The organism is Saccharopolyspora cebuensis (assembly GCF_039542665.1).
Lineage (GTDB): Bacteria > Actinomycetota > Actinomycetes > Mycobacteriales > Pseudonocardiaceae > Saccharopolyspora > Saccharopolyspora cebuensis.
On record NZ_BAABII010000016.1, the window covers coordinates 432,029 to 545,837 of the forward strand.

Here is a 113,809-nt window from a genome sequence, read left to right on the forward strand (position 1 = left end):
GTGTCGATGCGCTGCTGGGCGTCGCGGTGCGCGGCGGCGATGGCGACGTCGGCTTCGTTGCGGGCGGCGTGGACGTCTTCGGTGGCCTGCTGCTGGGCGTGGTCGGCGCGGGTGAGCGCTTCGTCGCGCTGGGTGCGGGCCTGGTCGGCGTCGCGGGTGGCGTCCTCGGCGGCCGCGGCGGCGTCGTCGGCGGCGGCGACCGCGTCGGCGGCGGCGGCGACCGCGTCGGCGGCGGCCTGCTCGGCGCGGCGGCGGTGCTGCTGGGCGGTGGCCAGGGCTTGTTCGGCTTGGGCGACGCGGTGGGCGGCTTCGGCGTGGGCGGCCTGCACCTGGGCTTCGGCGGCGCTGGGGTCGGCGATGGCGCCGAGTTCGTCGATGGCGGCGCGCAGGGTGCGGGCGAGCTGGTCGCTCAGCGACCGGTACTGGCGCAGCAGGTCGTCGGCGCGGACGCGGGCGCCGTCGAGGTCGGTGGCGGGCAGGACGGGGTCGGGCTGCTGGTCCTGTTCGGCGTGCAGCCGCTGGCGTTCCTTCCAGGCCCGCCACCGGGTGTGCTCGGGCAGGTCGCAGTACTCCGGGGGCCGCCCGGGGCCGCTGTGGCGCGGTACCGGCCGGGTGCATCCGGGGAACTTGCAGGTCGTGCCCGTCGGTTCCCCGGCTGGTTCGGTCATGGCGGGGACCGTACCAAGTGGACCGGGCCCGGCCCGGCAGGTGATCGTCCTGGGTGGCCGGTGGCGGGTTGTCGCCAGGGGGTCGGTCCGCGGGGGCGCGGCGGGCAGGCTCGGGGCCCCTTCCCCACCCCGACATCCCGGAGGAGTCGTCATGGTCCTCGGTCCGAGGATGGCCCGCCGCACGCTGCTGGCCGCGGGTCTGGCCGTCACCGCCGTCGGCGCGGCCGCAGCGCCCGCCGCCGCGTCCGTCCCGCGTCGCCTCGCCGCCCCCGACATCGCCGGCACCGGTGACTGGGAGGCGCGGGATCCCCGCGGCAGCATCGACGTGCGCGGCACCGCACCCGACAAGATCATCGTGCACCACACGGCCACGGAGAACGCGCGGGACACCTCGCGGGCCCACGCGTTCGCCCTGTCCCGGAGCATCCAGGACTACCACATGGACGGCAACGGGTGGATCGACACCGGCCAGAACTTCACCAACAGCCGCGGCGGGCACCTCACCGAGGGCAGGCACCAGAGCCTGGCGGCGCTGCGCTCGGGTTCCGAGCACGTCGTCGGGGCGCACGCGGGGGCGCAGAACGCGGTGTCGATGGGCATCGAGAACGAGGGCACCTACACCGGCGCCGAGGTGCCTGCCGCGCTGTGGGAGTCGCTGGTGGCGCTGTGCGCCTACGCGGTGGCGCAGTACGGCATCGCGGCCGGGGCGATCTACGGGCATCGCGACTACATGGCCACCGAGTGCCCCGGGGAGGTGCTCTACGGGCGGTTGGGCGAGTTGCGGGAGGCCGTCGGTGCGGCCACCGGGGCCGCGGTGGTGCACCCGGTGACGTGGCCGCTGCTGCGGCCGGGTGCTTCGGGGCCGGTGGTGGTGGCGTTGCAGCGCCTGTTGCGGGCGCGGGGGCACGAGGTGGCCGTCGACGGCGTGTTCGGCGGTGCGACGCGGCGCACCGCCGCGGGTCTGGCGGTGCCCGCCGAGGCCTGCTACGCCGCGCCGGTGGCCGAGGCGGGTCTGTTCGGCGGGACGGCGTGGGCGCGGCTGGTTCCGGAGCTGGCCGCCGGGGACGGTGGTGAGGCGGTGCGGGCCGCGCAGGTGCTGCTGACCGCGCGGGGGGCCGCGGTGGCGGCTGACGGCCGGTTCGGTTCCCGGACGGTGGCGGCGGTCCGGGATTTCCGGGCGGCGCGGGGGCTGGCGGTGCGCGGCGCGGTGGACGGGGTGACGTGGCGGCACCTGCTGGGGGTCAGCGGCGCACCCGCACGGTGAGGATCTGGAACGGCCGCAGGTCCAGGTCGAGGGTGCCCGGGCAGTGCCGCGGCGGGTCCAGGGGGCGTTCCAGCAGGTCGGTGGTGGTGACGGTGGCGGGCCCGTCGAAGGTGAGGGTGGTGCGGGCGCGGGTGCCGCGGGATTCGTAGAGGCGCAGCACGAGGTCACCGCTGCGGTCGTCGGCGAGTTTCAGGGCTTCGACGACGACGGCGTCGTTGTCGACGGCGACCAGCGGGGTGACGTCGTGCCCACCGGTGCGGCGGCGCGGCGGCAGGTTGATCCGGTAGCCCTCCCGCACCGCCGCGGCGATGCCGGCGCCGACCACGAGCCGGTAGCGCAGGTGGTGGGGGCCGTGGTCGGTGTCGGGGTCGGGGAAGCGGGGGGCGCGCAGCAGCGACAGCCGCACGGTGGTGGTGGTGCCCCCGCCGGGGCAGGTGTCGCGGGTGACGTCGTGGCCGTAGGTGGAGTCGTTGACCAGGGCGTGGCCGTAGCCGGGTTCGCCGACGTGCAGCCAGCGGTGCGCGCAGATCTCGAACTTCGCCGCTTCCCACGAGGTGTTGGTGTGGGTGGGGCGGAAGACGTGGCCGAACTGGGTTTCGGCGGCGCTGCGGTCGGCGTGCACGTCCAGCGGGAACGCGGCTTTGAGCAGCGCTTCGGTTTCGTGCCAGTCGACGTCGGTGTCGATGTCGAGGTGGCGGGCGCCGGGCGGCAGGCTGAGGCGCTGGCGGATGCGGGAGCGGCCGGTGGCGCGGTGCACGTGGACGTCGGTGCCGTCGACGAACAGCGCGTCGAGGTCGGTGAGGTCGCGGACCTGGTGGCGGTAGAACCCGTCGATGTCCCAGGCGTCCCAGGCGTTGGGGTGGTCGGGGTGCAGTTGCAGCAGGTTGGCGGGGCCGGCGAGGGCTTCGCGGTCGGCGGTGAGGTCGTGCACCGAGGTGAGCAGTCCGCGGTGGTCGACGGTGACCCGCAGCAGCCCGTTGTCCAGGACGATGGCGCCGTCGCGGCGTTCGGCGGTGGTCTGCGGGCGGGGTTCGGTGGCGGTGGCCGCGCCGAGGGCGGGGACGCCGTCGTGGGCGTGCGGGGTGGCGTTGAACGTCACGGTGCGGTCCCCGTCGCCGCACAGCCGCTGCTGCGCCCGGTCGATCAGCGCGGTGAGCGCGGTGGTGGTGCGGGCGTAGGCGGCTTCGGCGTCGCGGTGCACCCAGGCGATGGAGGAGCCGGGCAGGATGTCGTGGAACTGGTGCAGCAGCACGGTGCGCCACGCCTGCTCCAGTTCGTCGTGGGGGTAGTCGGCGCCGGTGCGCAGCGTGGCGGTGGCCGACCACAGCTCGGCTTCGCGCAGCAGGTGTTCGCAGCGCCGGTTGCCCTGCTTGGTGCGGGCCTGGGAGGTGTAGGTGCCGCGGTGCAGTTCCAGGTAGAGCTCCCCGGACCACACCGCGGGGCCGCGGTGGTCGGCTTCGGCGGCGGTGAAGAACGCCGCGGGGCTTTCCAGCCGCACCCGCGGTGCGCCTTCGAGGTCGGCGGTGCGGTGGGCGCGGGCCAGCATTTCGCGGGTGGGGCCGCCGCCGCCGTCGCCGTGGCCGAACGGGATCAGCGAGCGGGTGGCGTAGCCGTGTTCGGCGAAGTTGCGCTGGGCGTGGGCGAGTTCGGCGCCGGTGAGTTCGGCGTTGTAGGTGTCGGCGGGCGGGAAGTGGGTGAACACGCGGGTGCCGTCGATGCCTTCCCACCAGAAGGTGTGGTGCGGGAACCGGTTGGTCTGGTTCCAGGAGATCTTCTGGGTGAGGAACCAGCGGGATCCGGACAGCGCGACCAGTTGCGGTAGCGCGGCGCTGTAGCCGAAGGAGTCCGGGAGCCACACCTCCTGGGTGTCGAGGCCGAACTCCTCCAGGTAGAAGCGCTTGCCGAAGGTGAACTGGCGGGCCATGGCCTCCCCGCCGGGCATGTTGGTGTCGGCTTCGACCCACATGCCGCCGACGGGCACGAACCGGCCTTCGGCGACGCGGGCGCGGACCCGCTCGAACAGCGCGGGGTGCTGGTCGCGCAGCCACGCGAGCTGCTGGGCCTGGCTCATGGCGAACACGAAGTCGGGGTCGGTGTCCATCAGGGCGCACACGTTGGCGGTGGTGCGGGCGACCTTGCGGACGGTTTCGCGCAGCGGCCACAGCCACGCCGAGTCGATGTGGGCGTGGCCGACGGCGGAGAGCACGTGGGCGCTGGGGTGGGCGGGGCGGGCCAGGGCGTCGGCGAGCGCGGCGCGGGCGTGGGCGGCGGTGCCGGCGATGTCGTGCAGGTCGAGCCGGTCGAGCATCCGTTCCAGGGCGCGCAGGATCTCGTGGCGGCGCGGGTCGGTGCCGGGCAGTTCCCGCATGAGCTGGTCGAGGACTTCGGCGTCGTGCAGCAGGTCGCGGACCGTGGTGTCGACGACGGCGAGGTCGGCGCGGTGCAGCCGGTACAGCGGCCGGTCCCCGGCGGTGGCGGGGTCGCCCAGCGGGGTGGGCTGGAAGCCGCGGGGGCCGAGGATGAGGGGGTTGGCGGCGGCTTCGACGTACCAGGTGCGGGTCCGGGCGCCGTCCTCGGTGGACACCGGCAGGTGGGTGTTGCGGGGGTGCAGTCCTTTGACGGGGCGGCCGTCGGGGGTGTGGGCGAGCCCTTCGCACTGGAAGCCGGGGCGGTCCTGGTCGAAGCCGAGGTCGACGATGGCTTCGACGGTGCGCCCGGCCCAGGAGGCGGGCAGTTCGGCGTGGATGCGGAACCAGCTGGTGCCCCACGGCGGGCCCCACGGTTCGCCGACCGCGGTGGGCCGGTAGTCGGCGCGCAGCGCCTCGGCGGCGGGGACGGGTTCGCCGGGGGCGTGCCACACGGCCACGTCGCACGGCGCGGTGTGGGGGTGCACGGCCGGGAGGAGCCGTTCGGCGAGCACGCGGTCGAGGCGGTCTTCGACGATGCGGCGGTCGTCGTGCATGTGCTCCCCCGGGTTCGGCGGCGTCGCGTCGCGATCATGCTGGCACAGCGGGGGTGGGTGGCGCGCCGCCGAACCGGGTGGTGGTGCCCGGTTGCCGGTCACCGGCGGTGGCCGCATCCTGTCGTGGTCAACGACCGGATCGGGGAGGCGGTGGGGCCCGTGGGCACCTGCGACGTGTGCGGCAACGACTACTGGATGACCTTCGAGGTGCGCACCACCGGCGGTGGGGTGCACACGTTCGATTCGATGGAGTGCGCGGCGCAGCGGTTGGCGCCGGTGTGCGAGCACTGCCAGTGCCGGGTGCTGGGGCACGGGGTGGAGGCGTCGGGGCGGTTCTTCTGCTGCGCGCACTGCGCCCGGATGGTCGGTGCGGTCACCGGCGACGAGCTGCGCGACGCGGTGGGTTCGCACCCGGGCTGACCCCGCGCGACCCACCCGCGACGAGGAGTTATCGATTCGTGATCAAACGCTTGAAACATCGTCCCCACCTGCGACGACATGGCGGGTGAGACATCCCCTTGTCGCCCAGGCGGGGCGTTGTCGGGGCAAGAGCTCTTGACAACGCACAAGGTCGTGTCGACCACATCCCTTGAGCTGTAGTGGAGGACCCGCGATGGCAGGTCTGGTTCGTTGGCTGGGCAGCTTGGCGCGCGAGATGCAGCGGGCCCGCACGGTGATGCGGCACCCGCAGTCGAGCACCCTGACCTGGCACTGAGACTGAGCGGCGCCCGCACCGCGGGCACCGGCGACACACCGGTCCCGGCCCCTGCCGGCCCGGGACCCCGATGACCACCGGCGCGGTGGCCACCCGTCGAACGGGCGGCCACCGCGCCGTTCTCGTGCTCAGCCCGCCAGCGCCGCCCGGTGCTTGGCGGCGTTGGCCACGTACTTCTCGGCGGCCACCGCCAGTTCGGCGCGCTCCGGGTCGCGCAGCTCCCGCCGCACCTTCGCCGGGGTGCCCGCCACCAGCGACCCCGGCGGGATCTCGGTGCCCTCCAGCACCACCGCTCCCGCCGCGACCAGCGACCCGGCCCCGACGCGGCAGCCGTTGAGCAGCACCGCGCCCATCCCGATCAGCGCCCCGTCCTCCACGGTGCAGCCGTGCAGCACCGCCCGGTGCCCCACCGTGACCCCCTCGCCCACCGCGCACGGGAATCCGGGGTCGGCGTGCACCACGCACCCGTCCTGCACGTTGCTGCCCGCCCCGACGCTGATGTGCTCGGTGTCGCCGCGCAGCACCGCCCCGTACCAGACGCTGGCCCCCGCCCCCAGCCGGACGCGGCCGATCAGGGCGGCCCCCGGCGCCACGAACGCCTCCGGGTCCACCTGCGGGCTGAACCCGTCGATGGTCACGATCGGTCCTGCGCTCACCGCTGCTCCTCTCGCTGCCGGCGCAACCACTCCAGCGCCTCCTCGGTATGTCCGTCCACTTTGGTCTCGATGCCGTCCAGGAACGTCCGGTCGCCGTGGCGGGCCAGCTCCGCCAGCACCCGCGCCGGCTCCCCCTCCTCCACCAGCGCCAGCAGCCGCTCGTGGCGGGCGACGTCCTCGGTCAGCGTCTCGTCCTCCCGGGCCCGCCGGTTGAGCGCCATGCTCAGCATCAGCTGCAACTGCAACGACCGGTAGGCCTCCTCCAGCCGCTGGTGCCCGGACAGCCCCACCACCGACACGTGGAACTCGAACGAGCACTCCAGGTACGCCGACTGGTCCGCCGCCCCCGCGGCCTCGGCCATCCGGTGCAGCGCCGTGCGGCAGCGGCGCAACCGCTCCGGATCCCGCACCGGCACGCCCAACCGCACCGCCAGGCCCTCGAACTCCGCGCGCAACGTGCAGATCTCGTAGATGTCGTGCAGCGTCAACGGCGTCACGATCACGCCCTTGCGCGGCACCTGCCGCACCAGGCCCTCCCGCTCCAGCACCCGCAGCGCTTCCCGCAGCGGCGGCCTGCTGATGCCCAGCTCGTGGGTCAGCCGGTTCTCCACCACCCGCTGCCCGCACAGCAGATCCCCGCCCACGATCATCCGCCGCAACGCGTCGGCGGCCAACTGCACCAGCGACGGCGGCCCCACGATGCTCGGGGCCCGCGCCACCGGCGCGCTCAGTTCGTCCTCTCCGGTCACGGAAAGCAGTGTCCTTCCACAGCGGGCCGCACGAAGCGCCCGGGGGCACCGGCAACCGGGCGGCTGCTCCGCCCGGGGCAACCTTGGCACACCACCTTGCCACCGCGGAACTGCCTGCTGTAGACAAAAGTCCGGTGATGCCGATCACGGCGCACGGTACGCGACGACCGCTCTGGAGCCGCGCATGACCACCACCCCGCCCCCCGCCGCGCTGCACGGCGTGCGCGTGCTGGAGATCGGCGCCTTCATGGCCGCCCCCTTCGCCACCATGCAGCTCGCCGACCTCGGCGCCGACGTCATCAAGATCGAGAACCCGCACGGCGGCGACCCGGTCCGCCAGACCGGCCCGTTCCTCGACGAGCACAGCTCCCCGTTCATCCGGCTCAACCGCAACAAGCGGTCGGTGGCCCTGGACCTCAAGACCGAACGGGGCACCGCGCTGCTGCGCACCCTGCTGGACAGCGCCGACGTCCTGGTGGAGAACCTGCGGCCCGGCGCGCTGGCCGCCCTGGGCTTCGGCTACGACGCCGTGCGCACCACCCACCCCCGCCTCATCTACGTCTCCGCCTCCGGCTGGGGCCAGGACGGGCCGCTGGCCGCCCAACCCGGCCTGGACATCATGGCCCAGGCCCGCTCCGGGCTGATGAGCGTCACCGGCGCCCCCGACGGCGACCCCACCAAGATCGGCGTGCCCGTCTGCGACCTCGTGTGCGGCCTCTACGCCGCCACCGCCACCCTCGCCGCGCTGCGCGCCCGCGACACCACCGGCCACGGCCAGCACATCGACGTGTCCCTCCTCGAAGCCGGGGTATCCCTGACCGTGTGGGAAGCCGGGACCTACCACGCCACCGGCGAAGCCGGCCGCAAGCACGGCTCGGCGCACCAGAACAGCGCCCCCTACCAAGCGCTGCGCTGCCGCGACGGGTGGGTCACCGCCGGGGCCACCACCACCAAGACCTGGCCCGCGTTCTGCCACGCCCTCGGCCTCACCGCCCTGCTCGACGACCCCCGCTACACCCACTCCTACGACCGCTACCAGCACCGCGACGACCTCATCCCGGCCATCGAAGCCGCCACCACCACCCGCACCACCGGCGAGGTCGTCGACCTGCTCGTGGCCGCCGGCGTGCCCTGCGCACCCATCGCCACCACCGACCAGGTCTACACCGACGACCACCTCACCGGCCGCGGCTACTTCTGGGACGCCCCGCACCCCGACCTGGGCACCGTGCGGCAACTGGGCTCCCCGATGCGGCTGTCGCACACCCCCGCCCGCCGCGGCACCGCCGGCCCCGGCCTCGGCGCCCACACCCGCGACGTCCTCACCGAAGCCGGCCTCGGCACCACCGAACTCGACGAGCTCCACGAAGCGGGCATCATCCGCTGACCCCACCGCGACGCCAGCTCGAGGAGGAGCGATGCGCGCGCACCGCACCGCACTGGCCGCGCTGACCACCGCGCTGGTGGCCACCGGCTGCGCCCCGGTCACCGCCGACGACGTCCAAGGCGGGCCGCGCCCGGTTGGCGAAGTGACGATGGTCGTGCCCTTCGGCGCCGGCGGCGGCAGCGACATCGCCGGGCGCGCCATGGCCGCCGGGCTCACCGCCGCCGACCCGACGCTGTCCATCACCGTCGACAACCGCGAAGGCGGCCAAGGCGCCGTCGGCTACTCCTACTTCCTCGGCAAACGCGGCTCCACCCACCACCTGCTGGCCACCGAGACGTCCCTGCTGTCGCTGCCCGCGGGCATCGACGTCGCCTTCTCCCACCGCGACTTCACCCCCATCGCCAAAGTCGGCGAGGACTACACGCTGCTGGTCGCCCGACCCGGCTCGCCGATCACCAGCTGCGCCGACGCCGTCGAGCAGAGCAAGCAGCGCCGCGTCCTGGCCGGGATCTCCGGTGCCCTCGGCCCCGACGCCGTCGTGTTCACCCTGATGCAGCGCCGCGCCGGCGCCGACTTCGACCGCGTGCCCTACCAGTCCGGCAGCGAAACGATGGCCGCCGTCCTCGGCGGCCACGTCGAACTCGCCTCCCTCAACCCCAGCGAAGTCATCGGGCAACTGCGCTCCGGGCGGCTCACCGCGCTGTGCGCGTTCGCCCCGCAGCGCTACCACTACCCCGAACTCGCCCACATCCCCACCGCCGCCGAACAAGGAGTGCCGGTGTCCTTCGCCCAGTTCCGCGGCGTCATCGCCCCCGGCGGCCTCGATCCCCGCGCCCGCCAGTACTGGATCGACCTGGCCCGCCGCTACGCCGCCTCCCCCGCCTACACCGACTACGTCGAATCCGAATACCTGCAACCCGTCACCGCCTTCGGCGACGAGTTCACCGCCTACCTGCGCGACAACCAGCGCCTGCTCGCCGACGTGGTGGGCCGGTGAGCACCCGCCGCCGCAGCACCGGCCCCCTCGTCCTGTTCAGCGGACTCGCCCTGCTCGGCGGCGCGTTCGCCACCACCGCCGTGCCCTACGGGGTGCTGGTCGACGACAACCGCATCGGCCCCGGCTTCCTGCCGCTGGTCGCCGGAACCCTGCTGGCGGTGTTCTCCCTGCTGCTGCTCGCCCGCGAACTCCGCACCCCCACCGCACCCGAACCCGCCACGTCCGGCGAGGACCGCGACGACGCCGGGCGCAGCGCCACCGAACGCCGCCGCATCCTGCGCCGCGTGTTCGGGCTGCTGCTGCTCACCCTGCTGGCCGTGCCCCACCTGGGCATGGTGCTGTCCTTCGGGCTGCTGGTGCTGGTCATCTCCACCTGGCTGGAACGCCGGCGGCTGCCGCAGGCCCTGCTGATGAGCGCCGCCACCGCCACCGCCATGCACCTGCTGTTCGCCGTCCTGCTCGACATCCCGCTGCCCACCGGCGTGCTCGGATTCTGAGGAGGAGGCCCGCGTGATCGACAACCTGCTGCTCGGCGCCGCCACCGCCCTCACCCCCACCAACCTGCTGTGGTGCCTGCTCGGCGTCGTGCTGGGCACCGTCATCGGCCTGCTGCCCGGCCTCGGGTCCAGCACCGGCGTGGCCATCCTCATCCCGCTGACCCTCACCGTCGAACCCGTCACCGCGCTGATCATGCTCGCCGGCATCTACTACGGCTCCCAGTACGGCGGCACCATCACCTCCGTGCTGCTGTCCACCCCCGGTGAAGCCGCCAGCGTCGTCACCACCCTCGACGGCTACCAGATGGCCCGCCAAGGCCGGGCCGGCGCCGCCCTGGCCATCGCCGCCATCGGCTCCTTCGCCGCCGCACTGCTGTCCCTGCTGCTGCTGGCCGCCCTCGCCCCGCCCTTCGCCGCATTCGCGCTGCGCTTCGGACCCCCCGAGAACCTCGCCGTGATGGTGCTGGCCCTGGTCACCATGGTCATCCTCAGCACCGGGTCGAAACTGCGCGCCGCCGCCATGGCGTGCGTCGGGATCCTGCTGGCCTGCGTCGGCATCGACGCCGGAACCGGCGAAGCCCGCTACACCTTCGGCAGCATCAACCTGCTCTCCGGCCTGCCCTACATCGAAATCGTCATCGGCCTGTTCGCCGTCGGCGAGGTCCTGCACCAGATCCGCATCGGCGCCGCCCGCCCCATCCGCGCCCGCTTCCGCGACCTCGTCCTGCGCCGCCGGGACCTGCGCGACTCCACCGGCGCCATCGCCCGCGGCAGCACCATCGGGTTCCTGCTCGGCACCCTGCCCGGCGCCGGCTCCACCCTCGCCTCGTTCCTCGCCTACGGCCTCGAAAAACGGCTGTCCCGCAACGCCGACCAGTTCGGCCACGGCGCCATCCAAGGCGTCGCCGCCCCCGAGAGCGCCAACAACGCCGCCGCCAACGCCAACTTCATCCCCACCCTCACCCTCGGCATCCCCGGCGGCGCCACCACCGCCGTCCTGCTCGGTGCCATCACCGTCTACGGCCTGCAACCCGGACCGCTGCTGTTCACCGAACAACCCGCCCTGGTGTGGGGCCTGCTGGTGTCGTTCTTCATCGGCAACGTCATCCTGCTGGTGCTCAACCTGCCGCTGGCGCCGCTGTTCGCCCAGCTGCTGCGCATCCCCTACGGCTACCTCTACCCGATCATCCTGGTCACCAGCTTCACCGGCGCCTACGCCATCGACAACAACACCTTCAGCGTCTGGCTGGTGTTCGTCTTCGGCCTCATCGGCTACGGCATGAAGCGCTTCGCGCTGCCGATGGCGCCGCTGGTCGTCGGCGTCGTCATCGGCGGGCTGTTCGAAAAGGCCCTCGTGCAATCCTCCGCGCTGCTCGACGGCAACCTGTGGCTGCTGCTCACCCAACCCATCGCCGTCACCCTCCTCGCCCTGGCCGCCCTGCTGCTGGCCGGACCGCCCCTGCTCACCCGACTCCGCACCCGCCGCCACGAGGAGGACAACCATGTCTGACGACCTGCTGGTCACCCGCCACGGCCCCGCCCTGCACGTCACCTTCAACCGCCCCGCCCAGCGCAACGCCATGACCTGGGCCATGTACGACGGGCTGCTCGCCGCCTGCGACACCGCCGAATCCGACCCCGACCTGCGCGTGGTCGTGCTGCGCGGCGCCGGGGACGACGCCTTCGTCGCCGGCACCGACATCGCCCAGTTCACCGACTTCACCGACGGCGACGACGGCGTCGCCTACGAACGCAAGATGGCCGCCATCCTCGACCGCCTCGAATCGGTCACCGTCCCCACCATCGCCGCCATCAACGGCTACTGCGTCGGCGCCGGCATCGCCCTGGCCGCCGTCTGCGACCTGCGCGTGGCCACCACCACCGCCCGCTTCGGCGTCCCCGTCGCCCGCACCCTCGGCAACTGCCTGTCCATGAACACCTACTCGCTGCTGGTGCACCACCTCGGCCCCGGCCGCGCCCTCGACATGCTGCTGCGCGCCCGGCTGCTGGGCGCCGACGAAGCCCACAGCGCCGGATTCGCCACCGAACTCTGCGACCCCGCCGAGCTCACCGGCACCGTCGACGACCTCGTCACCCGCCTCGCCGGGCACGCCCCGCTGACCATGTGGGCCGCCAAACAAGCCGTCCGCCGCCTGCGCCTGGCCACCCTGCCCGACGGCGACGACCTCGTCCGCACCGTCTTCGACAGCCACGACTTCCACCACGGCGTCCGCAGCTTCCTCGACAAAACCCCACCCCGGTGGACCGGCCGCTGACCGCCGCCACCACCGTCCACGACGCGTTCAACCACCGGGGCCAGCAGGGCGCGCTGTGCTGACGGACGGCGGGAGCGGAAGGACGTTCGACTAGTTCAGACCGCCGTGGCACGTGGTGAACGTGCTCGGGACGGAAGCGATCGGCGACCTGCTGGCCCCACTCCATCCCGGAAAGACCGCAACCGGTTATCGCCTCACCGGCCCCGGCTGCCGGTCGGCCTGGTTGATCATGGCGGCGAACGGAATCGCGGGATACCAGCCGCCGTGGCGGTGTCCGTGGCTCGCCGGCGGCCTGAACCTGGAGCACGCGGGCGTAGGCTCTCACGGATGCGGATCGGCGAGCTGTCCAAGCGCACGGGCGTGAGTCCGCGCTCACTGCGGTACTACGAAGAGCAGGGCCTGCTGACCAGCTCACGCTCCGACGCCGGGCAGCGTCACTATTCCGATGCCCAGGTCCAGCGCGTGTCGCTCATCCGACAGCTGTTCGACGCGGGTATGTCCAGCCGGGTGATCGCGACTGTGCTGCCGTGTGTGGACATCCCCGGTGACCTAGGCGTCGCCGAGGAGACGTTCACGGTGATGACGCGTGAGCGCGACCGGATCGACGCCGACATCGCGCACCTGATCGAGACCCGGGATGCACTCGACGTGCTGATCAAGGCCAACCGGCGGCACCGGGCGGAGCTGTCCACGGCCCCGGAACCGGTGACACGGTCGACCTGATGCTGTGACCTGCACCTCAGCCGCTTGCCCCTTACATCGATGTCAGCGGTGAGGATGGCGACCGCACCCGGAACCACCGGGTCGGTCATCCGGGAGGCGGCAGAAAATGGGACGAGCGTGGGGTTTCGGCAGGTATGGCGGGCCCGAGGGGCAGGAGTTCTTCGATCGTCCCGATCCCGTCCCCGGTCGCGGCGAGGTGCTGATCCGGGTCGAGGTCGCCGGTGTGAACCCCCTCGACCACCTCCTGCGCTCGGGTCTGGTCCCCGGCCTCGACGGCGGGCGTCCGTTTCCCCGCGTGCTGGGCATGGAGGCAGCGGGAACCGTTCTCGCCCTGGGCGAGGACGTCGACGGGCTCGAGGTGGGCGACGCGGTCTTCGGCTTCGCACTCACCGGCGGCGGCACCTACGCCGAGACGACGGTGCTGTCCGCGCCGAACACCGCGCGCATCCCGACGGGCCTGTCCGCGACCGTCGCGGCAACGCTGCCGGTGGCCGGGTCGACCGCGGTGGACGCGCTCGACCAACTCGGCCTCCCAGCCGGCGCCACGGTCCTGATCAACGGGGTCGGCGGCGGGGTCGGACTCGCCGTCGCCCGGCTGGCCATCGAGCGCGAGCTGCGGGTGATCGGCACCGGGAGTACCGCCAAGCGCGAGCACGCCGAAGCCATCGGGGTGCGGTTCATCGACTACGCCGCCGAGGACGTCGTCGCCGCGGCACGCGAGCTGGTTGCGGACGGCTTCGACGGGATCGTCGATCTGGTCGGAGGCACTTCGCTGCGGACGGTCGCCCCACTGGCCCGGGATCCCCGCAACGTCATCGCCGTGGGTGATAAGTCCGTGCCCGATCTCGGTGGGCGTTTCGTCGAGCGTCGCCTCGACCGCGAGAACCTGGAGCGGTCCGCCCGGCTAGCCCTCGACGGAGTCCTCGCACCCATGATCACCGCGGTCCACCCGCTCTCCGACGCCCCGGCCGCCCTCGCCACCGTCGAGAACGGTCACACCTCGGGCAAGGTTGTCATCAAGGTGGCATGAGAAGTGCCCGGCCGACCGACGCCAGGAGCGGGCCGCACCCAGGACCTCGGATCGGGTAACAGCCACGCCGCCCGGTTGGCTCTCGGAGCCTCGCCGAGCCGCTGAAGAGGGCTGGCGCAGCCACACGGGGAGCCCACGTTCATGGCAGGTCGCGCGCAGTGAAGATCATCCATCCCAGGAGATCGACGGCCCCCCGGTCGAGACCGCCCGCTCGTCGGCGCGGCTCCGAGGCCACGCTCCGTTATCTGCGGCAAGGGAGAACGCGGGTGTCCACAGTTGTCGCGCTGCCGACCGGCACCTCGGCGCTGACCGTCGGTCGGGCGGCCGAGCTGTTCCTCGACTCGTTGGCGAACCCGAACACGATCCGCGGCTACGCCACGGCGGTGGGCAAGACTGCCGAGAAGCTCGGCGAGCGCCGGCCGCTGTCCTCGGTGGCCGACGACGAGGTCGGCGAGGCCCTGGAGTCGTTGTGGGGCACCGCGCCGCCGTGGGTTCGTGGCTGTCGTGGTGCCGGGACAACCGCGACCGCGCCGCCCCGGCCGTGCCGGGCTGGACCAAGCACCTCGGCGAGGCGGGGGCGAGCCTGGTGCTGCTGATGGCCAAGTCCCGCCACAAGAAGCCGGAGAACCTCCGCCGCTACTTCAAGCCCTCAGGCCAAGCCCTTGCCGAGATCACCAGCCTGCTGGCACCCGGCGACAGCCGACGCTGAAGTTCGGTGTTTGAGGTACGTGTCGGCGAGATGGCGCCTGGTCTCGCCCAACCGAGCCGGTACCACTCGGGACGCCATCCGCCCGGACCGGATGTGACCTCAGGGCGGGCCTCGGCTATCGCTCCGGGAGTGATGGAGCCGGGTCGGGGTGGGGCGCGTCAGTCCGCTGTGGGCTGGGTGCGGCGGGTGTAGGCGCGGGCGGCTCGTGCGCGGTCGCCGCAGCGGGTCGAACACCAGTGGCGGCGGCCGTGGCGCAACAAGAAGCGGTTGCAGGGGGTGGAGTCGCAGGCGGTGAGCCGTTCCGCGTCGGGGCCGGTGAGCAGGTCGGCGGCGTTGGCAGCGAGGGTCGCCAGAGCATGATCGACGATCTCGGTGGTGGGATGGGGTGCCGCGCGGTAGGGGCCGTTCTTGTCGTCCCACTGCAGCAGTGGGGCCGTGGGGACGCGGGTCAGTGCGTCATTGACGGCGGTCAGGGCGGCGGGAAGGGCGGGCAGCCCGGCGGTGCGGGAGGCGAACAGGGCCCTGATCTGTTCGCGCAGCGAGCGCAGCTGCGTGGCGCACATCTCCTGCATGCCGATGTCGACCGGGGCGAGGCCGTGGTCGGTCAGCCAGTGGTTCGTCTGCGCAGGAGTCCCGAGCAGGTCTGCCGTGTGCCCGCCCGGCAGTGCGATGGCGCTGTTGGCCAGCGCGAGGCAGGGGTACTGCTCCTCGCCCGGTGCCGGCGGCAGGGCGGCGTCTGTGGTCACGGTCTCCTCCATGGGTCTCATGGTACGGGTTGCCTCAATCCGTGAGAACGGCTAGCGTGACTTCACGGATAAACCAACCAGAAAACGTGAGGTACTTCTTCCGTGTCTTCTGTCCCCAGGTCCACCGATCAGTTCCCCGTGCGCGCCTTCGGGGGCCCGACCGCCCTGTTCGAGTACGGCGGCCTGCGGTTCGTGACCGACCCGACCTTCGACGCGCCCGGCGACTACGCCGCACCCGCGGCGGTGCTGACCAAGACCAGCTCCGCGACGGGGAGCCCTGCTGACCTCGGTCGCGTCGACGTGGTGCTGCTCTCCCACGACGAGCACCCCGACAACCTCGACCACTCCGGCCGAGCCCTGCTCGCCGACGTTCCCCTCACCCTCACCACCCCCGGCGGCGGCGAGCGCCTGGCGGAGCACTCGGGGAACAAGGCCCGGGGCCTGGCCGACTGGGAATCCGTCGAGCTGGACCTACCCGACGGGGGCACGATCACGGTCACCGGTGTGCCCGCCATCCACGGCCCCGGCCACCGCGAGGACATCGAGCCGATTTGCGGCGAGGTCGTTGGTTTCGTCCTGACCGGGGACGGCCTGCCCACGGTCTACGTCAGCGGCGACAACGCCTCGCTCGACGCCGTCGAGTCGATCGCCGAGCGGTTCGGCCCGATCGACACCGCCATCCTGTTCGCAGGCGCTCCCCGCTTCTCCGCCCTCTTCGATGGCAAACCGATCGTCCTGGACAGCGCCCAGACCGCCGAGGCCGCCACGATCCTCCGTGCGCGCCGGGTGGTTCCGGTCCACTTCGAGGGCTGGGCCCACTTCACCGAGGGCCGCGACCACCTGGTGGCCGCCTTCGCCGCTGCGGGACTGTCCGACCGTCTGCAGTGGGCCTGAGCGGGCCCCTGCCCTCCCGCCACGGGTGCCCGGCGGCGACCCCCGCCGGGCACCCCGCATGGCACGCCCGCTGACGGGTCCGTGCTCAGGCCCATCCACATCGGCGCCGCCCACGTCACGTACACGGAAGCGCAGACGCATGGGGCGGCCCTGCTACCCGCTCCCCCCGCATGCCTGACCCCCGGAGAAGCAATGCCTCGCTACCCGAGCGCCCCTGCCGCCGTCTCCGCCCACCAGGGCACCGCACCGGAGGCCGGCCCCCCGGTAGAACGGACGCGACGGCGCATCCTGATGGTCCTGCTGTTCTCCCAGGTCTTCAGCGGTGTGGGACTCGCCGCCGGCGTCACCGTCGCCTCCCTGCTCCTGCAGGACATGCTCGAGACCACCGCGCTGGCCGGTCTGGGCATTGCCCTGCTCACCGCGGGGTCCGCCTTCGCCGCCGTGGCCGTGGGTCGCGTCTCCCACGTCCGCGGTCGGCGCCCGGGGCTGGCTGGTGGCTACCTCGTCGGTGCCCTCGGTGGTGCCGGAGTCATCGCCGCGGCCACCCTCGGCAGCCCCGCCCTGCTGTTCGTCTCCCTGTTCCTCTACGGCGCCGGCACCGCCGTGAACCTCCAGGCCCGCTACGCCGGAACCGACCTCGCCGCCCCGGCTCACCGCGCCCGCGCGATCTCCACCGTCCTGGTCGCCACCACCGTCGGCGCAGTCCTCGGCCCCAACCTCGCCGCCCCCACCGGCGATCTCGCCGTCGCCCTCGGCCTGCCCCGCCTGACCGGCCTCTTTCTTCTCTCCAGCGCGGCGTTCGCCCTCGCAGCCCTCGTCCTGATCCTCTGGTTGCGACCTGACCCGCTGTTGCTCGCCCGCTCCCTGCCCGCCGAACAGCACCCGACAGACGACTCCAGTGCGTCACCGACGTCCCCGCACTCCGGGCGCCGCGCATCGCGTCTGGGCCTGGGTGTGCTGGTCCTGGTCCTCAGTCAGCTCGTCATGGTCGCCGTCATGACGATGACCCCGGTCCACATGCACGCGCACAGTCTCGGCACCGCGGCCTCCGGCCTCGTCATCGCTTTCCACGTCGGGGCCATGTTCCTGCCCTCGCCCCTGACCGGACTGCTCGTCGACCGCTACGGGCCCCTCGCCATCGTCACGGCCGCCGCGGCCACCCTCGTGGCCGCCGGCGTCCTCGCCGCCACCGCACCCGGCGACTCCGTCACCCTGCTGACGCTCGCACTCATCCTGCTCGGGCTGGGCTGGAACTTCGGCCTGGTCAGCGGTACCGCGCTCGTCACCGACGCCATCCCGCTGGACACCCGAGCCAAGACCCAGGGGCTCATCGACGTCGCCTTCGCCATCGCGGGCGCCACCGGCGCACTGGCCTCAGGCATGGTCGTCGCCGCAGCCAGCTACCCCATCCTCGCCCTCACCGGAGCAGCCTTCGCCATCGGGCTCCTGCCCGCCATCATCGCCACCGCCTACAAGCGTTGACCGCAGCCGCAGCCGGCACCTGCCGTCGCCGACGTCCCCTGCCGGTCACCGCTCTGCGACCAGCCCGGTCTGCTGCGGTCACGTTGTTCCTCAAGCCCCGGTCAGGGCTGCGGTGTGCACCACCGCCCCACAGCGGGCCACCGGGTCCTTCCCGTTGGCCCGCACACACGTGCACCCGGTCGGTCCTCGGGAGCTCTGCACTCCCGAGGACCGACCGTCAGTTGCTCAGTCGTTCTCGTCTTCGTCCGGGGTCGCCGGGTCACGCAATGGGCGCAGGCCGCCGGCCAGCTCCGGGGTCAGGAACGAGTAGCGACCGAGCATGTTGATGTGGTGGCGCACGAACGGTGAGAGCCGGGCGGCGTCTTCGTCGCGCACCTCGTAGCCGTCGGCACGCAGTTCGGCGATCGCGGAACCGACCGCACCGGACCCGGGCGCACCGCGGCGCGGGTTACTCCTTCGGGGGGATGTTGGCCGGTGGCAGGTCCGGGCCGATGGGCGAGTACTTCTCCCGGGCCACGATCCGCGGCGGCGGCCAGGTGATGCCCCGCGGCGGCCAGGACTGCTGAGTGCGCTCCAGGAACCAGTCCGGCGGACGGTGCACCGGCGGCTGGTAGTCATCGGGCAGCATGCTGCGCCACCGCGTCCTCCTGGTGCGGGCGGCGTGCTCCTCCTTCAACCCCCGCAGCAGCTCCGGTTGGGTCAGCAGATCCACGCTGACCGCGGCGAGGTAGCGGGCCGCCGCCACCATCGCCACGTGCCCGGCGTGCGACCCGGTCGCCCCCGTGCGCAGCCACGAGTGGTTCTTCGTGCCGGTGGGGATCCCGGCGGTACCCATCCGGATCGTCGGCACGTTCCAGCTGATGTCGGCCACGTCGGTGGACCCACCACCGGTGTACACCGACTCCGGCGGCTTCAGCTCGCCGATCGTGCCGTCGAATCCGGTCGGCTCCACCCCCACGCTCTCCTGCAGCCCCCGGCCGTAGCGCTGATCGGCTTCGGAGAACACCGGCGGCCCCACCTGCCGCATGTTGTCGTGCATCAACTCCGCACCCAGCTGCAACGGCACCATGTTCCACGCCGCCGCGGTGGTGCGGTGGCTCATCCGCGTCTGGGTGGCGATCGCCGCGCCCCGAGCGCAATCGACGATCTTCTCCGACAGGATCCGCACCCGCTCCGGACTGCCCTCCCGCACGAAGAACCAGATCCCCACCAGGGAAGGGTTCACGTTCGGCACCGCCCCACCATCGGGGATGGTGAAGTGCAGCCGCGCGGTGCCGTCCACGTGCTGCTCCCGGATCATGTCGCTGAGCAGCGCGGTGGCCCGGGCGGCGTTGAGCGCGCTCTTGTTGCCGATCGGACTACCGCCGTGCCCGTTGGTGCCGGTGAAGTTGAACGCGATCGAGCGCAGCGCGTTCGACGAACTCCACGACGCGCTGTTGCCGCTGGCCGGATGCCAGTCGACGAACGCGTCCAGACCCGCGTACACCCCCCGCTTCACCGCGTAGGCCTTGCCCACCAGCTGCTCCTCGGCGGTGGAGCCGAAGAACTTCAGCGTGCCGTCCAGCCGGTGCCGCTTCATCGCGTGCGCCACCGCCACCGCGGCCCCCGCCGCCGCCGCGCCCAACGCCGAGTGGCCGCAGCCGTGCCCGTAGCCGTAATTGGGGGCGTACGGGTCGTCGTCGTACACCAGCGGATCGTGCTGGGTGGAGTTCGGCTTCTGCGACAGCTGGGGCAGCGCGTCGTACTCACCGCTGAACCCGATCACCGGCTTGCCGGATCCGTTGCTGAAGGTCGCCACGAACGTGCTGGGCAGCCCACCCGCACCCCACTCGATGGTGAACCCGTGCTTGCGCAGGAACTCCGCCTCGGCCAGCGCGGAATTCCACTCCGCCAGCGACGGCTCGGCGTACTCCCAGATCCGGTCGTTGAGACCGACGATGTCCTGGTCGCCCCGGTCGATCCACCCCAACGCGGTCGCCTTGGCCGGACTGTCCTTGGCCAACCCGGACGGCGCTTCGTAATCCACCGCGTCCGGGTCCTTGCTGGCCCCGGCCACACCCGTGGTGGCCGCCAACGCCGGATCCGCCATCCCCGCGCCCACGCCCAGACCGGCGGTGACCGCACCCGCCGTGCCTGCACCGGCCATCCCCAGGAAGCCGCGTCGGCTCATCCCGTCGTTGGGTTCGAGGTGATCGGTGTCGCACACAGCATTTCCTCCTGCCCTCGCCCGAAGGCGAATCAGTGCCGAGAAGGTGTGGACGGGTGCGCACCCATTCCCTGAAAATCCCTTTCCATACTGGCGTTCTGACGCTATATAACGACTCGATCAGCCGTCAATCGACTCCCATTAGGACAATCGAGTGGCGCCCAAGCCCGAACCAGCGCCCGCTCGGGCGCCCGTCGTCCAACCTCGACCGCGCAACACCCCCAGCACGGGCACCGCGCTACACCGCGCTCGCGGCGCGCACCGACGCCCCGCACGCCACCACCCGGCTGCTGGGCCCCGCCCGCACCCGCGAAGGAGCCACCGATCGGACTGCCCGAACACGCCGCGTTCGCCGAACGGAAGTGGTTCCAGAGCATCCTGGCAGGGACTACCGGACTCCGAATGCGACGGTGCCGTGGTGGGCGAAGCCAGTTTCACGGTCAGCGACGACGAAACGGTGACCGACGTGATCGCCGAATTCCAACGCGCCGGCCACCGCGCACGAACGATCGCCGCGGACATCGACCTCGACGCCACCCGGCGGGCGTGAGCCGGCCAGCGGGCATCGCCGGACCCACCGAACGCACCACCGACGAGCCGCGCGGCACGCGGGAGCCGCACCCCGCGCCGCCCCGCCGAGCGGATCACGCCGCCACCAACACCGCGCTAAGCTCGACCACCCGCCCACCGACCCCGAGGACCGCGTTGCTCACCGTGCCGCAGGCGCTCACCGACTCCCACCGCACCGGCCTCGGCGACACCCGCTGGCTCGCCGAACTCCCCACCCTCGCCGCCACCATGCTCCACCGCTGGGACCTGCGCCCCGACGGACCCGCCCGGCACGGCATGATCGCCCTCGCCCTGCCCGTCACCGGCCCCCGAGGCCCCGCCGTCCTCAAACTCCAACCCATCACCGACGACACCACCGCCGAACCCCTCGGCCTGCACCTGTGGAACGGCGACGGCACCGTCCGCCTCCTCGACCACGACCCCGGCACCGGCAGCATGCTCCTCGAACGCCTCCACCCCCGGTCCCTGGCCGACCTCGACGACGACACCCACGCCCTGCACCTGCTCGGCGCGCTCCTCGCCCGCCTCACCCGCACCCCCGCCCCACCCGGCCTGCGCCACCTCGCCGACATCGGCGCCGCCATGCTCACCCGCACGCCCCACGCCACCGGCCACCTCACCCACCCCGACGAACGCGCCCTCCTGCACCGCTGCGCCGCCGCCCTCACCGACGTCCTCCCCGAACCCGGCGACCGGCTGCTGCACTGGGACCTGCACTACGACAACGTCCTCGCCGCCGACCGCGAACCCTGGCTGGCCATCGACCCCCAACCCCTCGCCGGGCACCCCGCCTTCGAACTGCTGCCCGCCCTCGACAACAGGTGGGACGACATCACCAGCACCGGCGACATCCCCCGCGCCGTCCGCCGCCGCTTCCACGCCCTCACCGAACACCTCGACCTCGAACGCGACCGCGCCACCGCCTGGACCCTCGCCCGCGTCCTGCAGAACTGCCTCTGGGACATCGACGACGGCGCCACCGCACTCGCCCCCACCCAACGCGCCATCGCCGAAGCCCTGATCAGCGGGCGCTGACCTCCTCCACCCCCGGGCCCGGCCGACCCCCCATCGCCGCACCCACCGCGGCGCTCACCCCCGGCAACCCCGTCAACCGCACCCCGGCCCGCCGCACCCCCGCACCCCACCGCGAACCCGGCACGAACCACGACGCGCCCCGGCGACCACCCCGCTGCCGCCGCACCACCTCCGGACGCCACCGCCGCTCGTACGCCGCCAACGCCTCCGCCACCGACCCCGACCGCTCCCAGCACCGCCCCAGCACGTACGCCCCGGCCACCGCCAACGACGCACCCTGCCCCGCCAACGGCGACACCGCCCCGCACGCGTCCCCGACCAGCACCACCCGGCCCCGCGACCACCGCGGCAACTCCACCTGCGCCATCACGTCGTAGAACAGATCAGCCTCCGCCGCCGCAGCCACCGCGCGCGGCACCACTCACCCCAACGACCCGTACACCGCACCCACCACCGACCGCGGCTGCTCCGGACGGCGCGGCACCGCACTCCGATGCGCCCCGAACGCCGTCACCCACCCCGCATCCGCCGCCGAGAACGCCACCTGCGCCCCCCACGAATCCGTCAAGCACCACCGATCGCCCAACCACCCGTGCAGATCCGGGTCCTCGAACGACCACACCGCCATGTGCAACCCCAGGTAGCGCAACGCCCCCGACCCGAACAACGCCTCCCGCACCGACGACCGGATCCCATCCGCCCCCACCAGCAGATCCGCCGCCACCCGCGTCCCATCGCCCAACGACACCAGCACCCCGGACCCGTCATCGTCGAACCCCACCACCGGGCAGCCGTACCGCACCTCCACCCCACCGCCCAGCGACCCGCGCAACACCCGCTCGACATCCGGCCGCGCCACCGTCAGCAACGCACCCCGCTGCGCCCGGCTGAACCCCGCCACGTCCAACTCCGCACGCGACCGACCGCGCTCATCCACGAACGCCCACCGCGACACCCGGCGGCTCCGCTCCCGCAACCCCGGCAGCACCCCCATCCGGCGCGCCGCGTCCACGCCCAACCCCCAGAAATCGAGCACGAACCCCTGCTCCCGAGGACCCGCCGCCCGCTCCGCGACCAGCACCTCGCAACCCGCCGCCGCCAACCGGTGCGCCACCGCCAACCCCGCGATACCAGCACCGCACACCACCACGCGCCCGGGCGCACCCTCACCCACGAGCCCGCGCCAACGCCTCCACCGCGCTGTCCGGGCACACGAACCGCTCCGCCACCCCCGACAACTCCAGCACCCGCCGCACCGGACCGTCCCCGGTCACCACCATCAGCTCGATACCCCGCATCTCCGACCGCCGCTGGGCGTGCAGCAACAACTCCACCCCCGCCGAGGAGCAGAACGCCACCCCCGACAGATCCACCACCACCACCCGCAACGACGCCGCCGTCAACCGCTGCCGCATCAGCTCCGTCACCACCGGCACCGCCGCCAGGTCCACATCACCCGCCAAGCGCACCAGCACCACACCCGGCTCCGGCCACTCCACCGCCATCCGCAGCCCGCCCTGCCGAGACCGCCCGGGCAACGCATCCGCCGGCGAACGCGGCGCCACGATCGCCGGAGTGCCCGTAGTCCACCCGGGCCTCGTCGATCCGGATCTGAAGCCGATCACGCTTCCCCCCTCGAACGCCACCACCGACACCGCCCGCACCAGCCGTCACCAGGCCAGACGGCCCACCTCGCCCACCGTAGGAGCAGCACCACCGACCAACAAGCAGAACCGGACGCCCCGCACCGGCAGCAGCAACCGCCCCACCGGCACCACCGACCAGCTCATCCCCGAAGCCGCACCGCCGACTCCTCCACCGCCGCGTGCCGACCCCCCGACACCGGCTCCCACACCGTCGACACCGACCACGCCAACTCACCCGATTCCACCCCCACCGACACCTGATCGCCCGCCGAAACCTCCCCGGCCAACACCATCGACGCCAACCGGTTGTCCAGCTCCCGCGCGATCACCCGCCGCAGCGGACGCGCCCCGAACTCCGGCTGGTACCCCCGCGCCACCAACCACGCCACCGCGTCGTCGTCCAACCGCAACTCCACGCCCTTGGCCCGCAACTGCGCCGCCGTCCGCTCCAGCAACAACCCCGCGATCCGCAGCAACGCCTCCTGCCCCAACGGCGCGAACACCACCACATCATCGATCCGGTTGATGAACTCCGGCCGGAAGAACGCCCGCAACTCCTCCAGCACCACCCGCGCCGCCTCGTCATCACCCCGCGGCTGCGCACCGGCGATCCGCTCCGCCCCCAAGTTCGACGTCATGATCACGACCACGTTCCGGAAATCCACCAACCGGCCCTGCGCATCGCTCAACCGCCCCGCGTCCAACACCTGCAACAACGTGTTGAACACATCCGGATGCGCCTTCTCCACCTCATCCAGCAGCACCACCGAATACGGCTGCCGCCGCACCCGATCGGTCAACTGCCCCGACTCCCCGTACCCCACGTACCCCGGCGGCGCCCCCACCAGCCGAGACACCGTGTGCTTCTCCTGGAACTCCCCCATGTCGAACCGCAACAACCGCTGCGCATCCCCGAACAACGCCCGCGCCAACGCCCGCGCCAACTCCGTCTTGCCCACCCCCGTGGGCCCCAGGAACAAGAAACTCCCGATCGGCCGATCCGGATCCGCCAACCCCACCCGAGCCCGCCGCACCGCCTCGGCCACCGACCGCACCGCCGCGTCCTGCCCGATCACCCGCTCCTGCAACACCTCCTCCAGCACCAGCAACCGCTGCCGGTCCTCCACCGACACGTCCGACACCGGAATCCCGGTCCGCCCCGACACCACGTCGGCCACGTCATCGGCCCCCACCGACGGCTCGAACACCGCCGACTCCCGCACCTGCCCACCACGCCGCAACCGCACCCGCGAACACGCCTGGTCCAGCAGATCCACCGCCTTGTCCGGCAAGAACCGGTCCACGATGTAGCGCTGCGCCAACTCCGCCGACGCCGTCAACGCCGCCTCGTCGATCCGCACCCGGTGATGCCGCTGGAACCGCTCCCGCAACCCCCGCAACACCTCCACCGCCTCGGCCACCGACGGCTCCGGCACCGCGATCGGCGCGAACCGCCGCTCCAACGCCGGATCCTTCTCGATGTGCCGCCGGTACTCCTCCACCGTCGTCGCACCGATCAACCGCACCTCACCGCGCGCCAACGCCGGCTTGAGCATCGTCCCCGCATCCATCGACCCCTCACCGGCACCAGCCCCCACCAGGCTGTGCACCTCGTCGACGAACACCAGCACCTCATCCCGGTTCGCCCGGATCTCCCCCAGCACATCGCGGAACCGCTGCTCGAACTCCCCCCGGAACTTCGCCCCCGCCACCATCCCGGACAGGTCCAGCGACACCACCCGCTTGTCCGCCAACGACCACGGCACCGCACCCGACACGATCCGCTGCGCCAAGCCCTCCACGATCGCCGTCTTGCCCACCCCCGGATCCCCCACGAACACCGGGTTGTTCTTCGACCGGCGCCCCAGCACCTCGATCGCCTGCTCGATCTGCTCCCCTCGGCCCACCACCGGATCCAACGCCCCCGACCGCGCCAGCTCCGTCATGTCCACACCGAACTCGTCCAACCTCGGTGTCACGCTCAACACCGGACGACCCCCTCGATCCCCCCGCTCGATGGCCCGCGCCAACGCCCGGCCCGCCACCGAATCCGCATCCGTGGCCAACCCCAGCAGCAGGTGCCGCGCCGCCACCACATCCGCACTCTCACCCAGCGCTTGCCGGTACGCCCCCAGCAACGCCCGGCGCGCCGACGACGACAGCACCGGCGAAGACCCGGCCGCCACCGCCCCGGCCACCGGCGACGGCGGCCGCACCGCCGACGCCAGCTCCTCCACCCGCACCCCCGACGACGACAACAGCTCCGCCGTCGCGGGCACCTGCGTCACCGCCCACAGCAGGTGCGTGCTGTCCAGTTCGGCACCGCCCCGCTCCACGGCGGCCCGCATCGCCACCGACAACACCTGCTGGGCCTGGGCGTCCAGCAGCGTGCCCAGCTCCAGCCCCCGCCGCGCAGCCGGTTCGCCCGCGAACACCTCGCCGAACAGCGAATCGAACGCGGCCGAGGAATCACCGACGCCGTGGCGATCCACCCGCGCACCTCCACACACACCGCAGACGCGCCGCCTGCCACCTACCGGTCCGCCGACCAGCGACGACGCACCCGCGGGAACGGGCCGTCGCCCGCCCGCCCGCGCCGCGCTGATCCCCTCGCGACCACCCCGTGCGAGTCGTGCGGCCGGGCGGACCCGCGAAGCACCACTCGATCACCGCGGCCGCGGTGGTGGCACCAACATACTGAGAGCACCACCGCGCCCCCGAGGCCGCCCGCACCGCGGCGCGTGACCACCGACGTGTGCCGATCACACCACCCGGGTAGGTCCCGACCAGCGGCCGGGCACCGGCCGCTGACGAACCCACGAACCGGCCCCCGGAGGTGACTCGTGGAACCCATGGAACGCGAGAGCGGCAAGCACGGAGCCCGCCAGGACGACGCGATGGAGAAGGAACTCGAAGGGATGCTCCGCGGCAACCACCCGACCCGGGCCGAGGAGTTCCTCGACGCCGAGCCGCCCGCCGACGACGACCCGGACGCCCCGCTGGCCGAACGCCCGGAGCGCCCGGGAAGCCCGGAGAGCTCGGAGGGTTCGGAACGCCCGGAGAGCGGCGAGGAGGAGAGGTAACCCGGTCAGCTCGCGCGCTGCTGGGCCTGGTCGATGACCTCGGCCAGCCTGGTCAGCTCCTTGCTCGCGTGGGCCAGGCGGTCGGCCACCACGCTGGCGTGCCCGGACAGCGCGCCGGCGTGGCCGGCCGCCCGCAACCACTCGGTCACCCCGGTCACCCCGGTGGACATGCCCTCCACCGCCGCCGAGAACCCGCGCATCACCTGCTCGATCTCCTCGACCGAATGCGCCACCCCGGGGTCGCTCAACCGAGCGCCCAGCGCCGTGGTGGCGTCACCGACCTGCCAGGCCACCTCCGCTGAGTAGCCGTGCCCGCCGGAATCACCGCGCCGCCCGCTCGCACGCCCTTCCGGCGCGTGCCTACCAGCCTGCGGCGGCTGCTCATCGGAACGTCCACTGGCACCCATAGCCGACCAATCAACCCCATACCGGGTTCGGGATCCAACCCAACTCGCCCGAAACCGCCCGACCGGGCATGAAAACCACCCGATCTCCGGCTGCGGAGCTTGTGTGCGCCGAGCTTAGCCGTCGTGGCGGGTCTTGGCGATTACGCGCCGGGAGGATTGATTTGGGTCGACACTGAATCGACAGAGATTTTCAACTGAACCATCCGCAGACGGGCAGGAACGGGCCAAGGCCGTTCGATCGTGCAGCGGACCCAGCCGGTGCGGTCGTCGTACTCGGTGAACGCAGCGGTCATCAGGCAGCCGCCCGTCAGCAACGGCTCCTCCAGGCCGTCCACGGAGTTCTCACGCCCTGCGCGGAGCCGCCGCAGACTCGGCGGGGCGCTGCCGCCAGCCCGGCACGAAGGCGCCCTCCGCACCGGATATGACCTGATCGGGTGGTTTCGCGCAGTGTGCGCGTCGTCAGGCGAAGCTGTGGAGGATGTCCAGGATCTCGGCGTCCTCGGTGGCCTTGAAGTCGCGGTACCACTGCCCCACCGCGGCGAAGTCCGGCGGCCGCAGCACGCTGATCACCTCGTCGGCCTCGTGGGACAGCGACTCCACCGCGTCGGGCGCGCCGACCGGGACGGCCAGCACGATCCGGCGCGGTCCGGCTTCGCGGAGCATCCGCACCGCCGCGCGGGCGGTGGCACCGGTGGCCAGACCGTCGTCGACGAGGACGACGTCGCGGTCGGCCAGCGGCACCCGCTCCCCCACCTGGAACCGCTCCTCCCGGCTGCGGGCCTCCTCCCGCTCCTGGTCGGCGGCCTCCCGCATCCCCTGCTCGTCGAGGCCGAAGGAGCGCACCATGCGCTCGTCGTAGGTCGCCGGGCCCGCCGCGGTGACCGCTCCGATGGCGAGTTCGGCGTGCCCGGGGGCGCCGATCTTGCGCGCCACGCACACGCGCAGCGGCGCCCCCAGGCCGCGCGCCACCTCGGCGGCCACCGGCACGCCACCCCGGGCGAGGCCCAGCACCACCGGATCGCGCAGGTCGGCGTCACCGAGCCGCTCGGCCAGGACCTGCCCGGCCTGCACGCGATCGGCGTAGCCCTCCGCGGCAGCCATCATCCGCCTCCCTCGCGGCGCGTCGGTCGCACCCTGCGCCCCCAAGGTCCCCCCGGACGGGCCAGGACAAACCTCCGCCGGCGGGCGGCACCTCAGTCCGCGAAGCCCGACACCCGCAGCACCCGCAGCCGGTTCAGCGCGGCGGCGAGCTCGAAGCGGCGCGGCACGGCGAAGTCCCCGGCGTAGCGGTCGTCCACGGCGAACACACCGCGGCGACCGGCCTCCTCGTCGAAGGCGTCGAGCACCTCGGCCACGGTGCGCGACCCGTCGAGCAGACCGCTCCGGGCGCAGCTCACCAGCGCCAGACCGATCCCGGTGACCTGCGCGGGGTCGACGAGCTGCTCCACGGCCCGCAGCTCCACGGTCGATTCGCCGAGGGTCAGCGCATCGGTGCCCCGGGCCCGGACCTTCGGCCGGTCGGTCGGGATCGACCGCGGGTCGGGCACCCGGTCGCGCACCGGCGGGAAGACGTCGGCCTCCGGGTTGCGGCCGGTCGACTCCGCCGCCAGCTCGCGGGCTCGCGCGGTCACGTCGAACGCCCGGTAGGCGTCCATCATCAGCACCTGGTCGGCGACGTCCATGTAGTCGCCGGAACCGCCCATCACCAGCACCGTGGACACCCCGCGCTGCTCGTGCAGCGGCCGGATCAGGTCCACGAACGGGGTGAGCGGTTCGGCGTCCTTGGCCACCAGCGCCTGCATCCGGGCGTCGCGGATCATCAGGTTCGTCGCGGCGGTGTCCTCGTCGACCAGCAGCGTCCGCGCCCCGGCCTCGACGGCCTCCACGATCGCCGCGGCCTGCGACGTGGACCCGGAGGCGTTGTCGGTGGAGAAGTCGGCGGTGTCGGCGCCGGTGGGCAGGTGGCTGACGAACGGGCTGACGTCGACCCGGTGCACCCGCCTGCCGTCCTCGGCGCGGACCTTGACGGTGTCGTCGCGGCACACCACCAGTTCCCGGCCGTCGCCCGGCACGTGGTCGTAGATCCCGAACTCCAGCGCCCGCAGCAACGTCGACTTGCCGTGGAAACCGCCGCCGACGATCAGCGTGATGCCTTCCGGCAGCCCCATGCCGGTGACCTCGCCCCGGTTGGGCAGCTCGACGGTCACCCGCAGCGACTCCGGTGAGCTGAACGGGATCGCGTCGGTCAGCGGCCGGTCGTCCACTCCGGAACGGCGGGGCAGGATCGCCCCGTCGGCCACGAACGCGACCAGTCCCCGCGAGGGCAGCATCCGGCGCAGCGCGTCGGTGTCCTCCACCGAGTCCACGAAGGACGCCACCCGCCGGGCGTCGGTGTTGACGTGGCGCAAGGCGTCCTCGACGGCGTCGGGCAGGTCCTCGCACAGCGCCTGCTCGGCCTGCCTGCCGTCGATGGTCCGCCCCCGGCCCGGCAGGTCGATGCCCAGCCGCAGCACCACGTCGCCCCCGTCGATGCGGCAGGAGCTGCGCTCCAGCACCTCCTGGTGACCGGCGTCGACGCGCAACCTGCTGTCGCGCAGCACCCGGTGGGCCGCGCGGACCAGGAACCCGGCGAGCGCGCGCGCCCGCACCGGGGTCGACCACAGCTCCCGGGGAAAACCGGCGACCTCGGCGGGCACCCGCACCTCGCAGCGGCTGGCGGGCGCGTAGGGGTCCGGCTGCACGCGCTGGACCTCCAAGGTGAACGCCTCGAACGCCCACTGCCCGGTCAGCGCCTTGTACCGGCCGTAGCTCGACCCGTGCATGCCGCGCAGCTCCTGGCGCAGCCCCCGCTCGTCCCGGTCGGCCGACCGCCTCGGCGGGCGCTGCCCCCGGTCGTCGCGTCGCCTGCCGGGTCCCCCTGCTCGTTGTGCCATGCCCCGAGACCTACCCGACCTGCTCCGGAATCTCCACTCGGGAGAGCCACCTCACCCACCCACCACAGTGGAACACGCGCGGGCCGCCGAGATCGGGCGAGCGCCCCGGACCCGCGCTATTCTCCCTCCGCGCATGATCCGCTACCCGATGTGACGACCCCGCAGCCATGCGCGTCGAGGAGGGAAACCCCGTGGCACGTCCGCAGATCCCCGAGCAGCACCGCGGGCGGCGAGCGCTGCGCCGCGCCGTCGCCTCCGCCGCGGCGCTGCTCGCGGCGCTGGCCTTCGCCGCCCCGGCGGTCGCCGCCGACCAGCCCGCCACCCCCCGACTGGACCCGGACGACCCGCGCGGGGCGTGGGCCGGGTACAGCGTCGGGGGCGGCACCCCGGCGCCGCGGGCGCGGTCCGCGGTCGGGGTCGCCGGGATGGACGTCAGCGGCCACCAACCGCACGTGGACTGGCAGCGGGCGTGGGCCGACGGCGCCCGCTTCGCCTACGTCAAGGCCACCGAGGGCACCGGGTTCCGCAGCAGCACCTTCGACGCGCAGTACCGCGGCTCCTACGACGTGGGCATGGTGCGGGGCGCCTACCACTTCGCGCTGCCGGACCGCTCCAGCGGCGCCGCGCAGGCCCACTACTTCGTCGACAACGGCGGGGCCTGGACGCCGGACGGCCGCACGCTGCCCGGGGCGCTGGACATCGAGCACAACCCCTACGGGCAGATGTGCTACGGGCTGGACCCGGCGGCGATGTCGCGCTGGATCGCCGACTTCAGCAACACCTACCACTCGCGGACGGGCCGCTTCCCGGTCATCTACACCACGGCGAGCTGGTGGAACCACTGCACCGGCGCCAACCCGGACTTCGGGGCGAACAACCCGCTGTGGATGGCCCGCTACGCACCGCAACCGGGTGAGCTGCCCGCGGGGTGGACGCACCGCACGATCTGGCAGCACAGCGACCGCGGCGTGTTCCCGGGCTGCCAGGACGCCTTCAACGGCGACTACGCGGCACTGCGCGGGTTCGCCTCCTGATCCCTGCGCCCCTGATCCCTGCGCCCGGTACCGGGGCGGGCCACCGCAGCGGTGGCCCGCCCCGCGCGCTACTGGCCGAGCAGGTCGGCGGGGATCGGTTCGCTGTTGGCCACGGCCTCGAACATCCGCAGCGCGTTCTCCCGGTCCCACACCACGACGGACTGGCCGTTGACGGTGTCGAACCCGCCGAACGGGACGCTGGTGGTGATGCCGCCGGGGCCGCTGATCTCGCCCATCGCCAGCGCCAGCGACGCCAGGTGCCACACGTGGTCGCCGTCGTCGACCAGGAACGTCTTGCTCGCCCCGGAGGCCAGCGGGAACATCCGGAACGGGTTGAGCAGGGTGGCCGGGCTGGTGGCCTTGTCGACCAGGGCGCCGAGCAGCTTGCGCTGGTTCTCGGCGCGTTCGAGGTCGCCGCCGTCCAGCGAGTAGCGGGCCCGGACGAACCCGAGGGCGTTGGGCCCGTCGAGCTCCTGGCACCCGGCGGGCAGGTTGACGTTGGCGCGGTGGTCCTGCATCGGCTTCTCGAGGCAGATGTCGACACCGCCGACCGCGTCCACCAGGTCCGAGAACCCGCCGAAGCCGATCTCGGCGTAGTGGTCGATGTGGACGCCGGTGGCCTGCTCCACGGTCTGCGACAGCAACTGCGGTCCGCCGTGGGCGAAGGCGGCGTTGAGCTTGCTCCGGCCATAGCCGGGGATCGGCACCGAGGAGTCGCGGGGCAGGCTGATCAGCGCGGGCTTGCCGCCGCCGTCGGGGATGTGCACCAGCATCATGCTGTCGGTGCGGCGCCCGCCGGCGTCACCGGCGGAGAGCTCCTCCCGCTGGGCTTCGTCGAGGCCCTCCCTGCTGTCGGAGCCGACGAGGAGCCAGTTGGTGCCCGGGGTGTCCTCGATGCGGCCCTCGTAGTCCAGCGCGGCGGTGCGCTGCAGCATGCTGTCGACGTAGAACACCAACGCGCCCAGCAGCACGGCCACCACGAGCAGGGTGACGCCGATGCGCCGCCCCCACCGCTTGGGTTTGCGGCGCCCCCCGCCCCCGCCGCGCGGCGGCGGTCCCCCGCGTGGCGGGGGCGGGGGGTCGCGGCGCGTCGGGGGCGGCGGCGGTCGGCGGTCCTGCGCCGGGCCGCCCCCGTAGTAGTCGTACTTGCCGCCGCCCTGCGGCCGCCCGGACCTCGGCGGCGGCTGCGCCGACCAATCGCTCATGACCTCTACACCTGCGCCAGTCGTGTTCCCCGGCGCACCACGACCGGTGCGCCGAACTCTGGCGTGCAGCATCCCAGAAGGCCCGGAGCGAAGCACGCACCGCTACCGAACGGTGATCAGCTCTCACCCGTCCAGGCTGGTCAGCGGCCGTGCGGGGCCACGCAGTGCGATCGCTCACCGCGGGTGCGGTGCTCAGCGCGGGGCGACCTCGGCGACCGCGTCGGCCCACAGGCCCACGGCCTCGTCGACCTGCTCGGCGGTGACGATCAGCGGCGGGATCATGCGCACCACGTTGCCGTGCGGACCGCAGGTCAGCAGCAGCAGGCCGCGCTCGGCGGCGGCCCGGTGCGCCCGCCCGGCGGTCTCGGTGTCCGGGGTGCCCTCGGGCGTGGTGAACTCGTTGCCCACCATCACGCCCAGCCCGCGCACGTCCCCGATCACCGGGTGCTCGGCGGCGACCTTGCGCAGCCCTTCGCGCAGCCGGGAGCCCTGCTCGGCGGCGTTGTCCACGAGCCCTTCGTCGCGCACCACGTCCAGGGTGGCCAGCGCCGCGGCGGCGGCCACCGCGTTGCCGCCGTAGGTGCCGCCCTGCGAACCGGGCCACGCCCGCCCCATCAGCTCCTCCGGCGCCGCGATCGCCGACAGCGGGAACCCGCTGGCCAGGCCCTTCGCGGTGATGAGGATGTCCGGAGTGATGCCGGCGCGCTCGTGGCCCCAGAACGTCCCGGTGCGCCCGACCCCGGTCTGCACCTCGTCGGCGATCAGCAGGATGCCGTGGCGGTCGGCGCGCTCCCGCAGCCCGGTCAGGAACTCCGGCGGCGCCGGGATGTAGCCGCCCTCGCCGAGCACCGGTTCGACGATGACCGCCGCGGTGTCCACCGGCGCGCTCACGGTCACCAGCAGCCGGTCGAACTCGGCCAGGGCGAAGCGCACCGCCTCCGCCTCGCTCCACCCGTGCCGGTAGGCCTCGGGGAACGGGGTGAACACCACGCCCGGCATCATCGGGCCGATGCCCGCGCGCACCTTCGTCCCGGAGCTGGTCAGCGCGCCCGCGCCCATGGTGCGGCCGTGGAAGCCGCCTTGGAAGGCGATCACGTTCTGCCTGCCGGTGGCCTGGCGGGCCAGCCGCACGGCGGCCTCGACGGCCTCGCTGCCGGAGTTGGAGTAGAAGACCCGGTCCAGCCCGCTCGGCAGCACCTCCCCCAACCGATCGGTGAGTTCGAGCAGCGGGCGGTGCATGACCGTCGTGTACTGGCCGTGGATCAGGGTACCCACCTGCCGCTGGGCGGCTTCCACCACGCGCGGGTGGCAGTGGCCGGTGCTGGTCACCCCGATCCCGGCGGTGAAGTCCAGGTAGCGGCGGTCCTGCTCGTCGAAGAGGTGCACGCCCTCTCCGCGGGCGGCCAGCACCGGCGTCGCCTGCTTCAGCACCGGCGAGAGCTCAGCCATGATCGACTCCAAGCTGTCGAAGACCGTAGGATTGTTGACAATCTTGCCTGACATGCAACCATCAGCCAGCGCTGGTGTCCACCGCCCACGAGCAGAAGGGTCCACCATGAGCACTCCCACGACCGAACAGCACCCGCGCGAAGCCGCGGTCGTCGACGACGCCCCGAAGCAGCTGCTCATCGGCGGCAAGTGGCGGGCCGCGAGCCAGGACGCCACCTACGAGGTCGAGGACCCCTCCACCGGCCGGGCGCTGTGCGAGGTCGCCGACGCCAGCCCCGACGACGGGCTGGCCGCGCTGGCCGCCGCCGCCGAGGCGCAGCACGACTGGGCCCAGCACCCGCCGCGCGAACGCGGGGAGATCCTGCGCCGCGCCTACGAGATCATCATGCGCCGCCACGAGGACCTGTCGCTGCTGATGACCCTGGAGATGGGCAAGCCGCTGACCGAGTCGCGCGCCGAGATCACCTACGCCGCGGAGTTCTTCCGCTGGTTCTCCGAGGAGGCCGTGCGCATCGGCGGCGACTACGCCACCTCCCCCAACGGCACCGGCCGCTTCCTGGTGATGCGCCAGCCCGTCGGCCCCGCGTTGCTGATCACGCCGTGGAACTTCCCGATGGCGATGGGCACCCGCAAGATCGGTCCGGCCATCGCCGCGGGCTGCACCTCGGTGATCAAACCCGCCCACCAGACGCCGCTGTCGATGCTCGCGCTGGCCGAGATCCTGATGGAGGCCGGGCTGCCCGACGGCGTGCTCAACGTGGTGACCTCCCGCTCGGCGGGCAAGCTGATGGAGCCGATGATCCGCGACGGGCGGGCCCGCAAGCTGTCGTTCACCGGTTCCACCTCGGTCGGCCGCAAGCTCATCGAGCAGTCCGCCGAGCAGGTGCTCAAGGTGTCGATGGAGCTCGGCGGCAACGCGCCGTTCATCGTCTTCGACGACGCCGACCTCGACGCCGCGGTCGACGGCGCGATGCTGGCCAAGATGCGCAACATCGGGGAAGCCTGCACCGCCGCCAACCGGTTCTACGTGCACGCCGACGTCGTCGGCGCGTTCGCCGAACGCCTCGCCGAGCGGATGTCCGCGCTGCGCATCGGCCGCGGCGTCACCGACCGCATCGAGGTCGGTCCGCTGATCGACGCCGACCAGCTCGGCAAGGTCACCGAACTCGTGGCCGACGCCGTCGACCGGGGCGCCGAAGTCGTCACCGGCGGCTCCCGCCCCGACGGCGACGGCTACTTCTACACCCCGACCGTGCTCACCGACGTGCCGGTGGACTCGCGGCTGACCACCGAGGAGATCTTCGGCCCCGTCGCCCCGATCACCCCGTTCACCGACGAGGACTCGGTGGTCGACGTCGCCAACGCCACCGAGTACGGCCTGGTCAGCTACCTCTACACCCGCGACCTCCAGCGGGCCCTGCGGGTGTCGGAACGGCTCGACGCCGGCATGGTCGGGCTCAACCAGGGCGTGGTGTCCAACCCGGCGGCGCCGTTCGGCGGCACCAAGCACTCCGGGCTGGGCCGCGAAGGCGGCAAGGTCGGCATCGACGAGTTCCTGGAGACCAAGTACGTCGCCATCGGCGGCCTGTGACGCGCCACCGAGCACGCGGCGGGCGGCTCCCCGGATCCCCGGGGGCCGCCCGCCGCCGTCGGTCCCGGCTCAGCCGGTCATCGAACCGCCGAGCCGGTGCTGGGCGTCGGTCATGTGCCCCTCCAACCGCGCCAGCAGCAACTCCTCGTCGGCGGCCTCGATCGCATCGACCAGGCCCTTGTGCTCGTCGACCAGCGCCTGCACGTCGGCGTGGTACTTGTCCTGCAGCGCGGTCAGGCACATCCGCTTCTCCACCAGCAGCGTCTGGGCCATCCGCTGCAGCCGCGGGCTGCCCGAAACCCGCACCAGGGTCTCGTGGAACTCCTGATCGGCGTCGGCCAGCTCGATCGGGTCGCCCTTGCCCGCCGCGGCCACCATCCGGCTCTGCGCCGCGGTCAGCTCCGCGACCGCCTCGACCCGGTGGTGGCGGACGATCTGCACGCACGCCGCCCGCTCCACCGCGAGGCGGGCCAGGTAGATGTCGTCGACGTCCTCGGTGTCCAAGGTCATCACGAACAGCCCGCGGTGCGGCTCGCTGCGCAGCAGCCCTTCGGCCACCAGCCGCTGCATCGCCTCCCGCAGCGGACCCCGGCTCACCCCCAGCCGCGCCGCGAGCTCCGCCTCGCCGAGCTGGCTGCCGGGCGCCAGCGACCCGTACATGATCGCCGCCCGGAGCTGGTCGGCCACGATCGCCGCGGTCGACTTGCGCTGCACCGGTTCTAATTCGCCTGGCTGGTTATGCTCCTCGATCCCGAGCACCAGAACACCATCTCCTCAGTTCGGGGACCTCCGCGTCCCCGGCCGCCCGGGCCGCCCTCAGGCGGGCACCCGGAACAGCGTTCCCAATCCGTTGTGCGTACCGCGATCACCGGCCAGGCGCAGCGCTTCCCACGCGGTGACCTGGTTGGCGGTGAGCACGGTCTTGCCGACCCGCTCCTCGAGGTCGTCCAGCCACGCCGCGGTGTGCAGCGCGGTGTCCGGCAGCAGCAGGGCCTCGGCGCGGGCGTCGTCGTTGGCCGCCGCGAACTCCAGGACCTCCTCGCGTCCCAGGGTGCCGACCTCGGCGGCGGTGATGATGCCACGGCTGGACATCCGCACCACCTCCAGCTCGGCGGCCTCCAGGAAGTCCGCGAACCGCTCCGCCACGTCCGCCGGGTAGGTCGCGGCCACCGCGACCCGCCGCACGCCCAGCGCCTGCGCGGCGCGGACGAACGCGAACGAGGTGCTGGAGGTGGGCAGCCCGGTGACCGCCCGCAACTTCTCGACCTGCTCGCGGGCGCCCTCCGGGCCGAACACGAAGCTGCCGCTGGTGCAGCCCCACAGCACCGACGACACCCCGTGGTCGAGGAGCCGCCGGGCCCCGTCGGCGAGCACCTCCCGGGAGCCCACGTCCAGCAGGGCGTCCACGCGGTGCGCGTCCTCGCGCATCTCGGTGTGGACCAGGGGCAGCCGGCAGCCTTCGCCCAGCAACCCCGCCAAGGTCGGGTAGTCGTCTTCGGCGCTGTAGCCGGGGTAGAGGATTCCTGCGGTGAACGGCACCGGGGAGCTCCCTCCTTCGTCGTCGGGTGCGTCAGGACCACCGGCGGGCAGCCGGCGGAACCGACGGGACGGCGGACAACGGCGTCGACGACCACCGATCAACTCGGTCGATTGTCGACAATGTTACCGCACGTCCCGTCGGCGAAAAGGGGTTCGTGACCTGTTCGTCACGCGGCGGGCGCATCGACCACCTGCAGCAGCCGCTGCTCCGGGGCCACCGCGCGCAACCCCATCGCGCGCAGCGCCGCCCACACCGTGACCTGGTTCGCCGTGAGCACCGGTTTGCCCAGCTCCTGCTCCAGCGGGCCGATGATGTCGTAGGTCGGCAGGTTGGTGCAGCTGATGAACATCGCCTCCGATTCCGGGCGGTCCGCCGAGCGCACGATGTCCACCACGTCGCGGTAGGCGACCTTCCAGATCTGGCCCAGCAGACCCAGACCCACGTTGGCCACCACCTCGACGCCGTAGTCGGCCAGGAACCCGCCCAGCCGCTCCGACACCGCCTCGACGTACGGCGAGGCCACCGACACCCGGCTGACGCCCAGCGACCGCAACGCCTCCACCAGCGCCCCCGAGGCCGTCACCGCCGCCGGGGCGCCCGCGTCGCGCATCACCTCGACCAGCGCCCGCTCGCCCACCGCGCCACCGACGAAGCTGCCCGAGGTGCAGGCGTAAGCCACCACCTCCGGCTCCGGCACCAGCAGATCCCGGGTGGCGCTGTGCACGGCGGCCTCGTCGCTGATCAACGACGCCATCTCCACCGTCACCGGCACCGGCACGAACGGGGTGCGGGTCAGGTACAGCGACACCTCGGCGGGCGCCCACCGCCACAGCTCCCGGTCCAGCGCCAGGTCGAACGGGGCGATCACCCCGATCCCGCGCTGCGGCTGCGGACCCGCCACCGCCTCCAGCGGTTCAGGCGGCATCGCGCGCCCCCGTCACCCGGTGTGGCGCGCGTAGCGGAGGGTCTCGCCGACGCTGCCGGACCGCCACACGTCGTGGCACGCCTCGGCCATCCGGTCCAGCCCCTCCACGATCGTCGCGAAGACGTTGCCCGGAACCCAGCCCACGTCACCGTTGAGCAGCAGGTTGTTCCGGCCGTAGAAGATCGCCAGATCGATCACGCCGGGCAGCTCGTGGATGTCCTTCTCCTCCTTGAACCCGCGGTCGAGCATCCCGCCGTCGAAGGAGAAGTAGACGACGTCGCCCGGGATCGGGGTCACCGTCGGGTTCTCCCGCCCCGGCTCCTCCGCGGCGAACCGCGGCACCATCGTGTAGACCTCGTTGCGCGCGTACTTCGCGTGGTGCGCCGGCCCGACCTGGGGCAGCGCCTGCCACACGGCCTCGCAGGTGCGCGGCGCGTCCTTGTCCAGCAGCTCGGCCACGCAGGACACCCCGCGCTTTTCCAGGGTGATCGTCAGGTACCTGGGCATCGACATCGCTTCCGTTCACGGGGAGGGGTGATGACTCCGGGTCCGTGCTCCTCGCCGCCGGACGAGCACCCACGCGGATTGTTGACAATCGTACGAAGCGTTCCTAGCGTGTCAATGCCCCGGCTCGGCCGCTCCTCCCGGCACGCTCGGCGGGGACCGCACACCTCCGTCCGCGAAGGCCGCCCATGACCCACCCCGCGCCCACCGTCGCCGTCCTGCACGCAGGCACCCCGCCCCCGTCCCTGGACCGGATCGCGGCGGTCGCCGACGTCCGGGAGGTCACCGACGACCAGCTCCCCGACGCCCTGCCCGGCACCGACGTGCTGTTCGTGTGGGACTTCCGGTCCGACGCCGTCGCCCGCGCCTGGCCCGCCACCGGCGGCCCCCGCTGGGTCCACGCCGCCAGCGCCGGGGTCAACCACCTGCTGTTCCCCGCCCTCGTGGACTCCGACACCGTGCTGACCAACTCCCGCGGCGTCTTCGACCAGCCGATGGCCGAATACGTCCTGGGCACCGTGCTGTCCTTCGCCAAGGACCTGCACACCAGCGTCCGCCTCCAGGACCGCAAGCAGTGGCGGCACCGCGAAACCGAACGCATCGCCGGGAAATCCGCGCTGGTCGTCGGCACCGGCCCCATCGGCCGCGCCATCGCCCGCCAGCTCACCGCCGCGGGCATGACCGTCACCGGCGCGGGCCGCCGCGCCCGCACCGGCGACCCCGACTTCGGCGACGTCCACCGCTCCGACGACCTCGCCGACCACCTCGACCAGATCGACTACCTGGTCCTGGCCGCGCCGCTGACCGAGCAGACCACCGGCCTCGTCGACAGCACCGTCCTCGCCCGGTGCCGGCCCACCGCCCGCCTGATCAACGTCGGTCGCGGCGAACTCGTCGTCACCGACGACCTGATCACCGCGCTGCGGGAACACCGCCTGGCCGGCGCCGCGCTCGACGTGTTCGACACCGAACCGCTGCCCCCCGACTCACCCCTGTGGGAGATGCCCGACGTGCTCATCTCCCCCCACATGTCCGGCGACACCGTCGGCTGGACCGACGAACTCGTCGAGCTGTTCCTGGCCAACCTGCGCGACTACGCCGACGGGGCGAAGCTGCGCAACGTGGTCGACAAGCAACGGGGATACGTCAGCGGATCGGAGCACTGAATGACCCACACCCAGGACACCACCACCCGCACCGCGGCCGACCTCACCGCCACCGAACTGCTCGCCGCCTACCGCACCGGGGAGCTCTCCCCCGTCGAAGCCACCGACGCCGTGCTCGACCGCATCGCCGAAGCCGACGGCGCCGTCAACGCCTACTGCCTCGTCGACCCCGACCACGCCCGCGAGCAGGCCCGCGCCTCCGAACAGCGCTGGCAGCGCGGCCAACCCCGGGGCAAGCTCGACGGCGTCCCCACCTCCATCAAGGACATCTTCCTCACCGAGCACTGGCCGACCCTGCGCGGCTCCCGCACCACCACCCCCACCGCCACGCCCGACGCGCCCACCACCGCCCGGCTCCGCGAGCACGGCGCCGTCTTCGTCGGCAAGACCACCACCCCGGAACTCGCCTGGAAGGGCGTCACCGATTCCCCGTTGCACGGCACCACCCGCAACCCGTGGGACACCACCCGCACCGCCGGGGGCTCCAGCGGCGGCGCCGCCGCGGCCGTCGCGCTCGGCATGGCGCCGCTGGCGATCGGCACCGACGGCGGCGGCTCGGTGCGCATCCCCGCGTCGTTCTGCGGGATCTGCACCCTCAAACCCACCTACGGGCGCATCCCGCACTACCCCGCCAGCCCGTTCGGCACCCTCGCCCACGCCGGACCGATGACCACCACCGTCACCGAGACCGCGCTCATGCTCGACGTCCTCGCCGAACCCGACGCCCGCGACTGGTCCGCCCTCGAACCACCGCACGCCTCCTACCTCGACGGCCTCGACGACGGCGTGCGCGGCCTGCGCATCGCGCTGAGCCTCGACCTCGGCTTCGACGGGGTCGAGGTCGACCCCGAGATCACCCGCGCCGTCACCACCGCCGCCGAGCACTTCACCGCGCTCGGCGCCACCGTCGAACGCGCCGACCCCGGATTCGCCGACCCCGCCGAGGACTTCCACGTCCTGTGGTTCTCCGGCGCGGCCAAATCCGTCCAGCACCTCACCGCCGACCAGCGCACGCAGCTCGACCCCGGACTCCGGGAGATCACCGAGCAGGGCCTCACCTACTCCGCCCAGGACTACCTCGAGGCCACCAACACCCGGATGCTGCTCGGCCAGCGCATGGGCGCCTTCCACCAGAACTACGACCTGCTGCTGACCCCGACCGTGCCGATCCCGCCCTTCGAAGCCGGGCACGAAGTACCGCCCGGCTGGAACCGGCCGCGCTGGACGAGCTGGACCCCGTTCACCTACCCGTTCAACATGACCCAGCAGCCCGCCGCCAGCATCCCCTGCGGACGCACCGGCGGCGGACTCCCCATCGGACTGCAGATCGTCGGCCCCCGCCACGCCGACGCCCTCGTCCTGCGGGCCGCCCGCGCCTACGAGCAGGCCCACCCCTGGAGCCGCGTCCCCCGCTGACCACGATCTCCGGCCGTCCCCGCGGTGCCCTCGCGCGGACGGCCGCGAAACCGCGCCCGGATCAGGAGCGCCGCCGGCGAGCGGCGGACCGCCGATCACTCCTGCCAGCAGGACATGACGTGCTTGACCCGGGTGTACTCCTCCAGGCCGGCTCGCCCGAAATCCCGCGCCGACGCCGAATGCTTGAAACCGCTGTGCGGCATCTCCGCCACCAGCCCGCGATGCGCGTTGATCCACACCGTGCCCGCCTGCAACGCCCGCGACATCCGCATCGCCCGGCCGTGATCCCGCGTCCACGCGCTCGCGACCAGCCCGTAGCGCACCTCGTTGGCCAGCGCCACCGCCTCCTGGTCGTCGGCGAACCGCTGCACCGTCAGCACCGGGCCCAGCACCTCGTTCTGCACCAGCTCGTCGTCCTGGTGCACCCCCGCGACCACCGTCGCCTCGTGGAAGAAGCCCCGCTCCCCCTTGCGCCGACCACCCGCCACGATCCGGGCGTGGCCGGGCAACCGCTCCAAGTGGGCCTGCACCACGTCGAGCTGCCCCGCGCTGTTGAGCGGGCCGAACGCCGCGTCGGGATCCTGCGGCGGCCCCGGCCGCATCGCCCCCGCCCGCTCCACCAGCGCCGCCAGCAGCTCGTCGTGCACCTCCTCGGCCACCAGCACCCGGCTGGCCGCCGTGCAGCTCTGCCCCGCGTCGCCGAACGCCGAGGCCGCGATCCCCTCGGCCGCCCGCGCCAGGTCCGCATCCGCGAAGACCACCGCCGGCGCCTTGCCGCCCAACTGCAGGTGCGCCCGCTTGAGGTCGGCCGCCGCCGAACCGGCCACCTCCATCCCGGAACGCACCGAGCCGGTGATGGTGAACATCCCGGGCACCCCGTGCGCCACCATCGCCCGACCGCTGTCCCGGTCACCGCACACCACGTTGACCACCCCGGCGGGCAGCACCGCGGCCGCGATCTCCCCCAGCAGCACCGCGGTCACCGGCGTCGTCTCGGCGGGCTTGAGCACCACCGAGTTGCCCGCGGCCAGCGCGGGGGCGAGCTCGGCGACGGCCAGCAGCAGCGGATGCGTCCACGTCGCGGTCTGCGCGCACACCCCGATCGGCTCCCGCCGCGCGAACGAGGTGTGCCCCGGCAGGTACTCCCCCGCCGCACCGTCCTCCAGCACCCGCGCCGCGCCCGCGTAGAACCGCAGCAGGTCCACCGCCGCGGGCAGCTCCGCGTCCCGCACCACCGACCACGGCTTGCCCGTGTTGCGGCATTCCGCCAGCACCAGCTCGTCGGCGCGCTCCACCACCGCGTCGGCCAGCGCCAGCAGCGCCCGCTGCCGCTGCCCCGGGGTGCTCCGCGACCACCCCTCGAAGGCCCGCGCCGCCGCGTCCATCGCCGCGTCGACGTCCATCCACCGGGTCAGCGGGGAACTCCCGTACTCCTCACCGGTGCTCGGATCCACCAGCGGCAGGCGCTCCCCGGCCAGGGTGCCCACCCGCTCGCCGCCGACCACGTTGTCCAGTTCCAGCGCTGCGGACACGAAACCTCCATCACTGCCGCCGGCCCCCGTCGGCCGACCCGGCCACCACAGGAGGCCGACCCTATCCCCGTTCCGGCGCGGCGCGGACCCGCGACAGGCCCTGCGCCACCGTTCCCAGCAGGAGCAGCAGCACCACCGGCAGGAACGCCCACCGGTAGGCGGTCGGCCCCGGCAACGAGGACGTCGCCTGCAGGACACCGCCGACGAGGAGCTGGATCAGCACCGCGGCGGTGAACCCGCCCATGTTGACCACGCCGGACGCCGTGCCGGAGCGGTGCTCGGCATTGGCCAGCCGGGCCCCGTCGAAGGCGAGCATCGCCGCACCCCCGGCGACCCCGATCACCGCCAGCGCGACCACCAGCAGCGGAGTCGGCAGCGCCCCCGGCCACCCGGCCAGCACCACCCACGCCACCACCACGGCGACCGACATCGCCAGGGCGTAGCGGTCCCGACGCAGCGGCCGGCCCGCCGCGAACTGACCGGCCACCAGGGAACCGACGATGAACGCGACCACCGCCAGCAGCAGCAGCGAACCCGCCTCCGTGCGGCTGCGTCCCTGCGCCTCGGTCAACCACGGCTGGCCCCACAGCGTCGTCAACGCCACGAACTGCGCCATCAGCACGAAGTGCACCCAGAACGCGTGCCGGGTGCCCCGCTGGGCGACCACCGCCCGCAGCGACGCCCCGATCCGCTCCCGAGGCGGCGCGGTGGCGGGCCGCTCGTCGGTCCGCTCGCGGATCACCCCGGCCGCCACCGCCGCCAGGGCCAGCGTCAACCCGGCCGCGCCGACGAACGTCGGCACCCAGCCGAATCCGTGCAGCGCCGCGGCCAGCGGCACCGTCGACAGCACCTGCCCGAGCCCGCCGATCAGCCCGGTGATCGCGGCGACCTGGCCGTAGCGGGCGGGCGGGAACCAGTGCGCGGCCAGCCGCAGCACGTTGGTGAACATGAAGGCGTCGCCGAACCCGATGAGCATCCGGCCCGCGACCCCGCCGAGGACCGAGCCGCTGATCCCGAACACCGCCGAGCCGAGCGCCAGCGCCAGCATCCCGCCGCTGATCACCTTGCGCGGGCCGAGCCGGTCGGCCAGCACTCCGGCGGGCACCTGCAGCGCCAGGTAGACGCCCATCTGCAGCGCGGAGAACACGGCGAGCACCGCCGGACCCGCGGAAAAGCGCTCCAGCGCGGCGGGCGCGGCGACGCCCAGGCTGGCGCGGTGGAACATCGCCGCGAAGTAGCACGCGGCACCGACGCCCCACACCAGCCAGGCGGTGCGGCCTCCTCTGGTGCTGCGCGGTGGTGCGCTCGGAACCGTTCGGGTCACGGTGGCAGGACCTCCCCACGAGAAACTCGCATACAGCTTAGATACAAGCGGCGTGCAAGTACGATGACCGCGTGTCGAGCGCAACACCGCACCACCCCGTGTCTCCCGCCACAGCCGCCGAGGCCGGACCACCGGCCGCCGACCGCGCCTACCAGCACGTCAAGGCAGGACTGCTGGACGGCGGCTTCCCCGACGGCCACCTGCTGTCCGAAGGCGAGATCGCCACGGCGCTGGAGATGTCGCGCACCCCGGTCCGCGAGGCGTTCCTCCGCCTGCAGGCCGAGGGCTTCCTGCGCCTCTACCCGAAACGCGGCGCCCTCGTCCTGCCGGTCACACCGCTGGAGGCCCGCGCGGTCCTGGAGGCCCGGCTGGCGATGGAGAGCTTCGCCATCGACAAGCTGGCCACCGAGGGCCCCGAGGCGATGCGCACCGTCGGGCGCGAACTGCTCGAACACCCGGCCTGCGACGCGGGCGAGCTCACCGACGCCGCGCTGCACGAGGCCGACCGCGGCTTCCACGCCCACCTCGTCGCCGCCGCGGGCAACCCGGTGGTGACCGACCTCTACACCGCGCTGCGGGACAAGCAGATGCGGATCACCGCCACCGCGCGCACCCACACCGCGCGGCCGCGCATCACCCACCAGCACGGCGGCCTCGCCGAAGCCCTCCGCGACGCCGATCCCGAACTCGCCAAGCAGCGCCTGCGCGAACACCTGGTGGGAACCCTGCGCGGCTTGGGCATCTCCGGCGGCTCCTACCTCGATCCCGAGGACGAGGGCTGACTTCTTGTTCCTGGGCTTCGCGGGGTGTTCCGTGATTGGAGATTAATTTCGGTCGACACTGAAGTCATCAACATTACAAATGTATTCGGTGCGCCGGAATCCGCGGCGAGCCGACGTCGACGAGGTCATGCTGGCGCCATGGAGAGCGAAGCGCGACGAGCACCCATCTGGCCGCTGATCCCCTACGACGACAAGCCAGGAGGTCTCCGGTTCCTCGTGGAAGCCTTCGGGTTCACCGAAGCGCTGGTCGTGCCCGATGACAGCGGCGGCATCGTGCACGCCGAGCTGCGCTGGCCGCTGGGCGGTGGCGTCATGCTGGGGACCACCGACCCGGCCAGCCCGTTCGGCAAGCCGCGCGGGTCGGCCGCGGTGTACCTGGTCACCGACTCCCCCGACGCGCTGTTCGAGCGGGCGGTGGTGGCCGGCGCCGAGGTCCTGATGCGCCCCTACGACCAGGACCACGGCTCGCGCGACTTCTCGGTGCGCGACCCCGAGGGCAACACCTTCAGCTTCGGCACCTACGCCGGGAGCTGACACGACGCGGCGGTGGGCACCCCTCCGAGGTGCCCACCGCCGCGCGGGAGATCGGTGCTCAGGCCTGGTCCGGGCGGGCCGGCGGCGCGGAGGCCGGGGCCTGCCCGAGGGCACCCGGCTCGCCGAGCATCCCCGGTGCCGGGACCTCCTTGCGGGCCACGGCTTCCGCCGCCCGCACCGCCTCGGCGACCTCCGGCGTGGACGAGGTGTCGAACCACGCGCGGATCGACTCGTCCTCGTCCTCGGGCGCCTCCTGCGGCGCCTCCTCCTGCGGCGGCTCGTAGCGGAACACGCCGTCCTCACCGGGCGCACCGAGCATCCGGGCGAAGCCCTCCAGCGACTTGCCGAAGTCGCTGGGCACCATCCAGACCTTGTTCGCGTCGCCCTGCGCCATCTGCGGCAGCGTCTGCAAGTACTGGTAGGCCAGCAGCTCCGGCGTCGGCTTGCCCCGCTTGACCGCGGCGAAGACCTTCTCGATGGCCTTGGCCTGGCCCTGGGCCTGGAGGTAGCGGCTGGCCCGCTCGCCCTGCGCGCGCAGGATGCTGGACTGCCGCTCGGCCTCCGCCGAGAGGATCGCGGCCTGCTTCTCACCCTCGGCCGCCAGGATCGCGGCCTGCTTCTCGCCTTCCGCGGTCTTGATCGCCGCTTCCCGCTGGCCCTCGGCGTTGAGGATCATCGCGCGCTTCTCCCGGTCGGCGCGCATCTGCTTCTCCATCGAGTCCTGGATGGACGGCGGCGGGTCGATCGCCTTGAGCTCCACCCGCGCCACCCGGATGCCCCAGCGCCCGGTCTCCTGGTCCAGCACGCCCCTGAGCTGGCTGTTGATCGCGTCGCGCGAGGTCAGCGTCTCCTCCAGGCTCATCCCGCCGACCACGTTGCGCAGCGTCGTGGTGGTCAACTGCTCCACGCCGATGATGTAGTCGGAGATCTCGTAGACCGCCGAGCGCGAATCGGTCACCTGGAAGTAGACCACCGTGTCGATGGAGACGGTGAGGTTGTCCTGGGTGATCACCGGCTGCGGCGGGAACGAGACCACCTGCTCGCGCAGGTCGATGCGGGCCCGCACCCGGTCGAGGAAGGGGACCAGGAAGTTCAGCCCCGGGTCGGCCACCGCACGGAACCGCCCGAGCCGCTCGACGACCGCGGACTGCGCCTGGGGCACCACCATGACGGCCTTGACCGCCACGATGATCACCAGCAGCACCACGACCGCCAGCACGATGATTTCGGTCAAGGTCTTCCTCCTCAGATCCCCGCGCCGACGACCGCGGTCGCGCCGGCGATCTCGATCACCGTCACCCGCTCGCCGACCTCGAACACGTCGTCGCCTTGCGCCCGCGCGGACCACACCTCGCCGTCGAGCCGGATCCGGCCGCCCCTGGCGTCCACTTCGGACTCCACGAAGGCCTCCTTGCCCACCAGCGCGCTGACGTTGGTGCGGAGCTCGCGCGGGTTGTTCATCCGGCGCTTGATGGCCGGCCGGACGACCGCGATCAGCCCCAGCGACACGACCGCGAAGACCACGGCGTCGAGCCACAGCGGGGCCCCCAGCACATCGACCCCCGCCGCCGCCAGGGCCGCGACGCCGAGCATCACCAGCACGAAGTCGCCGGAGAGCGCCTCGGCGGCCACCAGCACCACCCCGGCGATCAACCACAGCACAGCGGGAGTCATGCCTTCATCGTGGCAGAGGCCACCCCCGGACGAGGGCAGCTCCGCCCGGGTGTGATCAACGCGTGACGTCGACGGTGACGAAGTCGATCAGCTGCTCCACCGCCGTGAGCAGCGGGGTCCGCAACTCCCGGAAGCTCGACACGCCGGACAGCACGCGGCGCCAGCCGTCGGCCGGTTCGCCCCAGCCGAGCTCCGCGCAGACACCGCGCTTCCACTCCGTCCCGCGCGGCACCCGCGGCCATTCCCGGATGCCCACCGCCTCCGGCCGGACCGCCTCCCAGATGTCCACGAACGGGTGGCCGGTGATCAGCACGTGCTCGTCGTCCACCGCCTCCACCAGCCGGGCCTCCTTGCTGCCGGTGACGAGGTGGTCGACCAGCACCCCGACCCGCCTGCCGGGCTCCGGGCCGAACTCCGCGAGCGCCCCCGCCAGGTCGTCGATGCCGTGCAGCGGTTCGACCACGACGCCCTCGACCCGCAGGTCGTGCCCCCAGACGCGCTCCACCAGCTCGGCGTCGTGCACGCCTTCCACCCAGATCCGGCTGCCCCGCGCGGTGCGCGCCCGCACGTCGGCCACCCGCACCGAACCGGAGGCCGACCGCCGGGTCCCCGCCGACGCCGCGGGAGCGGCCGGGCGCACCAGCGTCGCGGGCCGCCCCTCGAACAGGAACCCGGCGGGGCGCAGCGGGAACAGCCGCTGCGCGCCGTGGCGGTCCTCCAGCACGACGGCGTCCTTGTCGATCCGCACGACCGCCCCGCAGAAGCCGCTGGCCGGGTCCTCGACGACCAGCCCCTCCTCGGCGGTGATCTCGGGCACGCGTCGCCGCCGCGGCCCCGCCAGCACGTCTTCGCCGTAGTCCATCGAGCGCACGGGGCGCCACGGTAGTGCGCCCGCCCGACGGGCGCGGGCGCGACCCGCCGGGGGAGATCGCACCGCCCCTCCCCCCGGCGGCGCGGCCGGTGCCGCATCTCTACCCTTGGGCGACGTGCCCTGCGCAAGCGCAACGATGGTTGTCTGGACGTCCGCCTGGCTGCACGGCGCCGTCGCCGCCGACGACGTGCTCGATGCCCTCCAGCCGTGGGCCGAGTCGCACGAGGTGCGCGCCGCCGACGACGAGCTCGCCACCCGGCTGGACCTGCCCGGTCCCGAGGACGCCCCCGCCGGTCCCGCGATGCTGCTGGCGGCGCTGCGCCGCGCCGGTGCGGCCAGCGGTGAACTTGTCCTCCCGGTCCCGGGCGATGCCCGCGGTCTCGGCGGCGGCGGGGAGTTCGGGAAGCAGGCGATGCGCGCGGGCGAAGCCGCGGTGCTGCCGGAAGCGCGGATCGGTCTGGTCCCGCGGACCGCGGCCGAGGGGATCATCCGCTGGACCGCGTTCGACACCGGCGAGCTGCCCCCGGCCGAGCACGTGCCGATCGGCGAGGCCGAGCACGGCATGTCCTCGGCGATGCGGGAGGCGGCGACCGCGCTGATCGAGCTCGGCGTGGCCAAGCGCCGGCCCGGGGTGCGGGAGGAGATCGCCGAGACGGTCGCTTCGCAGCCGTCGGCGACGTGGCCGCCGGAGATCCCGCAGCGGGCGCTGCGGGTGCTGCAGCGCGCCACCGAGGTCGCCGCGATCCTGTGGGTGGCCACCGAGGACGCCCCCGGCGGCGCGCTGTCGGCCTCGGCGATGCGCGGCCGCACCCAGGCGCTGCGCCCGCTGTTCGACTCGGTGCGCACCGCCCGCCGGGCCGCGGTCGCGGAAATGGTCCGCGAGCTCGCCCAGCACGCCGACAACCACTGACCCGACACCCCGGCCACCGGCTTTCACCCGTTCGGGAGCTGAGTGAGGGGCACCCTTGTCCAAGTTACTTGGGCAAGGGTGCCCCTCACTCCGACTCCTTCACCCCTCCGGGGAGTGGTGCGCCGGGGTCAGCAGCAGCCCGGGGCGCAGGGTTCGCCGTTGGGGCTGCACCCGGCGGCGGGCAGCAGCGACAGCTTGCGCGGCGCCGCCTCGTCGAGGTGCTCGCTGACCAGCTCGGCGATCAGCTCCGGGTAGCGCGGGTCGGTGCCGACCGTCGCCGCCCGGGCGAAGCCCACGCCCAGCTCCTCGGCCTTCTCCTTCGCCTCGTTGTCGAGGTCCCAGATGACCTCGAGGTGGTCGGAGACGAAGCCGATCGGGCTCACCACCACCGCGGGGACGCCCTTGGCGTGCAGCGCCTCGATGTGGTCGACGATGTCGGGCTCCAGCCACGGCACCTCCGGCGGTCCCGACCGGGACTGCCACACCACGTCGTGGCCCTGCGCGCCGAGCTGCTCGGCGACCAGCCGCGCCGCTTCGGCGACCTGGCGGGAGTACCAGTGCGGGCGGCCGTCGGGACCGGGCTGCTCGTCGGCGCGCTCCGGGATCGAGTGCGCGGTGAACACCAGCCGCGCCTGCTCGCGCAGCTCCGCCGGGAGCTGTTCGGTCGCCCGCCGGATGGCGTCGGCGTTGGCCTCGACGAACAGCGGGTGGTCGAAGAACTGGCGCAGCTTGACCAGTTCCGGTGCGCCCTCCCCGACCGCGGCGCGCGCCCGGGCGATGTCCTCGTGGTACTGCTTGCACCCGGAGTAACCGCCCCACGCCGACGTGGCGAACACCAGCGCCCGCCGCACGCCGTCCTCGGCCATCCGCCCGACGGTGTCCTCGACCATCGGGTGCCAGTTGCGGTTGCCGAAGTAGAGCGGCAGTTCCCGCCCCTGCGCCGCGAGCTGCCGCTCCAGCTCGGCCATGATGTCCCGGTTCAACCGGTTGATCGGCGACACCCCGCCGAAGTGCAGGTAGTGCTCGGCCACCTCGTCCAACCGCTCCGGCGGGACCCCGCGGCCTCTGGTGACGTTCTCCAGGAACGGGCGGACTTCCTCCGGGCCTTCCGGCCCGCCGAACGACAAGTACAGCAGCGCGTCAAAGCTCACCCGTCCATGATGACGCTGCGCTACCGGATCCGCGCATCCGGGGCCCCACCGGCCACCGGCCGGGCCAGCCGACGCTCACCCGGGGTACCGACGCCCTCCCGACGAACAGCGGACCGCCGCGCCCCACCTGAGATCCGAGCTTGCGACCCGGTGGGGCGCGGCGGTCCGCGAGGGGACGACCCTCAGACGCCGAGCGCGTGCACGCCGCCGTCGACCATGACCATCGAACCGGTGGTCATGGGCAGCCAGTCCGACAGCACCGCGCACACCGAACGGGCCACCGGGGTCGGGTCGTTGACGTCCCAGCCCAGCGGCGCCCGGTCGCCCCAGCTCTCCTCCAGCTCGGAGAACCCGGGGATGGACTTGGCGGCCATCGTCCGCACCGGACCGGCCGAGACCAGGTTCACCCGCACCCCGCGCGGACCGAGTTCGCGGGCGAGGTAGCGCGACGTCGCCTCCAGGGCGGCCTTGGACACGCCCATCCAGTCGTAGGCCGGCCAGGCGACCCGGGCGTCGAAGTCCATGCCCACGATGGACCCGCCGCGGTCCATCAGCGGCAGCGTCGCGGTGGCCAGCGACTTCAGCGAGTAGGCGGAGACCTCCAGGGCCGAGGAGACGTCCTCCCACGGCGCGGCCAGGAAGTCGGCGCCCAAGCAGGACTGCGGGGCGAACGCGATGGAGTGCAGCACCCCGTCGAGGCCGTCGACGTGCTCGCGCACCCGGTCGGCCAGGCTGTCCAGGTGCTCGGTGCTGGTGACGTCGAGCTCGAGCACGGGGGCGGGCTTGGGCAGCCGCTCGGCGATCCGCTCCACGAGGCGCATTCGGCCGAACCCGGTCAGCACCACCTCGGCGCCCTGTTCCTGGGCCACCCTGGCGGTGTGGAACGCGATCGACGCGTCGGTGATCACCCCGGTGACCAGGATCCGCTTGCCTTCGAGCAATCCGCTCACGTGCTTCCTCCGCTGTGCGTGTGCAGGGCGCGTCGGCACCTGCGTTGCGATGTTTCCGGGCCGTCGCGGCCCGCGGACCGTCCGATGCGGACCGCTCAGTGGCCCATCCCGAGACCGCCGTCGACCGGGATGACCGCGCCGGTGATGTAGGCGGCCTCGTCGGAGGCCAGCCACCGCACGGTGCCCGCGACCTCCTCGGTGGCGGCGAACCGGGCCAGCGGGATCTGGCCGAGGATCTCCTGCTTGCGGTCCTCGGAGAGCTCGTCGGTCATGTCGGTGGTGACGAACCCGGGCGCCACCACGTTCGCGGTGATCGCGCGCGACCCGAGCTCGCGGGCGATGGAACGGGCCATGCCGACCAGCCCGGCCTTGCTCGCCGCGTAGTTGACCTGCCCGGCGCCCCCGGACAGTCCCACCACCGAGGAGATGAAGATCATCCGGCCGCGGCGCAGGCGCAGCATGCTGCTCGCCGCGCGCTTGGCGACCCGGTACGACCCGGTGAGGTTGGCCTCCAGCACCCGGCCGAACTGCTCCTCGCCCATCCGCAGCAGCAACCCGTCGTCGGTGATCCCCGCGTTGGCGACGAGCACCTCGACCCGTCCGTGCGCCGCCTCGACCTCGTCGAAGGCGGCGGCGACCTGCTCGGGATCGGTGACGTCGCAACGCACCCCGAGCAGCCCCTCCGGAGCTCCCGATCCGCGGTGGGTGACCGCGACCTTGTCGCCGGCGTCCTGGAACGCCTTGGCGATCGTCAGACCGATGCCCCGGTTGCCGCCGGTCACCAGTACGGACCGTGCCACTGTGGATCTCCTTCCGGATCGTCGGCGAGCCCTTCTCGCCAGCCGCGACAGTATCCGCTCCGCTGATCGACGCGCCCATCGCCTCCATACAGGAATCGACCCGCCGTGTCGTTGTTCCTCTACAGGGGAGCCGGGCGGCAGACTGCGCTAGGACGTGCCCCACACCGGTCGGAGCGTGGTTTCGATGACCCTCGGCAGCACCGCCCCCGCCCTCGCCGCCGAACTCCGCGCGGCGGTGTCCGGACCGGCCCGGTTCGACCCCGGCACCCGCGCCCTGTACGCCACCGACGCCTCGAACTACCGGCAGGTGCCCACCGGGGTGGTGTTCCCGCGCAGCACCGACGACGTGCTCGCCGCGGTGGACATCGCGGCCCGCCACGGCGTCGCGGTGACCAGCCGCGGCGCCGGGACCAGCATCGCGGGCAACGCCTGCGGCACCGGCCTGGTGCTGGACTTCGCCCGCCACCTCGACCGCGTGCTGGAGATCGACCCGGACCGGCGGACCGCGCGGGTGCAGCCGGGGGTGGTGCTCGACTCGCTGCGCGCCGCCGCCGGGGAGCACGGCCTGACCTTCGGTCCCGACCCGTCCACGCACAGCCGCTGCACCCTCGGCGGCATGATCGGCAACAACTCCTGCGGCACCCACTCGGTCGCCTGGGGCAAGACCGTCGACAACGTGCACTCGCTGGACGTGCTGCTCGCCGACGGCACCCGGTTGGAGGTCGGCGCCACCCCGGACCACGAGCTCGACGCCCGCTGCGCGCGGCAGGACCGGATCGGCGCGCTGCACCGGGAGCTGCGGGCGCTGCGCGACGACGTCGGCGACCTGGTCCGTACCTCGTTCCCCGACCTCACCCGCCGGGTCTCCGGCTACAACCTGGACCAGCTGCTGCCCGAGAACGGGTTCCACCTGGCCCGCGCGCTGGTCGGCACCGAGGGCGGGTGCGCGACGGTGCTCGGCGCCACCGTGCGGCTGGTCGAGGCGCCACCGGCCCGGGCCGTGGCGGTGCTGGGCTTCCCCGACACCTACGCCGCCGCCGACGAGGTGCCCCGGCTGCGGGGCCTGGACGTGCTGGCCATCGAGGGGCTCAGCGCCGAGCTCGTCGACGTGGTGCGGCGGCGCAACCCGCGCTCCCCCGCGCTGGCGCTGCTGCCCGGCGGGCGGAGCTGGCTGCTCGTCGAAACCGGCGGTCCGGACGCCGCCGCCGCGCGGCGCGCCGCCGAGCAGGTCGTCGGGGCGATGGGCCGGCGGGCCGAGAGCGCGGTGCACGTGGACCCGGCCCGCACCGGCGCGCTCTGGAAGATCCGCGAAGAGGGCTCGGGCTACTCCACGCGCATGGCCGGCTCCGAACGCTGGTCGGGCTGGGAGGACGCGGCGGTGCCGCCCGAGCGGCTCGGCGCCTACCTGCGGGAGTTCGACGCGCTGCTGGAGCGGTTCGGGCGCCGCGGCATCACCTACGGCCACTACGGCGACGGCTGCATCCACGTGCGCATCGACTTCGACCTGAGCGCGGCGGCGGGCGCCGCCGACTACCGGCGGTTCCTGGAAGCCGCCACCGACCTGGTCGTCTCGCACGGCGGCTCGGTCTCCGGCGAGCACGGTGACGGGCAGGCCCGCTCGGAGCTGCTGTCCCGGATGTACCCGCCCGAGGTGATCGCCGCGTTCGAGCGGTTCAAGGACGCCTTCGACCCGGCCGGGCTGCTCAACCCCGGCCAGATCGCCCGCCCCCGCCCGCTGGACGCGGACCTGCGGCTGCTGGTCGCACCGCCGCGCGTGGACGGGCGCACCGAACTGGCCCTGCACGCCGACGGCGGGGACCTCGCCGCCGCCACCCGCCGCTGCGTCGGCATGGGCAAGTGCCTGAACACCACAGGTGGGGTGATGTGCCCGAGCTACCGCGCCACGCGCGACGAGGAGCACTCCACCCGTGGTAGGGCGCACCTGCTGTTCGAGATGCTCGCCGGGGACGTCGTCGACCAGGGCTGGCGGTCCCCCGAGGTGCGCGACGCCCTCGACCTGTGCCTGTCCTGCAAGGGATGCAAGACCGACTGCCCGGTCGACGTCGACATGGCCACCTACAAGGCCGAATTCCTGCACCGGCACTACCGGCACCGGGTGCGGCCCGCCGCGCACTACTCGATGGGTTTCCTGCCGCTGTGGCTGGCCCTGGGCGCCCGGGCGCCGCGGCTGACCGGACGGCTGCTCTCCGGGCCGGCATCCGGACTGCTCAAGCGCCTCGGCGGGATCGACCCGCGGCGCGCGATCCCGCAGCCCGCGCCCCGGACACTACAGGCGTGGTGGTCCCGGCGGGCGCCGCGGCGCACCACCGGATCGCCCTCGGTGCTGCTGTTCCCGGACACCTTCACCAACCACTTCGACCCCGGCATCGGGCGCGACGCGGTCGCGGCCCTGGAAGCCCTCGGCCACTCGGTCACCCTCCCCCGCTCCCCCGTCTGCTGCGGGCTGACGTGGTACTCCACCGGCCAGCTCGGCACCGCCCGCACGGCGCTGACCCGCACCGCCCGCACCCTCGACCGGGGCCTGCCGGTGATCGGCCTCGAACCGAGCTGCACCGCCTTCCTGCGCACCGACGCGCTCGAACTGGCCCCCGACGATCCGGCGGTCACCGCGCTCGCCGCCGCCACCCGGACCTTCGCCGAGTGGGTCGAACCGGCGCTGCCGGAGCACCCGGCCCCGGAGGCCGAGCGCTCGGCGCTGGTGCAGATGCACTGCCACCAGTACAGCGACCTCGGGTTCGACGCCGACCGCGCGGCGCTGGCGGCCTCCGGCGTGCGGGCCGACGTGCTGGACTCCGGGTGCTGCGGGCTCGCGGGCAACTTCGGGTTCGAACGCGGCCACTACGAGGTGTCGATGGCCTGCGCCGAGCACGGCCTGCTGCCCGCGGTGCGCGCCGCCGGGCCCGGCACCGAGGTCGTCGCCGACGGGTTCAGCTGCCGCACCCAGCTGCACCAGGCCACCGGCACCCGGGCGGTGCACCTGGCCTCCCTGCTCGCCGAACGCCTGGGCGTGCGCGCGAACTGACCAGGACCTTCGCCTCCTCCGTTCCCCGCGCGCCCCGCGAGACCGTCGCACCAGGTCGAACCGAAGCCAGGGGGACAACATGACACGACCGGAATCCACACCCGGGCACGAGCAGACCGCCGCGGACACCGGCCGGACCGGGACCACCGAGCAGGGGGACCGCGGTACCCGGCGGGAGAGCCGCCAAGAGGAAGGGGCGTGGGCCATGTCGGCCCCGCAACGCGCGACGTCGATGTCGGGGTGGGCGGCGTTCGGCGGCTCGGTGCTGGTGCTGCTCGGCGCGTTCAACGTGATCAGCGCCCTCACCTCGTTCTTCCGCCCGGAGTACTACCTGCTCGGCGCCGACGAGCTGCTGATCTTCAACTTCACCACCTGGGGCTGGATCCTCGGCGTGCTCGGCGTCGTCCAGCTCGCGGCGGGAGCGGCGGCGATGTCCGGGCAGACCTGGGCGCGTGCCGTCGGCGTCGGGTTGGCGGCCGTGTGCGCGATCGGGCACGTGGCCTTCCTCGCCACCTTCCCGATCCTGTCGACGTTGATCATCGCCATGTCGATCCTGGTGATCTACGCCCTGATGGTGCCGCGCCGCCAGCCCGCCGGCTGACGGCGGCACCCGCGCCCGCCGGGAATGCCGAGCGCCCACCGCGGTGTTCCCGGCACGAACACCGTCGCAGGGAGGAGCCGCATGGCCACCGTCGAGCTGACCGCCGAGAACTTCGACGAGGTCGTGGCAGACAACTTCGTCGTCATCGACTTCTGGGCCGACTGGTGCGGCCCGTGCCGCCAGTTCGCGCCGGTCTTCGAGAGCAGCTCGGAGACCCACGAGGACATCGTGTTCGCCAAGGTCGACACCGAGGCCCAGCCGCGGCTGGCCGGGGCCTTCCAGGTGCAGTCGATCCCGACGCTGGCGATCATCCGGGACGGCGTGCTGGTGTTCCAGCAGGCCGGCGCCCCGCCGCAGCACGCCTTCGAGGACCTGATCCGGCAGGCCCGCGACCTCGACATGGACCAGGTGCGGGCCCAGGCCCAGGCCCAGGCCCAGGCCCAGGCCCAGACCCAGACCGACGGGAGCTGACCCGCGACCGCCGCCCGGCACGGCCTCCGGGCGGCGGTCAGGGCAGCCGTCTGCCGAAGAACATCGAGATCGCGGCCGCGACGATCGCGCTGAGCGTGCCGAGCACCAGCCACGGCTTGCTGGCGTCGGTGCGCTTGATCTCGTAGCCGATCTGCTCGCCGAGGGTGTCGTAGACCTCGCGGAGCTGCTCGGCGCTGGCGGCCTTGTGGAACTCGCCGCCGGAGAGCTCGGCGATCTCGCGCATCGCCTCGTCGTCGACCTCGACCCACTCCTGCTCGCCCTCGATCTCGATGCTGCCGTGGCGGGTGCCGAAGGAGATCGTCGAGATCGGGATGCCCGCGCGCTTGGCCTCCTCGGCCTTGGTGTACGCGCCGCGCGGCGCCTCGAGGTCGCGCGGGATGGTCTGGCCGCCGTCGGCCATCAGCACGATCCGCGCCGGCGGAGCCCCCGCCGGACCGCCGACCATCTTCCCGAAGGAGTCGATGGCCGACATGGCGGCGTTGATGCCGTCCCCGGTCGCGGTGGCCTCGGCCAGCTTCATGCCGTCGATGGCCTGCTTGACGCTGGCCCGGTCGGTCGTGGGCATCACCAGCACCGTGGCGGTGCCCGCGAACGACACCAGGCCCAGGTTGATGCCCGGGGTGAGCTCGTCGGCGAACTCCTTGGCCGCCGCCTTGGCCGCCTCCAGCCGGTTCGGCTCCACGTCCCGGGCCTTCATGGACAGCGACACGTCGATGGTGAGCATCACCGTCGCCCGGTTGCGCGGGATGCGCTGCTCCGCCGTCGGCCCGGACAGCGCGACCGTGAGCAGCAGCAGCGCCACCGCCAGCAGCGCGGGCGGCACGTGCTTCGACCAGCCCTGGCGCTTGGCGGCGACCCGGTCGAGCACCTCCATGTTGCTGAACCGCAACGCCTCCCGGCGCCGCCGCCGCAACGCCCACACGTAGCCCGCGACCAGCGCGGCGACCACGACGAGCAGCAGCAACCACCACGGCGAGGTGAACCCGCCCAGCACCGGCATCACACCCCACCTCCGGACCAACCGCGCTTGCGGGCGACCACGAAGCGCACGACGTCGGCGATCCAGTCCGAGTCGGTGCGCAGCACCAGGTGCGCGCACCCCGCCCGGCGCAGCGCGGTGGCCACCTCGTCGCGGTGCGCGGCGGCGGCCGCGGCGAACTCCTTGCGCAGCAACGCCGAGGTGTGCACCTCGCGCTGCTTGCCGGTCTCCGGATCGGACAGCACCACGGTTCCCACGTCGGGCAGTTCCACGTCGCGCGGGTCGAGCACCTCGATCGCCAGCAGCGAATGCCGCGTGCCGAGCCCCCGCAGCGCGCGCTGCCACCCGGTCGGACCGAGGAAGTCCGAGATCACCACGGCGAGCCCGCGGCGGCGCGGTGGACGGCGCATCGCCTCCAGCAGACCGCCGAGATCGCCCCGGGTGCCCTCCGCCGCGCGGGGCGTCCCGGCGACGCGCTTGAGCAGCGCCCGCGATCCCGCGCGACCGCCTTGCGCGGGCATCCGGACCGGCCCGGTGCCGTTGTCCACGACGGCACCGATCCGGTTGCCGCTACCGCTGGTCAGGTGCGCGACCGCGGCCAGCGCCGCGACGGCCAGCTCCCGCTTGTCGCAGGCCCCGGAACCGAAGTCCAGCGACGGGGACAGGTCCACCGCCGCCCAGGTCTCCAGCTCCCGGTCCGCGACGGTCTGCCGGATGTGCGGATCCCCGGTCCGGGCCGTGACGGCCCAGTCCATCCGGCGCACGTCGTCGCCGGGCTGGTAGCCGCGCGCCTCACCGGGCTCGGTACCCGGCCCGGGCACCAGGCCGAGGTGGTTGCCCTGGAGCAAGCCGTCGAGGCGACCGCGCACCGCCAGTTCCAGCGAGCGCAGCGCCACCTCCATGCGGCCGTGGTCCAGTGCGGGCGGGGCCCACGGGGGGCGTTCTTCGTCGGACGGGCGTGCTGCCTGCACCGCTGCTGCGCCCCTCACGCCTGCGGGTGGTGCGGCCCGGCGGGCTGGCCGTAGCCGACCGGCCCGGACGGCACCGGCGGCGGACCGGCCTGGGGCCGCGCCGACACCTGCGGCAGCGGCACGGTCTGCAGCACCCGGTTGACGATGTGGTCGACCGGGATGCCGTCGGCCAGCGCGTCGTAGGACAGCACCAACCGGTGCCGCAGCACGTCCGGGACCACGTCCACCACGTCCTGCGGGAGCACGTAGTCGCGGCCCCGGACCAGGGCCAGCGCGCGGGCGGCCGAGACCACGCCGAGGCTCGCGCGGGGCGAGGCGCCGTAGGAGACCCAACCCGCGATGTCGGACAGGCCGTGGTCGTTGGGCAGCCGGGTGGCCACCACCAGCCGGACCACGTAGTCCACCAACGCGTGGTGCACGAACACCGTCGAGGCGACCTGCTGCAACCGGATCAGCTCGTCCGGGTCGAGCACCGGGTTCGGCTCCGGGGTGCTCACGCCCATCCGGTAGATGATCTCGCGCTCCTCCTCCGCGGAGGGGTACTCGACGGGCAGCTTGAACAGGAAGCGGTCCCGCTGCGCCTCCGGCAGCGGATACACGCCCTCGTTCTCGATCGGGTTCTGGGTGGCCAGCACCAGGAACGGCGAAGGCATCGGGAAGCTCTGGCCGCCGATCGAGACGTGCCGCTCGGCCATCACCTCCAGCAGCGCGGACTGGACCTTGGCCGGGGCGCGGTTGATCTCGTCGGCCAGCACGAAGTTGGCCAGCACCGGACCGAGCTCGACGTCGAACCGCTCGCTGCCCTGCCGGTAGATGCGGGTGCCGAGGATGTCGGAGGGCACCAGGTCGGGGGTGAACTGCAACCGGGAGAACGAGCCCCCGACGACCCGGGCGAAGGTCTCCACGGCCAGCGTCTTGGCCACGCCGGGCACGCCTTCGAGCAGGATGTGGCCCTTGGACAGGAGGCCGACGAGCATCCGCTCGACCAGCCGGTCCTGCCCGACGATCACCCGCTTGACCTCGAAGACGGTGCGCTCCAGCAACTGCGCGTCCCGCGCCGGGGTGCTCACCTGGTCCGCGGGGCGGGGCAGCCCGCCCTCACCGCTGCCGGCGTCGGTCACGTCTGAGGCCTCCTGTTCAGCCGAGCGGGCAACCGGCACAGCCGGTGACGAGTTCCCCACGATCCTGGCACGGGCCGCCGACTTGGACGTGACGGGGCGACGGCCGCACGTCCCCACTTCACCGCACGGGTGGTGTGACCGCTGTGAAGCGAGGGACCAGGTGATTGTTTTCATTCGACACTGAAGTAATCGTGATTGCTAAACCGTCCGTCGCGACCGGTCGGCGGTCCGGGACCGCACAGGGTGCCGGGCAGGGTGCCGGGCAGGTCCTCAGCGGTCGCGGGCGCGCCGCAGATCGTCCGGGGTGTCCACGTCGGCGGACTCCCCCGCCACGTCGGGCACCAGCACCGGGGCGAGCCCGGCGACCGCCGAGCGCAGCGATCCGCCCGCGGGATCGGCGGGCATCGCGGCGCGCAGCGCGGCGGTCCGCCACACCCCGACGAGCCACTGCGGCCGGTCGCCGGGATCGACGAGCACCGCGCCGGACCGCTCCCCCACCGACCGGCGCAACCGGTCGACCGTCGCGGCGGTCACGTGCGGGTGATCGGCGGCGAGCACGGCCACGAACTCCGCGGTCCCGGGCACCCGCCGGAGCCCGGCGGCCAGCCCCGCCAGCGGTCCGCCGCCCGGCGGTTCCTCCCGGGTCCACAGCACCGGGGCGCCGGTCGCGCGCCGCGGACCGACCACGACGATCGGGGCGGAACCGGCGACCGCGCCGAGCGCCCGCTCCAGCAGCGTCGTCGCCCCCACCGGCAGCAGCACCTTGTCCACCCCGCCGAGCCGCCGGGCCCGCCCGCCGGCCAGCACCACGGCGGCCATCACCACGGCGGCCGGGGCCGGGTCGCGGGGATCGACGTCGGTCACGGCCGCGATCCTAGCCCGGCGGCGGATCAGAGCAGGCGCACCGCGTACGGCGCGATCCCGCCGTAGCGCACCGGGGCGACCCGCACGTGCGAGCCCGAGTACGGCGCCTCGACCATCTTCCCGCCACCGAGGTAGAGGGCGACGTGGTGGATGCGGCCACCGGTCTGCCAGAACAGCATGTCGCCGCGCTGCATCCGGGACAGCGGGACCTGCTCCCCGGACCGGTACTGGTACCCGCTGTAGTGCGCGAGCTCGATCCCGACCCCGGCGAAGGCGTAGATCATCAGCCCGGAGCAGTCGAAACCGGTCTTGCGGTAGTCGCCGTGGGCGTCGGCGACCCCGCCGTCGCGGATGCCCCGGGTCGGTCCGCCGGCGTTGCCACCGCCCCACGCGTAGGGCACCCCGACCTGGGACAGCGCGCGCTGGACGACGACCTCGACCGCGCTGCTGGACGGCGCCGAGGAACCCGAGGAATCGGTGGTGGACGGCGGCGCCGCCGGAGCGGGCGCCGCCTGCGCCGCGGCCCACTCCCGGTAGCGGTCGCGCTGCTGCTCCATCCCGCTGACCCGGCCCCGCACCGCGGCCAGGCGCGACTCGACGGCGCTCTTGTCGGCCCGCACCTGGCGGGCCCGCTCGACCTGGCTGTTGCGGGCGTCGATCGCGGCGCGTTCGGCGGCCACCGCCGCGGCGCGCGACCGCTCGGCGACCGCCGCCGCCGCTTCCGCCCGCTGCACCGCCTCGCGCGCCAGCGAATCCTTGTTGACCCGCTCGATGCGGGCCCGTTCCAGGTCGTCGAGCACGTCGAGCTGGTCGCGGCTGACGAGGTCGAGCAGCGTGGCGCGCTCCAGCACCTCGGCCGGTGAGCGGGAGCCGAAGAACGCGGTCACCGAACCGAGCCTGCTGCCCTGGCGGTAGCTGCCCGCGGCGATCTCGTCGAGGCGGGCCCGCTGCCGGTCGACCTCCGCGGCCGCGGCCGTCGCCTCGCGCGCCGCGGAGGTCGCCGCGTACCGGGCGTCGCGGTGCGCCCGCTCGGCGCGCTGCAGGTCGACCCGGGCCTTGTTCGCGTCCTCCATCGCCAGCGCGACCCGGGCGCGCAGGTCCATCAGCCGGGTCTCGGCGGCGGCGAGCTGGTGGGCGAGGCGCCCGACCTCCCCGGCGGCGCGTTCGGCGCGGGCCCGGCCCGCCTCGATCTCGGCGTCGCTCGGGTTGGGCGGCGCCGACGCGCCGGTGGCGGGTAGGGCGGCGCCCACCGCCGCGACGAGCGCGATCGTGGCCAGTGCGCGCTGAGGCCCCACGGGCCGTCACCCCCTGCTGGACTCCGCGCCGGCGCGGACCGGCGCGGGCGGAATCTGCCCGGACGGTTCGCACTCTGCGGCCAGGTCCCGGAGCTCGCCACTCGTCCCCCGGGGCACAGCGGCCAACATCAGCCACACGGGTCACGCGGGCGGGTCGTCACCGCCAGGTGCTGGGGTCCCCCCAGGTCCGCAGCGGGGCGGCGTGCTCGGCGGGCGGCACGGCGGCCAGCGCGGGCAGCACCTCGTCGAGCGGTCCGCGCAGCACCGCGTCGGCCAGCTCGTCGTAGGGGGTGGGTTCGGCGTTGCAGACGACCAGGCGGGCGCCCGCCTTCACGGCGAGCTCGGCGAAGGCCGCCGCGGGCTGCACCGTCAGGGAGGTGCCCGCGGCCAGGAACAGATCGCAGTCCAGGGCGGCGCGGCGGGCCGCGCGCAGCACGTCGGCGTCCAGGGCCTGGCCGAACGAGATCGTCGCCGACTTCTGGATACCGCCGCAGTGCGGGCACGGCGGGTCGGTCTCGCCCTCGGCGACCCGGCGCAGCACCGAGCGCATCGAACTGGCCGCCCCGCAGTCCAGGCACACCACCCGCAGCATCGACCCGTGCAGCTCCAGCACCTGGTCGCGGTCCAGCCCGCCGCGCTGGTGCAGCTCGTCGATGTTCTGGGTCAGCAGCGATCCGAGCCTGCCGGAGGCGGCGAGGTCGGCGAACGCGCGGTGCGCGGGGTTGGGCTCGGCCGCCCACACCGGGTGCTCGGCGCGGCTGCGCCACGCGTCCACCCGCACCTGCGGATCGGCGAGGTAGCTGTCGATGTCGCTGAGCCGCTGCGCCGTCGGGTCCTTGGTCCACACCCCGTTGGGCCCGCGGAAGTCGGGGATGCCGGAAGCCGTGGAGACCCCTGCCCCGGTCAACGCGGTGATCCGGCGCGCCGCGCCGACCAGTTCCCGGGTCCGCTCCCCCTCCGGACCGCTCAGGACGGTCCCGTCCGCGGAGTCGTCCGCACCGCCAGCTCGCACTCCTCCACCGTCCCACGTCCGGGTGGTACTCGGCCACCAGGGCCCCTCACCAGGCGGGACGCGGTCGTTGTGAAGCTCCCTTTTCACCTCGGTAACCGCAGCGGTCCACCGGCGCAACAGCCCGTTCCTACGGTCGGCAAGACCGCAGTTCGAGGAGGACCGATCGTGACCACCACGGTGCACCCACCGCCCAGGCCGGGCCGCTGGATCAGCGGCTGGGACCCCGAGGACGAGGAGTTCTGGGAGCGCAGCGGCAAGCGCATCGCCCGGCGCAACCTCGCGCTGTCGGTGCTCTCCGAGCACCTCGGCTTCTCGGTGTGGAGCATCTGGTCGGTCATGGTGCTGTTCCTGTCCCCGGAGATCGGCCTGGGCTTCACCGCCGGGGAGAAGTTCCTGCTGGTGTGCGTCCCGACGCTGGTCGGCTCGCTGCTCCGGTTGCCCTACAGCGCGGCGGTGGCCCGCTTCGGCGGGCGGAACTGGACGGTGCTGTCCACCGCCGTCCTGCTGGTGCCGACCCTGCTCGCGCTGCACTTCGTGCGGCAGCCGGGCACGCCGCTGTGGGTGTTCCTGCTGATCGGCGCGCTGACCGGGCTGGGCGGCGGCAACTTCGCCTCGTCGATGACCAACATCGCGCACTTCTTCCCGCGCAGGCACCAGGGCTGGGCGCTGGGGCTCAACGCGGGCGGCGGCAACCTCGGCGTGGCGGTGATCCAGCTGGTGGCGCTGCTGGTGATCGCCACCGCGGGCAGCACCAGCCCCGCCTACGTCGCGGCGGTCTACCTACCGCTGATCGTGCTCGCGGCGCTGGCCGCGGCGCTGGGGATGGACAACCTGGACGTGGTGCGCGGGGCACCGGGCGCGCAGCGCGACGCGGTGCGCGAACCGCACACCTGGTGGCTCTCGCTGCTCTACATCGGCACCTTCGGCTCGTTCATCGGTTACGGGTTCGCCTTCGGGCTGGTGCTGCAGAGCCAGTTCGGCTTCAGCGCCTTGCAGGCGGCCGGCTGCACCTTCCTCGGGCCGCTGCTGGGTTCGCTGGCCCGGCCGCTGGGTGGGGCGCTGGCGGACCGCTTCGGCGGCGCCGGGGTGACGTGCTGGAACTTCCTCGGCATGGCCGCCGGGACCGCGCTGCTGCTGGTCGCCTCCGGGCAGGGCTCGTTCGGCCTGTTCCTGGCGGCGTTCACCGCGCTGTTCGTGCTCAGCGGCCTGGGCAACGGCTCGGTGTACAAGATGATCCCGGCGGTGTTCGCCGAGCGGGCCGCGGCGCGGGTCACCGCCGGAGCCGACGCCGCCGGGGCGTTCGCCGAGGCGCGCCGGCTCTCCGGCGCGGTGATCGGCATCGCCGGGGCCGTCGGCGGGCTCGGCGGGGTGCTCATCAACCTGGCCTTCCGCGCCTCCTACGGCGGCCCGGCCGCCTCCGGCGACCTCGCGTTCGTCGCGTTCCTGGTCTGCTACCTCGGCTGCGTGGTGCTGACCTGGGCCTGCTACCTGCGCCGCCCGGCGGTGGCCGTCCGGGAGGTGGCCGGTGCCTGAGCGACCGCGGACGGTGGCCACCCACTGCCCCTACTGCGCGCTGCAGTGCGGCACCCGGCTGACCCGGGAGCGCGCCGGGGTCGCGGTGCGGCCGGACGCGGACTTCCCGGTCAACCAGGGCGGCCTGTGCCAGAAGGGCTGGACGGCTCCGGCGGTGCTGACCGCCGCCGACCGGCTGCACCACCCGCTGGTCCGCCGCGGCGGGCGGCTGCGCCCCACCGACTGGTCCGGTGCGCTCGACGTGATCGCCGACGGGATCACCCGGGTGCGGCGCAGCCGCGGCGCGGACGCGGTCGCGGTGTTCGGCGGCGGTGGCCTGACCAACGAGAAGGCCTACCTGCTCGGCAAGTTCGCCCGGCTGGCGCTGGGCACCAGCCAGATCGACTACAACGGCCGGTTCTGCATGTCCGCGGCGGCCGCGGCGGGCGGGGCGGCGTTCGGGCTGGACCGGGGGCTGCCGTTCCCGGTCACCGACCTCGGCGCGGCCGACGTCGTGCTGCTGGCGGGGTCCAACCCGGCCGAGACGATGCCGCCGCTGATGCGGCACCTCGGCGCCCCGGACCTGGTGGTCCTCGACCCCCGCCGGACCGCGACCGCCGAGCGCGCCGCGCTGCACCTGCAACCGGCACCGGGCACCGACCTCGCGCTGGCCCTCGGCCTGCTGCACGTGGCGGTGACCGACGGCCTGCTCGACCGGGACTACGTCGCGGCGCGCACCACCGGTTTCACCGAGGCCTGGCAGGCCGCCGCGGGGTGGTGGCCGGAGCGGGTCGAGCGGACCACCGGGGTGCCGGCGGCCGACCAGCGCGCGGCGGTGCGGATGCTCGCCGACGCCGAACGCGCCTACGTGCTCACCGGTCGCGGCGCCGAGCAGCACAGCAAGGGCACCGACACCGCGGCGGCCTTCATCAACCTCGCGCTGGCGCTGGGCCTGCCCGGTCGTGTCGGCAGCGGCTACGGGTGCCTGACCGGCCAGGGCAACGGCCAGGGCGGCCGGGAGCACGGCCAGAAGGCCGACCAGCTCCCCGGTTACCGCTCGATCGGCGACCCGGCGGCCCGCGCGCACGTCTCCTCGGTGTGGGGCGTGGCGCCGGCGGACCTGCCCGGGCCGGGGCGCAGCGCCTACGAGCTGCTCGACGCGCTGGGCACCGAGGACGGCCCGCGCGCCCTGCTGGTGTTCGGCTCGAACCCGGTGGTCTCGGCGCCCCGCGCGGCGCACGTCGCCGACCGGCTGGCCGCGCTGGACCTGCTGGTGGTGGCCGACGTGGTGCCGTCCGAGACCGCGCAGCTCGCCGACGTGGTGCTGCCGGTGACCCAGTGGGCCGAGGAGGACGGCACCACGACCAACCTCGAAGGCCGGGTGCTGCGCCGCCGCCGGTTGCAGCCGCCGCCGGGGCACGCCCGCAGCGACCTGGAGGTGCTGCACGGCCTGGCCACCCGGCTCGGCCAGCCCGGCCACCGCTACCCCACCACGCCGAAGGAGGTCTTCGAGGAGCTGCGCCGCGCCTCGGCGGGCGGCGGCGCCGACTACTCGGGGATCAGCTACGAACGCCTCGACGCCGGGGAGGCGCTGCACTGGCCGTGCCCGGACGAGGCACATCCCGGTACCCCGCGGCTGTTCCTGGACGGCTTCGCCCACCCCGACGGGCGGGCGCGGTTCGCCGCCGTCGAGCACCGGGACGCCGCCGAGCTGCCCGACGCCCGGTATCCGCTGATCGCCACCACCGGCCGGGTGCTGGCGCAGTACCAGTCCGGCGCGCAGACCCGGCGCGTCCCCGAACTGGTGGCGGCGGCCCCGGAGCCGTTCGTCGAGGTGCACCCGGACACCGCGCGCCGGGCCGGGCTCGTCGAGGGCGCGCTGGCCCGGATCAGCTCGGCGCGGGGCACCGCGCTGGCCCGCGTGCGGCTGGTGGGCACCCTGCGCTCGGACACCGTCTTCCTGCCGTTCCACTTCCCCGGCGACGGGCGCGCGAACCTGCTCACCGGCGACGCCCTGGACCCGCGCAGCCGGATGCCGGAGTTCAAGGTCAGCGCGGTGCGCCTCGAACCGGAGGTGCGGGCATGAGGCGCGTGGTGGTGGTCGGCGGTGGAGCCGCCGCGCACCGGCTGGTCGCCGGGCTGCGCGCGGGCGGTTTCGACGGCTCGGTCGCGGTGCTCGGCGCCGAGCCCCGCCCGGGCTACCACCGGGTGCTGCTCGGCTCGGTCGTGGACGGCACGCTGCGCGGTGCGGACCTGGCGCTGCCCGCGCCCGCGGCCGAGGTGCACGCGGGTGCGATCGCCGCGGAGCTGGACCGCGACCGGCGGGTGGTGCGCACCGCCTCCGGCGACGAGCACCCCTACGACGTGCTGGTGCTGGCCACCGGGGCGCGGGCCCGGCAACCGGAGCTGCCCGGCGCGGCACCGGACCGGGTGCGCCCGCTGCGGACGCTGCCGGACGCCACCTGGCTGGCGGCGGCGGCCGGACCCGTCGCGGTGCTCGGCGGCGGTGTCCTCGGGGTCGAGACCGCGGTGGCGCTGCGGGCCCGGGGCCTCGACGCGACCCTGGTGCATCCCGGACCCGGCCCGATGGACCGGCTGCTCGACGCCACCGCCGGGCGGCTGCTCGCCGACCGGCTCGGCCAGCTCGGCGTGGACCTGGCGCTGCGGCGTCGCGCCGTCGGCCACCGGCCCGGGGAACTGCTGCTCGACGACGGCACCGCGGTCCCGGCCGAGCGGGTGGTGGTCTGCGCGGGCACCGCTGCCGAGGTGGGCTTGGCCGAGCGGGCCGGGCTGGCGGTGCGCCGCGGCGTGGTCGTCGACGACGAACTGCGCACCGGCGACCCGCGGATCCGCGCCCTGGGCGACTGCGCCGAGCACGCCGGCGTGCTGACCGGGCAGCTCGACCCGGCGTGGCGGCAGGCCGACGTGCTGGCCGGGCTGCTGACCGGCGCGGACCAGCGCTACCGGCCCGGCCGGCAGATGACCCGGCTGCGGGCCCGGGGGATCGACCTGGTCTCCCTCGGTCCGGCCGAGCGGCGGGCCGATCCGGCGGCCGAGGTGGTCGCGCTGTCGGACCCGGCGCGGGGCCGCTACGCCACCGTGACCGTGCACGACGAGCGGATCACCGGCGGGGTGCTGCTCGGGTTCCCCCGCGCCATCGCCGCGCTCACCCAGCTGCACGACCGCGGCCTGCCGCTGCCCGCCGACCGGCTGGCGCTGCTGCTGGGCGGGCCCGCACCGACCGGCACCGCAGCGACCGGCGCCGCGACGACCGGTGCTGCAGCGACGGGCACTGGGCGGGTCACCGCCCCGCCGGTGCTCTGCCACTGCAACGCCGTCACCCGGGACGCCCTGGTCGCCGCGTGGCGCTCCGGTGCCCGCTCGGTCGCCGAGCTGGCCCGCACCACCCGCGCGACCACCGGTTGCGGCGGCTGCACCGAGGAGGTCGCGCGGCTGTGCGACCGGTTGCGCGACCACGACGGGATCGAGGAGGGAGCAGCGTGATGCGCACGCTCGTCATCGCCGGACACGGCATGGTCGGACACCGGCTGCTGGAGGTGCTGCGGTCGCGCGACACCGCGGGCAGCTGGCGGATCGTGGTGCTCTCGGAGGAGGCGCACCACGCCTACGACCGGGTCGCCCTGTCGTCCTACCTGGACGGCAAGAGCGCCGAAGACCTCACCCTGCCCCCGCTGGGGCCGGACCCGCTGGTGGAGGTGCGGGCGAGCACCTCGCTGGCCGCGATCGACCGCCGGGCGCGGCGGATCACCACCTCCGACGGTGCCGAGCTGGACTACGACGCGCTGGTGCTGGCGACCGGGTCGCGGCCGTTCGTGCCGCCGGTGCCGGGCCACGACCTCGACGGCTGCCACGTCTACCGGACCCTCGACGACCTCGACGCGATCCGCGACGCCGCCGCGCCCGGGGAAGCGGGCGTGGTCATCGGCGGCGGCCTGCTCGGGCTGGAGGCCGCCAACGCGCTGCGGCTGCTGGAGATGCGTCCGCACGTGGTGGAGATGGCCCCCCGGCTGATGCCGCTGCAGGTCGACGACGGCGGCGGGCAGGTGCTCGCCCGGCTCGTCGAGGAGCTCGGGGTGACCGTGCACCGCGGTGCCGCCACCCGGTCGATCGAGGGGCGCGGCGGTCGGGTGTCCGGGGTGGTGCTGGCCGACGGCACGACCATCGGCACCGGGCTGGTCGTGTTCTCCGCCGGGGTCCGCCCGCGCGACGAGCTGGCCGAGGCGGCGGGGCTGGCGCGCGGCGAGCGCGGCGGGTTCCTCGTCGACGAGGACTGCCGCACCGACGACGAGCACATCTGGGCCATCGGCGAGTGCGCCGCGGTCCAGGGGCGCTGCTACGGGCTGGTCGCGCCCGGCTACGGCATGGCCGAGGCGGTGGCCGAGCAGCTCCTCGGCGGTACCGCGCGCTTCCCCGGCGCCGACCTGTCGACCAAGCTGAAGCTGCTCGGCGTGGACGTGGCCAGCTTCGGCGACGCGCACGCCACCACCGAGGGCGCGCTGGAGGTCGTCTACGCCAACGGCGCGGCGGGCACCTACGCCAAGCTGGTGCTCGGCGACGACGCCTCGGTGCTGCTCGGCGGCGTGCTGGTCGGCGACGCGAGCGCCTACCCGGCGCTGCGCCCGCTGGTCGGCCGGGAGCTGCCCGGGCCACCGGAGCGGCTGCTGCTGCCCGCGGGTTCCGGGGCCGAGGCCGCGCCGCTGCCCGCCGACGCGACGGTCTGCTCCTGCAACAACGTGACCAAGCAGGACATCACCGCGGCGGTCACCGACCGGGGGCTGACCGACGTCGCCGGGATCAAGTCCTGCACCGGGGCGGGCACCAGCTGCGGCTCGTGCGTGCCGCTGCTGGCCGGGCTGCTCACCGAGTGCGGGGTGGCCGCGGGCAAGGCGCTGTGCGAGCACTTCAGCCAGTCCCGCGCCGAGTTGTACGAGATCGTCCAGGCCACCGGGATCGGCACGTTCTCCGAGCTGATCGCCCGGCACGGCACCGGGCGGGGCTGCGACCTGTGCAAGCCCGCGGTGGCCTCGATCCTGGCCGGGCTCGGCGGGCACGTGCTGGCCGACGAGCAGGTGCCGCTGCAGGACACCAACGACCGGTTCCTGGCGAACATGCAGCGCAACGGCACCTACTCGGTGGTGCCCCGGGTGCCCGGCGGGGAGATCACCCCGGAGGGGCTGATCGTGCTCGGCGAGGTGGCCCGGGAATTCGGCCTCTACACCAAGATCACCGGTGGTCAGCGGATCGACCTGTTCGGCGCCCGGGTCGAGCAGCTCCCGGCGATCTGGCGGCGGCTCGTCGACGCCGGGTTCGAGTCCGGTCACGCCTACGGCAAGGCGCTGCGCACCGTGAAGTCCTGCGTCGGCGACGACTGGTGCCGCTACGGGGTGCAGGACTCGGTCACGATGGCGATCCGGCTGGAACTGCGCTACCGCGGCCTGCGGGCCCCGCACAAGCTCAAGTCCGGGGTGTCCGGCTGCGCCCGCGAGTGCGCCGAGGCCCGCGGCAAGGACTTCGGCGTGATCGCCACCGAGCGCGGCTGGAACCTCCACGTCGGCGGCAACGGCGGGTTCACCCCCCGGCACGCCGAGCTGCTGGCCGCCGATCTCGACGACGAGCGGCTCGTCCGGGTGATCGACCGGTTCCTGATGTTCTACATCCGCACCGCCGACCGGTTGCAGCGCACCTCGGCCTGGGTCGAGTCGCTCGGCATCGACCACGTGCGGCAGGTCGTCGTCGAGGACTCCCTCGGCATCGCCGCCGACCTGGAGGCCGCGATGGCCCGGCACGTCGAGAACTACTCCGACGAGTGGGCCGGGGTGCTGGCGGATCCGGCCAAGCTGGCCCGGTTCGTCTCCTTCATCAACGCCCCCGACGCCCCCGACCCGACGATCCGCTTCACCGAGGAGCGCGGTCAGATCCGGCCCGACGGGCCGGTGCCGCTGCCGCTGCCCCGGATCCGCGAGGAGGCCCCCGCATGAACTGGCACCGCATCTGCGACCTGGACCTGCTGATCCCGGAGTGCGGGCTGCCCGCGCTGGTCGGCGAGCACCCCGTGGCGTTGTTCCGGACCGGCGACGGCGAGCTGTTCGCGGTGGGCAACGTGGACCCGTTCTCCGGTGCCGGGGTGATCAGCCGCGGCATCGTGGGCGACCGTGCCGGTGAGCCCACCGTGGCCTCGCCGATGCTCAAGCAGGTGTTCTCGCTGCGCACCGGCCGCTGCCTGGACGACCCGGACGTGCGGCTGCCCACCTACCCGGTGCGCAGCCGGGAGTCCGCCGTCGAGATCGGAGTCGCGTGACCGAACCGCTGGCCGGGTTCACCATCGGGATCACCGCCGCGCGGCGGGCCGACGAGCTCGCCACGCTGCTGGAGCGCCGGGGCGCGCGGGTGGTGCACGCCCCGGCGCTGCGCCTCCTGCCGCTGGCCGACGACGCCGAGCTGCGCCGGATCAGCCGGGACTGCCTGGCCGCGCCACCGGACGTGGTGGTGGCGACCACCGGCATCGGGTTCCGGGGCTGGATCGAAGCCGCCGAAGGCTGGGGAATCGGCGCGGCGCTGCTCGACGCCCTCGGCCGGGCCCGGCTGCTGGCGCGCGGGCCCAAGGCGCGCGGCGCGGTCCGCGCGGCCGGTCTGCCCGACCCGTGGTCACCGGCCTCGGAATCGTCCGGCGAACTGCTGGAGCACCTGCTCGGCGGTGCGCCCGCGGGCACCCGGATCGCGGTGCAGCTGCACGGGCAGCCGCTGCCGGACTTCGTCGACGCGCTGCGCTGCGCCGGGGCGGAGGTCCTCGAGGTGCCGGTGTACCGCTGGACCGCACCGGCCGACCCCGCGGCGCTGGAGCAGCTGCTCGACGCCGTCTGCGCGGGCGAGGTCGACGCGGTGACCTTCACCAGCGCACCGGCCGTGGCCGGGACGCTCGCCCTGGCCGCCGAGCGCGGTCGCCGGGAGGCGCTGCTCGACGCGCTGGCCGGGCCGGTGCTCGCCGCCTGCGTCGGCCCGGTGACCAGCGGTCCGCTCGCCGACCTCGGGATCGCCCCGGTGGTGCCGCCGCGCTACCGGCTGGGCGCGCTGGTGCGCGCGCTGTGCGAGGCGCTGCCCCGCCGCCGCCCGGTGCTACCGGTCGCCGGGCGGTCGCTGCAACTGCGCGGGCACGCCGCGCTGGTGGACGGCACCCTCCGGCCGCTGGCCCCGCAGGCCCGCGTGCTCTTGGCGGCCTTGGCCGAGCGGCCGGGGCGGGTGGTTTCGCGGCGCGCGCTGGCCGACGCGCTGGCGGCGGCCGCGCCCGGGCGCGCGGTCGACGAGCACGCGGTGGAGCAGGCGGTCGCCCGGCTGCGCGCCGCGCTGGGCGCCGCCGACCTGGTGCAGACCGTGATCAAGCGCGGCTACCGGCTGCCGCTGGAACCGATGGAGGACGCACCCCGATGCACCGCACGCCGCTGAACCCGCCGCTGGTGCTGGTCGCGCACGGGACCCGCCACCCGGCCGGGCCCCGCGTCGTCGAGCGGATCGCCGCCGCGGCCGCCGACCGGCTGGCCACCTCGGTGCGGGCGGCCTACGTGGACGTGATCGGCCCGTCGGTGGGCGAGGTGCTCCGGGAGATCGACGGTCCGGCCGTGGTGCTGCCCGCGTTCCTGGCCGCCGGCTACCACGTCCGCGCCGACCTCCCCGAGCAGCTCGGCGCCGAGCGGCGGCGGGTGCTGGTCACCGCCCCGCTCGGTCCGGCGCCGGAACTCGCGGCGGCGATGCGCGACCGGTTGGCCGAAGCGGGGTGGCGCCCCGGCCGGTCGGTGCTGTTCAGCGCCGCCGGGTCGGCGGACCCCCGGGCGCGCGCCGACGCGCGCCGCGCCGCCGACCTGCTGGGCGGGCTCCTGCGGCAGCGGCTGGGCCCGAGCTACCTGACCACCGCCCACCCGCGCACCGCCGAGGTCGCGGCGACCACCGCGCCCGAGTTCCTGGCCCCCTACCTGCTGGCGCCCGGGGCGTTCCACCGGGAGCTGGCCGCGCTGCCGGGGGTGGCGGCGCGGCCGATCGGCGACCACCCCCGGTTGGTGGACCTCGTGGTCCACCGGTACGGGGACGCGGTCGGCGGTGGCGTTTCGGCGCACCGCGGCCGGGTAGTACGAGCGGAGCTGATGAGCGGCCCGAGCACGCGCTGATCCCGGGGCCGCCGAAGGGGGTGGTGCCGCGATGCCGCTGCACCGCCTGTGGTCCCGCGCCGCCGAGGTGGTCGCTCCCGTGCTCGCGGCGGCGCGCGACCGGGCCACCACCGATCGGCGGACCTGGCGCGGGCGGCACTCCCACCTGGAAGTCCGCGGCCTGCACGAGCGCTCGGCCGACGACGCGGTCCGCGCTCTCGGCGACCGGCTGCGCGGCGTCGAGGGCGTCCGCGCCGTGGAGGTCAACCGGGTGCTCGGCCGGGTGGTGGTGGACCACGATCCGGCCGAGGTGGCGGTGGCGGTGCTGACCCGGGTGCTCGCCGAGGTCGAGGCCGAGCACGGGCTGCACGACACCGAGCGCGCGCCGAGCGGCACCGCCCACCCCGGCGACCCCGACGCCCTGCTGCGCGACGCCGGAGCGCTGGCGCTGAGCGCGCTGGGCTTCGGGTACTCGCTGCTCGGCTCGCTGCTGCCCTTCCGCGCCACCTCACCCGTGGTGCCCGCGGCGGTGTCGCTGGTCGATTCGGTGCCGTGGCTGCGCGCGGGCGCCGAACGGGTGCTGGGGCGCGAGGGCTGCGACGTGGCGCTGGCCGTCGGCGGCGCGGTCTCCAACGGGCTCGCGCAGCGCCCGCTCGGCGTGCTGGCCGATCTCGGCGGCCGGTTCTGCGCGGCCCGGGAATCCGTGGCCCGCGGGCAGGCGTGGGCGCGGCACGAACCGGGGGCCGAGCACGGTTGCGGCCCGGTGCCCGGCGAGCCCCGGCCCGTCCCGCTGCCCGGCGGGCCGGTGGAGCGGGTGGCGAGCACCTCGGGCGGGGCCGCGCTGGGCGGCTGGGCGGCGACGCTGGCCGCCACCCGCGACCGGCAGCGGGCGCTGGCCGTGCTGCTGGCCGCCACGCCGCGGGCCGCCAAGGCCGGGCGCGAGGCGTTCGCCGCGCAGCTCACCAGCACCGCGACCGAACGCGGCGCGCTGGTGCTGCAACCCGACGCGCTGCGCCGCCTGGACCGGGTGGACACCGTCGTCTTCGACGCCGCCGCCCTGCTGACCGGCAGGCGGGTGGTGGAGCGGGTGATCCCGCTGGCCGACCGCGACGCGGCGGAGCTGTTCGCGGTGGCGGGCGACCTGGTCGATCCGGACGGCGAGATCGTCGCCCACGGCGGCTGGACGCTCACCGCGCACTCCGGCAGCTCCGGGCTGCCCGCGTCGGTGCTCGGCGAGGTGCGGGCGGAGCTCGCCCGGGGCGCCGAGATCTTCCTGCTGCGCGACCGGGAGGAGCCGGCCGCGGTGGTGGTGCTGGTCGCCGAGCTCGACCCGCTCGCGGAGTCCCTCGTCGAGGTCGCGGGCGAGCACGCGGCGGTGCTGATCAGCGGCCGGGGCACCCGCCTGGACCACCGGCTGGACGTGGACGGCGCCGTCGCGGGCGGCACCCGGCTGCCCGGCGAGGTCCGCCGGTTGCAGCGGGAAGGCGCGGTGGTGGCCGTGGTCTCGGCCCGGGACGGCGCGGCGCTGCTGGCCGCCGACGTCGGCATCGGCGCGTCCGGACCGGCGGCTCCGGTGTGGGCGGCCGACGTGCTGTGCCCGACCCCCGCGCTGGTGCACTTCCTGCTCGCCGCGCAGGGCGGGGCCCGCCGGGCCAGCACCCGGGCCGCGGCGCTGTCCGCGGTCGGTTCCGCGGTCGGCGCGTTCTTCGCCGCGTTCGGGCCCGCGTCCGGCGCACCCGGTCGCGCCGGGATGCCGTGCCACGCCGCGACGCTGGCCGCGCTGCTCACCGGCACCTGGATCGGCTGGCGGGTGGCCGGGCGCGCGCCGCCGGTGCCGCGCGAGCGCACCCCGTGGCACGCGATGACCCCGGAGGCGGTGCTGCGGACGCTGGCCGGATCGCGGGAGGGGCTCAGCGCCGCCGAAGCGCGCCGCCGCACCGAACCCGCGGGCGAGGCGCGGCAAGCACCGATCGGACTGCTCGCCGCGACCACCGAAGCGCTGATCACGCCGATCACCTCGGTGCTCGGGGCGGGCGCGGTGGTCTCGGCCGGGCTCGGTTCGGTGACCGACGCGGCGCTGATCTGCGGCGTGCTGCTGACCGGCGCGGTGATCGAGGGCGTCCAGCGGGTCCACGCCGAGCGGGAGCTGTCCCGCCTCCGGGAACCGGACCGCTCGACCGCGCGCCGCCGCCGGGGCGGCGAGGTCGAGGAGGTACCGACCACCGAGCTGGTTCCCGGTGACGTGATCGAGCTGCGGGCCGGGGACGCGGTGCCCGCCGACGCGCGGTTGCTGGCGGCCGAGTCGCTGGAGGTCGACGAGTCCGGGCTGACCGGGGAATCGTTGCCCGCCGCCAAGCGGGTGGAGCCCACCGCGGCGGTGACCGTGGGCGACCGGACCTGCATGGTCTACCGGGGCACCTCGGTGGCGGGCGGTTCGGGCAGCGCGGTCGTGGTGGCCACCGGGGAGCGCACCGAGGTGGGCCGCACCGCCCGCGCCGCCACGGCACCGCACCGGCGGGACACCGGCGTGCAGCGCAGGCTCGGCGAGCTGACCCACCGCTTCCTGCCGCTGTCGATCGGGGCGGGCGGGCTGATGCTCGCCGTCGACCTGCTGCGCGGGGTGCCCGCGGCCGAGTCGGTCAGCCGATCGGTGGGCCTGGCCGTGGCGGCGGTCCCGGAGGGGTTGCCGTTCGTGGCGACCCTCGCCGAGATGGCCGCGGCGCGGCGGCTGTCCCGGCGCGGCGTCGTGGTCCGCACCCCCGACACCGTCGAGGCGCTGGGCCGGGTCGACGCCCTGTGCTTCGACAAGACCGGCACCCTCACCCAGGGCCGGATCACCCTCGGCGCTGCCTCCGACGGCCGGACCGGCTGCGATCCCGCCGACGCCCCGGGGATCGTGGCCGCCGCCGCGCGGGCCTGCCCGCGCCCGGACGGCAGCCCGCTGCCGCACCCGACCGACCAGGCGATCCTCGATGGCGCCGCGGCGCACGACCTGCTGCCCGATGCACCGGTGCTGGCGGAGCTGCCGTTCGAGCCGTCGCGCGGTTTCCACGCCTCGCACACCGCCGGGCTGCTGTCGGTCAAGGGCGCCCCGGAGGTGGTGCTGCGGCGCTGCACCCGGCACGCGGGAGGCGAGTTCGACGACGCCGCTCGCGCCGAAGCCGAAGCCGCCCTCGACGGCATGGCGCGGCGCGGTTTCCGGGTGCTGGCGATCGCCGAACGCCCGGTGCCACCGGATTTCGAGCTCTCCGACCCCACCACCGGTGAACTGGAGCTGCTCGGGTTCCTCGGGCTGGCCGATCCGGTGCACCCGGCCGCCGCGGCGGCGGTGGCCCGGCTGGGCCGGGCGGGCGTGGACGTCATGATGATCACCGGCGACCACCCCAGCACCGCGGAGGCCATCGCCGCGGACCTGGACCTGCTGGACGGGCGGGGCGTGCTCACCGGCGCCGAACTGGACGAGCTCGACGACGAGCGGCTCACCGCGCGGCTCGCCGACGTCGCGGTGTTCGCCCGGGTCTCCCCCGCGCAGAAGGCCCGGATCGTGGACCGGCTGCGGGCGGCGGGCCGGGTGGTGGCGATGACCGGCGACGGCGCCAACGACGTCCCGGCGATCGGGCTGGCGCAGGTGGGCATCGCCTTCGGCTCGCGCGCGGCACCGGCCGCCCGGGAGTCGGCCGACCTCGTGGTCGGCGAGGACCGGATCGAAACGCTCACCGAGGGGATCGTCGAGGGCCGGGGCATGTGGAGCTCGGTGCGCGACGCGCTGGCGCTGCTGCTGGGCGGCAACCTGGGCGAGATCGGCTACGCCGTGGTCGGCGGCGGGATCAGCCCGGCGGCTCCGCTGAACACCCGGCAGCTCCTGGTGGTCAACATGCTCACCGACGTGCTGCCCGCGATGGCCATCGCGGTCCGCCCGCCGCCGGAGGCGACCCCGGACAAGCTGCTCGCCGAAGGTCCCGACGCCTCGCTGGGCAGCGCCTTGATCAAGGACGTCCGGACCCGCGCGGTGGCCACCGCGGCCGCCGCGACGCTGACCTGGCTGGCCACCCGCGCGCTGGGCACCCCGTCGCAGGCCCGCACCGCCGCGCTCGTCGCGCTGGTGTCGACCCAGCTCGCGCAGACGGTGGCCACCCGGGGGCGCACCCCGGTGGTGCTGGCCGCCGGGGTCGGCTCGATGGTGGTGCTCGCCGGGCTGGTGCAGCTGCCCGGGGTGAGCTGGTTCTCCGGCAACACCCCGCTGTTCCCGCACCACTGGGCGATCGCGCTGACCATCGCGGCGCTGGCCGCCGTCGCGGTCCGGCTGCGGCGCCCCGCCCCGGCTCGCGGCGAGGCACCGCGGAACGGGCCGGCCGAGCTCCCGCGGGTGGCGGCCGCGGAGCCGACCGGCGCGCTCACACCCCGGTGAGCTCCCCGGCCCGGGTCCGCGCGGGTGCGGCGCGCTGGGCGACGAAGGCACCGGCGAGGACCAGCGCGCCGCCGAACACCTGCACCGGGCCGAGCGCCTCCCCCAGCAGCGCCCAGGCCAGCAGCGTCGCGACCACGGGTTCGAGGAACGCCACCGCACCCGCCACCGGGGCGGAGAGCCGGCGCACCGCGACGATGCCGGTCAGGTAGGCGAGCACGGTGCTGATCAGCACGATCCAGCCGACCGCGAACAGCGCGGGCACGGCGTACCCGGCCAGCTCGACGTCGCCGAGCAGCGCACCCCAGTCCATCCGCCAGGGCTGGGCCAGCGCGGTGACCGCCGCCGCACCGAGCAGCAGCCCGTAGGACACCAGCGCCAGCGGGTTCACGTCGGGACCGCTGTCGGAGAGCAGGAAGTAGGTCGCCTGGCACCCGGCGGCGGCCAGGGCCAGCAGCAGCCCGACCGGGTCGAACCCGAGCCCGCCCCAGAGCTCGACCACGCAGGCCAGGCCGACCACGGCCAGCACCACGCCGAGCGCCGCCGAGCGGGTCACCGGACGCCGCCGGACGAACCGGATCCAGCCCAGCACCAGCACCGGCCCGAGGAACTCGATGAGCAGCGCGACCCCCACCGGCACCGTGGCGATCGCGGCGAAGTAGCTCACCTGGACCCCGGCGATGGCGAACAGCCCGTAGCCGAGCAGCAGCCGGGGGACCCGCCGCGCGGTGCGCACGTGCCGGAGCGCGAACGGCAGCATCAGCACCGCACCCCCGGCCAGGCGCAGCCACGCCACCTGCAACGGGCTGAACCCGGCGGCGATCAGGGGTTTGGCGAAGGGACCGGAACCGCCGAAGCAGATCGCCGAGGCGACCGCGCAGGCCAGTCCGGTGGTCTTGGCGTCGCGGAAGGGGAATCGCACCGCGCCATGGAAGCACGACCGGGTGACGGACGAGCCGGTTCCGCACCGCCGGGAGCGGCGCAGCCGGAAGTTTGCCGACCCTTGGTTGTGGTGCAATACAGGACAAGCGTACTGTTACTTCTGAGATTCGGGTCCACGCGCACGCTCGGCCGACGTGCGCGAGACTCGCACTCGTTCCCGAACTTGCGTCCGTCGCGAGATGGAGTTGAACGTGACTGCACCTGCGAGCAAGGACAGCTTCGGCGCCCGCGGCACGCTGAAGGTCGGTGACGCCTCCTACGAGGTGTTCCGGCTCAACGCGGTCGACGGTGCGCAGCGGCTGCCCTACAGCCTCAAGATCCTCCTGGAGAACCTGCTGCGGACGGAGGACGGCGCCAACATCACCGCCGACCACGTGCGCGCGCTGGCGAACTGGGACGCCAAGGCCGACCCGGCCACCGAGATCCAGTTCACCCCGGCGCGGGTGATCATGCAGGACTTCACCGGTGTGCCCTGCGTCGTCGACCTGGCCACCATGCGCGAAGCCGTCGCCGAGCTCGGCGGGGACACCTCGAAGGTCAACCCGCTGGCCCCCGCCGAGCTGGTGATCGACCACTCGGTGATCATCGACGTGTTCGGCAAGCCGGACGCCTTCGAGCGCAACGTCGAATTCGAGTACGGCCGCAACAAGGAGCGCTACCAGTTCCTGCGCTGGGGCCAGGGCGCCTTCGACGAGTTCAAGGTCGTCCCCCCGGGCACCGGCATCGTGCACCAGGTCAACATCGAGCACCTGGCCCGCACCGTGATGGCCCGCAACGGCCAGGCGTACCCGGACAGCTGCGTGGGCACCGATTCGCACACCACGATGGTCAACGGCCTCGGCGTGCTGGGCTGGGGCGTCGGCGGCATCGAGGCGGAGGCCGCGATGCTCGGCCAGCCGGTGTCGATGCTCATCCCGCGCGTGGTCGGCTTCAAGCTCACCGGGGAGATCCCGGCGGGCGCCACCGCCACCGACGTCGTGCTGACCATCACCGAGATGCTGCGCGAGCACGGCGTGGTCGGCAAGTTCGTCGAGTTCTACGGCTCGGGCGTGTCCTCGGTGCCGCTGGCCAACCGCGCCACCATCGGCAACATGAGCCCCGAGTTCGGCTCGACCTGCGCGATCTTCCCGATCGACGACGAGACGATCCGGTACCTCAAGCTCACCGGCCGCTCCACCGAGCAGGTCGACCTCGTCGAGGCCTACGCCAAGGAGCAGGGCCTCTGGCACGACGAGAACGCCGAGCCGGAGTACTCCGAGTACCTCGAGCTGGACCTGTCCACCGTGGTCCCGTCCATCGCCGGCCCGAAGCGCCCGCAGGACCGGATCGCGGTCTCCGCCGCCAAGGGCGCCTTCCGCCACTCGCTGACCGACTACGTCACCAGCGACGGCACCGAGGACGCGCTGGACGAAGCGGGCAAGGAGTCCTTCCCCGCCAGCGACGCCCCGTCGGTGACCGGGGACGGTTCGACCCCCAAGGTCGTCTCGGCGGCCCACGGCGCGAACGGCCGGCCGTCCAAGCCGGTGCACGTCTCCTCCGACGAGCTGGGCTCCTTCGAGCTGGACCACGGCGCCGTGGTGATCGCCTCGATCACCTCCTGCACCAACACCTCGAACCCGTCGGTGATGCTGGGCGCGGCGCTGCTGGCCCGCAACGCCGTGGACAAGGGCCTGACCCGCAAGCCGTGGGTCAAGACCTCGATGGCGCCGGGTTCGCAGGTCGTCACCGACTACTACGAGAAGGCCGGCCTCTGGCCGTACCTGGAGAAGCTGGGCTACCACCTGGTCGGCTACGGCTGCACCACCTGCATCGGCAACTCCGGGCCGCTGCCGGAGGAGATCTCCGGCGCCGTGCAGGACAACGACCTGTCGGTGGTCTCGGTGCTGTCGGGCAACCGGAACTTCGAGGGCCGGATCAACCCCGACGTCAAGATGAACTACCTGGCCTCGCCGCCGCTGGTCATCGCCTACGCCCTCGCGGGCACGATGGACTTCGACTTCGAGACCGACCCGCTGGGCAACGACACCGAGGGCAACCCGGTGTACCTGCGCGACATCTGGCCGTCGCCGCAGGAGGTCCAGGAGGTCATCGACTCGGCGATCACCCAGGAGATGTTCACCAAGGACTACTCCGACGTGTTCTCCGGCGACGAGCGCTGGCGGTCGCTGCCCACCCCCGAGGGCCAGACCTTCGAGTGGGACGCCGAGTCCACCTACGTGCGCAAGCCCCCGTACTTCGAGGGCATGGGCATGGAGCCGAGCGAGGTCACCGACATCGCCGGGGCCCGGGTGCTGGCGCTGCTGGGCGATTCGGTCACCACCGACCACATCTCCCCGGCCGGTGCGATCAAGCCGGACTCCCCCGCGGGCCGGTACCTCACCGAGCACGGCATCGAGCGCAAGGACTTCAACTCCTACGGCTCGCGCCGCGGCAACCACGAGGTGATGATCCGGGGCACCTTCGCCAACATCCGGCTGCGCAACCTGCTCCTGGACGACGTGCAGGGCGGCTACACCCGCGACTTCACCCAGGACGGCGGGCCGCAGGCGTTCATCTACGACGCCGCGCAGAACTACGCCGCGCAGGACACCCCGCTGGTGGTGCTCGGCGGCAAGGAGTACGGCTCCGGCTCGTCGCGCGACTGGGCGGCCAAGGGCACCCGGCTGCTGGGCGTGCAGGCGGTCATCGCCGAGTCCTTCGAGCGCATCCACCGGTCGAACCTGATCGGCATGGGCGTCATCCCGCTGCAGTTCCCGGCGGGTTCCTCGGCGTCCTCGCTGGGCCTGGACGGCACCGAGACCTTCGACATCTCCGGCATCACCGCCCTCAACGGCGGCGAGACCCCGGAGACGGTCAAGGTCACGGCGACCAAGGCCGACGGCTCCGCGGTGGAGTTCGACGCCACCGTCCGGATCGACACCCCCGGCGAGGCGGACTACTACCGCAACGGCGGCATCCTGCAGTACGTGCTGCGCAAGATGATCCGCTCCTGATCTCCCGCCGATCCGGCGGGTAATCGACGAACGGGGCCGGGGCGCCACAAGCGCCCCGGCCCCGTTCCGCCGTTCCGCCGTTCCCAGGACGGTCTCACCCCTCGGTTCGCGAGCCGTTCGGCGGGGCGCTCAGGCCCGGCGGGGTCGGCGGCAGGCGTAGATCCGCGCGGGCGGCACGTTGCGCCACACGGTGTGGCTGGTGAGGACCTCGTCGAAGCCGCGGTCCAGCCTGCGCCGGAACTCGCGGGCGCCGGTCATGCCCAAGGCGTGCACGTAGGCGAACGTGGTGAAGGCACCGCCGGGGGCGAGCACCGCCCCGACCTGCTGGAGGATGTCCTCCTGGAGGCGGCCGGGGAAGATCGACCAGGGCAGCCCGCTGACCACGGCGTCCACCCGCTCGATCCCGGCGCCCGGGAGCAGCTCGCCGAGCCGGGCGGCATCGCCCTGGACCACCTCCAGCCACGGCAGCGCCCGGTTGAGGTGGTCCACCATGCCGGGATCGACCTCGATGGCCACGTGCCGCCCGCCCTCGGGCAGCCGCCGAGCGATGGCCCGGCTCAGCGCGCCGGTACCGGGTCCCAGCTCGACCACCACGGGATCGCCGCTGGAGGGCACCACGGCGGCGATGCGGTCCGCGAGGGCGGGCGAGCTCGGCGCGACCGCTCCGACCGACGAGGGATTGCGGACCGCGCGCTCGACGAACGCCCGGTAGTCGGCGAGGACCGAACCCGGTCGCTCCGCCGGCGCCTGCGTCATCGCTCGTTCAGGTGTCACGGAAGCCCTTCCCCGTCGCTCGTTCTGCCGACCACACCCTAACGGGGCAGCAGGGGCCGGGTGGCGCGACACCGAACGGCCGCCGACCGCTCGCGCGGGGCCTCGGACTCCGCCTCGCCCGCACGCCGCACGGGGGGACGCCCGAGAACCCGGCGCGTTCCGAAAGGGCGCCGAAGGCGGGCGGGCGGAGAAGAGGTGAAAAGGAATCGGGAATCATGTAACGAAACCCGATTCGACGACGATGAAACCGCCTCGGGAAATGCATACCGCGAGACGGTCGAAGAAGGAAACGACGGGCTTGTCCCCGCAGGGGCAAGCCCGTGGCGCGCCTGTCAGGCCGCCGGCTCCAGAGCCGGTGCGGTCGCCCCGATGGCCTGGTCAGGGTTGCTTTCCGGCGAGCGGTTCACCCACTTGACCGCAGCTCCTGCCATGCCCAGCAGCACGACCGCTTCGACCAACAGAGCCACCCATACCGTTGCCACTTCCTTGCCTCCCTTCTGCTTACCTCCCCTTCTCCCGCGTGCGCGCGCGAGCGCGCGCCCCCGTTCGGGGAACTGCACTCGGAAGACGGTTCGGGGCGGACACCCACGTACGAATTCAATACTAGGGCTTCGTTTCCGGGGTATTAAAGCCGCCCCCGGGGTGTCGTGCGTCGCACCCGTTCGGGTGCCAGGCCCGCCGGTCGCCAGTGCCCGTCGGCGGCGGCGCCGAAACCGGTGATGCGCACCACTCCCGGGAAGGTTTCCCGCACCGCACCGTTGCCCCGGACGTGGACCACGTCGACGCCGTCGTCATCGGAGCCGGGCAGGCCGGCCTGAGCACCGCGCACCACCTCGGGCGGCTCGGTGTCGGGCAGGTGGTGCTCGACGCCGGGGACCGCCCGGGCGGGGCCTGGCGCGAGCGCTGGCCGTCGCTGCGCCTCGGCGCGGTGCACGGCATCCACGACCTGCCCGGGCTCCCGCTGGGCGAGGTCGACACCGCCCGCCCCGCCGCCGAGGTGGTCGGCGAGTACTTCGCGCGGTACGAGCGGACCTTCGCGTTTCCGGTGCACCGCCCGGTCCGGGTCCGGGCCGTCCGCGACGTCGGGCAGCGGCTGCTGGTCGAGACCACCGAGCGGAGCTGGGCCGCGCGCGCGGTGGTCAACGCGACGGGCACCTGGGAGAACCCGTTCCTCCCGCACTACCCGGGTCGGGACCGGTTCGCCGGGCGGCAGCTGCACACCGCCGACTACCGGTCCGCCGAGGAGTTCCGCGGCGAGCGCGTGCTCGTGGTCGGCGGCGGGATCTCCGCGGTCGAGCACCTCGTCGAGCTCGCGGGGATCGCCTCGACGACGTGGGTGACCCGGCGGCCGCCGGAGCTGTCCGCCGCCGAGTTCACCCCGGAACGGGGCCGCGCGGCCGTGGCCGAGGTCGAGCGCCGGGTGCGGGCGGGCCTGCCCCCGGGCAGCGTCGTGAGCGCGACCGGACTGCCGCCCACCCCGGCCGTGCGCCGCGCCGAGGAGCTGGGCGTGCTGCACCGGCGACCGATGTTCGACCGGATCACCCCGGGCGGGGTCGTGTGGCCGGACGGCACCGCCGAAGAGGTGGACGTCATCCTGTGGGCGACCGGGTTCCGGCCGGTGCTCGGCCACCTCGCCCCGTTGCGGCTGCGCGCGCCGGGCGGCGGCATCCAGCTCGACGGCACCCGGGCGGTCGCCGAACCCCGGCTGCACCTCGTCGGCTACGGCCCTTCCGCGAGCACCATCGGCGCCAACCGGGCGGGCCGGACCGCCGCCCGGGAGATCCGGTCGCTCATCGCTTGACGGCCACGCCGCCCGGCCCGGTCCGCGGCCGCTCCCCCCGCGGCGCACCCAAGGCGTCGGTGTCCCGGGTGTCGGTGTCCCGGGCGTCGGTGTCCGGGTGCCAGTCGGTGAGGTCGACCAGACCCGGCGGCAGCATCGGCAGCCCGGCGAACATCTCGGCGATCCGCCGCAGCGGACGCGGGTAGAACCCGCCGATGCGCTCGGAGTACATCTCGGCGGCCTGCCGGGTGGAGCTGGGCGCGTCGTCGCTGCACGCGTGCGACACCGCCAGGTGGCCGCCCGGGGCGAGGGCGTCGGCGTAGGCGGCCACGATCCCCGCCGGGTCGTCGTCGTCCGGCACGAAGTGCAGCACCGCGAAGAACAGCACCGCGACCGGCTCGTCGAAGTCGAGCAGTCCGGTGACGCCGGGGTGGGACAGCACCGCGGCGGCGTCCCGGAAGTCCGCGCGCACCGCCGTGGCGCGCGGGGCCTCGCGCAGGATGGCCCGGCTGTGGGCGACCGCCACCAGGTCCGAATCGACATAGGCGACCCGGCTGCGCGGATCGACCCGCTGGGCGATCTCGTGCACGTTGCCGACCGTCGGGATGCCCGACCCCAGGTCCAGGAACTGCGTGATGCCCGCGTCGGCCAGGTGGGCGACGACGCGCCGCAGGAACGACCGGTTGGCCCGCAGCACCGAGGGCAGCGACGGCATCATCCGCGCCGCGCGTTCGGCGAGCTCCCGGTCCACCTCGAAGTTGTGCGAGCCGCCGAGGTGGACGTCGTAGACCCGCGCCGAACTGGGCCGGGTGACGTCCACGCCGCGCGCCCACCAGGGTTGGTCCAGCACCGCCACCTCCGCCTCCGGTGATCACCACCTCAGCGGATCGGGCGTCGCGGCGCAACCGCCCATCCGCGTGTCGGCGCGGCCGGGCGGTCCCCGCTATTCCCGCCGCGGGCTCCGCTGCGCCGCGAACCGCAGCAGGTGGTACCCGGCCACCACCACGATCGTGCCCAGCGCGATGCCGCCGATGCTGAACCGCGGTGCGATGTCCAGCGACACCCCACCGATGCCGATGACGATCCCGGCGGCCAGCGGCAGCAGGTTGACCGGGTCGCCGAACTCGACCCGGTTCTCCACCCAGATCCGGGCGCCGAGCAGGCCGATCATGCCGTAGAGGACCACGGTGATGCCGCCGAGCACCCCGCCGGGGGTCGCGGCGATGACGGCGCCGAACTTCGGGCACAGCCCGAAGACGATCGCCACGACCGCCGCCACCCAGTACGCGGCGGTGGAGTACACCCGGGTCGCCGCCATGACGCCGATGTTCTCGGCGTAGGTGGTGGTGGGCGGACCACCGATCGAGCTGGACAGCGCGCTGGCGAAGCCGTCGGCGAAGATCGCCCGGCCGAGGCTGCCGTCCAGGCGGGTGCCGGTCATCTCCTCCACGGCCTTCACGTGGCCGGTGTTCTCCGCGATGAGCGCGATCACCGCGGGCAGCACCACCAGGATCGCGGCGGCGTCGAAGGTGGGGCCGTGCAGTTCCGGCAGCCCGAACCAGGCGGCCTCGCCCACGCCGCTGAGGTCCACCCGCAGCCGGGTGCCGACCTCGCCGTTGGCGTCGGGCGCGGTGATCGGGCCGAACGCCAAGTCGAACGACCAGGACAGCAGGTAGCCGGAGACCAGCCCGAGGAACACCGCGATCCGCGACCAGAACCCGCGCAGCAGCACGGTGCAGGCCAGCACGACCAGCATGGTGATCAGCGCGATCCACTGGTCCTGCGGCCAGTACGTCTCGGCGACCACGGGGGCCAGGTTGAAGCCGATCAGCATCACCACCGCGCCGGACACCGCGGGCGGCAGCGCGCGGTGCACCACGTGGCCGCCGACGAAGTGCACGACCAGCCCGACCGCGGCGAGCACCACCGCGCACACCAGGATGGCGCCGGTCACCGCCGAGCTGTCCCCGCCCCCGGCCCGGATCAGCGACACCGCTCCGACGAAGGACGCGCTGCTGCCCAGGTAGCTGGGGATCTTGCCCCGCACGATCAGCAGGAACAGGATGGTCGCGACCCCGGAGACCATGATCGCCAGGTTCGGGTCGAGGCCCATGAGCACCGGGAACACGAACGTCGCCCCGAACATGGCGACCACGTGCTGCGCGCCGAGCCCGGCGGTGCGGCCCCAGGACAGCCGTTCACCCGGTCCCACCGCCGTGCCGGGACGCGGGGCCCGGCCGTCGCCGTGCACCGTCCAGCCGATGCCGAGCCGCTCGCGAAGACCACCGCGCATGGCATTCCCTCCTCGCCGTGCCCCGTCGAGCGGGACTGCCACGTTCGCGCGGGACTCTACAAAGCGCAGCGCGTGTGATCGCCCTCGCGGTCGGCCGGGCACCGGTGGGTGACGCGGTGCGCACCGACCGCCACGGGCCGTCCCGGCTCAGCCGGCGAGCGCGGGCACGACGTGGGCGCCGTAGGCCTCCAGGGTGTCGTCGACCGCGTCGTGCATGGCGTAGAGCGCGAACTGGTCCACCCCGGCCTCGCGCAGCTCGTGCAGCCGGGCGAGGTGGTCGGCCACCGGCCCGAGCAGGCAGAACCGGTCGACGATCTCGTCCGGGACGAAGTCGGTGCTGCTGTTGCCCGCGCGGCCGTGGTGGGCGTAGTCGTAGTCCTGCCTGCCCCGGATGTAGTCGGTGAGCGCGGTCGGCACGGCACCGGAGGTGCCGTAGCGGGTGACCAGGTCGGCGACGTGGTTGCCGACCATGCCGCCGAACCACCGGCACTGCTCCCGCGCGTGGGCGCGGTCCTCGCCGACGTAGGCGGGGGCGGCCACGCAGATCGTGATGGAGTCCGGGTCGCGGCCGGCCTCCCGGGCGGCCTGCCGGACGTGCTCCACCATCCACCGCGTCAGGTAGGGGTCGGCGAGCTGCAGGATGAACCCGTCGGCCTGCCTGCCGACCAGTTCCAGCGCCTTGGGCCCGTAGGCGCCCATCCACACCGGCAGGTCGCCGCCGCGCACCCACGGCAGCCGCACCGCGGTGCCGCCGACCAGCACCTCCCGCCCCTCGGCCAGTTCCTTGATCACCCGCATCGCCTGCTCCAGCGCGCCGAGGGTGGTCGGCTTGCCGCCGGTGACCCGCAGCGCCGAGTCACCGCGCCCGATCCCGCACACCGTCCGCGGCCCGAACATGTCGTTGAGCGTGGCGAACAGCGACGCGGTCACCGTCCAGTCGCGGGTGCGCGGGTTGGTCACCATCGGGCCGACGACCAGCCGCTCGGTGGCCCCGAGGATCTGGCTGTGGATGACGAACGGTTCCTGCCACAGCACGCAGGAGTCGAAGGTCCAGCCGTGGGTGAAGCCCAGGCGCTCGGCGCGGCGCATCCGGTCGACGACCGTCCACGCCGGCGGGTCGGTCTGCAGGACGAGGCCGAAGTCCATCGCACACCTCTCGTTCAGGTCAGGTACTGGCAGGTGTCGCGCGGTAGGAAGCGCCCGTGCCCGGCGCGCCCCAGGTAGCGGCCGTCGTCCACGACGACCTCGCCGCGGGAGAGCACGGTGCGCGCGCGGCCGGTGATCCGCTTGCCCTCGTAGGCGCTGTAGTCGACGTTCATGTGGTGGGTCTCGGCGGAGAGCACCTGCTCGGCCGCCGGGTCGTAGATCACGACGTCGGCGTCGGCGCCCGGCGCGAGCGAGCCCTTGCGCGGGTGCAGCCCGAACATCCGGGCCGGGGTCGTGCTGGCCAGCTCCACCCAGCGCCGCCTGCTGATCCGGCCCTCCACGACGGCGTGGTGCAACAGGTCCAGCCGGTGCTCCACGCCCGGCATCCCGTTGGGGATCTTCGAGAAGTCGCCGAGCCCGAGCTCCTTCTGCGAGGTGAAGCAGAACGGGCAGTGGTCGGTCGAGACCACCGACAGGTCGTTGGTGCGCAACGCCTGCCACAGCGACGCCTGGTGCTCGGCGGGGCGCAGCGGCGTCGAGCAGACGTACTTCGCCCCCTCGAAACCGGGCCGGGCCAGCTCGTCGACGGTGAGGAACAGGTACTGCGGGCAGGTCTCGCCGAAGACGTCGAGCCCGGCGTCGCGGGCCCGGGTGATCTCGGCGATCGCCTCGGCCGCCGAGACGTGCACGACGTAGAGCGGCGCCCCCGCCACCCGGGAGAGCTGGATCGCCCGGTGGGTCGCCTCGGCCTCCAGCAGCGGGTGCCGCACCTGGCCGTGGACGCGCGGATCGGTGCGCCCCTCGGCCAGCGCCTGCTCGACGAGCACGTCGATGGCGATGCCGTTCTCGGCGTGCATCATCACCAGCGCGCCGTTGTCGGCCGCCCGCTGCATGGTGCGCAGGATCCGGCCGTCGTCGCTGTAGAACACCCCGGGGTAGGCCATGAACAGCTTGAAGCTGGTGATGCCCTCCCCGACCAGCCCGTCCATCTCCTTGAGCGCCTGCTCCCCGACGTCGGAGAGGATCAGGTGGAACCCGTAGTCGACGGCGCACCGGCCTTCGGCCTTGGCGTGCCAGGTGTCGAGCCCTTCGCGCGGCGAGCCGCCGGGCGGCTGGATGGCGAAGTCGACGATCGTGGTGGTGCCGCCCCAGGCGGCGGCGCGGGTGCCGGTCTCGAAGGTGTCGGAGGCGAAGGTGCCGCCGAAGGGCATCTCCATGTGGGTGTGGGCGTCGACCCCGCCGGGGATCACGTAGTGCCCGGTGGCGTCGAGCACCCGCGCGGTGGCGTCCCAGTGCTCGGCCGCTCCGGGCGCGAGGAGTCCGGCGATCCGCTCGCCGTCGACGAGCACGTCGGCGCGGATCTCCTCGGTGGCGGTGATCACCAGGCCGCCCCGGATGATGGTGCGGCTCATCGGGCCACCCCCGTCGGCGCGGCCGGCCCGCGGTGGCGCGCCCTCGTCGCGGTGGTCGTCATCGCGCGTCCCTCCGGGGTCACGGGGCGGTGAGCGGGCCGTAGGCGTCCGGGCGGCGGTCGCGGTAGAACGCCCACTTCTGCCGCACCTCGTCGATCAGCCCGAAGTCGAGGTCCCGCACCACCAGCTCCTCCTCGGTGTCGCTGGCGACGTCGCCGACGAACCGGCCGTAGGGGTCGACGAAGTAGCTGCTGCCGTAGAAGTCGTTGTCGCCGTACTCCTCGACGCCGACCCGGTTGATCGCGGCGACGAAGTACTCGTTGGCCACCGCGGCGGCGGGCTGTTCGAGCTGCCACAGGTACGAGGAGAGCCCGCGGCTGGTCGCCGACGGGTTGTAGACCAGTTGCGCCCCGGCCAGCCCCAGGGCCCGCCAGCCCTCCGGGAAGTGCCGGTCGTAGCAGATGTAGACGCCGATGCGGCCGACCGAGGTGTCGAACACCGGCCAGCCGAGGTTGCCGGGCCGGAAGTAGTACTTCTCCCAGAACCCCGGCAGGTTCGGCAGGTGGTGCTTGCGGTACTTGCCGAGGTAGCTGCCGTCGCTGTCGATCACCGCGGCGGTGTTGTAGTAGAAGCCCGGGCCGTCCACCTCGTACACCGGCACGACCAGCACCATCCGGAGTTCGGCGGCCAGCGCGCACATCCGCCGGACCGTCGGTCCGTCCGGGACCGGTTCGGCCCACCGGTGGTGCTCGGCCTCCTGCACCTGGCAGAAGTACGGCGCGTTGAACACCTCCTGGAACCCGGCGATCCGCGCGCCCCGGGCGGCGGCTTCCCGCGCGTGCGCTTCGTGCTGGTCGACCATGGAACCGGGATCACCGGTCCACTTCGCCTGGACCAGCGCGGCTCGGACGAGGTCGGGCATGGATTCCACCTCCGGTCGGCGCCTGCCGCGACCGGGACGGCCGCGGGCGGTGGGGCCGGTGATCAGCTCCCGGCCAACCGAACATAGGACGCCGCCCGGACACGCGCAATGATCACCCGGTCACGGACCGTTTCGGAGCAGCCGAGCGGTCGGGCTAGGAACCGAGGGTGATCCCGTGCCGGTCGAGCAGCCGCAGCCACCGGCCGCGCCGCCCGCCCGAGGCGTCGGCGGTGGCCAGCGCCCGCAGCGTGGCGCGGACCAGGGGCCAGCGCAGCGGCTCCGGCGGGAAGGGGCGGGGCCGGTCGGCGACCATGCGCAGCGCGGTCCGCTCGGTCGGCACGTCCCACAGCAGGTCGAGCGCGACGAGGGCGCCGAACCGGGACGCGGCCACCCCGAGCCCGGTGTAGCCCAGGGCGTAGGCGACCCGGCCGCCCAGCGCGGTGCCGAACACCGGGGTCATCCGGGAGGTCGAGTCGATCGCCCCGCCCCAGCGGTGGCTGAACCGCAGCCCTTCGAGCTGCGGGAAGGTGGTGAAGAAGTTGCGGGCCAGCGCGCGGTGCGGCTCGATCCGGGCGGACAGCGCGGGATCGGTGCGCCCGCCGAAGTAGTACACGGCGTCGTAGCCGCCCCACAGGATCCGCCCGTCGTCGGTCGGCCGGTAGTAGTGGAAGCGGTGGGCGCTGTCGGTCACGCCCTGCCGCTCGCGCCAGCCCAGCGACTCCCACTGCCGCGCCGACAGCGGCTCGGTGACCAGCACGTAGTCCCACAGCGGCAGCACCCGCCGGCGCAGCGCCCGCAGCGGCGCGGGGAAGGCGTTGGTGCCCAGCACCGCGCTGCCCGCCCGGACCGGACCCCGCGCGGTGCGCACCACGAGCCCCGCGCCCGCCGGCCGCAGCGACCGCACCGGGCTGCGCTCCCGCAGCCGCACGCCGAGCCGGTCGGCCACCGCGGCCAGGCCCCGGCTCAGCCGAGCCGGGTCGACCAGGCCACCGGAGTCGGGCAGCCGGACCCCGGCGCGGTAGGTCGGCGAGTCGAGGTCGGCGCGCACCCCGCCCGCGCCGAGGAACCGCGCGGTCATCCCGTGCGCGGCGTGCAGGTCCGCCTCGTCGCGGACCTCGCCGACCTGGTGCGGTTCCGTGGCCACGCTGGTCTTGCCGCACATCCGCAGGTCGGCGTCGATGCCGTGCTCGGCGGCGAACGCCTCGATGGCCACCAGGTTCTCCCGGCCGAGCCGGACCAGCCGCCGGTTCTGGTCCGGCCACAGCGCCGCGCCGTGCGCCAGCCCGTGCGTCAGCGACTCGGACAGGAAGCCGCCGCTGCGCCCGCTGCCGCCCCCGGCGATGCGGGAGGCCTCCAGCAGCAGCACGTCGAGTTCGGGGCGCCGCTGCTTGGCCAGCACGGCGGTCCACAGGCCGGTGAGCCCGCCGCCGACGACCACCAGGTCGGCGGATTCCCCGGGGCGCACCGGTTCGCGCTCGGGCGCGGCCCCGGCGCGGTCGGTCCAGAACACCGCGGGCTCGGCGTCGCGCAACGCGCGCTCGGCGGCGGCGGTCATCGCCACCACGGGCGGTGGTCGACGCCGTACTTGCCCGCCAGGCGGACGTCGCGGGCGATCTCCCTGGTCTCGCGCGCGGTCCCGGGCGGGTGGCCGTGCTTGATGGCGCGGTGCTCGGCGGTCTCGCCGATGTAGCAGCCGGAGTAGAACAGGCCGACCAGCAGCCCGAGCGCGACGGCGCTGATCCGGATGGACAGCGGGCCGGGCAGCAGGACGAGCAGGCAGAACGGCGCCAACTGCACCAGGGAGCGCGCGAAGTGGCGCAGCGCCCACGTCCGGCAGGTCACGTCGTGCAGCACCCAATCCGCGCAGCGGTCCGGCAGCTTGCCGCCGTAGGCGTACCAGATCCACTGCAGGGGCCCGGGTCGGTTGGTGGCCACGCCCCCCAGGCTAGAGCGCCGGACGGCGGCGGACTCCGGCGGCGGCCCTCCGGCGTGACGCAGCGCTCAGCCCCTCGTCCGGGGGACATCGTCGCAGCTACGTAACGCCCTTGCGGGTTCGGACGATCTCTCCGGCAGAAGGGGTGAGAGACGTGTTCGTCATCGTTGTGGCGTTGCTGATGGTTCTGATCGTGGGTGCCGTGATGTTCACCGACGTGGTCGACGGCGGGGGCCGGACCCTCAAGTCGGCCGTGGCCCAGTTGGTGATCGGCCTCCGGCCGAGCGGCCGGTAACGCCGCCGCGGTCCGCCGGTCCCCTCCGGCGGGGAGACCGGCGGACCGCGGGGCGGCGCCCGGATTCCCGCCACCCGCACGCGAGTTCCGCGGGCAGGCCCTCAGCGCAGCAGGCCCCGGTTCAGCAGGTTGGTCATCAGGTCCCGGATGCCGAAAGTCCACTCCGGACAGTTCTCGGCGTGCGCGACCCGGTTGACCAGGGTGCCGAGCTGGGGCGTGGAGATCCGCACCACGTCGCCGAGGTGGTGGGTGAAACCCGCACCCGGGGCGTCCCGGTCCTCGGTCGGCGCGAACAGCGTCCCGGTGTAGAGGAACAGGCCGTCCGGGTACTGGTGGTGGCGTCCGATGGCGGCCCGGGCCAGGTCCACCGGATCGCGGCTGATCTCGCGCATCGTGCTGTGCCCGTCGAGGACGAAGCCGTCGGTGCCCACGACGTGCAGCCGCACGTCCATCGCGCGCACGTCGTCGAGCCCGAAACCGCCGTCGAACAGCCGCAGGAACGGCCCCAGCGCGGCGGAGGCGTTGTTGTCTTTGGCCTTCGGCAGCAGCAGCGCGCTGCGGCCCTCGACGTCGCGGAGGTTGACGTCGTTGCCCAGGGTGGCCCCGACGATCCGGCCGTCACCGCGGATCGCCAGGACGACCTCGGGTTCCGGGTTGTTCCAGGTCGACATCTCGGCGACGCCCACCTCGGCGCCGGTACCGACCGCCGCGAGCACCGGCGCCTTGGTGAAGATCTCCGGGTCGGGCCCCAGCCCCACCTCCAGGTACTGCGACCACAGGCCGTCGCGCAGCAGCACCTGCTTGACCTTCTCCGCCTCGGCCGAGCCGGGCACCACGCTGGCCAGGGCACCGCCGATGGCCTGTTCCACCACCGCGCGGACGGTCTCCGCCCGCGCCGCGTCGCCACCGGCGCGCTCCTCGATGACCCGCTCCACCATGCTCGTCACGAAGGTGACGCCCGCCGCCTTGAGCACCTGCAGGTCGGCGGGTGCCAGCAGGTGCGGTCCCGGCCCGCCGCCCAGGCTCGCCGCGAGCACGTCGGCCAGCGGCCAGCGCGCCCGTCCCGGAGCGCTGCGGGCGGCCTCGGCCGGGTCGTCGTGGGCCAGCAGGTCGGTCAGCGTCGGCGCGGAATCGGTGATGTCGACCACCTCACCGCCGCGGACCACCACGGTGCTCGGCCCGCCCTCGTCGGGCCGGTGCACCCGGCCGACCAGCGTGGCGGCGGACCAGTCGGCGGGCAGGACGGCGGAAGGATCGTCGAGCAGCGTCGTCACCAGGCACCTCGCGAGTTCTCGGTCCGGGACAACGTACCCGCCACCGGGGACGCCGCGGTTCGGCCGAGCGGCCGAATCCGCGTTGCGCCGCGCGGTTTACCGTGGCGGGGTGAGCGAACAGCAGGAAGCGGGGTGCTGCGGCGCGGCGCGGGACGCGCTGGGCCCGCAGGCTCCCCCGGCGGCACCCGCGTCGACCCCGGTCCGCGGCGGGCGGACCGGCACCGCACCGCGGCTGGTGGACCTGCCCGGCGGCACCTTCGAGATGGGGTCCGAGGACGCCGACGCGGTGCCCGAGGACGGGGAGGGACCGGTCCGCCCGGTGGCGGTCGCGGCGCTGCGGATCGCGCCGCACGCGGTCACCAACGCGGAGTTCGCGGCCTTCGTCGCCGACACCGGCCACACCACCGAAGCCGAGCGGTTCGGCTGGTCCTACGTGTTCGCCGGTTTCCTGCCCGGCCGGTTGCGGGCGATCTCGCCCCGGCCCGAGCAGACACCGTGGTGGTGCGGGGTGGAGGGCGCCAGCTGGTACGCCCCGGAAGGACCGGGCTCGGACCTCGCGCAGCGCGCCGACCACCCCGTCGTGCACGTGTCGTGGAACGACGCGGTCGCGTTCTGCCGGTGGTCGGGCACCCGGCTGCCCGCCGAGGCCGAGTGGGAGTACGCCGCGCGCGGCGGGCTCGCCCGGGCCCGCTTCCCGTGGGGGGACGAGCTCACCCCCGGCGGGGAGCACCGGTGCAACATCTGGCAGGGCCGGTTCCCGGTGAAGAACACCGCCGAGGACGGGTTCCGCGGCACCGCGCCGGTCGACGCCTTCCCGCCCAACGGTTTCGGGCTGCACAACGTCGCGGGCAACGTGTGGGAGTGGTGCGCCGACGACCGGCAGGCCGGGGTCAAGGTGATGCGCGGCGGCTCCTACCTGTGCCACGACTCCTACTGCAACCGGTACCGGGTCAGCGCCCGCACCGGCAACACGCCGGACAGCTCCAGCGGCAACATCGGGTTCCGGGTCGCCGCCGACGGCTGATCAGGCGCCGGGGCGCTCCCGCAGCGCCCGGCGCAGCAGCTTGCCGGTCGTGGTCTTCGGCAGCTCGTCGAGCACCTCCACCTGGCGCGGGTACTTGTAGGCGGCCATCCGCGCGCGGCAGAACGCGATGAGCTCCTCGGGATCGGCGTGGTGGCCGGGGCGCAGGCTGACGAAGGCCTTCACCGTCTCGCCCCGGTAGCCGTCGGCCACCCCGACGACCGCGGCTTCGCGCACCGCGTCGTGCTCGTAGAGCACGTCCTCGACCTCGCGCGGCCACACCTTGAACCCGCCCGCGTTGATCTGGTCCTTCTTGCGGTCGACCAGGTAGAACCAGCCGTCGGCATCCCGCCGCGCGACGTCGCCGGTGCGCAGCGCGCCACCGGGCAGCGCGTGCTCGGTCTCCGCCGGCTTGCCCCAGTAGCCGGGCACCACCTGCGGTCCCGAGACGACCAGCTCCCCGACCTCGCCGGGTGGCGCTTCGGCGCCGTCGTCGTCGACGATGCGGGCGAGCGTGCCGTGGACGGGCACGCCGACCGCCAGCGCCCCGGAACCGGGGTCGACCGGTGCCCGGGCGCGCAGCGGCACGCCGAGCGCGGGCGAGGTGGTCTCGGTGAGCCCGTAGACGTTGTGGACGTAGTGCCCGAACCGCTCCTCGAAGGCCCGCGTGGTGCTCGGCGGGATCGGGGCGCCGCCCGAGTAGACCTTGGTCAGCGTGGCCGGGTCCGCCGGGTCCACGCCCGGTGCGTTGAGCAGTGCGATGAACGCCGTGATGGCGCCGACGGTGAAGGTCGCGCCGGAGTCGCGGACGGCGTCGGCGACGACCTCGGGGTGGAACCGGTGGACCAGCACCAGCGGCGCGGGCAGCAGCATCGCCAGCGCGACGTGCCCGATCAGACCGGTGATGTGGAACAGCGGGGCCACGCCGAGGACCACGTCGTCGGGCCCGAGCTCGATCCAGTCCCGGTAGGTGCGGGCGTTGAACACGACGTTGCGGTGGGTGTTCATGGCGCCCTTGGGCGGACCGGTGGTGCCGGAGGTGTAGGTCAGCACGGCCACGTCGTCGGGCCCGAGCCGGGCGCGGGGCGGGGCGCTGCCCCGGTACCGGGCCACCAGCTCCGCCATGTCCGGCACCTCACCGCCAGAGCCGCCGGGTCGGCGCCGGGGCTCGGGGAACGCCCGCGGATCGTCCCGGGTCTGGTGCTCCCGCTCGGAGGTCGTGATGGTCAGCACCACGTCGGTGTCCGGCACGACCTCGGCCGCCACCGACTCGTGCAGCCCCTCCAGGCACAGCAGCGCGCGTGCCCCGGAATCGCGCAGCACCAGGTCGAGTTCGCGCTGCCGGTTCATCGGGTTCACCGGGACCGCGATGCACCCGGCCTTCCAGGTGCCGACCAGCCCGATGACGAATTGCGGCACGTTCTGCAGGTACAGCGCGACGCGATCGCCCGCGGTGAGCCCGCCGTCGAGCAGCGCGCAGGCGAAGGCGTCGGCCAGCTCGTCGACGGCGGCGTAGTCGAGCCTGCCGTCGAAGTAGTGCACGGCGGTCCGGTCGGGGGCGGCCGCGACCGCGGCCTCCCACATCTCCAGCGCGCTGCCGAACTCCGGGGTGATGTCGGCCGGCCGGGGCAGGTCGTCGTGGTGGCTCATCTTCTCCCGTCCCGGGTCGGTGGAAGCGGTGAACCGAGGGCCGACGGCAGCGCCGGAACGGCACCGGCGTGCGACAGCGCACCCCACGCTAATCCGGGAGGCGGTGAAGTCAACCACTGATCGTCCGGCGAGAGGTGCGGGGCCGCCCCGGGAACCGCCGTCGACGTGGTATCGCGGGGCCGAGGTGGCGTAAGGTCACGATGGGCTCGAACGAGTGATGTGCGTGGTGCGGGAGGCATCAGGTGGGAGGACGGCACCGGCTGGTCCGGCCCGTGCGGCAGCGCCGCCCCTCGCCGCCCCGGGTGCTCGGCTACGCGGCGGCGGCCTTCATCACCGCGGTGGCGGTGACCAACTCCTACAGCGGGGTCCCGGCGGACTCCGCCGCCCCGCAGCGGTCCGCGCAGCCGCCCACCACCGCACCCGGCACCGGCGAGCCGCCCGCTCCCCCGGCACCACCGCGCCTGATGGCCACCAGCACGGCCGCGCCCGAGCCCACCCCGAGCACCTCCGCCCCGGGCACCACCTCGCGCCCGACGCCGACGACCCGGCCGGAGCCCGCGCGGACGACCCCGCCGACGACCTCCCGGTCCTCGGCGGCCACCGCACCGGAGCCGACCCACCCGCCGACGTCCTCGTCCGCCGAGGAGGAACCGACGAGCCCGACCACCGAGCCGACCCGGCCGGCGGAGACGCCGCCGGTGCTGCCCGAGCTGCCGTCCCGGCTCGGCGATCTGGTCGACCGGCTCACCGATCCGCTGCTGACCCGCTGACCGCTCGCGACCCCACCGCGGCGGTGGGACAGTGGTCGCCACCAGCGCGTGCGAGGGATGGGCCGTGATGGACACCGTGGCGATCACCGGAGGCACCGGGCACCTCGGGCGGGAGCTCGTCCGGTTGCTCAAGGGCACCCACCGGGTCCGGGTGCTGGCGCGCACGCCGGGCGCGGACCCGGAGGTCGAGTGGGTGCGCGGCGACCTGGTCACCGGCGACGGCATCGCCGAACTGATCAGCGGGGCGCACACCGTGGTGCACGCCGCGTCCTGCTCGCCGACCGCCCGGGGCGGGTGGCCGAACCCGTGGCGCCACGTGGCACCGGACGTCGACGTGGACGCCACCCGGTTGCTGCTGGACGCGGCGGCCGCCGCCGAGGTCCGCCACTTCCTCTACCCGTCGGTGGTCGGCGCCGACTCCCCGGCCACGCCCTACCTGCGGCTCAAGCACACCGCCGAGGAGCTGGTCGGGGTCGCCGAGGTGCCGTGGACGGTGCTGCGCGCGACCCCGATGCACTGGCTGGTGGACCGGGTGCTCGCCGGCGCCGCGCGGCTCCCGGTGGCCCCGCTGCCCACCGCCCTGGAACTCCAGCCGTGCGCCGAGGCCGACTTCGCCGAGCACATCGCGGCCGCGGTCCGCGAAGGCGCCCTCGGGCAGGGCGAGGACTTCGCCGGTCCGGAGGTGCTGCCGCTGCGCGAGGTGGTCCGGCAGTGGCAACAGGCCCGGCGGCGGCGCATCCGGGTGGTGGGCGTGCCGGCGTTCGGCCGGCTCGCCGACACCGCCGCCCACCTCACGGCCCCGCGCGGCCACCGGGGCGGCATCGGCTGGGCGGAGTGGCTGGCCCATCACGACGGGACCTGACCGGCACGACGGGACCTGACCGGCACGGCGGGGCCTGACCGGCCGCCGCGTACGATCTGCCGAGCGGACGGGCGAGGCCGGGAGTGCGATTGGCGACGGAGTTCAGCGGCGGCGGTGATCCGGCGCGCAGCCTGGCCCTGCTGTGGCGCACCGGCGACGGCGCGCGGGGCCGCTCCGACCTGAGCGTGGACCGGATCGTGGCGGTGGCCGTCGAGCTGGCCGACAGCGCGGGACTCGCGGCGCTGTCCATGCGCCGGGTCGCCGACCGCCTCGGCGTCGGCACCATGTCGCTCTACACCTACGTCCCGGGCAAGGCCGAGCTGATCGACGTCATGCTCGACACGGTCTACGGCGAAACGGCCCGCCCGGAGGATCCCGCCGAGCACTGGCGCGGCAGGCTGACCGGCATCGCGCGGGAGAACTTCGCGCTCTACCGCAGGCACCCGTGGATGCTGCAGGTCGCCACCGGGCGGGCGGTGCTGGGCCCGGGGGCGATCGCCAAGTACGACTTCGAGCTGCGCGCGTTCGACGGGCTGGGGCTGCCCGACGTCGAGACCGACGCGCTGCTGACGCTGGTGCTGGGCCACGCCGAGGCGGCGGCGCGCCGGTCGGTGGAGATGGCCGAGACCGAGCGCCGCTCCGGGATGTCCGACGAGCAGTGGTGGCAGGCCAACGCCGCCCTGCTCGGCGGCTTGCTGGACCCGGACCGCTACCCGGTCGCCGCCCGGGTGGGGTCGGCGGCCGGGCAGCGGCACGGCGCCGCCTACGGCCCGGAGCACCACTTCGAGTTCGGGCTGGCCCGCATCCTCGACGGCATCGAGGCGCTGATCAGCTCCGCTCGCCGATCGTGACCAGCATCTTGCCGGTGTTCTCCCCGCGCAGCAGGCCCAGGAACGCCTCAGGCGCGTTGCGCAGGCCCTCCACCACCGTCTCCCGGTAGCTGATCCGGCCCTCGCGGATCCACTGCCCGACCTCGGCGACGAACCGGTCCCGGCGGTGCGCGTGGTCGATGACGATGAAGCCCTGGAGCTTGAGCCGCTTGGTGACCAGCATGAACATGTTGCGCGGCCCGGGGGTGGGCTCGGTGTTGTTGTACTGGGAGATCATCCCGCACTCGGCGACCCGGCCGAAGTCGTTCATCGCGCCGATGGCCGCTTCCAGGTGCTCGCCGCCGACGTTGTCGAAGTAGACGTCGATGCCCTCGGGCGCGGCGGCGGCGAGCTGCTCGCGGACCGGGCCGTCCTTGTAGTTGAAGGCGGCGTCGAACCCGAGCTCCTCGGTGAGGTGGCGGACCTTCTCCGGCGAACCGGCGCTGCCGATCACCTTGGCCGCACCGCGCAGCTTGGCGAGCTGACCGACCAGCGAGCCGACCGCGCCCGCCGCGCCGGAGACGAACACCACGTCGCCTTCGCGCTGCTCGGCGATGTCGACCAGCCCGACGTAGGCGGTCATGCCCGGCATCCCGAGCACCGACAGGTAGGCGTTGATCGGCGCCACCTCCGGATCCACCCGCAGCGCCTGCGCCGGGTCGACCACCGCGTACTCGCGCCAGCCCAGGTGGTGCACCACCAGGTCGCCGGGCTGGAAATCACCCGCTCCGGTGACGACCTCGCCGACCGCCCCGCCGCTGAGCGGCGCGCCCAGCTCGAACGGCGGCACGTAGGACTTCCCCTCGTTCATCCGCCCGCGCATCGCCGGGTCGACGCTCATCACCAGGTTGCGGACCAGCAGCCGTCCCTCCCCCGGCTCCGGGACCTCGACCTCGGCGATCTCGAAGTTCTCGTGCGTCGGCCAGCCCTCGGGGCGGGAGGCCAGGCGGATCTCCAGTGCGGTGCTCATCGTTGCTCCTCGAAGCCGGTGGTGGATGGCGCCGTCGACCCTACCGAATCGTGTCACCGCCCGACAATTGTCATCAAATGACAGATGACACCCGCCCGCGGTGCGGCACAATGGCGGCCATGAGCGCCCCGACCGGCCATGATGGCTTGCGCGCCCGCAAGAAGCAGCGCACCCGATCCGCCCTGGTGGAGGCCGGGCTGGACCTGTTCCTGCGCCACGGCTACGACGCCACCACCGTGGACGAGATCGCCGCGGCCGTCGAGGTCTCCCCGCGCACCTTCTTCCGCTACTTCGCGGGCAAGGAGGACATCGCGCTGGCCAAGGGCGCCGAGCTCGACGAGCAGATCGTCACCGCCTTCCTGGACGCCCCCGCGGGCGAACCGCCGCTGCCCGCGCTGCGCCGGGCGGTGCTCAGCATGGTCCGCGATTCGGCGAGCACCGAAGGCGTGCCGAACTTCCTGCGCCTGCAGCACCTGATCAACCGGACCCCGTCGCTGCTGGCCGGCAGCCTGCGCCGCTCCTCGGAGACGCAGCACCGCATCGCCGAGGAGATCGGCAGGCGCCACGGCGTCGACGCGGCGCGCGACCTGCGCCCGCACGTGCTGGTCGGCGTGGTGTTCACCGGCCTGCACCTCGGTCTGGAGGCGATGTGCGCCGACCCGCGCCGCGACCTCGACCGGCTGGTCGAACTGGTCGGCCGGGCCGTGGACCTGGCCAGCGCGGGCGTGCCGGACCGCTGGGGCGACGAGCCGGACTCCTGGTGATCCCGGGTCCTGGTGGTCCCGGATCCTGGTGAAGGCGGGCCGCGGCGCACTACCCTGCCGCCGGGGCCGACGAACGCGGGAGGACGACCGTGGCGGTACCGCTGACCTTCGACGACGTGCGGGCCGCGGCGGCCCGGCTGGACGGCGTCGCGCACCGCACCCCGGTGCTCACCTCCCGCAGCCTCGACGAGCGGGCCGGTGCCCGGATCTTCCTCAAGTGCGAGAACCTCCAACGCGTCGGCGCGTTCAAGTTCCGGGGCGCCCACCACGCCCTGTCCCGGCTGGACCCGGACCAGCGGCGGCGCGGCGTGGTCGCCTACTCCTCCGGCAACCACGCCCAGGCCGTCGCGCTCGCCGCCCGCCTGCTGGGCACCGCGGCGGTGATCGTGATGCCCTCGGACGCGCCACCCGCCAAGCGCGCCGCGACCGAGGGCTACGGCGCCGAGGTGATCACCTACGACCGCTACGCCGAGGACCGCACCGCGATCGGGCGGGCGCTGGCCGCCGAACGCGGCCTCGCGCTGATCCCGCCCTACGACCACCCGGACGTGATGGCCGGGCAGGGCACCACCGCGCTGGAACTGCTCGCCGACACCGGACCGCTGGACGCCCTGGTCGTCCCGGTCGGCGGCGGTGGGCTGATGGCCGGGTGCGCGACGGCGGCGCGCGGCCTGCACCCGACGACCCGGGTGATCGGTGCCGAGCCGACCACCGCGGACGACACCGCCCGCTCCCTGGCCGCCGGTCACCGGATCAGCGGACCGGTCCCGCGCACCCTCGCCGACGGCCTGGCCGCCGACGCTCCCGGGGAGCTGACCTTCGCGGTGAACCGCGCGCTGGTCGACCGGGTCGTGCTGGTCGACGACGAGCGGATCACCGCGGCGATGCGGTTCGCCTTCGAACGGCTCAAGCTCGTCGTGGAACCCAGCGGGGCCATCGGGCTGGCGGCGGTGCTGGACGGCCAGGTGGGCGGTGCCGCGCGGATCGGCGTGGTGCTCTCCGGCGGCAACGTCGACCCCGAGCGCTTCGCCGGTCTGCTGGCGGGCTGACCGGCGCTACCCGAACTCCGGCCACCGCGGTGGCTCCGGACCGATCCGCTCGAAGGCGGCCACCATCCGCAGCACACCGGTGTCGTCGAAGCGCCTCCCGGTGATCTGCAGCCCCACCGGGCTGCCGTCGGCGGTCCAGCCGCAGTTCACCGACGCGGCGGGCTGGCCGGACATGTTGGCGCCGAGGGTGAAGGCGATGTGCTCCAGCGGGCGCAGCGGATCGCCGGTCGGGTAGGCGGCGTCGGCCGGGAACGCCGGGATCGGGGCCACCGGGGACAGCAGGAAGTCCAGCCCGCCCAGCGCCGCGTGCGCCGCGGACGCGATCGCGTCCATCCGGCTGAACCCGTGGAAGACCTCGGCGGCCGTGGCGTCCCGGACGCTGCTCGCCCACCGCGCGATGTCGGGCAGCACCAGCTCCCGCCGCGCGGCGGGCAGCGCCAGCAGGTCCGACCACGCCCGGAACCGCCAGAACCGGTCGAGGCCGTCGAGCATCTCCCGGGTCAGGAACGGCTCCACCGGCACCACCTCGGCGCCCGCCGCGGCGAACGCGGCGGCGGCCGACTCGACGGCCGCGGTCACCTCCGGGTCGACGTCGAGCCCCACCCGCTGATCCAGCAGCAGGCCGAGGCGCAGCCCGCGGAGTTCGACCTCCGGCGTCGACCAGTCCAGCGCGGCGGGCGGCAGCGCGGTGTGGTCGCGCTCGTCGGGTGCGGCGATCACCGACATCGCCAGCGCGGCGTCGGCCGCCGAACGGGTCATCGGGCCCACCGCGCGGCCGTAGTAGGGCGGATCGACGGGCACCCGCCCGAAGCTGGGCTTGAGCCCGACGATGCCGCACCACCCGGCGGGCAGCCGGATCGACCCGCCGATGTCGGTACCCAGGTGCAGCGGGCCGTACCCGGCGGCGGCCGCCGCCCCGGCCCCGGAGCTGGATCCGCCCGGCGTGCGCAGCGGGTTCCACGGGTTGCGGGCGAGCTGGTGGGCGCTGGAGACCCCGGAGGAGAGCATCCCGTAATCGGGCATCGTGGTCTTGGCCACGAACACCGCCCCCGCCTCCCGCAGCCGGGCCGCGGCCGGGGCGTCCGCCGCCGCGGGCACCGGCTCGGTGGCCGCCGTGCCCAGCAGCACCGGCACCCCGCGGGTGGCGATGTTGTCCTTGATCGTGGCGGGCACGCCGTCGACGGGCCCGAGCGGCTCACCGCGCGCCCAGCGGCGCTCGGACTCCCGGGCGGCCGTCCGGGCACCGTCCGGGTCGTAGGCGTAGGTGGCGCCGAGCACCGGCTCCGCGGCCTCCACCCGGGCCAGCACCGCGGCCACGACGTCCACCGGGGAGAATTCCCCGGACCGGTAACCGGCCACCACGCGGGCGGCCGGGAGATCAGCGAGTCCGCTCATGCCGCGCCTCCTCGATCCGCCCAGTCTCGACCGCCCGCCGACCGGGGCGCAGTGGACATCGTGTCGGTGAACGGTCCTCGGCCCGGGCAGGCCGCCTCTTGACGGCGCCGCCGTGCGGGGCGGCCCGGAACGCGGCACAGTCGCCTCGACGGCTCACCGGCGGGAGGTGGCGATGGCCGAGGTCCCGGACAAGATCGTCGTCGGGGTGGACGGTTCGGCGGAGTCCCGGGCCGCCCTGGCCTGGGCGCTGCGGCAGGCGCGGCTGACCGGCGGCCACCTGCTCGCGGTGCGGTCCTGGGACGGCCCGTCGGCCGGGATCGGCGAGGTCGCACCCGACCGGCACGACCTCGACGCCGACGTGGCCCGCGACCTCGGCGAGATCGTCGCGGACGTCGCGGGTGGCGAACCCGGCGTCCACGTCACCCGGGAGGTCGCCCACGGGCACCCGGCCAAGGCGCTGCTCGACGCCGCCGCCGACGCGGACCTGCTCGTCCTGGGCAACCGGGGACGCGGCGGGTTCACCGCGGCGCTGCTGGGTTCGGTCACCCAGTACTGCACGCACTACGCCGCCTGCCCGGTCGTCGTGGTCCGGCCGGACCAGCGCTCCACCGGGTGACCCGAACGTGGCGCACAATCGGGAGGACCGACGCGCGACGGAGGCGACGATGAGCGACGAGACCCGGATCTTCGACAACACCGAGGCCCAGCGGTTCGAGCTGCACGCCGGTGAGCAGCGGGTGGGGCTGGCCGACTACCGCCCGCAGGGCGGCGCGCTGGCCCTGGTGCACACCGAGGTCGACCCGCGGCACGGCGGGCACGGGTACGGCAGCGCCCTCGTGCGGGCCGCGCTGGACTCCGCCCGCGACCGGGGACTGTCGGTGCTGCCGCACTGCTCCTTCGTCCGGGACTGGATCGGCGCGCACCCCGAGTACCTCGACCTGGTGCCGGAGTCCCAGCGCCCGTCCTTCGGGCTCTGACACCACGGGCTTCGGGCTCTGACACCGCGGGCGCTGCCGGTGACCCGCGCCCCCGGCAGCGCCTAGGCTGGTCGCGGCCCGGCACCCCCACCAGGAACGGAGCACCGATCGTGTCCGACATCCCCCGCCGCCGCCTCGGCAGCACCGGTCCGGAGGTCAGCGCCCTCGGCTACGGCGCGATGGGCCTGTCCGGCGTCTACGGCAGCGCCGACGACGCCGAGTCCGGCCGCCTGCTGCACCAGCTCCTCGACCTGGGCATCGACTTCCTGGACACCGCCGACGTCTACGGCCAGGGCCACAACGAGCGGTTGATCGGCGGCCTGCTGGCCCAGCGGCGCGACGAGGTCGTGCTGGCCACCAAGTTCGGCGCGGGCGCCGAATCCGGGCTGGGCCGCCCGGACAACGTGCGCACCAGCCTGGACGCCAGCCTGCGGCGCATGGGCACCGACCACGTGGACCTGTACTACCTGCACCGCCTCGACCCGACCACGCCGATCGAGGACACGGTGGGCGCGATGGCCGAGCTGGTGCGCGCGGGCAAGGTCGGGCACCTCGGGCTCTCCGAGGTCAGCGCCGCCACCCTGCGCCGCGCCCAGCAGGTCCACCCGATCAGCGCCGTGCAGCAGGAGTACTCGCTGTTCACCCGCGATCTGGAGGCGGACCTGCTGCCCACCGCCCGCGAACTCGGCGTGGGCGTGGTCGCCTACTCCCCGCTCGGCCGCGGCGTGCTGACCGGCGCCATCCGCGACATCGCCGACGTGGAGAACCTCGACGAACGGCGCACCCGGTACCCGCGCTTCGAGGAGGAGAGCCTGCGGCACAACATCGAGCTGACCCGCCCGCTGCGGGAGCGGGCCGACGCGCTGGGGCTGACCCCGGCGCAGCTCGCCCTCGCCTGGCTGCTGGCCCGGGGCCAGGACGTGGTGCCCATCCCGGGCAGCCGCCGGATCGGCAACGTCGAGGCCAACGTGCGAGCGGCCACGGCGGAACTCGACCCGGCGGTGGTGGCCGAGCTCGCGGAGCTGTTCCCGGCCGGAGCGGCCTCCGGCGAGCGCTACACCCCGGCGGGCATGGCGCGGCTGGACCGCTGACCGCCTCAGCCGACGGTGGCGCCGAAGACCAGGCCCAGGACGTAGGTGGCGGCCGCCGCGCCGTACCCGATGGCGAGCTGGCGCAGCGCCCGGGTCAGCGGCGGCGCCCCCGACATGACGCCGACGGCGGCGCCGGTGAGCATCAGCGCCAGCCCCACCAGCACGGCCGCGGCGATCACCGGCGCGGGCCCGGTGGCGCCGCTGAGGAAGGGCAGCACGGGCACCGCGGCTCCCGCGGCGAAGAAGCAGAAGCTCGACGTCGCGGCCTTGAGCCCGGTGCCCACCACCTCGTGGTCCTGCCCGGGCCGGTCGGCGGCCGGGGCGAGCTGCGGGTTCCGCAGCACCTCGTCGGCGTGCTCCCGCGCTTCCCGCTCGGACATGCCCCGCGCCCGGTAGACCAGCGCGAGTTCGTTGGCGTTGACGTCGAGCTGGGGCACCACGGCGCTGGTGCCGGTACCGGGCGCGGCGGCGGCCAGCAGCTCGCGCTGGGAGCGCACCGAGATGTACTCCCCCGCACCCATCGACAACGCCCCGGCCAGCAGGCCGGACAGCCCGGTGAGCAGGATGACCGAACTCGGCACCCCGCCGCCGATGACGCCCAGCACCAGGGCCAGATTGCTCACCAGGCCGTCGTTCGCGCCGAAGACGGCGGCGCGGAAGGTGCCCGACAGCCGGGCGCGGCCCCGCGAGGCCAGCGCCCGGACCACCTCTTCGTGCACGCGCTCGTCGGCGGCCATCGCCTCCGTCGCGTCGGGCTCGGTCCGGTACGGCGTGCGGCTCTCGGCGCGCTGCGCCAAGGCGAGCACGAACACCGAACCGAACCGCTTGGCGAGCTGCACCAGCACCCGCATCCGCAACCGGCCGCGCGCCGGGCGGTCGGCCTCGGGGCCGAGCAGCTCGACCCAGTGCGCGGCGTGGCGCTCCTCGGCGTCGGCCAGGCCCAGCAGGATCTCCCGTTCCTCGCCGCGGCGCCGTCCGGCCAGCTCGCGGTAGACCGCCGCCTCCTCCCGCTCGTCGGCGAGCAGGCGCCGCCAGCGGCGGATGCGTCGGGCTTCGGGCACGCGTCCACCCTTCCAGCCCGCACCGGCGGCCACCACCGCAGCCACGAGCCGGGGCGCCCCCGGCTGGGGACGCCCCGGCTCCGCCGTTCGGCGGGCTCAGGCGCTGCGGGCCTGGGCCCGGTGCTTGCCCTCGCCGATCTCCTCGACGGCCTTCGCGCAGAACGACGGCAGGTCGTCCGGCCCGCGGCTGGTGACCAGCCCCTTGTCCACGACGACCTCCTTGTCGACCCACTCGGCGCCCGCGTTGACCAGGTCGGTCTTCAGGCTCGGGAACGAGGTCAGCGTGCGGCCCCGCACCACGTCGGCCTCGGCGAGCAGCCACGACGCGTGGCAGATCGCCGCGACGGGCTTCTCCTGCGCGAAGAACGCGTGCGCGAACCGCACCGCGGCCGGTTTGGTGCGCAGGAAGTCGGGGTTCGCGACGCCGCCCGGCAGCACGAGGGCGTCGTAGTCGTCCGCGCTCACGTCGTCGACGACCTTGTCCACCGGGAAGGTGTCGGCCTTGTCCAGGTGGTTGAACCCCTGCACGGTCCCCGCGCCGGTCGAGACCAGCTCCGGCATGGCGCCGGCGTTCTCGACCGCCTTCCACGGCTCGGTCAGCTCGACCTGCTCGACGCCCTCGGGCGCGACCAGGAACGCGACCTTGCGACCAGTGATGTCCGCGGTCATGCCACCTCCTCGACTCGGACCGTACGCAGGGGGAGTCCCCGCCGGTGGCGGCGCTGAAACCCGGCGGGCGGGAGCCGCCGGGCCGTGCGACCGTCGCGGACGAACCGTCCTACCCGGGAGCCGTGATGAGCCGATCCAGCCAGCCGGGAGAACTGACCGGCGACTACATCATCGATCCCGCGCACTCGCGGCTGGGCTTCGTGGCCCGGCACGCGATGGTGACCAAGGTGCGCGGTCAGTTCAGCGACGTCGAGGGCGACATCCACCTCGACGAGGCGTCGCCGCGGGACTCGACCGCGACGGTGCGGATCAAGACCGCGAGCATCGACACCGCCCAGCAACAGCGCGACGACCACCTGCGCAGCGCGGACTTCTTCGACGTGGAGACCTACCCGGAGATCGTCTTCCGGATCGACGCCATCGAACCCAAGGGCGGCGACCTCTACGCGGTCAGCGGCGAGCTCACCATCCGCGACGTGGCCAAGCCGATCACCTTCGACCTGGAGTTCACCGGCCTGGCCCACGACCCGATGGGCAACACCCGGGCCGGCTTCGAGGGCAGCACCCAGATCAACCGCAAGGACTGGGGCCTCACCTGGAACGCGGCCATGGACAGCGGCGGCTTCCTGGTCAGCGAGAAGGTCACCCTCGAACTCGACATCTCCGCGATCAAGCAGTGACCGCGCCTCACCCGTCCTGCCCGGAGGGCTCCGCCAGGGGCCGCACTTCGACGGCGGCGAAGCGGGCGTCGGGGATGCGCGCCGCGATCTCGGCCGCCCGTTCCGGGCTGGCGCAGTCGACGACGAGGTAGCCCGCCAACTGCTCCTTGGTCTCGATGAACGGTCCGTCCGTCGCGGCGAGCGTCCCGTCGCGGACCCGGACGGTCCTGGACAGCGACGGGGCGGCGAGCGCCTGCCCGCCGAGGAGCTCGCCGGATTCGGTGATCTCGGCGTGCCCGGCCTCGGCCTGCCGGGTGAGCTCCGCGCGCTCCTCCTCCGGCAGGGCGAGGAACTCCGGTGCGCGCAGGTACGTGGGGTGCTCCCAGTTCTCCGGGTTGCTGTAGATCAGCAGCAGGTACTTCACCCTCGGCTCCTCCTGCGAGCGGTCGGCTCCGCCAGCGTAGTGCGCACCCGCCGGGTGCGGGTCGGTGGTGCCCGCGGCGGTCGCGGGCACCACCTCGGGCGCGGGTCAGGCGGTGCCCGCCAAGCCGACCAGGTTGCCCTCCGGGTCCGCGAAGTGCGCGACGACCAGGTCGCCGCCGGGTGCCTTCGCCGGTCCCATCAGGCGGGTCCCGCCGAGGCTCTCGGCCTGCGCGAGCGCTTCCGCGACGTCGGGGACTCCCACGTAGAAGAGGGTCCGGCGCGCGTAGCCCGCGCCGCCCCCGATCCCGCCGTTGATCCCGCCGGTCGTACCGCCGTCGACGAAGCCGTAGTCGCCCGGTGCGGAGACCTCGTCGGTCGCGGCATCACCGGTGTGGAACTCCCACCCGAACAGCTCGCCGTAGTAGGCCCGCAACGCGGCCGGGTCCTGGCCGATGACCTCGAAGTGCACCACTGGGTGGCCCATGATCGCTCCTGTCCGCGCCGTGCCCCGGCGCTGCTCCGGCGGCGCCTGGCGACGCCGCTCGCACCCGGAGGTCGGAGCCGTCGACGTCCTCTCGACATCTCCTGCCGCGCGGATTCAGCGGCCGGGCGCCCGGGCCAACCCGCGCTCCTGCTCCCGCAGGTAGCGCTGCTCGGGCAGGCTGGTCGCCAGCCGCGCCGCGATCCGGTAGGAGGTGCGGGCGCCGTCGTGATCGCCCGCCCGCTCGAGCAGGTGCGCCCGCACCGCGTGCAGGCGGTGGTGCCCGGCCAGCCGCCGGTCCTCCTCCAGGGCCGCGATCAGGTCGAGGCCCGCGCGCGGCCCGTGCACCATCGCCGCGGCGACCGCGCGGTTGAGCGCGACCACCGGGCTCGGGGCGAGCTCCTGCAACAGCTCGTAGAGCGCGAGGACCTGCGGCCAGTCGGTCTCCTCGGCCGACGGCGACTCCGCGTGGACGGCGGCGATGGCCGCGTGGAGCTGGTAGGGCCCCAGCGGTGCGGTCGCGAGGGTCCGGGTGAGCAGCTCGACCCCTTCGGCGATGGCGTCCCGGTCCCACCGGCCGCGGTCCTGCTCGGCCAGCGGGATCAGCCCACCGTCGGCCCCGGTCCGGGCGGACCGGCGCGCGTCGCACAGCAGCATGAGCGCGAGCAGACCCGCGACCTCGCCGTCGTCCGGGAGCTGCCGGTGCACGATGCGGGTGAGCCGGATGGCCTCGGCGGTCAGCTCCGCGCGGTGCAGCTCCGGTCCCGAGGTCGCGGTGTAGCCCTCGTTGAAGACCAGGTAGAGGACGTGCAGCACGGCGCGCAGCCGTTCGGCGCGGTCCTCGGGCGGATCGGCGAACCGGGCGCCGGTCGCCTTGATCCGCTGCTTGGCGCGGCTGATGCGCTGCGCCATCGTGCTCTCCGGGACCAGGAAGGCCCGCGCGATCTGCTCGGTGGTGAGCCCACCGACGGCGCGGAGGGTGAGCGCCACCTGCGAGGGCGGCGAGAGCGCCGGGTGGCAGCACAGGAACAGCAAGGTCACCGCGTCGTCGTCGGGCTCGCCGGCGACGTCGGCCGGCGGGGCGAGGTGCTCGTCCGGCGGTCGCAGGGCCGCGGCCGCCGTCTCCCGGCGCCGGCGCGAGCGCTCGCTGCGGATCAGGTCGATCAACCGGCGGGAGGCGACCGCGATCAGCCAGCTCAGCGGGTCGTCGGGGGTCCCGCCCCCGGGCCACCGGGTCGCCGCGGCGAGCAGCGCTTCCTGCACCGCCTCCTCCGCCAGGTCGACGTCGTCGTAGCGGCGCACCAGCGCGGCCAGGACCCGCGGAGCGAGCGGCCGCAGCAGCGCGTCGAGGTCGGTCGGCACGACCACGGTCCCGCACACCCCCGTTCCCGGCACCCGGCCCGTTCCCGGCGCCCTCTGGTGCCCGGCGAGCGGACCGAAGCCTGCCACAGCCGGAGCGGTTGCGGCGCGGCGGCGCCGCGCGCGTCCGGGCACCGGGTAGGGTCTCGGCCGCATCCGGCGGGCGTGGGAGGGATGATGGTCGCCAATCGCAAGGCCGTGCTCGGGATCGTCGCCGTCGCTGTCGTGGTGGGCGGATTCCTGATGATCCGCGACCCGGTCGGCGCCGCGGCGGCGGTGCGCGGGGCCTGGGACGTGCTGCTGACCGCGGTGTCGGCGGTCTTCCGCTCCCTGACGACGTTCTTCCAGCACCTGTTCGAGGGCTGAGCGCCCGGCCGACCGGCGGCGGTCGGCCGGGCGGCGGGTCAGCGGGCCGCGGGCACCGCCCGGGCGGCCGCCTCGGCCGCCAGGGCGAAGTCGTGGTCCTGGGTGCGCCCCGCGTGCAGGTGCACCCGGTCCACGGCGGGACGCATCCCCGGCGCGGACACCACGACCGTGACGTGCTCGCCGGGCAGGTCCTGCACCTCGTAGCCGCCGTCGCGCGCGGCCACGATCCGGGCGAGCTGCATCCCCGAGGTGTCGGTGACGGTGATGATGGCACCGGGCACCGGCTCGCCGGAGGCGTCCCGCACGACCCCGGCCAGCGTCCGGTGGTGCACCGGCTTCGGCGCCGCCAGCAACGGGTCGACCACCGCGTCGCCCTCGTCCTCGTGCTCGTAGCCGCCGGCCTCGGCGTCCTCGGCCTCGCCGCCGCGGCGCGCGCGGAACTCGTTGAAGGCGACCAGTCCGACGCCGACGACCAGCCAGACGCACAACCCGAGGACACCGGGTGCGACGCCCGCGCCGTCGAAGTACATGATGCCGCGCATCGCGTCCACCGTCTGCCCCAGCGGCAGCAGCGGGTGCAGCGCCTGGAAGAACGGCGGGACCAGCTCCTTCGGGATCGCCCCGCCGCTGGAGGGCATGCTCAGCAGCACGAACAGGCCCATCGCCACGCCGGGGATGAACTGCTTGAAGATCGGCACCAGCCCGAAGGTCACCCAGGCGACGGCCTGGGTCAGCAGGAACCCGACCAGCATGAGCACCGGCTGGTTCGGGACCACCTCCAGCACCCGGGCGACGCTGTAGCAGACGACCGCGGCGAGCGCGCCGATGCCGACCAGGGAGGAGAGCTTCTGCCGCAGGTTCAGCGGCGCGCGCAGCAGCATCATCACCGCGATGTAGGGCGAGATGTTCATCGCCAGCAGGCAGTAGAGCAGCGCGGTGCCCATCGTGTCGCCGGGCGCGTTGGGCGCCAGGTCGATCATCTGGAGCTGGTCCCCGGAGGCCGAGGCGACGGGGGCGAAGGTCTGCTGGAGCACCTGCATCATCGCGGCGCCGTTGGCCTTGGCGTAGAAGAGGTCGCCGTCGGCGGGGTCGTAGGCGGCGATCGCCTCGCGGTCCAGGACGGACTCGCGCGCGGCCTGCTCATCGGGCACCGCGGAGACGTCGACGGCGCCCGGCATGGCCTGCTCGAAGCTGCCCGCGAGCTGCTGCGCCGCGCCCTGCCCCACGACCGAGACGGGCATGTCGTGCGGCGCCGGGGAGTGCATCGGGAGCAGGTAGAAGACCATGAACCCGACGATGAAGAAGACGGGGAACCACAGCGTCGACGCGAGCGTTCGGATCAGCGATTTCGGCTGGTCCTCGGACAACGGACCTCCTCAGGGATTCGGCGTGCTCGTGCTGCGGACGGGCATCGTCGCCCCGCATGACATTCAGTTGCATCGCACAACCATTTGCGAGGCTAACTTATTCCCGAGGCGCGTGCCACAATGCCCCCGTCGATCGATCAGGAGGTGCCGATGCCCGCCCCCTCGCGCGACGGCGCCGATCCGCGCACCGACCGCGCCGCGCTGACCGACCGGCTGCGGGCCTTCCCGGTGCGCCCGCTCGACCCCGCCGGGCACCGGGCCTCGGCGGTGGCCGTCGCCGTGGCCGACGACGGGACCGGTCCGGGGATCTGGCTGACCCGGCGGGCCGCCACCCTGCGCGCCCACTCCGGGCAGTTCGCGCTGCCGGGCGGGCGCCTCGATCCCGGCGAGACCGCCGAGGACGCGGCGCTGCGCGAGCTCGACGAGGAACTGGGGGTGCGGGTCGATCCCGGGCAGGTCCTCGGGCGGCTCGACGACTTCGCCACCCGCTCCGGCTACGTGATCACCCCGGTGGTGGTGTGGATCGGCGCCGCTCCCCCGCTGCGCCCGAACCCGGCCGAGGTCGCCCACGTGCACTTCGTGCCGTTCGGGGAGCTCGACGTCGCACCCACCTACTCCCGGATCGCCGAATCCGACCGGCCGGTGATCGGCCTCCCGCTGGTGGGCACCCTGATCCACGCGCCGACGGCCGCGGTGCTGCACCAGTTCACCGAGGTCGCGCTGCACGGGCGGCCGACCAGGGTGGCCCACCTGGAGCAGCCGCTGTTCGCCTGGCGGTGAGCCGGACGGGCCCACGCCCACCCGCCGACCGGACCACCCCCGCGCCTGCTGTACGGTCGCCGAGATCATCCGGTGAAGGAGCCGTTGCCGCCGATGACCCCCAGCCGACTCGTCCGCCCGCGGCGCAAGCGCCCGGTCATCGCGCTGGACCCGGGCACCGCGCGCCGGCGGCCGTCCCCGCGGCGGGGCGGCACCGCGCGGCACTTCGAGATCGACGGCGTCGAAGGCGTGCTGATCACCAACTCCTACCCGGACGGCACGCTGGGCGAGCTCTGGGCGCGCATCGGCGCGGGCGCCGATCCGCTCGCCGGGCTGCTGGACGGCCTGCTGGCCGGGGTGTCGACCGGGTTGCAGCACGGCGTGCCCCTGGAGTCGTACGTGCGCCGCTACGTGGGGACCCGCTTCGACCCGGCGGGGCCCGTCTCGGACCCCGACCTCGACCGCTGCACCTCGGTGCTGGACTACGTCTTCCGGCGGGTGGCGCTGGACCACCTCGACCCGGCGGACCGCACCGCGCTGGGCGTGCTCACCACCGACGAGCTCCGGTACCGCGCGGAACGGGGCTGACGGACCCCGCGGCTATCCTCGCGGGTCGATGCGACGCACACCGCGCTCCCCGCTGCCACCGCGCGACGGGGTCGACGCCACCCGGATCCGGCTGCCCGCCGAAGGCCCCTGGGCGACGGTGCTGGAGCACCTCGTCGAGCGGCTGCCGATGCTGCCCGCGGACCGGATCGAGGCGATGCTGCGCGCGGGGGAGGTCGTCGGCGAGGACGGCCCGGTGGGCCCCGCCGCGCCGTTCGTCTCCCGCGCGTCGGTGTGGTTCCACCGCGACCTGCCGACCGAGGTGCCGGTGCCCTTCGGCCTCGACGTGCTGCACCGCGACGAGGACCTGGTGGTGGTCGACAAGCCGCACTTCCTGGCCACCACCCCGCGCGGCGGGCACGTGGCGCAGACCGCCCTCGTCCGGCTGCGGCGCGAGCTCGGGCTGCCCGATCTGAGCCCGGCGCACCGGCTGGACCGGATGACCGCCGGGGTCGTGCTGTTCGTCGTGCGCCCGGAACTGCGCGGCGCCTACCAGGGGCTGTTCCAGGACCGCGCGGTGCGCAAGGTCTACGAGGCGATCGCCCCGCACGACCCGGCCGTGGCGCTGCCGCGCACGGTGCGCAGCCGGATCGTCAAGGAGCGCGGCGTGCACGCCGCCCGCGAGCTGCCCGGCGAACCGAACAGCGAGACCCGGGTCGAGCTGCTGGAGCGGCGCGGCGGTCTCGCCCGCTACCGGCTGCTCCCCCGCACCGGGCGCACCCACCAGTTGCGGGTGCACCTGAACTCGCTGGGCCTGCCGATCGTGGGCGACGAGCTGTACCCGGTCATCGCCCACCGGGCGCCGGACGACTTCACCGACCCGCTGCGGCTGCTCGCCCGGTCGCTGGAGTTCACCGACCCGGTGTCCGGGCGACCGCGCCGCTTCGACAGCGCCCGCGCGCTGGAGTGGCCTTCCGAGGCCCACCCGATCAGGTAGGCTGAAGCGTCTTCTTACGGCGTAAACTAATCAGGACGGGTGGCATGGGTACTCCGCGTTCAGCTCCGCCCGCCGCCGACGACCACGACATGATCGAGGTCCGAGGCGCGCGCGAGAACAACCTGGCCGACGTGTCGGTCGACATCCCCAAGCGACGGCTCACCGTGTTCACCGGGGTCTCCGGCTCCGGGAAGTCCTCGCTGGTCTTCGGCACCATCGCCGCCGAGTCGCAGCGCCTGATCAACGAGACCTACACCACCTTCCTCCAGTCGTTCATGGGCAGCCCCGCGCGGCCCGACGTCGACGCCCTGCGCAACCTCAGCGCGGCGATCGTCGTCGACCAGGAGCGGATGGGCAGCAACTCGCGGTCCACCGTCGGCACCGCCACCGACGCGCTGACCATGCTGCGGATCGTCTACAGCAGGCTCGGCGAGCCGCACGTGGGCACCGCGTCGGCGTTCAGCTTCAACAGCCCCGAAGGCATGTGCCCGGAGTGCGAGGGGCTCGGCCGGGTGGCGACGATCGACCACGGCGAGCTCTACGACATCGGGCGCTCGCTGAACGAGGGCGCCATCACCGCGCCCGGCTTCCAGGTGGACTCCTGGTACTGGCAGACGATCGCGCACTCCGGCTTCGTCGACCCGGACGTCCGGCTGGCCGACTACACCGAGCAGCAGTGGGCGGACTTCCTGCACAAGCCGCTCACCAAGATCAAGGTGGGCACCTCGAACCTGAGCTACGAGGGCCTGCTGGTCAAGCTGCAGCGGCTGTACCTGGGCAAGGACCGGGAGTCCATGCAGCCGCACATCCGGGCGTTCGTGGACCGCGCCGTGGTGTTCGCCGAGTGCCCGGAGTGCGGCGGTTCCCGGCTCAGCGCCGCCGCGCGCTCGGCCAAGATCGCCGGACGCGGCATCGCCGACTGCGCCACCATGCAGATCGACGAGCTGGCCGCGTTCGTCGGCGGGATCGACGACCCCTCGGTGGCACCGCTGCTGACGACGCTGCGCGCCACCCTGGACTCGCTGGTGGAGATCGGCCTCGGCTACCTCAGCCTGGACCGCGAGTCCGGCACGCTGTCCGGCGGCGAGGCCCAGCGGGTGAAGATGGTCCGCCACCTCGGGTCCAGCCTCACCGACGTCACCTACGTCTTCGACGAACCGACCGTCGGCCTGCACCCGCACGACATCGCGCGGATGAACGACCTGCTGCTGCGGCTGCGGGACAAGGGCAACACCGTGCTCGTGGTGGAGCACAAGCCGGAGGTCATCGCGATCGCCGACCACGTCGTCGACCTCGGTCCCGGCGCGGGCTCGGCGGGCGGGCGCATCGGCTACACCGGCGACGTCGCCGGGCTGCGGGCCTCCGGCACCCCGACCGGCAGGCACCTGGACCACCGCGTCGCGCTGCGCGAGCCCGTCCGCAGGTCCACCGGGGCGCTGCGGATCGAACGCGCCCGCGAGCACAACCTCAAGGACGTCGACGTCGACATCCCGCTCGGCGTGCTCACGGCGGTGACCGGTGTCGCCGGCTCGGGCAAGAGCTCGCTCGTCCACGGCTCGCTCGGCACCCGCGACGACGTGGTGGTGGTCGACCAGTCGCCGATCCGCGGTTCCCGGCGCAGCAACCCGGCCACCTACAGCGGCCTGCTCGACGCCGTCCGCGCCGCCTTCGCCAAGGCCAACGGCGTCAAGCCGGGGCTGTTCAGCGCCAATTCCGACGGCGCCTGCCCGAAGTGCAAGGGCATCGGCGTGGTCTACACCGACCTGGCGATGATGGCCGGGGTCGCGTCGGTCTGCGAGGAGTGCCGAGGCGCCCGCTTCAAGCCCGAGGTGCTCGCGCACACCTTGCACGGCAAGAACATCAGCGAGGTGCTGGCGATGTCGGTCGCCCAGGCCCGCGAGTTCTTCGCGGGCAGCCGGGCGGCGCGGGCCGTCCTGGAACGGCTCGACGACGTGGGGTTGGGCTACCTGCGGCTCGGGCAGCCGCTGACCACGCTGTCCGGCGGCGAGCGGCAGCGGCTCAAGCTGGCCATCCACATGGCCGAGAAGACCCGGACCTACGTGCTCGACGAGCCGACCACCGGGCTGCACCTGGCCGACGTGGACCAGCTCCTCGGCCTGCTGGACCGGCTGGTCGACGACGGCGCCACGGTCGTGGTCATCGAGCACCACCAAGCGGTGATGGCGCACGCGGACTGGCTCATCGACCTCGGCCCGGGCGCGGGTCACGACGGCGGCCGGGTGGTGTTCACCGGGACACCGGCGGAGCTGGTCGCCTCGGGCACCACGCTGACCGCCCGCCACCTGCGCGAGTACGTGGGCCGCGGTTGACGGACCGGCCCCGTCCGGGGACGCGGCCGGTTTCCTACACTCGGCCGGTGATCGCTCTCACCGACGTCGAGTCCGCCGCCCGCCGCATCACCGGGCACGTCCGCGACACCCCGCTGGTGGAGGTCACCGGCGAACTCCCCGGTGCCCGGGCCTGGCTGAAGCTGGA

At 73.9% G+C, this 113,809-nt stretch carries 106 protein-coding genes and 1 pseudogene (1 of these 107 only partly in view); 52 read left to right on the forward strand and 55 right to left on the reverse strand.

The window, feature by feature from the left end; translation table 11 throughout:
* Positions 1-668, reverse strand: a 668-nt coding sequence (locus ABD976_RS22240; RefSeq protein WP_345366292.1) for a hypothetical protein, incomplete at its 3' end; no start/stop codon positions are given.
* A gap of 151 nt (positions 669-819) precedes the next feature.
* Here ABD976_RS22240 and ABD976_RS22245 point away from each other — a divergent pair.
* The gene (locus ABD976_RS22245; RefSeq protein WP_345366294.1) at positions 820-1,932 is read left to right on the forward strand and encodes a peptidoglycan recognition protein family protein; all 1,113 of its coding nucleotides are present in this window, start codon (positions 820-822) and stop codon (positions 1,930-1,932) included.
* On the opposite strand, the gene ABD976_RS22250 is transcribed toward ABD976_RS22245, so the two are convergent.
* Positions 1,910-4,894: an alpha-mannosidase gene (locus ABD976_RS22250; RefSeq protein WP_345366296.1), complete on the reverse strand. Its 2,985-nt coding sequence runs from the start codon at positions 4,892-4,894 to the stop codon at positions 1,910-1,912. The genes ABD976_RS22245 and ABD976_RS22250 overlap by 23 nt on opposite strands.
* Positions 4,895-5,053: 159 nt before the next feature.
* Between ABD976_RS22250 and ABD976_RS22255 the strand changes: the two genes are divergently transcribed.
* Positions 5,054-5,314 carry a Prokaryotic metallothionein gene (locus tag ABD976_RS22255; RefSeq protein ID WP_345366856.1) on the forward strand — a complete coding sequence of 87 codons (261 nt, stop codon included), beginning with the start codon at positions 5,054-5,056 and terminating at the stop codon, positions 5,312-5,314.
* Positions 5,315-5,737: 423 nt separating this feature from the next.
* Here the strand turns inward: ABD976_RS22255 and ABD976_RS22260 are convergent, their stop codons facing one another.
* Together ABD976_RS22260 and ABD976_RS22265 are read right to left on the reverse strand one after the other, a co-directional pair.
* On the reverse strand, positions 5,738-6,265 hold the full coding sequence (locus ABD976_RS22260) for a gamma carbonic anhydrase family protein (protein ID WP_345366298.1): 528 nt from the start codon (positions 6,263-6,265) through the stop codon (positions 5,738-5,740).
* Positions 6,262-7,014 carry a GntR family transcriptional regulator gene (locus tag ABD976_RS22265; protein ID WP_345366300.1) on the reverse strand — a complete coding sequence of 251 codons (753 nt, stop codon included), beginning with the start codon at positions 7,012-7,014 and terminating at the stop codon, positions 6,262-6,264. Before ABD976_RS22265 ends, ABD976_RS22260 begins: the two co-directional genes overlap by 4 nt.
* Before the next feature lie 184 nt (positions 7,015-7,198).
* On the opposite strand from ABD976_RS22265, the gene ABD976_RS22270 reads away from it, so the two are divergent.
* From ABD976_RS22270 to ABD976_RS22305, 8 genes are all read left to right on the forward strand, one after another.
* Positions 7,199-8,401 carry a CaiB/BaiF CoA transferase family protein gene (locus tag ABD976_RS22270; RefSeq protein ID WP_345366301.1) on the forward strand — a complete coding sequence of 401 codons (1,203 nt, stop codon included), beginning with the start codon at positions 7,199-7,201 and terminating at the stop codon, positions 8,399-8,401.
* Positions 8,402-8,432: 31 nt separating this feature from the next.
* Complete coding sequence (locus ABD976_RS22275; RefSeq protein WP_345366302.1) at positions 8,433-9,398, forward strand: tripartite tricarboxylate transporter substrate binding protein; 966 nt, start codon at positions 8,433-8,435, stop codon at positions 9,396-9,398.
* A complete protein-coding gene (locus ABD976_RS22280) occupies positions 9,395-9,895 on the forward strand; it encodes a tripartite tricarboxylate transporter TctB family protein (RefSeq protein WP_345366304.1) in 501 nt (166 codons plus the stop codon). Before ABD976_RS22275 ends, ABD976_RS22280 begins: the two co-directional genes overlap by 4 nt.
* Before the next feature lie 13 nt (positions 9,896-9,908).
* The gene (locus ABD976_RS22285) at positions 9,909-11,405 is read left to right on the forward strand and encodes a tripartite tricarboxylate transporter permease (RefSeq protein WP_345366306.1); all 1,497 of its coding nucleotides are present in this window, start codon (positions 9,909-9,911) and stop codon (positions 11,403-11,405) included.
* Positions 11,398-12,171: an enoyl-CoA hydratase/isomerase family protein gene (locus ABD976_RS22290; protein ID WP_345366308.1), complete on the forward strand. Its 774-nt coding sequence runs from the start codon at positions 11,398-11,400 to the stop codon at positions 12,169-12,171. Before ABD976_RS22285 ends, ABD976_RS22290 begins: the two co-directional genes overlap by 8 nt.
* A gap of 327 nt (positions 12,172-12,498) precedes the next feature.
* Complete coding sequence (locus ABD976_RS22295) at positions 12,499-12,894, forward strand: MerR family transcriptional regulator (RefSeq protein WP_345366310.1); 396 nt, start codon at positions 12,499-12,501, stop codon at positions 12,892-12,894.
* Positions 12,895-13,000: 106 nt separating this feature from the next.
* Entirely contained in the window at positions 13,001-13,924 is a 924-nt protein-coding gene (locus ABD976_RS22300; protein ID WP_345366312.1) for a quinone oxidoreductase family protein, read from the forward strand.
* Positions 13,925-14,411: 487 nt separating this feature from the next.
* Complete coding sequence (locus ABD976_RS22305; RefSeq protein WP_345366314.1) at positions 14,412-14,633, forward strand: hypothetical protein; 222 nt, start codon at positions 14,412-14,414, stop codon at positions 14,631-14,633.
* Between the two features lie 158 nt (positions 14,634-14,791).
* Here the strand turns inward: ABD976_RS22305 and ABD976_RS22310 are convergent, their stop codons facing one another.
* Complete coding sequence (locus tag ABD976_RS22310) at positions 14,792-15,391, reverse strand: CGNR zinc finger domain-containing protein (protein WP_345366316.1); 600 nt, start codon at positions 15,389-15,391, stop codon at positions 14,792-14,794.
* 90 nt (positions 15,392-15,481) lie between these two features.
* Between ABD976_RS22310 and ABD976_RS22315 the strand changes: the two genes are divergently transcribed.
* Positions 15,482-16,273 carry an MBL fold metallo-hydrolase gene (locus ABD976_RS22315; protein ID WP_345366318.1) on the forward strand — a complete coding sequence of 264 codons (792 nt, stop codon included), beginning with the start codon at positions 15,482-15,484 and terminating at the stop codon, positions 16,271-16,273.
* Positions 16,274-16,564: 291 nt separating this feature from the next.
* Positions 16,565-17,755 carry an MFS transporter gene (locus ABD976_RS22320; protein WP_345366320.1) on the forward strand — a complete coding sequence of 397 codons (1,191 nt, stop codon included), beginning with the start codon at positions 16,565-16,567 and terminating at the stop codon, positions 17,753-17,755.
* A gap of 225 nt (positions 17,756-17,980) precedes the next feature.
* Here ABD976_RS22320 and ABD976_RS22325 read toward each other — a convergent pair.
* Together ABD976_RS22325 and ABD976_RS22330 are read right to left on the reverse strand one after the other, a co-directional pair.
* A pseudogene (locus tag ABD976_RS22325) lies at positions 17,981-18,166 on the reverse strand (Tn3 family transposase); the annotation flags it as partial.
* Between the two features lie 37 nt (positions 18,167-18,203).
* Complete coding sequence (locus tag ABD976_RS22330; protein WP_345366322.1) at positions 18,204-19,961, reverse strand: amidohydrolase; 1,758 nt, start codon at positions 19,959-19,961, stop codon at positions 18,204-18,206.
* Positions 19,962-20,376: 415 nt separating this feature from the next.
* On the opposite strand from ABD976_RS22330, the gene ABD976_RS22335 reads away from it, so the two are divergent.
* Together ABD976_RS22335 and ABD976_RS22340 are read left to right on the forward strand one after the other, a co-directional pair.
* Positions 20,377-20,511: a DinB family protein gene (locus ABD976_RS22335; RefSeq protein WP_345366324.1), complete on the forward strand. Its 135-nt coding sequence runs from the start codon at positions 20,377-20,379 to the stop codon at positions 20,509-20,511.
* A gap of 155 nt (positions 20,512-20,666) precedes the next feature.
* Positions 20,667-21,566 (forward strand): aminoglycoside phosphotransferase family protein, encoded by a 900-nt coding sequence (locus ABD976_RS22340; RefSeq protein WP_369774497.1) that lies wholly within the window; start codon positions 20,667-20,669, stop codon positions 21,564-21,566.
* Here ABD976_RS22340 and ABD976_RS22345 read toward each other — a convergent pair.
* The 4 genes from ABD976_RS22345 to ABD976_RS22360 all read right to left on the reverse strand — a co-directional run bounded on the left by ABD976_RS22345 (position 21,553) and on the right by ABD976_RS22360 (position 25,704).
* Positions 21,553-21,972, reverse strand: a complete 420-nt coding sequence (locus tag ABD976_RS22345) for an FAD-dependent monooxygenase (RefSeq protein ID WP_345366328.1) — start codon at positions 21,970-21,972, stop codon at positions 21,553-21,555. The genes ABD976_RS22340 and ABD976_RS22345 overlap by 14 nt on opposite strands.
* 15 nt (positions 21,973-21,987) lie before the next feature.
* The gene (locus ABD976_RS22350; protein WP_345366330.1) at positions 21,988-22,740 is read right to left on the reverse strand and encodes an FAD-dependent monooxygenase; all 753 of its coding nucleotides are present in this window, start codon (positions 22,738-22,740) and stop codon (positions 21,988-21,990) included.
* Positions 22,733-23,104, reverse strand: a complete 372-nt coding sequence (locus ABD976_RS22355) for an STAS domain-containing protein (protein ID WP_345366332.1) — start codon at positions 23,102-23,104, stop codon at positions 22,733-22,735. Before ABD976_RS22355 ends, ABD976_RS22350 begins: the two co-directional genes overlap by 8 nt.
* Positions 23,105-23,352: 248 nt before the next feature.
* Positions 23,353-25,704: an ATP-dependent Clp protease ATP-binding subunit gene (locus ABD976_RS22360; RefSeq protein ID WP_345366334.1), complete on the reverse strand. Its 2,352-nt coding sequence runs from the start codon at positions 25,702-25,704 to the stop codon at positions 23,353-23,355.
* A gap of 360 nt (positions 25,705-26,064) precedes the next feature.
* Here ABD976_RS22360 and ABD976_RS22365 point away from each other — a divergent pair, with 360 nt between their 5' ends.
* On the forward strand, positions 26,065-26,295 hold the full coding sequence (locus tag ABD976_RS22365) for a hypothetical protein (protein ID WP_345366336.1): 231 nt from the start codon (positions 26,065-26,067) through the stop codon (positions 26,293-26,295).
* A gap of 5 nt (positions 26,296-26,300) precedes the next feature.
* Here the strand turns inward: ABD976_RS22365 and ABD976_RS22370 are convergent, their stop codons facing one another.
* The 4 genes from ABD976_RS22370 to ABD976_RS22385 form a co-directional block, all read right to left on the reverse strand.
* The gene (locus tag ABD976_RS22370; RefSeq protein WP_345366338.1) at positions 26,301-26,588 is read right to left on the reverse strand and encodes a hypothetical protein; all 288 of its coding nucleotides are present in this window, start codon (positions 26,586-26,588) and stop codon (positions 26,301-26,303) included.
* Between the two features lie 254 nt (positions 26,589-26,842).
* Positions 26,843-27,118, reverse strand: a complete 276-nt coding sequence (locus ABD976_RS22375; RefSeq protein WP_425570120.1) for a TetR family transcriptional regulator C-terminal domain-containing protein — start codon at positions 27,116-27,118, stop codon at positions 26,843-26,845.
* Positions 27,119-27,161: 43 nt separating this feature from the next.
* Positions 27,162-27,803: a phosphoribosyltransferase gene (locus tag ABD976_RS22380; RefSeq protein ID WP_369774492.1), complete on the reverse strand. Its 642-nt coding sequence runs from the start codon at positions 27,801-27,803 to the stop codon at positions 27,162-27,164.
* Between the two features lie 92 nt (positions 27,804-27,895).
* Positions 27,896-29,635 carry an ABC-ATPase domain-containing protein gene (locus tag ABD976_RS22385; protein WP_345366343.1) on the reverse strand — a complete coding sequence of 580 codons (1,740 nt, stop codon included), beginning with the start codon at positions 29,633-29,635 and terminating at the stop codon, positions 27,896-27,898.
* Between the two features lie 191 nt (positions 29,636-29,826).
* Here ABD976_RS22385 and ABD976_RS22390 point away from each other — a divergent pair, with 191 nt between their 5' ends.
* Positions 29,827-30,669 carry a lysozyme gene (locus ABD976_RS22390; RefSeq protein ID WP_345366345.1) on the forward strand — a complete coding sequence of 281 codons (843 nt, stop codon included), beginning with the start codon at positions 29,827-29,829 and terminating at the stop codon, positions 30,667-30,669.
* A gap of 68 nt (positions 30,670-30,737) precedes the next feature.
* On the opposite strand, the gene ABD976_RS22395 is transcribed toward ABD976_RS22390, so the two are convergent.
* A complete protein-coding gene (locus ABD976_RS22395; protein WP_345366347.1) occupies positions 30,738-31,874 on the reverse strand; it encodes an LCP family protein in 1,137 nt (378 codons plus the stop codon).
* 192 nt (positions 31,875-32,066) lie between these two features.
* Positions 32,067-33,323, reverse strand: coding sequence for an aspartate aminotransferase family protein (locus ABD976_RS22400; protein WP_345366349.1), 1,257 nt, complete (start codon positions 33,321-33,323; stop codon positions 32,067-32,069).
* 106 nt (positions 33,324-33,429) lie between these two features.
* Between ABD976_RS22400 and ABD976_RS22405 the strand changes: the two genes are divergently transcribed.
* Complete coding sequence (locus ABD976_RS22405; protein WP_345366351.1) at positions 33,430-34,914, forward strand: NAD-dependent succinate-semialdehyde dehydrogenase; 1,485 nt, start codon at positions 33,430-33,432, stop codon at positions 34,912-34,914.
* Between the two features lie 69 nt (positions 34,915-34,983).
* Here the strand turns inward: ABD976_RS22405 and ABD976_RS22410 are convergent, their stop codons facing one another.
* The 4 genes from ABD976_RS22410 to ABD976_RS22425 all read right to left on the reverse strand — a co-directional run bounded on the left by ABD976_RS22410 (position 34,984) and on the right by ABD976_RS22425 (position 37,886).
* A complete protein-coding gene (locus ABD976_RS22410) occupies positions 34,984-35,673 on the reverse strand; it encodes a GntR family transcriptional regulator (protein WP_345366353.1) in 690 nt (229 codons plus the stop codon).
* A gap of 57 nt (positions 35,674-35,730) precedes the next feature.
* Positions 35,731-36,453 carry a maleate cis-trans isomerase family protein gene (locus ABD976_RS22415; protein WP_345366355.1) on the reverse strand — a complete coding sequence of 241 codons (723 nt, stop codon included), beginning with the start codon at positions 36,451-36,453 and terminating at the stop codon, positions 35,731-35,733.
* A 167-nt stretch (positions 36,454-36,620) separates the two neighbouring features.
* The gene (locus ABD976_RS22420) at positions 36,621-37,379 is read right to left on the reverse strand and encodes a maleate cis-trans isomerase family protein (protein WP_345366357.1); all 759 of its coding nucleotides are present in this window, start codon (positions 37,377-37,379) and stop codon (positions 36,621-36,623) included.
* 12 nt (positions 37,380-37,391) lie between these two features.
* Complete coding sequence (locus ABD976_RS22425; RefSeq protein WP_345366359.1) at positions 37,392-37,886, reverse strand: DUF3830 family protein; 495 nt, start codon at positions 37,884-37,886, stop codon at positions 37,392-37,394.
* 185 nt (positions 37,887-38,071) lie between these two features.
* Here ABD976_RS22425 and ABD976_RS22430 point away from each other — a divergent pair, with 185 nt between their 5' ends.
* Positions 38,072-39,049 carry a D-2-hydroxyacid dehydrogenase gene (locus tag ABD976_RS22430; protein ID WP_345366361.1) on the forward strand — a complete coding sequence of 326 codons (978 nt, stop codon included), beginning with the start codon at positions 38,072-38,074 and terminating at the stop codon, positions 39,047-39,049.
* Entirely contained in the window at positions 39,050-40,465 is a 1,416-nt protein-coding gene (locus tag ABD976_RS22435; RefSeq protein WP_345366363.1) for an amidase, read from the forward strand.
* Between the two features lie 95 nt (positions 40,466-40,560).
* On the opposite strand, the gene ABD976_RS22440 is transcribed toward ABD976_RS22435, so the two are convergent.
* Complete coding sequence (locus ABD976_RS22440) at positions 40,561-41,997, reverse strand: aldehyde dehydrogenase family protein (protein WP_345366365.1); 1,437 nt, start codon at positions 41,995-41,997, stop codon at positions 40,561-40,563.
* A gap of 61 nt (positions 41,998-42,058) precedes the next feature.
* Entirely contained in the window at positions 42,059-43,321 is a 1,263-nt protein-coding gene (locus ABD976_RS22445) for an MFS transporter (protein ID WP_345366367.1), read from the reverse strand.
* Positions 43,322-43,392: 71 nt separating this feature from the next.
* Here ABD976_RS22445 and ABD976_RS22450 point away from each other — a divergent pair, with 71 nt between their 5' ends.
* The gene (locus ABD976_RS22450) at positions 43,393-44,103 is read left to right on the forward strand and encodes a GntR family transcriptional regulator (RefSeq protein ID WP_345366369.1); all 711 of its coding nucleotides are present in this window, start codon (positions 43,393-43,395) and stop codon (positions 44,101-44,103) included.
* A gap of 138 nt (positions 44,104-44,241) precedes the next feature.
* Entirely contained in the window at positions 44,242-44,637 is a 396-nt protein-coding gene (locus ABD976_RS22455) for a VOC family protein (RefSeq protein ID WP_345366371.1), read from the forward strand.
* A gap of 58 nt (positions 44,638-44,695) precedes the next feature.
* Here ABD976_RS22455 and ABD976_RS22460 read toward each other — a convergent pair whose 3' ends face one another.
* From ABD976_RS22460 to ABD976_RS22470, 3 genes are all read right to left on the reverse strand, one after another.
* The gene (locus ABD976_RS22460; protein ID WP_345366858.1) at positions 44,696-45,805 is read right to left on the reverse strand and encodes an SPFH domain-containing protein; all 1,110 of its coding nucleotides are present in this window, start codon (positions 45,803-45,805) and stop codon (positions 44,696-44,698) included.
* A 77-nt stretch (positions 45,806-45,882) separates the two neighbouring features.
* Positions 45,883-46,311 carry an NfeD family protein gene (locus ABD976_RS22465; protein ID WP_345366373.1) on the reverse strand — a complete coding sequence of 143 codons (429 nt, stop codon included), beginning with the start codon at positions 46,309-46,311 and terminating at the stop codon, positions 45,883-45,885.
* Positions 46,312-46,366: 55 nt separating this feature from the next.
* Positions 46,367-47,182 carry a DUF3097 domain-containing protein gene (locus tag ABD976_RS22470; protein ID WP_425570121.1) on the reverse strand — a complete coding sequence of 272 codons (816 nt, stop codon included), beginning with the start codon at positions 47,180-47,182 and terminating at the stop codon, positions 46,367-46,369.
* 136 nt (positions 47,183-47,318) lie between these two features.
* On the opposite strand from ABD976_RS22470, the gene ABD976_RS22475 reads away from it, so the two are divergent.
* Positions 47,319-48,092 carry a hypothetical protein gene (locus tag ABD976_RS22475; protein ID WP_345366375.1) on the forward strand — a complete coding sequence of 258 codons (774 nt, stop codon included), beginning with the start codon at positions 47,319-47,321 and terminating at the stop codon, positions 48,090-48,092.
* Between the two features lie 128 nt (positions 48,093-48,220).
* Here the strand turns inward: ABD976_RS22475 and ABD976_RS22480 are convergent, their stop codons facing one another.
* The 3 genes from ABD976_RS22480 to fabG all read right to left on the reverse strand — a co-directional run bounded on the left by ABD976_RS22480 (position 48,221) and on the right by fabG (position 50,993).
* On the reverse strand, positions 48,221-49,243 hold the full coding sequence (locus ABD976_RS22480) for a ferrochelatase (protein ID WP_345366377.1): 1,023 nt from the start codon (positions 49,241-49,243) through the stop codon (positions 48,221-48,223).
* 182 nt (positions 49,244-49,425) lie between these two features.
* Complete coding sequence (gene fabI, locus ABD976_RS22485) at positions 49,426-50,193, reverse strand: enoyl-ACP reductase FabI (protein ID WP_345366379.1); 768 nt, start codon at positions 50,191-50,193, stop codon at positions 49,426-49,428.
* Positions 50,194-50,288: 95 nt separating this feature from the next.
* Positions 50,289-50,993 (reverse strand): 3-oxoacyl-ACP reductase FabG, encoded by a 705-nt coding sequence (gene fabG / locus ABD976_RS22490; protein WP_345366381.1) that lies wholly within the window; start codon positions 50,991-50,993, stop codon positions 50,289-50,291.
* Between the two features lie 184 nt (positions 50,994-51,177).
* Here fabG and ABD976_RS22495 point away from each other — a divergent pair, with 184 nt between their 5' ends.
* The 3 genes from ABD976_RS22495 (at position 51,178) to trxA (ending at position 55,108) form a co-directional block, all read left to right on the forward strand.
* Positions 51,178-54,036, forward strand: coding sequence for an FAD-binding and (Fe-S)-binding domain-containing protein (locus ABD976_RS22495; protein ID WP_345366383.1), 2,859 nt, complete (start codon positions 51,178-51,180; stop codon positions 54,034-54,036).
* Positions 54,037-54,115: 79 nt separating this feature from the next.
* Positions 54,116-54,637 (forward strand): DUF7144 family membrane protein, encoded by a 522-nt coding sequence (locus ABD976_RS22500; RefSeq protein WP_345366385.1) that lies wholly within the window; start codon positions 54,116-54,118, stop codon positions 54,635-54,637.
* 81 nt (positions 54,638-54,718) lie between these two features.
* Positions 54,719-55,108: a thioredoxin gene (gene trxA / locus ABD976_RS22505; protein ID WP_345366387.1), complete on the forward strand. Its 390-nt coding sequence runs from the start codon at positions 54,719-54,721 to the stop codon at positions 55,106-55,108.
* A gap of 37 nt (positions 55,109-55,145) precedes the next feature.
* Here trxA and ABD976_RS22510 read toward each other — a convergent pair whose 3' ends face one another.
* From ABD976_RS22510 to ABD976_RS22535, 6 genes are all read right to left on the reverse strand, one after another.
* The gene (locus tag ABD976_RS22510; protein ID WP_345366388.1) at positions 55,146-56,129 is read right to left on the reverse strand and encodes a VWA domain-containing protein; all 984 of its coding nucleotides are present in this window, start codon (positions 56,127-56,129) and stop codon (positions 55,146-55,148) included.
* Positions 56,129-57,010, reverse strand: a complete 882-nt coding sequence (locus ABD976_RS22515) for a DUF58 domain-containing protein (protein ID WP_345366862.1) — start codon at positions 57,008-57,010, stop codon at positions 56,129-56,131. Before ABD976_RS22515 ends, ABD976_RS22510 begins: the two co-directional genes overlap by 1 nt.
* Positions 57,011-57,093: 83 nt before the next feature.
* Positions 57,094-58,200, reverse strand: coding sequence for an AAA family ATPase (locus ABD976_RS22520; protein ID WP_345366390.1), 1,107 nt, complete (start codon positions 58,198-58,200; stop codon positions 57,094-57,096).
* A 270-nt stretch (positions 58,201-58,470) separates the two neighbouring features.
* On the reverse strand, positions 58,471-59,064 hold the full coding sequence (gene mobA, locus ABD976_RS22525; protein ID WP_369774618.1) for a molybdenum cofactor guanylyltransferase: 594 nt from the start codon (positions 59,062-59,064) through the stop codon (positions 58,471-58,473).
* A gap of 26 nt (positions 59,065-59,090) precedes the next feature.
* The gene (locus tag ABD976_RS22530) at positions 59,091-60,359 is read right to left on the reverse strand and encodes an NlpC/P60 family protein (RefSeq protein ID WP_345366392.1); all 1,269 of its coding nucleotides are present in this window, start codon (positions 60,357-60,359) and stop codon (positions 59,091-59,093) included.
* A 157-nt stretch (positions 60,360-60,516) separates the two neighbouring features.
* Positions 60,517-61,296 (reverse strand): SIR2 family NAD-dependent protein deacylase, encoded by a 780-nt coding sequence (locus ABD976_RS22535; RefSeq protein ID WP_345366866.1) that lies wholly within the window; start codon positions 61,294-61,296, stop codon positions 60,517-60,519.
* 240 nt (positions 61,297-61,536) lie between these two features.
* Between ABD976_RS22535 and ABD976_RS22540 the strand changes: the two genes are divergently transcribed.
* From ABD976_RS22540 to ABD976_RS22575, 8 genes are read left to right on the forward strand one after another with little or no spacing between them, the layout of a single operon-like run.
* Positions 61,537-62,904 (forward strand): MFS transporter, encoded by a 1,368-nt coding sequence (locus tag ABD976_RS22540; RefSeq protein ID WP_345366394.1) that lies wholly within the window; start codon positions 61,537-61,539, stop codon positions 62,902-62,904.
* Entirely contained in the window at positions 62,897-64,969 is a 2,073-nt protein-coding gene (locus tag ABD976_RS22545) for a molybdopterin oxidoreductase family protein (RefSeq protein ID WP_345366396.1), read from the forward strand. The genes ABD976_RS22540 and ABD976_RS22545 overlap by 8 nt, the downstream gene beginning before the upstream one ends.
* Entirely contained in the window at positions 64,966-66,387 is a 1,422-nt protein-coding gene (locus tag ABD976_RS22550) for an FAD-dependent oxidoreductase (protein WP_345366398.1), read from the forward strand. The genes ABD976_RS22545 and ABD976_RS22550 overlap by 4 nt, the downstream gene beginning before the upstream one ends.
* The gene (nirB, locus tag ABD976_RS22555; protein WP_369774617.1) at positions 66,387-68,882 is read left to right on the forward strand and encodes a nitrite reductase large subunit NirB; all 2,496 of its coding nucleotides are present in this window, start codon (positions 66,387-66,389) and stop codon (positions 68,880-68,882) included. The genes ABD976_RS22550 and nirB overlap by 1 nt, the downstream gene beginning before the upstream one ends.
* Positions 68,879-69,202, forward strand: a complete 324-nt coding sequence (gene nirD, locus ABD976_RS22560) for a nitrite reductase small subunit NirD (RefSeq protein ID WP_345366402.1) — start codon at positions 68,879-68,881, stop codon at positions 69,200-69,202. The genes nirB and nirD overlap by 4 nt, the downstream gene beginning before the upstream one ends.
* Positions 69,199-70,344: a uroporphyrinogen-III synthase gene (locus ABD976_RS22565; RefSeq protein ID WP_345366404.1), complete on the forward strand. Its 1,146-nt coding sequence runs from the start codon at positions 69,199-69,201 to the stop codon at positions 70,342-70,344. Before nirD ends, ABD976_RS22565 begins: the two co-directional genes overlap by 4 nt.
* A complete protein-coding gene (locus ABD976_RS22570; protein ID WP_345366406.1) occupies positions 70,326-71,060 on the forward strand; it encodes a sirohydrochlorin chelatase in 735 nt (244 codons plus the stop codon). The genes ABD976_RS22565 and ABD976_RS22570 overlap by 19 nt, the downstream gene beginning before the upstream one ends.
* Positions 71,061-71,091: 31 nt before the next feature.
* The gene (locus ABD976_RS22575) at positions 71,092-75,447 is read left to right on the forward strand and encodes an HAD-IC family P-type ATPase (protein ID WP_345366408.1); all 4,356 of its coding nucleotides are present in this window, start codon (positions 71,092-71,094) and stop codon (positions 75,445-75,447) included.
* Here ABD976_RS22575 and ABD976_RS22580 read toward each other — a convergent pair.
* Entirely contained in the window at positions 75,434-76,366 is a 933-nt protein-coding gene (locus ABD976_RS22580) for an EamA family transporter (RefSeq protein WP_345366410.1), read from the reverse strand. The two genes, ABD976_RS22575 and ABD976_RS22580, sit on opposite strands and share 14 nt — an antisense overlap.
* Positions 76,367-76,565: 199 nt before the next feature.
* Between ABD976_RS22580 and ABD976_RS22585 the strand changes: the two genes are divergently transcribed.
* Entirely contained in the window at positions 76,566-79,379 is a 2,814-nt protein-coding gene (locus ABD976_RS22585) for an aconitate hydratase (protein ID WP_345366412.1), read from the forward strand.
* A gap of 129 nt (positions 79,380-79,508) precedes the next feature.
* On the opposite strand, the gene ABD976_RS22590 is transcribed toward ABD976_RS22585, so the two are convergent.
* Entirely contained in the window at positions 79,509-80,135 is a 627-nt protein-coding gene (locus ABD976_RS22590) for a class I SAM-dependent methyltransferase (RefSeq protein WP_345366414.1), read from the reverse strand.
* 350 nt (positions 80,136-80,485) lie between these two features.
* Positions 80,486-80,713: a hypothetical protein gene (locus ABD976_RS22595; RefSeq protein ID WP_345366416.1), complete on the reverse strand. Its 228-nt coding sequence runs from the start codon at positions 80,711-80,713 to the stop codon at positions 80,486-80,488.
* A 209-nt stretch (positions 80,714-80,922) separates the two neighbouring features.
* Between ABD976_RS22595 and ABD976_RS22600 the strand changes: the two genes are divergently transcribed.
* Positions 80,923-81,954, forward strand: coding sequence for an NAD(P)-binding domain-containing protein (locus tag ABD976_RS22600; protein WP_345366418.1), 1,032 nt, complete (start codon positions 80,923-80,925; stop codon positions 81,952-81,954).
* Here ABD976_RS22600 and ABD976_RS22605 read toward each other — a convergent pair.
* The 7 genes from ABD976_RS22605 to ABD976_RS22635 form a co-directional block, all read right to left on the reverse strand.
* The gene (locus ABD976_RS22605; RefSeq protein WP_345366420.1) at positions 81,944-82,783 is read right to left on the reverse strand and encodes an SAM-dependent methyltransferase; all 840 of its coding nucleotides are present in this window, start codon (positions 82,781-82,783) and stop codon (positions 81,944-81,946) included. The genes ABD976_RS22600 and ABD976_RS22605 overlap by 11 nt on opposite strands.
* Before the next feature lie 93 nt (positions 82,784-82,876).
* The gene (locus ABD976_RS22610) at positions 82,877-84,226 is read right to left on the reverse strand and encodes a uracil-xanthine permease family protein (protein ID WP_345366422.1); all 1,350 of its coding nucleotides are present in this window, start codon (positions 84,224-84,226) and stop codon (positions 82,877-82,879) included.
* Positions 84,227-84,373: 147 nt separating this feature from the next.
* A complete protein-coding gene (locus ABD976_RS22615; RefSeq protein ID WP_345366424.1) occupies positions 84,374-85,372 on the reverse strand; it encodes a TIGR03842 family LLM class F420-dependent oxidoreductase in 999 nt (332 codons plus the stop codon).
* Between the two features lie 14 nt (positions 85,373-85,386).
* Positions 85,387-86,784: a dihydropyrimidinase gene (hydA, locus tag ABD976_RS22620; RefSeq protein ID WP_345366426.1), complete on the reverse strand. Its 1,398-nt coding sequence runs from the start codon at positions 86,782-86,784 to the stop codon at positions 85,387-85,389.
* Between the two features lie 79 nt (positions 86,785-86,863).
* Positions 86,864-87,706 carry a nitrilase-related carbon-nitrogen hydrolase gene (locus ABD976_RS22625; protein ID WP_345366428.1) on the reverse strand — a complete coding sequence of 281 codons (843 nt, stop codon included), beginning with the start codon at positions 87,704-87,706 and terminating at the stop codon, positions 86,864-86,866.
* Positions 87,707-87,860: 154 nt separating this feature from the next.
* Positions 87,861-89,261, reverse strand: a complete 1,401-nt coding sequence (locus ABD976_RS22630; RefSeq protein WP_345366430.1) for an NAD(P)/FAD-dependent oxidoreductase — start codon at positions 89,259-89,261, stop codon at positions 87,861-87,863.
* Positions 89,258-89,641 carry a DUF5313 family protein gene (locus ABD976_RS22635; RefSeq protein WP_345366432.1) on the reverse strand — a complete coding sequence of 128 codons (384 nt, stop codon included), beginning with the start codon at positions 89,639-89,641 and terminating at the stop codon, positions 89,258-89,260. Before ABD976_RS22635 ends, ABD976_RS22630 begins: the two co-directional genes overlap by 4 nt.
* A gap of 152 nt (positions 89,642-89,793) precedes the next feature.
* Between ABD976_RS22635 and ABD976_RS22640 the strand changes: the two genes are divergently transcribed.
* The gene (locus ABD976_RS22640) at positions 89,794-89,934 is read left to right on the forward strand and encodes a hypothetical protein (RefSeq protein WP_345366434.1); all 141 of its coding nucleotides are present in this window, start codon (positions 89,794-89,796) and stop codon (positions 89,932-89,934) included.
* 101 nt (positions 89,935-90,035) lie between these two features.
* On the opposite strand, the gene ABD976_RS22645 is transcribed toward ABD976_RS22640, so the two are convergent.
* Positions 90,036-91,208: a fumarylacetoacetate hydrolase family protein gene (locus ABD976_RS22645; RefSeq protein ID WP_345366436.1), complete on the reverse strand. Its 1,173-nt coding sequence runs from the start codon at positions 91,206-91,208 to the stop codon at positions 90,036-90,038.
* Positions 91,209-91,317: 109 nt separating this feature from the next.
* Here ABD976_RS22645 and ABD976_RS22650 point away from each other — a divergent pair, with 109 nt between their 5' ends.
* Complete coding sequence (locus ABD976_RS22650; protein ID WP_369774615.1) at positions 91,318-92,232, forward strand: formylglycine-generating enzyme family protein; 915 nt, start codon at positions 91,318-91,320, stop codon at positions 92,230-92,232.
* Here the strand turns inward: ABD976_RS22650 and ABD976_RS22655 are convergent, their stop codons facing one another.
* A complete protein-coding gene (locus ABD976_RS22655; protein ID WP_345366438.1) occupies positions 92,233-93,879 on the reverse strand; it encodes a class I adenylate-forming enzyme family protein in 1,647 nt (548 codons plus the stop codon).
* 242 nt (positions 93,880-94,121) lie between these two features.
* Here ABD976_RS22655 and ABD976_RS22660 point away from each other — a divergent pair, with 242 nt between their 5' ends.
* The 3 genes from ABD976_RS22660 (at position 94,122) to ABD976_RS22670 (ending at position 96,362) form a co-directional block, all read left to right on the forward strand.
* Positions 94,122-94,649 (forward strand): hypothetical protein, encoded by a 528-nt coding sequence (locus ABD976_RS22660; protein ID WP_345366440.1) that lies wholly within the window; start codon positions 94,122-94,124, stop codon positions 94,647-94,649.
* Between the two features lie 67 nt (positions 94,650-94,716).
* Positions 94,717-95,511 (forward strand): SDR family oxidoreductase, encoded by a 795-nt coding sequence (locus tag ABD976_RS22665; RefSeq protein WP_345366442.1) that lies wholly within the window; start codon positions 94,717-94,719, stop codon positions 95,509-95,511.
* A gap of 89 nt (positions 95,512-95,600) precedes the next feature.
* Complete coding sequence (locus tag ABD976_RS22670) at positions 95,601-96,362, forward strand: TetR/AcrR family transcriptional regulator (protein WP_345366870.1); 762 nt, start codon at positions 95,601-95,603, stop codon at positions 96,360-96,362.
* Here ABD976_RS22670 and ABD976_RS22675 read toward each other — a convergent pair.
* A complete protein-coding gene (locus ABD976_RS22675; RefSeq protein ID WP_345366444.1) occupies positions 96,340-97,350 on the reverse strand; it encodes an NADP-dependent oxidoreductase in 1,011 nt (336 codons plus the stop codon). The two genes, ABD976_RS22670 and ABD976_RS22675, sit on opposite strands and share 23 nt — an antisense overlap.
* Before the next feature lie 119 nt (positions 97,351-97,469).
* Here ABD976_RS22675 and ABD976_RS22680 point away from each other — a divergent pair, with 119 nt between their 5' ends.
* The gene (locus ABD976_RS22680; RefSeq protein ID WP_345366446.1) at positions 97,470-98,114 is read left to right on the forward strand and encodes a TetR family transcriptional regulator; all 645 of its coding nucleotides are present in this window, start codon (positions 97,470-97,472) and stop codon (positions 98,112-98,114) included.
* Positions 98,115-98,203: 89 nt separating this feature from the next.
* Positions 98,204-99,163 (forward strand): pyridoxal-phosphate dependent enzyme, encoded by a 960-nt coding sequence (locus tag ABD976_RS22685; RefSeq protein WP_345366448.1) that lies wholly within the window; start codon positions 98,204-98,206, stop codon positions 99,161-99,163.
* A gap of 6 nt (positions 99,164-99,169) precedes the next feature.
* On the opposite strand, the gene ABD976_RS22690 is transcribed toward ABD976_RS22685, so the two are convergent.
* Positions 99,170-100,558, reverse strand: a complete 1,389-nt coding sequence (locus ABD976_RS22690) for an amidase (RefSeq protein WP_345366449.1) — start codon at positions 100,556-100,558, stop codon at positions 99,170-99,172.
* A gap of 172 nt (positions 100,559-100,730) precedes the next feature.
* On the opposite strand from ABD976_RS22690, the gene ABD976_RS22695 reads away from it, so the two are divergent.
* The 3 genes from ABD976_RS22695 (at position 100,731) to ABD976_RS22705 (ending at position 102,626) form a co-directional block, all read left to right on the forward strand.
* Entirely contained in the window at positions 100,731-101,174 is a 444-nt protein-coding gene (locus tag ABD976_RS22695; protein ID WP_345366450.1) for a universal stress protein, read from the forward strand.
* 49 nt (positions 101,175-101,223) lie between these two features.
* Complete coding sequence (locus ABD976_RS22700; protein WP_345366452.1) at positions 101,224-101,535, forward strand: GNAT family N-acetyltransferase; 312 nt, start codon at positions 101,224-101,226, stop codon at positions 101,533-101,535.
* A gap of 110 nt (positions 101,536-101,645) precedes the next feature.
* On the forward strand, positions 101,646-102,626 hold the full coding sequence (locus ABD976_RS22705; protein WP_345366454.1) for an aldo/keto reductase: 981 nt from the start codon (positions 101,646-101,648) through the stop codon (positions 102,624-102,626).
* Positions 102,627-102,631: 5 nt separating this feature from the next.
* On the opposite strand, the gene ABD976_RS22710 is transcribed toward ABD976_RS22705, so the two are convergent.
* The gene (locus tag ABD976_RS22710) at positions 102,632-103,687 is read right to left on the reverse strand and encodes a VIT1/CCC1 transporter family protein (RefSeq protein WP_345366456.1); all 1,056 of its coding nucleotides are present in this window, start codon (positions 103,685-103,687) and stop codon (positions 102,632-102,634) included.
* 96 nt (positions 103,688-103,783) lie between these two features.
* Positions 103,784-104,356 carry a type 1 glutamine amidotransferase domain-containing protein gene (locus ABD976_RS22715; protein ID WP_345366458.1) on the reverse strand — a complete coding sequence of 191 codons (573 nt, stop codon included), beginning with the start codon at positions 104,354-104,356 and terminating at the stop codon, positions 103,784-103,786.
* Positions 104,357-104,481: 125 nt separating this feature from the next.
* Between ABD976_RS22715 and ABD976_RS22720 the strand changes: the two genes are divergently transcribed.
* The gene (locus tag ABD976_RS22720) at positions 104,482-105,036 is read left to right on the forward strand and encodes a YceI family protein (protein ID WP_345366460.1); all 555 of its coding nucleotides are present in this window, start codon (positions 104,482-104,484) and stop codon (positions 105,034-105,036) included.
* A gap of 7 nt (positions 105,037-105,043) precedes the next feature.
* Here ABD976_RS22720 and ABD976_RS22725 read toward each other — a convergent pair whose 3' ends face one another.
* The 3 genes from ABD976_RS22725 to ABD976_RS22735 form a co-directional block, all read right to left on the reverse strand.
* A complete protein-coding gene (locus ABD976_RS22725) occupies positions 105,044-105,529 on the reverse strand; it encodes a YciI family protein (RefSeq protein ID WP_345366462.1) in 486 nt (161 codons plus the stop codon).
* A 15-nt stretch (positions 105,530-105,544) separates the two neighbouring features.
* Positions 105,545-105,922 (reverse strand): VOC family protein, encoded by a 378-nt coding sequence (locus ABD976_RS22730; RefSeq protein ID WP_345366464.1) that lies wholly within the window; start codon positions 105,920-105,922, stop codon positions 105,545-105,547.
* 114 nt (positions 105,923-106,036) lie between these two features.
* The gene (locus tag ABD976_RS22735) at positions 106,037-107,287 is read right to left on the reverse strand and encodes an RNA polymerase sigma factor (protein WP_345366466.1); all 1,251 of its coding nucleotides are present in this window, start codon (positions 107,285-107,287) and stop codon (positions 106,037-106,039) included.
* 168 nt (positions 107,288-107,455) lie between these two features.
* Here ABD976_RS22735 and ABD976_RS22740 point away from each other — a divergent pair, with 168 nt between their 5' ends.
* The gene (locus tag ABD976_RS22740; RefSeq protein ID WP_345366468.1) at positions 107,456-107,644 is read left to right on the forward strand and encodes a hypothetical protein; all 189 of its coding nucleotides are present in this window, start codon (positions 107,456-107,458) and stop codon (positions 107,642-107,644) included.
* Between the two features lie 38 nt (positions 107,645-107,682).
* Here ABD976_RS22740 and ABD976_RS22745 read toward each other — a convergent pair whose 3' ends face one another.
* Positions 107,683-109,011: a carboxypeptidase regulatory-like domain-containing protein gene (locus tag ABD976_RS22745; protein ID WP_345366470.1), complete on the reverse strand. Its 1,329-nt coding sequence runs from the start codon at positions 109,009-109,011 to the stop codon at positions 107,683-107,685.
* 150 nt (positions 109,012-109,161) lie between these two features.
* Between ABD976_RS22745 and ABD976_RS22750 the strand changes: the two genes are divergently transcribed.
* The 5 genes from ABD976_RS22750 to ABD976_RS22770 all read left to right on the forward strand — a co-directional run.
* Positions 109,162-109,791, forward strand: a complete 630-nt coding sequence (locus tag ABD976_RS22750; RefSeq protein ID WP_345366471.1) for an NUDIX hydrolase — start codon at positions 109,162-109,164, stop codon at positions 109,789-109,791.
* A 93-nt stretch (positions 109,792-109,884) separates the two neighbouring features.
* Entirely contained in the window at positions 109,885-110,358 is a 474-nt protein-coding gene (locus ABD976_RS22755) for a TSCPD domain-containing protein (protein ID WP_345366473.1), read from the forward strand.
* 28 nt (positions 110,359-110,386) lie between these two features.
* Positions 110,387-111,313: a pseudouridine synthase gene (locus tag ABD976_RS22760; RefSeq protein WP_345366475.1), complete on the forward strand. Its 927-nt coding sequence runs from the start codon at positions 110,387-110,389 to the stop codon at positions 111,311-111,313.
* A gap of 44 nt (positions 111,314-111,357) precedes the next feature.
* Positions 111,358-113,643, forward strand: coding sequence for an ATP-binding cassette domain-containing protein (locus tag ABD976_RS22765; protein WP_345366477.1), 2,286 nt, complete (start codon positions 111,358-111,360; stop codon positions 113,641-113,643).
* Between the two features lie 47 nt (positions 113,644-113,690).
* A protein-coding gene (locus tag ABD976_RS22770; protein ID WP_345366479.1) for a threonine/serine dehydratase crosses the window boundary here: on the forward strand, positions 113,691-113,809 show its 5' portion. The gene runs 817 nt beyond the window's last position; the window shows 119 of its 936 coding nt (coding positions 1-119); its start codon is at positions 113,691-113,693; the stop codon falls past the right edge of the window.

Excerpts from the sequence above, each read along its gene's own strand:
- ABD976_RS22380 (WP_369774492.1), bottom strand. The coding sequence starts at position 27,803 with ATGGCTGCCGCGGAGGGCTACGCCGATCGCGTGCAGGCCGGGCAGGTC.
- ABD976_RS22275 (WP_345366302.1), top strand. The coding sequence starts at position 8,433 with ATGCGCGCGCACCGCACCGCACTGGCCGCGCTGACCACCGCGCTGGTG.
- ABD976_RS22570 (WP_345366406.1), top strand. The coding sequence starts at position 70,326 with ATGCACCGCACGCCGCTGAACCCGCCGCTGGTGCTGGTCGCGCACGGG.
- ABD976_RS22245 (WP_345366294.1), top strand. The coding sequence starts at position 820 with ATGGTCCTCGGTCCGAGGATGGCCCGCCGCACGCTGCTGGCCGCGGGT.
- ABD976_RS22740 (WP_345366468.1), top strand. The coding sequence starts at position 107,456 with ATGGTCGCCAATCGCAAGGCCGTGCTCGGGATCGTCGCCGTCGCTGTC.
- ABD976_RS22700 (WP_345366452.1), top strand. The coding sequence starts at position 101,224 with ATGAGCGACGAGACCCGGATCTTCGACAACACCGAGGCCCAGCGGTTC.
- ABD976_RS22400 (WP_345366349.1), bottom strand. The coding sequence starts at position 33,323 with ATGGCTGAGCTCTCGCCGGTGCTGAAGCAGGCGACGCCGGTGCTGGCC.
- ABD976_RS22765 (WP_345366477.1), top strand. The coding sequence starts at position 111,358 with ATGGGTACTCCGCGTTCAGCTCCGCCCGCCGCCGACGACCACGACATG.
- ABD976_RS22760 (WP_345366475.1), top strand. The coding sequence starts at position 110,387 with ATGCGACGCACACCGCGCTCCCCGCTGCCACCGCGCGACGGGGTCGAC.
- ABD976_RS22320 (WP_345366320.1), top strand. The coding sequence starts at position 16,565 with ATGGTCCTGCTGTTCTCCCAGGTCTTCAGCGGTGTGGGACTCGCCGCC.
- ABD976_RS22690 (WP_345366449.1), bottom strand. The coding sequence starts at position 100,558 with ATGAGCGGACTCGCTGATCTCCCGGCCGCCCGCGTGGTGGCCGGTTAC.
- ABD976_RS22290 (WP_345366308.1), top strand. The coding sequence starts at position 11,398 with ATGTCTGACGACCTGCTGGTCACCCGCCACGGCCCCGCCCTGCACGTC.
- hydA (WP_345366426.1), bottom strand. The coding sequence starts at position 86,784 with ATGAGCCGCACCATCATCCGGGGCGGCCTGGTGATCACCGCCACCGAG.
- ABD976_RS22270 (WP_345366301.1), top strand. The coding sequence starts at position 7,199 with ATGACCACCACCCCGCCCCCCGCCGCGCTGCACGGCGTGCGCGTGCTG.
- ABD976_RS22405 (WP_345366351.1), top strand. The coding sequence starts at position 33,430 with ATGAGCACTCCCACGACCGAACAGCACCCGCGCGAAGCCGCGGTCGTC.
- ABD976_RS22435 (WP_345366363.1), top strand. The coding sequence starts at position 39,050 with ATGACCCACACCCAGGACACCACCACCCGCACCGCGGCCGACCTCACC.
- ABD976_RS22615 (WP_345366424.1), bottom strand. The coding sequence starts at position 85,372 with ATGGACTTCGGCCTCGTCCTGCAGACCGACCCGCCGGCGTGGACGGTC.
- ABD976_RS22250 (WP_345366296.1), bottom strand. The coding sequence starts at position 4,894 with ATGCACGACGACCGCCGCATCGTCGAAGACCGCCTCGACCGCGTGCTC.
- ABD976_RS22395 (WP_345366347.1), bottom strand. The coding sequence starts at position 31,874 with ATGAGCGATTGGTCGGCGCAGCCGCCGCCGAGGTCCGGGCGGCCGCAG.
- ABD976_RS22295 (WP_345366310.1), top strand. The coding sequence starts at position 12,499 with ATGCGGATCGGCGAGCTGTCCAAGCGCACGGGCGTGAGTCCGCGCTCA.
- ABD976_RS22550 (WP_345366398.1), top strand. The coding sequence starts at position 64,966 with ATGAGGCGCGTGGTGGTGGTCGGCGGTGGAGCCGCCGCGCACCGGCTG.
- ABD976_RS22665 (WP_345366442.1), top strand. The coding sequence starts at position 94,717 with ATGGACACCGTGGCGATCACCGGAGGCACCGGGCACCTCGGGCGGGAG.
- ABD976_RS22750 (WP_345366471.1), top strand. The coding sequence starts at position 109,162 with ATGCCCGCCCCCTCGCGCGACGGCGCCGATCCGCGCACCGACCGCGCC.
- ABD976_RS22300 (WP_345366312.1), top strand. The coding sequence starts at position 13,001 with ATGGGACGAGCGTGGGGTTTCGGCAGGTATGGCGGGCCCGAGGGGCAG.
- ABD976_RS22420 (WP_345366357.1), bottom strand. The coding sequence starts at position 37,379 with ATGCCGCCTGAACCGCTGGAGGCGGTGGCGGGTCCGCAGCCGCAGCGC.
- ABD976_RS22720 (WP_345366460.1), top strand. The coding sequence starts at position 104,482 with ATGAGCCGATCCAGCCAGCCGGGAGAACTGACCGGCGACTACATCATC.
- ABD976_RS22430 (WP_345366361.1), top strand. The coding sequence starts at position 38,072 with ATGACCCACCCCGCGCCCACCGTCGCCGTCCTGCACGCAGGCACCCCG.
- ABD976_RS22365 (WP_345366336.1), top strand. The coding sequence starts at position 26,065 with ATGGAACGCGAGAGCGGCAAGCACGGAGCCCGCCAGGACGACGCGATG.
- trxA (WP_345366387.1), top strand. The coding sequence starts at position 54,719 with ATGGCCACCGTCGAGCTGACCGCCGAGAACTTCGACGAGGTCGTGGCA.
- ABD976_RS22630 (WP_345366430.1), bottom strand. The coding sequence starts at position 89,261 with ATGACCGCCGCCGCCGAGCGCGCGTTGCGCGACGCCGAGCCCGCGGTG.
- ABD976_RS22510 (WP_345366388.1), bottom strand. The coding sequence starts at position 56,129 with ATGCCGGTGCTGGGCGGGTTCACCTCGCCGTGGTGGTTGCTGCTGCTC.
- ABD976_RS22385 (WP_345366343.1), bottom strand. The coding sequence starts at position 29,635 with ATGGCACAACGAGCAGGGGGACCCGGCAGGCGACGCGACGACCGGGGG.
- ABD976_RS22500 (WP_345366385.1), top strand. The coding sequence starts at position 54,116 with ATGACACGACCGGAATCCACACCCGGGCACGAGCAGACCGCCGCGGAC.
- ABD976_RS22310 (WP_345366316.1), bottom strand. The coding sequence starts at position 15,391 with ATGGAGGAGACCGTGACCACAGACGCCGCCCTGCCGCCGGCACCGGGC.
- ABD976_RS22465 (WP_345366373.1), bottom strand. The coding sequence starts at position 46,311 with ATGACTCCCGCTGTGCTGTGGTTGATCGCCGGGGTGGTGCTGGTGGCC.
- ABD976_RS22625 (WP_345366428.1), bottom strand. The coding sequence starts at position 87,706 with ATGCCCGACCTCGTCCGAGCCGCGCTGGTCCAGGCGAAGTGGACCGGT.
- ABD976_RS22495 (WP_345366383.1), top strand. The coding sequence starts at position 51,178 with ATGACCCTCGGCAGCACCGCCCCCGCCCTCGCCGCCGAACTCCGCGCG.
- ABD976_RS22755 (WP_345366473.1), top strand. The coding sequence starts at position 109,885 with ATGACCCCCAGCCGACTCGTCCGCCCGCGGCGCAAGCGCCCGGTCATC.
- ABD976_RS22730 (WP_345366464.1), bottom strand. The coding sequence starts at position 105,922 with ATGGGCCACCCAGTGGTGCACTTCGAGGTCATCGGCCAGGACCCGGCC.
- ABD976_RS22585 (WP_345366412.1), top strand. The coding sequence starts at position 76,566 with ATGGAGTTGAACGTGACTGCACCTGCGAGCAAGGACAGCTTCGGCGCC.
- ABD976_RS22715 (WP_345366458.1), bottom strand. The coding sequence starts at position 104,356 with ATGACCGCGGACATCACTGGTCGCAAGGTCGCGTTCCTGGTCGCGCCC.
- ABD976_RS22425 (WP_345366359.1), bottom strand. The coding sequence starts at position 37,886 with ATGCCCAGGTACCTGACGATCACCCTGGAAAAGCGCGGGGTGTCCTGC.
- ABD976_RS22515 (WP_345366862.1), bottom strand. The coding sequence starts at position 57,010 with ATGGAGGTGGCGCTGCGCTCGCTGGAACTGGCGGTGCGCGGTCGCCTC.
- nirD (WP_345366402.1), top strand. The coding sequence starts at position 68,879 with ATGAACTGGCACCGCATCTGCGACCTGGACCTGCTGATCCCGGAGTGC.
- ABD976_RS22675 (WP_345366444.1), bottom strand. The coding sequence starts at position 97,350 with ATGAGCACCGCACTGGAGATCCGCCTGGCCTCCCGCCCCGAGGGCTGG.
- ABD976_RS22475 (WP_345366375.1), top strand. The coding sequence starts at position 47,319 with ATGGTTGTCTGGACGTCCGCCTGGCTGCACGGCGCCGTCGCCGCCGAC.
- ABD976_RS22680 (WP_345366446.1), top strand. The coding sequence starts at position 97,470 with ATGAGCGCCCCGACCGGCCATGATGGCTTGCGCGCCCGCAAGAAGCAG.
- ABD976_RS22695 (WP_345366450.1), top strand. The coding sequence starts at position 100,731 with ATGGCCGAGGTCCCGGACAAGATCGTCGTCGGGGTGGACGGTTCGGCG.
- ABD976_RS22460 (WP_345366858.1), bottom strand. The coding sequence starts at position 45,805 with ATGGTGGTGCCCCAGGCGCAGTCCGCGGTCGTCGAGCGGCTCGGGCGG.
- ABD976_RS22575 (WP_345366408.1), top strand. The coding sequence starts at position 71,092 with ATGCCGCTGCACCGCCTGTGGTCCCGCGCCGCCGAGGTGGTCGCTCCC.
- ABD976_RS22655 (WP_345366438.1), bottom strand. The coding sequence starts at position 93,879 with ATGAGCCACCACGACGACCTGCCCCGGCCGGCCGACATCACCCCGGAG.
- nirB (WP_369774617.1), top strand. The coding sequence starts at position 66,387 with ATGCGCACGCTCGTCATCGCCGGACACGGCATGGTCGGACACCGGCTG.
- ABD976_RS22455 (WP_345366371.1), top strand. The coding sequence starts at position 44,242 with ATGGAGAGCGAAGCGCGACGAGCACCCATCTGGCCGCTGATCCCCTAC.
- ABD976_RS22590 (WP_345366414.1), bottom strand. The coding sequence starts at position 80,135 with ATGACGCAGGCGCCGGCGGAGCGACCGGGTTCGGTCCTCGCCGACTAC.
- ABD976_RS22610 (WP_345366422.1), bottom strand. The coding sequence starts at position 84,226 with ATGCGCGGTGGTCTTCGCGAGCGGCTCGGCATCGGCTGGACGGTGCAC.